Origin of the sequence: Sulfitobacter sp. F26169L (assembly GCF_026410285.1) — a bacterium.
Classification (GTDB): Bacteria; Pseudomonadota; Alphaproteobacteria; order Rhodobacterales; family Rhodobacteraceae; genus Sulfitobacter.
On sequence record NZ_JAPMLP010000005.1, the window covers coordinates 169,692 to 273,624 of the forward strand.

General features: G+C 57.5%; 94 protein-coding genes and 2 tRNA genes (1 of these 96 running past the window's edge). 52 read left to right on the forward strand and 44 right to left on the reverse strand.

The genetic code is table 11. From position 1 onward, the window contains the following. Both hmuQ and OS189_RS13010 read left to right on the forward strand, forming a co-directional pair. A protein-coding gene (gene hmuQ, locus OS189_RS13005; RefSeq protein ID WP_267167848.1) for a heme-degrading protein HmuQ crosses the window boundary here: on the forward strand, positions 1–153 show its 3' portion. The gene continues 159 nt to the left of window position 1, outside the view; only the last 153 of its 312 coding nucleotides appear in the window; the start codon falls outside the window, past its left edge; the stop codon is at positions 151–153. Between the two features lie 278 nt (positions 154–431). Beyond that, on the forward strand, positions 432–788 hold the full coding sequence (locus tag OS189_RS13010) for a phosphorelay protein (protein ID WP_267167755.1): 357 nt from the start codon (positions 432–434) through the stop codon (positions 786–788). A gap of 33 nt (positions 789–821) precedes the next feature. Here the strand turns inward: OS189_RS13010 and OS189_RS13015 are convergent, their stop codons facing one another. The 8 genes from OS189_RS13015 to OS189_RS13050 form a co-directional block, all read right to left on the reverse strand. Then, positions 822–1,808 (reverse strand): GlxA family transcriptional regulator, encoded by a 987-nt coding sequence (locus OS189_RS13015; protein ID WP_267167756.1) that lies wholly within the window; start codon positions 1,806–1,808, stop codon positions 822–824. Positions 1,809–1,952: 144 nt separating this feature from the next. Then, positions 1,953–2,852: a nickel/cobalt transporter gene (locus OS189_RS13020; protein ID WP_267167757.1), complete on the reverse strand. Its 900-nt coding sequence runs from the start codon at positions 2,850–2,852 to the stop codon at positions 1,953–1,955. Further along, positions 2,837–3,484: a DUF1007 family protein gene (locus OS189_RS13025; protein ID WP_267167758.1), complete on the reverse strand. Its 648-nt coding sequence runs from the start codon at positions 3,482–3,484 to the stop codon at positions 2,837–2,839. The genes OS189_RS13020 and OS189_RS13025 overlap by 16 nt, the downstream gene beginning before the upstream one ends. A gap of 48 nt (positions 3,485–3,532) precedes the next feature. Next, entirely contained in the window at positions 3,533–4,738 is a 1,206-nt protein-coding gene (locus OS189_RS13030) for an aminotransferase-like domain-containing protein (protein WP_267167759.1), read from the reverse strand. A gap of 93 nt (positions 4,739–4,831) precedes the next feature. Then, positions 4,832–5,044 carry a hypervirulence associated TUDOR domain-containing protein gene (locus tag OS189_RS13035; protein ID WP_267167760.1) on the reverse strand — a complete coding sequence of 71 codons (213 nt, stop codon included), beginning with the start codon at positions 5,042–5,044 and terminating at the stop codon, positions 4,832–4,834. 54 nt (positions 5,045–5,098) lie between these two features. Further along, entirely contained in the window at positions 5,099–5,884 is a 786-nt protein-coding gene (locus OS189_RS13040) for an ABC transporter permease (RefSeq protein ID WP_267167761.1), read from the reverse strand. Then, positions 5,877–6,638, reverse strand: a complete 762-nt coding sequence (locus OS189_RS13045) for an ABC transporter ATP-binding protein (RefSeq protein WP_267167762.1) — start codon at positions 6,636–6,638, stop codon at positions 5,877–5,879. The genes OS189_RS13040 and OS189_RS13045 overlap by 8 nt, the downstream gene beginning before the upstream one ends. A gap of 59 nt (positions 6,639–6,697) precedes the next feature. Further along, positions 6,698–7,720 (reverse strand): ABC transporter substrate-binding protein, encoded by a 1,023-nt coding sequence (locus OS189_RS13050; protein WP_267167763.1) that lies wholly within the window; start codon positions 7,718–7,720, stop codon positions 6,698–6,700. A 162-nt stretch (positions 7,721–7,882) separates the two neighbouring features. On the opposite strand from OS189_RS13050, the gene rpe reads away from it, so the two are divergent. Continuing rightward, on the forward strand, positions 7,883–8,572 hold the full coding sequence (gene rpe / locus OS189_RS13055; RefSeq protein WP_267167764.1) for a ribulose-phosphate 3-epimerase: 690 nt from the start codon (positions 7,883–7,885) through the stop codon (positions 8,570–8,572). A gap of 17 nt (positions 8,573–8,589) precedes the next feature. Here the strand turns inward: rpe and OS189_RS13060 are convergent, their stop codons facing one another. The 10 genes from OS189_RS13060 to OS189_RS13105 all read right to left on the reverse strand — a co-directional run bounded on the left by OS189_RS13060 (position 8,590) and on the right by OS189_RS13105 (position 19,554). Next, a complete protein-coding gene (locus tag OS189_RS13060) occupies positions 8,590–10,083 on the reverse strand; it encodes a class I adenylate-forming enzyme family protein (protein WP_267167765.1) in 1,494 nt (497 codons plus the stop codon). 14 nt (positions 10,084–10,097) lie between these two features. Then, positions 10,098–10,868 (reverse strand): oxepin-CoA hydrolase, alternative type, encoded by a 771-nt coding sequence (locus OS189_RS13065; RefSeq protein ID WP_267167766.1) that lies wholly within the window; start codon positions 10,866–10,868, stop codon positions 10,098–10,100. A gap of 13 nt (positions 10,869–10,881) precedes the next feature. Continuing rightward, the gene (locus OS189_RS13070; protein ID WP_323380230.1) at positions 10,882–11,343 is read right to left on the reverse strand and encodes a PaaI family thioesterase; all 462 of its coding nucleotides are present in this window, start codon (positions 11,341–11,343) and stop codon (positions 10,882–10,884) included. Continuing rightward, positions 11,294–12,427: an acyl-CoA dehydrogenase family protein gene (locus OS189_RS13075; protein ID WP_267167767.1), complete on the reverse strand. Its 1,134-nt coding sequence runs from the start codon at positions 12,425–12,427 to the stop codon at positions 11,294–11,296. The genes OS189_RS13070 and OS189_RS13075 overlap by 50 nt, the downstream gene beginning before the upstream one ends. Before the next feature lie 5 nt (positions 12,428–12,432). Beyond that, positions 12,433–13,632 carry an acyl-CoA dehydrogenase family protein gene (locus tag OS189_RS13080; RefSeq protein WP_267167768.1) on the reverse strand — a complete coding sequence of 400 codons (1,200 nt, stop codon included), beginning with the start codon at positions 13,630–13,632 and terminating at the stop codon, positions 12,433–12,435. Positions 13,633–13,672: 40 nt separating this feature from the next. After that, positions 13,673–15,769 (reverse strand): 3-hydroxyacyl-CoA dehydrogenase NAD-binding domain-containing protein, encoded by a 2,097-nt coding sequence (locus OS189_RS13085; RefSeq protein WP_267167769.1) that lies wholly within the window; start codon positions 15,767–15,769, stop codon positions 13,673–13,675. 18 nt (positions 15,770–15,787) lie between these two features. Continuing rightward, positions 15,788–16,564, reverse strand: coding sequence for an IclR family transcriptional regulator (locus OS189_RS13090; RefSeq protein ID WP_267167770.1), 777 nt, complete (start codon positions 16,562–16,564; stop codon positions 15,788–15,790). Continuing rightward, positions 16,561–17,901, reverse strand: coding sequence for a TRAP transporter large permease (locus OS189_RS13095; protein ID WP_267167771.1), 1,341 nt, complete (start codon positions 17,899–17,901; stop codon positions 16,561–16,563). The genes OS189_RS13090 and OS189_RS13095 overlap by 4 nt, the downstream gene beginning before the upstream one ends. After that, complete coding sequence (locus OS189_RS13100; RefSeq protein ID WP_267167772.1) at positions 17,901–18,431, reverse strand: TRAP transporter small permease; 531 nt, start codon at positions 18,429–18,431, stop codon at positions 17,901–17,903. Before OS189_RS13100 ends, OS189_RS13095 begins: the two co-directional genes overlap by 1 nt. Before the next feature lie 70 nt (positions 18,432–18,501). Beyond that, entirely contained in the window at positions 18,502–19,554 is a 1,053-nt protein-coding gene (locus OS189_RS13105) for a C4-dicarboxylate TRAP transporter substrate-binding protein (RefSeq protein WP_267167773.1), read from the reverse strand. Between the two features lie 275 nt (positions 19,555–19,829). On the opposite strand from OS189_RS13105, the gene OS189_RS13110 reads away from it, so the two are divergent. Genes OS189_RS13110 through OS189_RS13125 form a run of 4 tightly spaced genes read left to right on the forward strand, consistent with a single transcriptional unit; the run spans position 19,830 to position 25,690 of the window. Further along, the gene (locus tag OS189_RS13110) at positions 19,830–21,596 is read left to right on the forward strand and encodes an ABC transporter ATP-binding protein (protein WP_267167774.1); all 1,767 of its coding nucleotides are present in this window, start codon (positions 19,830–19,832) and stop codon (positions 21,594–21,596) included. Beyond that, positions 21,589–23,511 carry an ABC transporter substrate-binding protein gene (locus OS189_RS13115; RefSeq protein WP_267167775.1) on the forward strand — a complete coding sequence of 641 codons (1,923 nt, stop codon included), beginning with the start codon at positions 21,589–21,591 and terminating at the stop codon, positions 23,509–23,511. The genes OS189_RS13110 and OS189_RS13115 overlap by 8 nt, the downstream gene beginning before the upstream one ends. Continuing rightward, entirely contained in the window at positions 23,511–24,539 is a 1,029-nt protein-coding gene (locus OS189_RS13120; RefSeq protein WP_267167850.1) for an ABC transporter permease, read from the forward strand. The genes OS189_RS13115 and OS189_RS13120 overlap by 1 nt, the downstream gene beginning before the upstream one ends. Then, entirely contained in the window at positions 24,536–25,690 is a 1,155-nt protein-coding gene (locus tag OS189_RS13125; RefSeq protein ID WP_267167776.1) for an ABC transporter permease, read from the forward strand. Before OS189_RS13120 ends, OS189_RS13125 begins: the two co-directional genes overlap by 4 nt. Before the next feature lie 93 nt (positions 25,691–25,783). Here the strand turns inward: OS189_RS13125 and OS189_RS13130 are convergent, their stop codons facing one another. After that, positions 25,784–26,569 (reverse strand): MBL fold metallo-hydrolase, encoded by a 786-nt coding sequence (locus OS189_RS13130; protein WP_267167777.1) that lies wholly within the window; start codon positions 26,567–26,569, stop codon positions 25,784–25,786. A 66-nt stretch (positions 26,570–26,635) separates the two neighbouring features. Beyond that, positions 26,636–29,155: a mechanosensitive ion channel family protein gene (locus OS189_RS13135; RefSeq protein ID WP_267167778.1), complete on the reverse strand. Its 2,520-nt coding sequence runs from the start codon at positions 29,153–29,155 to the stop codon at positions 26,636–26,638. Between the two features lie 112 nt (positions 29,156–29,267). Between OS189_RS13135 and OS189_RS13140 the strand changes: the two genes are divergently transcribed. The 7 genes from OS189_RS13140 to OS189_RS13170 are packed head-to-tail and all read left to right on the forward strand — an operon-like array spanning position 29,268 to position 35,551. Then, on the forward strand, positions 29,268–29,531 hold the full coding sequence (locus tag OS189_RS13140; protein WP_267167779.1) for a hypothetical protein: 264 nt from the start codon (positions 29,268–29,270) through the stop codon (positions 29,529–29,531). A 47-nt stretch (positions 29,532–29,578) separates the two neighbouring features. Beyond that, entirely contained in the window at positions 29,579–30,784 is a 1,206-nt protein-coding gene (locus tag OS189_RS13145) for a glycosyltransferase family protein (protein WP_267167780.1), read from the forward strand. A 4-nt stretch (positions 30,785–30,788) separates the two neighbouring features. After that, entirely contained in the window at positions 30,789–32,027 is a 1,239-nt protein-coding gene (locus OS189_RS13150; protein WP_267167781.1) for a glycosyltransferase family 4 protein, read from the forward strand. Beyond that, positions 32,027–33,073 carry a glycosyltransferase family 4 protein gene (locus OS189_RS13155; protein ID WP_267167782.1) on the forward strand — a complete coding sequence of 349 codons (1,047 nt, stop codon included), beginning with the start codon at positions 32,027–32,029 and terminating at the stop codon, positions 33,071–33,073. The genes OS189_RS13150 and OS189_RS13155 overlap by 1 nt, the downstream gene beginning before the upstream one ends. After that, a complete protein-coding gene (locus tag OS189_RS13160) occupies positions 33,070–33,654 on the forward strand; it encodes a histidine phosphatase family protein (RefSeq protein WP_267167783.1) in 585 nt (194 codons plus the stop codon). The genes OS189_RS13155 and OS189_RS13160 overlap by 4 nt, the downstream gene beginning before the upstream one ends. Further along, on the forward strand, positions 33,651–34,784 hold the full coding sequence (locus OS189_RS13165) for a glycosyltransferase family protein (protein WP_267167784.1): 1,134 nt from the start codon (positions 33,651–33,653) through the stop codon (positions 34,782–34,784). The genes OS189_RS13160 and OS189_RS13165 overlap by 4 nt, the downstream gene beginning before the upstream one ends. Further along, the gene (locus OS189_RS13170) at positions 34,781–35,551 is read left to right on the forward strand and encodes a polysaccharide deacetylase family protein (RefSeq protein WP_267167785.1); all 771 of its coding nucleotides are present in this window, start codon (positions 34,781–34,783) and stop codon (positions 35,549–35,551) included. The genes OS189_RS13165 and OS189_RS13170 overlap by 4 nt, the downstream gene beginning before the upstream one ends. A gap of 42 nt (positions 35,552–35,593) precedes the next feature. On the opposite strand, the gene OS189_RS13175 is transcribed toward OS189_RS13170, so the two are convergent. From OS189_RS13175 to OS189_RS13185, 3 genes are all read right to left on the reverse strand, one after another. Further along, positions 35,594–35,788, reverse strand: a complete 195-nt coding sequence (locus tag OS189_RS13175) for a hypothetical protein (protein WP_267167786.1) — start codon at positions 35,786–35,788, stop codon at positions 35,594–35,596. A gap of 93 nt (positions 35,789–35,881) precedes the next feature. Beyond that, positions 35,882–36,379 (reverse strand): alkylphosphonate utilization protein, encoded by a 498-nt coding sequence (locus tag OS189_RS13180; protein WP_267167787.1) that lies wholly within the window; start codon positions 36,377–36,379, stop codon positions 35,882–35,884. Positions 36,380–36,402: 23 nt separating this feature from the next. Then, positions 36,403–36,633, reverse strand: a complete 231-nt coding sequence (locus tag OS189_RS13185; RefSeq protein ID WP_267167788.1) for a hypothetical protein — start codon at positions 36,631–36,633, stop codon at positions 36,403–36,405. Between the two features lie 319 nt (positions 36,634–36,952). On the opposite strand from OS189_RS13185, the gene OS189_RS13190 reads away from it, so the two are divergent. After that, the gene (locus OS189_RS13190; RefSeq protein WP_267167789.1) at positions 36,953–37,807 is read left to right on the forward strand and encodes a BstA C-terminal domain-containing protein; all 855 of its coding nucleotides are present in this window, start codon (positions 36,953–36,955) and stop codon (positions 37,805–37,807) included. 197 nt (positions 37,808–38,004) lie between these two features. On the opposite strand, the gene lepA is transcribed toward OS189_RS13190, so the two are convergent. Further along, positions 38,005–39,804 (reverse strand): translation elongation factor 4, encoded by a 1,800-nt coding sequence (lepA, locus tag OS189_RS13195; RefSeq protein ID WP_267167790.1) that lies wholly within the window; start codon positions 39,802–39,804, stop codon positions 38,005–38,007. Positions 39,805–39,840: 36 nt separating this feature from the next. On the opposite strand from lepA, the gene OS189_RS13200 reads away from it, so the two are divergent. Together OS189_RS13200 and OS189_RS13205 are read left to right on the forward strand one after the other, a co-directional pair. After that, positions 39,841–41,079, forward strand: a complete 1,239-nt coding sequence (locus OS189_RS13200) for a hypothetical protein (RefSeq protein WP_267167791.1) — start codon at positions 39,841–39,843, stop codon at positions 41,077–41,079. Between the two features lie 254 nt (positions 41,080–41,333). Continuing rightward, positions 41,334–41,693: a hypothetical protein gene (locus tag OS189_RS13205; RefSeq protein WP_267167792.1), complete on the forward strand. Its 360-nt coding sequence runs from the start codon at positions 41,334–41,336 to the stop codon at positions 41,691–41,693. Positions 41,694–41,926: 233 nt separating this feature from the next. Here the strand turns inward: OS189_RS13205 and OS189_RS13210 are convergent, their stop codons facing one another. From OS189_RS13210 to OS189_RS13235, 6 genes are all read right to left on the reverse strand, one after another. Beyond that, complete coding sequence (locus OS189_RS13210) at positions 41,927–42,391, reverse strand: arsenate-mycothiol transferase ArsC (protein ID WP_267167793.1); 465 nt, start codon at positions 42,389–42,391, stop codon at positions 41,927–41,929. A gap of 2 nt (positions 42,392–42,393) precedes the next feature. Beyond that, on the reverse strand, positions 42,394–42,873 hold the full coding sequence (locus OS189_RS13215) for a UPF0262 family protein (RefSeq protein ID WP_267167794.1): 480 nt from the start codon (positions 42,871–42,873) through the stop codon (positions 42,394–42,396). 107 nt (positions 42,874–42,980) lie between these two features. Further along, positions 42,981–44,282, reverse strand: a complete 1,302-nt coding sequence (gene hisD, locus OS189_RS13220) for a histidinol dehydrogenase (protein ID WP_267167795.1) — start codon at positions 44,280–44,282, stop codon at positions 42,981–42,983. Positions 44,283–44,453: 171 nt separating this feature from the next. Next, positions 44,454–44,924 carry a DUF2948 family protein gene (locus OS189_RS13225; protein ID WP_267167796.1) on the reverse strand — a complete coding sequence of 157 codons (471 nt, stop codon included), beginning with the start codon at positions 44,922–44,924 and terminating at the stop codon, positions 44,454–44,456. After that, the gene (murA, locus tag OS189_RS13230; protein ID WP_267167797.1) at positions 44,921–46,192 is read right to left on the reverse strand and encodes a UDP-N-acetylglucosamine 1-carboxyvinyltransferase; all 1,272 of its coding nucleotides are present in this window, start codon (positions 46,190–46,192) and stop codon (positions 44,921–44,923) included. Before murA ends, OS189_RS13225 begins: the two co-directional genes overlap by 4 nt. A gap of 3 nt (positions 46,193–46,195) precedes the next feature. Further along, positions 46,196–46,393, reverse strand: a complete 198-nt coding sequence (locus tag OS189_RS13235; RefSeq protein WP_267167798.1) for a hypothetical protein — start codon at positions 46,391–46,393, stop codon at positions 46,196–46,198. A gap of 158 nt (positions 46,394–46,551) precedes the next feature. Between OS189_RS13235 and OS189_RS13240 the strand changes: the two genes are divergently transcribed. Continuing rightward, positions 46,552–46,626: transfer RNA gene (locus tag OS189_RS13240), tRNA-Thr, on the forward strand. Between the two features lie 203 nt (positions 46,627–46,829). Here OS189_RS13240 and OS189_RS13245 read toward each other — a convergent pair. Beyond that, complete coding sequence (locus tag OS189_RS13245; RefSeq protein WP_267167799.1) at positions 46,830–48,869, reverse strand: TonB-dependent receptor domain-containing protein; 2,040 nt, start codon at positions 48,867–48,869, stop codon at positions 46,830–46,832. Between the two features lie 221 nt (positions 48,870–49,090). Here OS189_RS13245 and OS189_RS13250 point away from each other — a divergent pair, with 221 nt between their 5' ends. From OS189_RS13250 to OS189_RS13265, 4 genes are read left to right on the forward strand one after another with little or no spacing between them, the layout of a single operon-like run. Continuing rightward, the gene (locus OS189_RS13250) at positions 49,091–50,146 is read left to right on the forward strand and encodes a hemin-degrading factor (protein ID WP_267167800.1); all 1,056 of its coding nucleotides are present in this window, start codon (positions 49,091–49,093) and stop codon (positions 50,144–50,146) included. After that, complete coding sequence (locus tag OS189_RS13255) at positions 50,143–51,012, forward strand: heme/hemin ABC transporter substrate-binding protein (protein ID WP_416237482.1); 870 nt, start codon at positions 50,143–50,145, stop codon at positions 51,010–51,012. The genes OS189_RS13250 and OS189_RS13255 overlap by 4 nt, the downstream gene beginning before the upstream one ends. Before the next feature lie 4 nt (positions 51,013–51,016). After that, complete coding sequence (locus OS189_RS13260) at positions 51,017–52,081, forward strand: FecCD family ABC transporter permease (RefSeq protein ID WP_267167801.1); 1,065 nt, start codon at positions 51,017–51,019, stop codon at positions 52,079–52,081. Beyond that, on the forward strand, positions 52,081–52,890 hold the full coding sequence (locus tag OS189_RS13265; protein ID WP_267167852.1) for a heme ABC transporter ATP-binding protein: 810 nt from the start codon (positions 52,081–52,083) through the stop codon (positions 52,888–52,890). The genes OS189_RS13260 and OS189_RS13265 overlap by 1 nt, the downstream gene beginning before the upstream one ends. 101 nt (positions 52,891–52,991) lie before the next feature. Here OS189_RS13265 and OS189_RS13270 read toward each other — a convergent pair whose 3' ends face one another. Continuing rightward, positions 52,992–54,137 carry a lytic murein transglycosylase gene (locus OS189_RS13270; protein ID WP_267167802.1) on the reverse strand — a complete coding sequence of 382 codons (1,146 nt, stop codon included), beginning with the start codon at positions 54,135–54,137 and terminating at the stop codon, positions 52,992–52,994. Positions 54,138–54,310: 173 nt separating this feature from the next. Beyond that, positions 54,311–54,760: a CreA family protein gene (locus OS189_RS13275; protein ID WP_267167803.1), complete on the reverse strand. Its 450-nt coding sequence runs from the start codon at positions 54,758–54,760 to the stop codon at positions 54,311–54,313. Positions 54,761–54,862: 102 nt separating this feature from the next. On the opposite strand from OS189_RS13275, the gene OS189_RS13280 reads away from it, so the two are divergent. From OS189_RS13280 to ccoS, 11 genes are all read left to right on the forward strand, one after another. Next, complete coding sequence (locus OS189_RS13280) at positions 54,863–56,098, forward strand: putative DNA modification/repair radical SAM protein (protein WP_267167804.1); 1,236 nt, start codon at positions 54,863–54,865, stop codon at positions 56,096–56,098. Beyond that, the gene (locus tag OS189_RS13285) at positions 56,095–57,498 is read left to right on the forward strand and encodes a UdgX family uracil-DNA binding protein (protein ID WP_267167805.1); all 1,404 of its coding nucleotides are present in this window, start codon (positions 56,095–56,097) and stop codon (positions 57,496–57,498) included. The genes OS189_RS13280 and OS189_RS13285 overlap by 4 nt, the downstream gene beginning before the upstream one ends. Positions 57,499–57,673: 175 nt before the next feature. After that, entirely contained in the window at positions 57,674–58,411 is a 738-nt protein-coding gene (gene fnrL, locus OS189_RS13290; protein WP_267167853.1) for a transcriptional regulator FnrL, read from the forward strand. A gap of 111 nt (positions 58,412–58,522) precedes the next feature. Next, the gene (gene ccoN / locus OS189_RS13295) at positions 58,523–60,136 is read left to right on the forward strand and encodes a cytochrome-c oxidase, cbb3-type subunit I (RefSeq protein WP_267167806.1); all 1,614 of its coding nucleotides are present in this window, start codon (positions 58,523–58,525) and stop codon (positions 60,134–60,136) included. A gap of 10 nt (positions 60,137–60,146) precedes the next feature. Then, on the forward strand, positions 60,147–60,974 hold the full coding sequence (gene ccoO / locus OS189_RS13300; protein ID WP_267167807.1) for a cytochrome-c oxidase, cbb3-type subunit II: 828 nt from the start codon (positions 60,147–60,149) through the stop codon (positions 60,972–60,974). A gap of 11 nt (positions 60,975–60,985) precedes the next feature. After that, on the forward strand, positions 60,986–61,216 hold the full coding sequence (locus OS189_RS13305; RefSeq protein WP_267167808.1) for a cbb3-type cytochrome c oxidase subunit 3: 231 nt from the start codon (positions 60,986–60,988) through the stop codon (positions 61,214–61,216). Then, a complete protein-coding gene (ccoP, locus tag OS189_RS13310; protein ID WP_267167809.1) occupies positions 61,209–62,072 on the forward strand; it encodes a cytochrome-c oxidase, cbb3-type subunit III in 864 nt (287 codons plus the stop codon). The genes OS189_RS13305 and ccoP overlap by 8 nt, the downstream gene beginning before the upstream one ends. A gap of 111 nt (positions 62,073–62,183) precedes the next feature. Beyond that, positions 62,184–63,737, forward strand: a complete 1,554-nt coding sequence (gene ccoG / locus OS189_RS13315; protein ID WP_267167810.1) for a cytochrome c oxidase accessory protein CcoG — start codon at positions 62,184–62,186, stop codon at positions 63,735–63,737. Next, positions 63,734–64,186 (forward strand): FixH family protein, encoded by a 453-nt coding sequence (locus tag OS189_RS13320; RefSeq protein WP_267167811.1) that lies wholly within the window; start codon positions 63,734–63,736, stop codon positions 64,184–64,186. Before ccoG ends, OS189_RS13320 begins: the two co-directional genes overlap by 4 nt. A 32-nt stretch (positions 64,187–64,218) precedes the next feature. After that, complete coding sequence (locus OS189_RS13325) at positions 64,219–66,300, forward strand: heavy metal translocating P-type ATPase (RefSeq protein ID WP_267167812.1); 2,082 nt, start codon at positions 64,219–64,221, stop codon at positions 66,298–66,300. Continuing rightward, complete coding sequence (ccoS, locus tag OS189_RS13330; protein WP_267167813.1) at positions 66,297–66,440, forward strand: cbb3-type cytochrome oxidase assembly protein CcoS; 144 nt, start codon at positions 66,297–66,299, stop codon at positions 66,438–66,440. Before OS189_RS13325 ends, ccoS begins: the two co-directional genes overlap by 4 nt. Positions 66,441–66,623: 183 nt before the next feature. On the opposite strand, the gene OS189_RS13335 is transcribed toward ccoS, so the two are convergent. Next, entirely contained in the window at positions 66,624–68,909 is a 2,286-nt protein-coding gene (locus OS189_RS13335; RefSeq protein ID WP_267167814.1) for an adenosylcobalamin-dependent ribonucleoside-diphosphate reductase, read from the reverse strand. 177 nt (positions 68,910–69,086) lie between these two features. Between OS189_RS13335 and OS189_RS13340 the strand changes: the two genes are divergently transcribed. Further along, positions 69,087–69,521: a DUF1489 family protein gene (locus OS189_RS13340; protein WP_267167815.1), complete on the forward strand. Its 435-nt coding sequence runs from the start codon at positions 69,087–69,089 to the stop codon at positions 69,519–69,521. Positions 69,522–69,527: 6 nt separating this feature from the next. Here the strand turns inward: OS189_RS13340 and hisG are convergent, their stop codons facing one another. The 3 genes from hisG to hisS are packed head-to-tail and all read right to left on the reverse strand — an operon-like array spanning position 69,528 to position 72,789. Further along, positions 69,528–70,217, reverse strand: coding sequence for an ATP phosphoribosyltransferase (hisG, locus tag OS189_RS13345; protein WP_267167816.1), 690 nt, complete (start codon positions 70,215–70,217; stop codon positions 69,528–69,530). Then, the gene (locus tag OS189_RS13350) at positions 70,214–71,293 is read right to left on the reverse strand and encodes an ATP phosphoribosyltransferase regulatory subunit (protein ID WP_267167817.1); all 1,080 of its coding nucleotides are present in this window, start codon (positions 71,291–71,293) and stop codon (positions 70,214–70,216) included. Before OS189_RS13350 ends, hisG begins: the two co-directional genes overlap by 4 nt. Continuing rightward, complete coding sequence (gene hisS / locus OS189_RS13355; protein WP_267167818.1) at positions 71,293–72,789, reverse strand: histidine--tRNA ligase; 1,497 nt, start codon at positions 72,787–72,789, stop codon at positions 71,293–71,295. The genes OS189_RS13350 and hisS overlap by 1 nt, the downstream gene beginning before the upstream one ends. A 196-nt stretch (positions 72,790–72,985) precedes the next feature. On the opposite strand from hisS, the gene OS189_RS13360 reads away from it, so the two are divergent. After that, on the forward strand, positions 72,986–73,180 hold the full coding sequence (locus OS189_RS13360; RefSeq protein WP_267167819.1) for a SlyX family protein: 195 nt from the start codon (positions 72,986–72,988) through the stop codon (positions 73,178–73,180). Positions 73,181–73,182: 2 nt separating this feature from the next. Here the strand turns inward: OS189_RS13360 and OS189_RS13365 are convergent, their stop codons facing one another. Together OS189_RS13365 and dnaE are read right to left on the reverse strand one after the other, a co-directional pair. Continuing rightward, entirely contained in the window at positions 73,183–74,157 is a 975-nt protein-coding gene (locus tag OS189_RS13365; protein WP_267167820.1) for a hypothetical protein, read from the reverse strand. Between the two features lie 99 nt (positions 74,158–74,256). Next, complete coding sequence (dnaE, locus tag OS189_RS13370) at positions 74,257–77,793, reverse strand: DNA polymerase III subunit alpha (RefSeq protein ID WP_267167821.1); 3,537 nt, start codon at positions 77,791–77,793, stop codon at positions 74,257–74,259. 221 nt (positions 77,794–78,014) lie between these two features. On the opposite strand from dnaE, the gene xdhA reads away from it, so the two are divergent. The 13 genes from xdhA (at position 78,015) to OS189_RS13435 (ending at position 92,531) form a co-directional block, all read left to right on the forward strand. Beyond that, positions 78,015–79,406 (forward strand): xanthine dehydrogenase small subunit, encoded by a 1,392-nt coding sequence (gene xdhA, locus OS189_RS13375; RefSeq protein WP_267167822.1) that lies wholly within the window; start codon positions 78,015–78,017, stop codon positions 79,404–79,406. Continuing rightward, on the forward strand, positions 79,403–81,817 hold the full coding sequence (gene xdhB, locus OS189_RS13380; RefSeq protein WP_267167823.1) for a xanthine dehydrogenase molybdopterin binding subunit: 2,415 nt from the start codon (positions 79,403–79,405) through the stop codon (positions 81,815–81,817). The genes xdhA and xdhB overlap by 4 nt, the downstream gene beginning before the upstream one ends. Then, positions 81,814–82,575: a xanthine dehydrogenase accessory protein XdhC gene (gene xdhC, locus OS189_RS13385; protein WP_267167824.1), complete on the forward strand. Its 762-nt coding sequence runs from the start codon at positions 81,814–81,816 to the stop codon at positions 82,573–82,575. Before xdhB ends, xdhC begins: the two co-directional genes overlap by 4 nt. After that, entirely contained in the window at positions 82,572–84,089 is a 1,518-nt protein-coding gene (locus OS189_RS13390; RefSeq protein ID WP_267167825.1) for an ABC transporter ATP-binding protein, read from the forward strand. Before xdhC ends, OS189_RS13390 begins: the two co-directional genes overlap by 4 nt. A gap of 48 nt (positions 84,090–84,137) precedes the next feature. Then, positions 84,138–85,220: an ABC transporter permease gene (locus tag OS189_RS13395; protein WP_267167826.1), complete on the forward strand. Its 1,083-nt coding sequence runs from the start codon at positions 84,138–84,140 to the stop codon at positions 85,218–85,220. Next, positions 85,220–86,140: an ABC transporter permease gene (locus OS189_RS13400; RefSeq protein WP_267167827.1), complete on the forward strand. Its 921-nt coding sequence runs from the start codon at positions 85,220–85,222 to the stop codon at positions 86,138–86,140. Before OS189_RS13395 ends, OS189_RS13400 begins: the two co-directional genes overlap by 1 nt. A 48-nt stretch (positions 86,141–86,188) precedes the next feature. Then, positions 86,189–87,268, forward strand: coding sequence for a BMP family ABC transporter substrate-binding protein (locus OS189_RS13405; RefSeq protein ID WP_267167828.1), 1,080 nt, complete (start codon positions 86,189–86,191; stop codon positions 87,266–87,268). A 193-nt stretch (positions 87,269–87,461) separates the two neighbouring features. Then, positions 87,462–88,379, forward strand: a complete 918-nt coding sequence (locus tag OS189_RS13410) for a hypothetical protein (RefSeq protein ID WP_267167829.1) — start codon at positions 87,462–87,464, stop codon at positions 88,377–88,379. Between the two features lie 51 nt (positions 88,380–88,430). Next, on the forward strand, positions 88,431–89,039 hold the full coding sequence (locus OS189_RS13415; RefSeq protein WP_267167830.1) for a glutathione S-transferase family protein: 609 nt from the start codon (positions 88,431–88,433) through the stop codon (positions 89,037–89,039). A 48-nt stretch (positions 89,040–89,087) separates the two neighbouring features. Next, complete coding sequence (locus tag OS189_RS13420) at positions 89,088–90,023, forward strand: aldo/keto reductase (RefSeq protein WP_267167831.1); 936 nt, start codon at positions 89,088–89,090, stop codon at positions 90,021–90,023. After that, positions 90,020–91,093, forward strand: a complete 1,074-nt coding sequence (locus OS189_RS13425; protein WP_267167832.1) for an NAD(P)/FAD-dependent oxidoreductase — start codon at positions 90,020–90,022, stop codon at positions 91,091–91,093. The genes OS189_RS13420 and OS189_RS13425 overlap by 4 nt, the downstream gene beginning before the upstream one ends. Then, complete coding sequence (locus OS189_RS13430) at positions 91,090–91,743, forward strand: DUF938 domain-containing protein (protein WP_267167833.1); 654 nt, start codon at positions 91,090–91,092, stop codon at positions 91,741–91,743. Before OS189_RS13425 ends, OS189_RS13430 begins: the two co-directional genes overlap by 4 nt. Further along, positions 91,740–92,531 carry a glycoside hydrolase family 25 protein gene (locus OS189_RS13435; RefSeq protein ID WP_267167834.1) on the forward strand — a complete coding sequence of 264 codons (792 nt, stop codon included), beginning with the start codon at positions 91,740–91,742 and terminating at the stop codon, positions 92,529–92,531. Before OS189_RS13430 ends, OS189_RS13435 begins: the two co-directional genes overlap by 4 nt. A gap of 1 nt (position 92,532) precedes the next feature. Here OS189_RS13435 and OS189_RS13440 read toward each other — a convergent pair whose 3' ends face one another. From OS189_RS13440 to OS189_RS13460, 5 genes are all read right to left on the reverse strand, one after another. After that, complete coding sequence (locus OS189_RS13440; RefSeq protein WP_267167835.1) at positions 92,533–93,003, reverse strand: hypothetical protein; 471 nt, start codon at positions 93,001–93,003, stop codon at positions 92,533–92,535. Beyond that, a complete protein-coding gene (locus tag OS189_RS13445; RefSeq protein WP_267167836.1) occupies positions 92,990–95,482 on the reverse strand; it encodes a GcvT family protein in 2,493 nt (830 codons plus the stop codon). Before OS189_RS13445 ends, OS189_RS13440 begins: the two co-directional genes overlap by 14 nt. Positions 95,483–95,685: 203 nt before the next feature. Next, on the reverse strand, positions 95,686–97,086 hold the full coding sequence (locus OS189_RS13450) for an FAD-binding oxidoreductase (RefSeq protein ID WP_267167837.1): 1,401 nt from the start codon (positions 97,084–97,086) through the stop codon (positions 95,686–95,688). A gap of 2 nt (positions 97,087–97,088) precedes the next feature. Further along, complete coding sequence (gene ggt / locus OS189_RS13455) at positions 97,089–98,867, reverse strand: gamma-glutamyltransferase (RefSeq protein ID WP_267167838.1); 1,779 nt, start codon at positions 98,865–98,867, stop codon at positions 97,089–97,091. 72 nt (positions 98,868–98,939) lie between these two features. Continuing rightward, the gene (locus tag OS189_RS13460) at positions 98,940–99,926 is read right to left on the reverse strand and encodes a 2-hydroxyacid dehydrogenase (RefSeq protein ID WP_267167839.1); all 987 of its coding nucleotides are present in this window, start codon (positions 99,924–99,926) and stop codon (positions 98,940–98,942) included. Between the two features lie 127 nt (positions 99,927–100,053). Here OS189_RS13460 and OS189_RS13465 point away from each other — a divergent pair, with 127 nt between their 5' ends. The 4 genes from OS189_RS13465 (at position 100,054) to OS189_RS13480 (ending at position 103,190) form a co-directional block, all read left to right on the forward strand. Next, complete coding sequence (locus OS189_RS13465; RefSeq protein WP_267167840.1) at positions 100,054–100,587, forward strand: SH3 domain-containing protein; 534 nt, start codon at positions 100,054–100,056, stop codon at positions 100,585–100,587. A gap of 63 nt (positions 100,588–100,650) precedes the next feature. Then, entirely contained in the window at positions 100,651–101,640 is a 990-nt protein-coding gene (locus OS189_RS13470) for an NADPH:quinone reductase (protein WP_267167841.1), read from the forward strand. Between the two features lie 74 nt (positions 101,641–101,714). Continuing rightward, positions 101,715–103,040, forward strand: a complete 1,326-nt coding sequence (locus OS189_RS13475) for a mechanosensitive ion channel family protein (RefSeq protein WP_267167842.1) — start codon at positions 101,715–101,717, stop codon at positions 103,038–103,040. Positions 103,041–103,115: 75 nt separating this feature from the next. After that, positions 103,116–103,190, forward strand: a tRNA-Gln gene (locus tag OS189_RS13480). The last annotated feature ends 743 nt before the right edge of the window (positions 103,191–103,933 follow it).

Sequence of the window (103,933 nt, forward strand, 5' to 3'; positions counted from 1 at the left end):
TCCCACACCGTCTGGAAATCCGAAGACGCATTTCGTGACTGGACTAAAAGCGAAGCTTTCCGCGATGCGCATAAGGGCGCGAAAACCACCGCCAAGCTGCATGAGGGCACACCGGTTTTCGAAGGATTCAACACGATTCAACATATCGCCTGACACGGTTGACGGCGGTGGCAGGTAGCTACGCAGCTTCTGCGCCCGCCGCATCCTCACCCTGCGATCGCCGCATACCGGTTACTAATCCGGCAAAATTTCGACACTTTTTTCAGGCAACTCTAAGACCTGATGAACAAGTTGCCGTTTTTGCCGGAGTACCAGATGAAATTCTTCAAACGTCAAAATGATACTGTCCATTGCGCAAGTCACGCATTCCCCACCGGGGCCGCGTATGTGCACAGCCTGAGACAACCCGCCCGAACCCGACGGATACCCGCATGAGCGCCCCAGCGAGGAAACAACTCCTTGCTGACCAACAGCGGGTCCGGTTTGTCGATACTCTGGCATATCAGAAAGCCGACGTAGCACGTCACGCCCTTGCAGCATGGGACGGCGAATCTGCGGAATACATCAACGCCCGTCTGGAAGACGCACGAAGTATTCTGAACGGAATTTGCGGGAGTGCTGCCGCTCTGGGCTTTTACGACGTGGATGCCACCGCGCAGCATTCTGTCGCACAGATTGACGCGCATCTTCACGGGGCATACGCAGATCTTGCCATTTGTCCGGGTGAAATTATCTGGTGTGTGGATACATTTGTAGAAGCCTGCGATGCAGCGCAAATCCATCTTTAAATACAACCGAAAACGCCACCTGCGGCCCTCTAGTCAGGGTTTGTGATTGATCAGCGTGATAGATTTGCGCGCGCGCATCTTTGACGGGGTGCTGCCATATTCATCACGCACAGCACGGCTGAGAGCATTGTGCGAACAAAACCCCGTCGCAATGGCAACATCAATCAACGGGATCAGCGTTTCCTCGATCATCGCACGGGCACGGCGAACCCGCAGCCTTTTGTAAAACCGTGCCGGCGTTTCGTCAAAAACCTCGCGAAAGACACGTTCGACATGGCGGGTCGAAAGGCCAACCCGCCGCGTGAGTTCTGTCATCGGCAGCGGGTCTTCCATATTTTCTTCCATCAGCTTGATCGCTTCGGTCACGCGGGCGTCAAACAGACCTGCATTGGCAGCAATATCATGGGGCTGCTCTGCATCGCTGCGCCGGATAACGGGCAACAGCAGTTCATTGCCCAGCTCGGCAACCTCGACCGGATCAATATGGGGCGAGATCAGACCAATGACCAGTTCCGCCGTCCCGCCGCCGCCCGCGGCGGTGGTAACACCATCGCTCTGTTCTGCGAAACTGGTGGTTATATGCGGATAATACCCCTGTTCTTTCAGCAGCGCGACATCACGCCAGTGTGTGGTGACACGGCCATCACGGCTGTCGGTTGCACGGATAAACGCGGTGGCAGCATCGCTAAGCAGGACCACGGGGCGCTTTTGGCGCTGCATGGCGCGTACACGGCGTATCCATCCCTCGCGATGAATGTGCGTGCCCCCCAGCACAATCATCACATCACCAAATCCGTACCCCTCGATCGCGGGTTCTGCACGGACAAGCATTTGCGTGCTGCCCGTCACGAGGCCGGGCATGTCGCTGATAATACGGCACGAGAACCGCTTGTCGCCGGTGATGGCGTTCGCGCGTTTGAGCGTGTTCATCACAGCGGCAAGTTCAACTACATCAAAGCCGCGCTGTAAAAATACCTCGAAACGGCAAGTAGGCGCATTTTCAGGGGGCTGGGAAGACACTGCAAACTCCCCGTTCAGGCGGCAGATTTGCGGCACGTGTTTTGACAAGCATGGAAAACTCCGCCCCGTTGCATCGGGTTTCAATCTAGGTCAAAGCGGCGCAAATTGCCAAGGCTCGTATTATCACTGCACGCGATCGCGTTCCTATAACGCGCGCAGAAGAAGGCCGCCCGACAAGGCGACAACGACGACGCCCGCCGCGACCTCAAGTACCGGCATCATCCACGCGAGTGCGCCGGCGTTGGCAATACCGCGCATCAACCCGCCGCGAAAACCGCTGGCGGCGATGCCCACTACCACGGTTACCGATGCGGTGCCCAGCGCCATGGCGAATGTCCCTGCAACACCTGCCATTGCAATGTTCATCTGCCATGTAATGATCAGCACAAACAACGCGCCCGTGCAGGGGCGCACCGCAATCCCCCCGATCAGCAGCAGCGCATCGCGCAGACCGCTGGTCTGCCCCGCTTCCTCCAACGTGGGGCCGTGGCGATGACCACAACTGTTGCAGGTATCGGTCGGCCCGTGGTGTTCGTGGCCGTGGACCGCCTGCGCGCGGCGCAATCGCCGCAGGCCGCGCACCACCAGCCACAGGCCAATCAGCACTATCAATGCGTAGCTGAACGGCGCGAGCCAGTCTTCTGCCGCGTTCACCATCCGCTCGCGCGTAAGACCCAACAACCACAGCCCACCATAGGCCAGCAGGATCGCCGTGACCGCCTGCCCCAGACTGGACAGCAGTGCAATCAGCGACAGCCGCAGCATCGGCACTTCGCGTGCGACGCCATACCCACCCACCAGCAGCTTGCCGTGTCCGGGACCAATTGCGTGGAAGAAACCGTAGGCAAAACAGCTGCCCATCAGCACCGCATATGCCCCCGCTTCGCCGCCGCGCAGGGCGCGCAGGGTTCGCGCGATACCGTTCTGGAATGATCGCTGCTCACCAGCGGCCCAGACCGCCAGCGCAGAGAAACCGCCGCTTAGCCACAGCCACGCCAGCAAAGCCATTGCCAGCAACAGCGCCAGAATTACAGCGCGGCGCATTTCAGCGTAACCTCCGTTGCAAACCGCGCACCGATGTCCCCCAGCCCTGCGGCTTCCATGTCAATGTCTTGCGGCAGTGCCGCCAGTTCCGCTTTGGTCATCGCCAGCGCGCCTTCGATGTCGGGCGTGTCCAGCGTGATACGGCAGTGCGTGCTGCCTTCCACCTCCACGCCCAGACCGACCTCGTAAGCCGTGTAATAGGTGCCGTCATAGGGGCGGAAGCTGAAGGTGCCATTGGCTGTTGGTGCGCCTTCTATTGCGCGTAGATGGGTTGTGGTGATCTTGCCATCGGCAAAAGCCGCCGTCGGGGCAAGGGGCTGTGACAGCACCATGGGCACACCATCGGCAGTACCAACCAGATCACCGTTAAATCCTTCAACCCATTGCATGTCAAAACCGGTCAGCTTGGCGATGTCGTCAGCATCAAGGATGCCGTCATAATCATCATCCACCCCCATATCCTCGGTCACCAACAGCGAATACAACTCGTCATACTCCCACGTGACACGCACATGGCTCAGCCGGTTCTGGTCATCCACCAGAAACGTTAGGCCGGTGTTCACAAAAATATGCGGATGTGCACCAGCGGGCGCGGCAAGAACGATCAGACACAGGGCGGCTATTGCTTTCATGGGGTGCAATCTAGGGGCGGCGATGCAACTGTACAATCGCCCCACTGCCTAAAGTGCGGCGGTAATCAGCCGCCCCAAACGCAAAATGCCTTCATCAATGCTGGCTTCATCGGTGCGGCTGAAACTAAGGCGCAGTGTGTTGGTACCCGACCCGTCCGCAAAAAAAGCATGTCCCGGCACAAACGCCACCCGCTCCGACCCAAGCGATTGCGCAAGCAGTTCGGCGCAATTGATGCGCTGCGGCAGTTCCAGCCAGATAAACATCCCCCCCTCAGGGCGTGTCCATGTGACCCCGTCGGGCATGTGCGCCTCAAGCGCTGACAACATCCGGTCGCGGCGCGCGCGGTAAGCATCTTTGATCTTGGACACATGGCTGTCAAACTGTGCGCTGGCGACAGTGGTAATTGCCATCTGGTTGATGGTCGAACTATGCAAATCAGCCGCCTGTTTCAGCAGCACCAATTGGCTGATCACCTCTTGCGCGCCACACACCCAACCCACCCGCAGACCGGGCGCCAGTGTTTTGGAAAAGCTGCCACAATACAGCGTGCGACAGGCGTTGATATCCCCTTTGCGCACGATCTCGCGCGCCAGCACGGGCGACAGCGCTTCCCCTTCAAACCGCAGCGATTGATAGGCGGCATCCTCGATCACCGCAATATCAAGCTCGTCCGCCAGATCAATCACGCGCTCACGCATGTCGGCGTCCAGTGTGCGCCCTGTCGGGTTGGCAAAATCAACCGACATATAGGCAAATTTTACGCGGCCATCGCCTGCTGCTTCGGCATAATCACTGGCAGAGCGGTTTGTTTCGGGATCAAGACGATCATAGCGCGGCTCGTAGGCATTGAACGCACCAAGCGCGCCCAGATAAGTAGGCCAGCCCACCAGCGCGGTATCGCCGGGGCTGAGCAGCAGCTTACCCAGATAATCAAGCGCCTGCTGCGACCCCGAAGTAATGAGAATGTTATCGCGGTTGCAAGGGATGCCAAGGCGCGCCATCTCGCCCACGATCCAGTCGCGCAGCGGCCCGTATCCTTCGGAAACCGAGTACTGCAATGCTTTCGCTTGCGTTTCAGCGCCCAGAGCCTGACTGAACGCCTCCTGAAACGCTTCGGCAGGAAACAGATCAGGGTCGGGAATACCGCCTGCAAATGAAATGATGTCGGGCTGGTCCAGCAACTTTAGAAGCTCGCGGATTTCGCTGGCCTTCATCCGGTTGTTACGTGTCGCGAATATCTGCTGCCAGTCCATGTGTCCCTCATCCCCGAGCTTGGTGTGTCGGTACAGAACATGGATTCGCAAATTAGGTCAACACATGTGTCCTATATGGCCGATACGGCCCTATCACGCCTTGCGCACTTCCGACGCCAGCTTCAGCACTTCATCCCCGTCAGATTGTTCGATCAACAGCGCTGGATCATCTTCCGAGCCATTGCGCGTTACCTCGGTGCCTTTGATCTTGCGGGTAATATTGCGGCTATAGGTTTCCTGCACTACACCTTGGGCTGTGCCATCCCCCCAGTCCCATTCGATTTTGTCACCTTTGCTATAGGCCATCGGACGCTCCTTTGTTCATCACGAACCAACCCGTTTAAGACGGGATGGTTCCCGCTAGACCCGCCAACGCAAGACGTGGCGTTCCAGCAAACCGATGATCGACGAAACGATCACACCCAGAACAGACAGAATGACAACACCCGCAAACAAACGCTCCAGATCATAGAGGCTTCCCGCCTCCAGAATGTATGCGCCAATCCCGTATTCAGCACCCAGCATTTCTGCAGCAACCAGCAGGATGATCGCAATCGTCAGCGAAATGCGCAGGCCCGACAGGATACCCGGCATAGCCCCCGGCAATACGATCTTGCGCACAATCGACCACCACGACAGGCCAAAGCTCTGCCCCATGCGGATCAGCGTGCGATCAACGTTATCAACGGCGGCATAGGTGGCAACCACGGTTGGCGTGAAGGTGCCAAAGGCGATCAGCGCGTATTTGCTACCCTCGTCAATGCCGAACCAGATCACAAACAGCGGCAAAAGCGCGATTTTGGGGATCGGGAACAGCGCCGCGACCAGCGGGACGAGCCCTGCGCGGGCGTAGGCAAACAATCCGATCAGCACACCGATAGTAATTCCCGCGATTGCGCCCGTCGTGGCACCAACGGCCAAGCGGCTGAGCGAGGGCAGCAGGTGTTTGAACAACAATCCGCTTTGCCACAATTCGGCAAATGTGCCCAACACATCGGACGGTCTGGGCAGTGTCAGCGATGATATCCAACCGCTGCGCGTGCCCCATTCGGCCAGCGCAATCAGCACGACAAACACAACAATCCCGACTCCGCGCACAGGAACGGGCGCGAAACCGCCCCCGCGAAAAGGAACCTGATCAGACATTCATCAACTCCGCATCTGCTGCTGCCGCTTCATCGCGCATCAACCCCCAGAGGTGTTGTTGCTGCGCATCCAATACCGGATCACCATGTGCGCGCGCCTCTAGCGGCGTGTCGATTTCGACAATCTCGCGCACCTCGCCCGGTCGGCGGGACAGAACCACAATCCGGTGACCCAGACGCACAGCCTCGGCCAGATTGTGGGTGACGTACACTGCGGTGAAGGGTGTGCGCGTCCACAGATTGACCAGATCATCCATCAGCAATTCGCGCGTTTGGCTGTCAAGCGCGCTAAGCGGTTCGTCCATCAGCATAACCGCAGGGTTAACAGCCAGCGCACGGGCAATCGCCACGCGCTGCTTCATGCCGCCCGACAGTTGTTTCGGCAATGCACCCGCAAAATCCGTGAGCCGTGTGCGCGCCAGAACATCTGCGATGATCTCGCTTTGATTTTCCACGCGGTGATCTTCCAGCACCAGCGCCACGTTGCCCGCGACCGTACGCCACGGCAACAATGCGAAGTCTTGAAAAATATAGGTCAGGGCGTTCAGGCATCCTTGGGGCGGCGCGCCCAACTGGCGCACGGCCCCTTCGCTGGGCTTTTCCAAACCGCCCAGCAGACGCAACAGCGTGGATTTGCCACACCCCGACGGCCCCACAATGCAGGTGATCCGCCCCGATGGAACATCAAGCGAGATATCACGCAGGACGACCGTGTCGCTATACCGATGCGTGACCGCATCAAGTTTGAGATCCATACGCCCTCCAATGAAAAAGACCGGACCAAAGGCCCGGCCCTGTGGTCACTACGCTGAAATTACGCGCCTGATGTTTCCACATATGAGGTATCGATCAAAGCGTCGAGCGGGATATCCTTGCCCACCAGATCTTCCGACTGAAACCACTCCAGCTGATCGCGCACAGAGGCGACGTTCATCTTTGCGCCCTCGTTCAGGCGCATGGTGCCGTTGATGATCGATGGTGCCGCTTTTTCACGCGGGCGATCTGTGTAGACGTATTTATGGATCAGATCGACCATCGCGTTTACTCCATCATCGCCACCGTCTTTGGCAATCATCGCCGCGTTGTAATCCGCCACACCTTTGGAATAGGCCGCAAGATAATCTTGCGTCATCTGGCGTTCGTCTGCGGCGTTTTTGGCTGAGGTGAATACGGTGGTCACCTGATAATCGGGCAGATAGGTCGCCACGTCACCGATGATATGCACCGCACCCGACCCTGCCAATGGCTTGGCGATATGGGGCACGATGGACCAAGCGTCTATTTGGCCCGATTTCAACGCACCTATGATTGCCCCCACTTTTTGCAGCGGCTTGAACTTCAGTTCAATGCCTTCAGCTGCGGCCATTTTTGCGCCCATATAGTGGAAAGACGAACCAGCGGTGCTGATCCCGTAGGATTTACCATCCAGCATCGCAGGCGACGTGATGCCAGCCTTGAACGCTGCATCAGATGCAAGAAATTTCTGCCCGTCGATGCCCGGCTCTTCCTGAAGGGAGCCGCCGATAACCTTGATCGCGCCCTTGTCAGCCAATGAAACCAACCCGCCTGAAATTGCCGTTATTGCATAATCAACATCACCGCTCGCAATGGCCACGGCCATCGGCTGCGCGGCCTGAAAGAACTTGACCTCGACGTCCAGACCGGCCTGTTTGAAATACTCCCGCTCGTAGGCGACAAAGGTGCCCGAGTGGCTGGTAAAGCGCAGCGCGCCAACCGTAATCTTGCGCCCCTGCGCAATCGCCGGTGCGGCCAGCCCAAGCGCTGCCGCAGAAGCGGCCAAACCGCCAAGTGTCTGACGCCGTGTGAGATTGGTCATGTTGTTTCCCCTGATCTGTATCTGGCGGCAGAGTGCCCCTGCCTCAACCGTCAAGTCAAGCAACCAGCGTGCTATTGCCACAAATACCGTGTGTGTTGATTGCCCTGCTTGCGCGCAGGCGTTATCAGCACACCAACCCCATCAGCCAAAGGCCTCATCCCCATGTCCTTCGACCGCTCGCTCAAAATCGCCCCGTCCATCCTTGCGTCCGACTTTGCCAATTTCGGCGCCGAATGTGCCGCTGTGGAGGCGCAAGGCGCGGATTGGGTACACGTCGATGTGATGGACGGGCATTTTGTGCCCAACATCACCTTCGGCGCGGCCACCTGCGCCGCCATCCGCCCCCACATAAAAGGCGTGATGGATGTGCATTTGATGATCTCGCCCGTCGATGCCTATATTGACGGGTTTGCAGATGCGGGTGCCGATATCATTACCGCGCATGTCGAGGCAGGACCACACATTCACCGCACCCTTCAGGCGATCCGCGCTACAGGAGCAAAAGCAGGCGTTGCACTTAACCCCGGCACACCTGCGGAGGCTGTCGCCCACTTGCTGGACCTCACCGATCTGGTTTGCGTGATGACAGTGAACCCCGGTTTTGGCGGACAGAAATTCATCGACATGAGCGCCAAGATCAAGACGCTGCGCAACATGATCGGCGACCGCCCCGTTCACATCGAAATTGACGGCGGTGTTGATCCGTCTACCGCGCCGCTTGTTGTGGCGGCGGGGGCTGACGTGCTGGTTGCAGGCTCTGCCGTGTTCAAAGGCGGATCAGTGGAAAACCCGGAACCTTATGGCAAAAATATCCGCGCTATCCGCGAAGCTGCCGCTGGCGTCTACGTCTAGCGCGGCAGCCGCGACCCTTAGGGCAGTTGATCCGCAAAAGCGGCGATCATCTTGTGTTTAAGCAGCTTTCCTGTCGGCGCGGCAGGCAATGACGTTGCAAGAATGATGTGTTTGGGGCGTTTGTATCCGGCAAGGCGTTCTTTGACAAAGGCGCGCAGGTCTTCGATATCCGGTCTGTCGGTTTCAGACACCTGTACAAACGCAAGCACTTCTTCGTCACCGTCTTTGGTGCGCCCTACAACGGCTGACTGGATCACTTGCGGGTGATCGTTTAACGCGGCCTCTACCTCCGGCGGGTAGACGTTAAAGCCACCGTGAATGATCAGCTCTTTCGAGCGGCCAAGAATATGCAAATGGCCCTTCTCGTCAATCTTGCCCAGATCACCTGTGCGCAGCCAGCCTGCGCTGTCCAGCGCCTTGGCTGTCTCGGCAGGGTTGCGATAATAACCCTTCATCACGTGGGGGCCGAATACCATTACTTCCCCTTCGTCCACACCATTGCCACCCGGCGCATCGGGATCAATTTTCACCTGTGTGCCCGGCGTGACCGGCCCTACGGAAATATCCGGCGATCCGATCGGATTGTTTGTGGCCGTCGCACCCGACGTTGTTTCGGTCATGCCAAAACCGTTCTGCAAGGGCAGTTCGTAAAACGCTTCGGCCTTGCGCTTCCATGCCGGATCAAGCGGCGCACCGCCGGAGGAAACATAGCGCAGCGCAGGCGCGCCCAAACGCGTCATGCCCTGCTCTTTTGTGTGCTGCATCACCATCGCATGCATCTGCGGCACGGCCGGAATGATCGTGACACCGCCCATCGCCGCATCATACAGCTTTTGCGCCGAAAACCGCGATTCAATCTGCACGTGCGCGCCCGCGCAACATGCCGCTGTCAGGACAGATACCAGACCGAACACGTGGCTCATCGGGAGGACGCCATAGACCACGTCATCCGGCACCATCTGTCGCAGATTGCTGGAGGAGATACCCCCGAAGCGCACATTGGCGTGGGTCATCATCACGCCTTTCGGGTCACCCGTGGTGCCGGTTGTGTACAACAATACCGCGACATCGGACAAATCTGCATCGGGGTCGGTGGCGCCACTGGCCAGTAGAAGGGTGCCGAATGCGCCGGTAATTTCCTTTGCATTCATACGCGCGCCATGTGCTGCGGCATCGGGGGAAACATGCGATGTCATCACAATTGCGGCGGGGGTTGCGTGATCGATCACGCGCGCCACTTCGGCTTCGGTCTGGCGGGCGTTGAACGGAATGATCACCGCGCCCAGCTTCCATGTGGCGTGCAACGCCGCCACTGCTGCAGCGCAGTTTTCGACCAAAAGCAGCACACGGTCATTGGCTTGCACCCCGATCCCGCGCAATTCGGCTGCCAGATCGTCGCTGGCACGATCCAGATCGGCATAGCTCCACCGCACACTGCTTGAATCGCTCAATGCGGTGCTGTCCGGTGCCGCTGCGACGCGATCTTTCAAAAATTCTTCAACCCGTGCCATGTGGCGCTCCTCCGTCAGCCGTATTTCGGACTGCGTTTTTCTAAAAATGCGGCGATACCTTCGGCAGCTTCGGGTGCGCCGATTGCGTGGGCCATTTCATCACGTTCAATCGCGAGTTGTTCTGCCTCGGTTCCCTCGTAGGCTGAGGCGACCAGTCTGCGGATCGCGCCGTGGGCATCACGCGGGCCCGCGGCGAAGCGGTCTGCAAAGGTGCGTGCAACATCCATTGCGCCACCTTGAGGTGTTACAGCGCTCACAACACCCAGTGAATGCATCCGCTCTGCCGGAACCGGCTGGGCCAGCAAACACATTTCCATCGTCAATTGACGCGGCACAGCGCGCGCCAGATGCGCCGTCAGACCGCCATCCGGCACCAGCCCCGCCTTGACGTAAGAGGCGACAAATTTCGCCCCCTCTGCCGCGACGATAACATCACAGGCCATTGCAAGGCTAAGGCCCGCACCGGCAGCACCGCCTTCAACTGCGGCAACAATCGGCACAGGGGCGCCACGCATCGCGCGGATAACGTCATGCAGGGAGTCGATCGCGGCGCGGCGGTCTTCCTCTGGCATCTCGCGGCGCGAAATCAACACGTTGAGGTTGCCACCCGCGCAGAAAAACGGCCCGTCGGAGGTGAGTATGATCGAGCGAACGCGGCGTTCTTTGGCCAGTTCGCAGGCTTGCAGAATGCAGGCATAAAGCTCGGGCGAGAGCGCGCCGCGTTTGTCTGTATTGCCGTTCCAGATAATCAGGCGGTCGCCTGCGTCTTCGAGCCGTGCGCTCATGTCGATCTCCCGTTCAGGTCAGTTTTTCTGTTGGTACGCGTTTGAAAACGCCGGTTGCGGTGGCCACCAATGTCCCGTCTTCGTGGCGCAGTTCGGCAGAGATAAACAGCAAGCGCCGCCCGCCCCCCGTCACCGTGCCTGTGGCGGTCATCCGCCCCGGCAGTCCGGCACCCAGAAACTGGGTATTCATCGAAACTGTCAGGAACGGCGCCTTGCCCGTGGAATCCACGGTCAGCGACCCTGTCGTGCCACAGGCATTGTCCAGCAGCGTTGCCGCGATGCCGCCATGCAAGACGCCATGCCGGTTCAGATGGTGTTCGGTTACATCAAGAATGCAGCGTCCGTGCAGCCTGTCGCGCACGTCCACCACATATCCCAACAATCGTTGGGTGCCGGTCTCACCATAGATAAGACCGGCTTCCTGCTCAGGCTGCTGTGAGGGCAATGAAACGCTCCAGATGATGATCAACGTCACCGAAACGGTGATCCGCCATGACAATACGCTTGGCGATATGGGCCAGTTCGTATTCCTGTGTCATCGCTATCCCGCCGTGCAACTGGATCGACTCCTCCCCTACCAGACGGCCAACGCGGCCGATCAGGTTTTTGGTGGATGAAACATGGCGTTCGCGCGTGTCGCGGTCCGCTTCCAGATGGCCTGCAATCAGGATCACCGCAGAGCGGGCCTGTTCCATCTCGATCAACAGATCGGAGTAGCGGTGCGCCAATGCCTGAAACGTACCGATCGGGCGGCCGAACTGTTTGCGCGTGCCAAGGTATTCCTTGGTCAGTGCGCAGGCAGTTTCCATCGCGCCCAGTGTTTCCGCAGTCAGCGCCACGTTCGCCGCCGCCATGCGCGCCTCAATTGCAGCGGCTGCCTTGCCCGCCTCACCAAGGCGTGCGGAGGCGGGAACCGCCACATCATCCAGTGTAACCTCTGCCGCGCGGCCCCCCGCCAACAGCGCATAGCCCTGAACACTCAGGCCCTTGGCGTCCTTGGGCACAAGGAACAGCGAAATGCCATCGGCATCATCGACCTCACCGCTTTCGCGGGCAGAGACAACCAGCATGTCCGCAGCTTCGGCATTCACCACCACAGCCTTGCGACCATTCAGGATGATATCATCCCCTTTTTCGGATGCTGTTGTACCAACGCGGGTCAAATCATAGCGGCTGGTCGGCTCGCCGTGGGCGAATGCCAGTTGCAGACTTCCGCCGATCAGGTCTTCAAGGTGCGCCTGCTGATCTTCAGTGCCCAGATCGGCAATCAGACCACCGGCCAGAACTGCGGTATCAAGAACAGGCTCGACCACACCGGCGCGGCCCAGTTCTTCGAACACCACGGCAATGTCGAAACCCTTGCCGCCGAAGCCGCCCTGCTCTTCGGTGAACAATGCGCCGATCACGCCCAACTCTGCCAGCTCGTTCCAGATGTCGGACGACATGCCGCTGTCGCTGTCCAGAATTTTATTGCGGGTTTCCGTATCATAACGGTCCCGCAGGAAGCGGCGCAGCGTGTCTTGCAGCATTTGCCGCTCTTCAGTCAGATCGAAATTCATGTGCCTCAGCTCCCCATTGTTACTTTTGCGATGATCCCGCGCTGGATCTCGTTTGATCCGCCGAAGATCGACAATTTGCGATTGTTGAAATACTTCGCCGCAACCGGGCCGGCGTCCAGCGGATCGGGCAGCACTTCGTTTGATCCCTCAACCGCTTCGGAGGCAAAGGGCATTGCATAAACGCCAGCCGCACGGCGCGCGAGATCGTTGATTTCCTGACGGATAATCGTGCCTTTGACCTTCAGCATCGACGATTCAACACCCGGTGCCTGACCCGCCGCCGCCTTGGATACGATGCGCATGTTCGTCGTCGACATGGCCATCAGATCAATTTCCACCTGCGCCACACGCGCTGCAAAATGCGGGTTTTCGATCAGCGGCTTGCCACCTGCCATTTCAGCACGCGCCAGCCGTTTGACCGATGTTAGACCCGCCTGCGAAAATCCGACACCAGCGATGTTTGTACGCTCGTGGGTGAGAAGGAACTTGGCATAGGTCCAGCCTTTGTTCTCTTCGCCGACCAAATTTTCGACCGGTACTTCGACGTCGTTGAAAAAGACTTCGTTCACCTCGGGCGTGCCATCCAGCAGGATAATCGGGCGTACCTCGATGCCTGGTGTTTCCATATCAATCAGCAGGAACGAGATTCCTTCCTGCTGCTTTACGTCCTTGTCGGTGCGCACGAGACAGAAAATCATATTGGCGTGCTGGCCCAGCGTGGTCCATGTTTTCTGACCGTTTACGATGTAATGCGTGCCAGCGTCATTCTTGACCGCTGTAGTTTTCAAAGACGCCAGATCAGACCCTGCGCCCGGCTCGGAGTAGCCCTGACACCACCAGTCATCACCGTTCAGAATGCGGGGCAGCCAGTAATCATTCTGCTCTTTGGAGCCGAAGTTTTGCAATACAGGTGCCAGCATACCAAGGCCAAAAGGCACGATGCGCGGGGCGCTTGCAGCGGCAGCTTCTTCCTCAAAGATGTGTTTTTGTACCGCGTTCCACTCGGCACCGCCGAATTTCTTGGGCCAGTTCGGGGCCAGCCAGCCGCGTTCGTTCAGCGTGGCATGCCACGCTTCCATATCTGCTTTGGTCAACTCGCCCTTGCCGCGCACTTTTTCACGCAACTCGGGGGTGACTTTCTCTTCCATAAACGCACGTACTTCGTCACGGAAGGCAATTTCTTCGTCAGAATAACTCAGGTCCATTCGGATATCCTCTTTTCAGTCGATCGGTTTCGCTAGAGCATTACTTAGCTGCCGCGCGGTTCAGGTCATCAAAGCTGCGGCCTTCCGCCACAAGGGTTTTCAGCAACGGTGCAGGCTGCCAGAACCACGCATCCTCTTTCGCGTACCGTTCAATATCGGCCAGCACATTCGGCAGCCCTTGCAAATCGGCCCATTTCATCGGCCCCCCCAGATGGCGCGGAAAACCGTAGCCAAAGAGCAGCACCATATCCACATCAGCAGGGCGTCGGGCAATGCCTTCATCCACCACTTTTGCAGCTTCGTTCACCATCGCACACATGTAGCGCCTGACAATCTCTTCGTCGCTGAAATCACGTGGCGTAATTTTCAACTCTGCCTGCTCGGCGGCGATAAGTTCGGGGATTTTGGGGTTCGGGGCACTGGCGCGTGCGCCTGCTTCGTACAAGTAATAGCCTTCGCCTGTCTTGCGGCCAAAATGACCATCCTCGCACAAGCGGTCGATATAGGTAGGCACGCGTTCATCGGGGTGGCGATCGGGTGCTTTTCGCTTGCGCGTCATCCAGCCGATATCAAGCCCGGCAAGGTCGGCCACCGCAAAAGGCCCCATCGCAAAACCGAAATCAGTCAACGCCTTGTCAATCTGGTAGGGCGATGCGCCGTCCAGCACCATGTGATCCGCTGCCGCCCGATAAACCGCCAGAATACGGTTACCGATAAACCCGTCACAAACCCCCGCCCGGACCGAGATTTTGCCCAGACGTTTGCCCAGCTCGAACCCTGTTGCAACCACATCAATCGCGGTTTTATCGGCGACGACAACTTCGAGCAGTTTCATCACATGCGCGGGAGAGAAAAAGTGCAGGCCAATCACATCCGCAGGGCGTGAGGTGGCCGCGGCAATTTCATCGACATCCAGATATGATGTGTTGGAGGCCAAAACCGCACCCTGCTTGCACACAGCGTCTAATTTGGCAAAAACCTCTTTCTTGACACTCATATCTTCGAACACCGCTTCGATCACCAGATCGACATCACGCAGGCTGTCATAATTCACCGCAACCGTCAGGGCGGTTGTGGTCAGCGCATCAAATTGCATTTGGCTGATCTTGCCACGTTTCAATGCGCCTTGCAGATTGCCCACGATCCGGCTTTTGGCGGCGGCAGCCTGCTCCTCGCCTGTTTCGATCAGAACAACCTGCATTTGCGCCAGCAGTGCAGCAGTAGCAATGCCAGCCCCCATGGTGCCACCACCGATCACGCCAATGGATTGCAGGGCGCGTGGCGTCACGCCTTTAAGTTCCGGCAGATTGCTGACGGCGCGTTCGTTGAAAAACGCGTGGATCATGCCTTTGCTCTGATCACTGTGCAGCAACTCGGTGAACAGCGCACGTTCATGGCGCATACCTTCTTCGAAGGTCATTTCCGATGCTGCCTGCACAGCGCGCACAATCGCGCCCTGACTGATCTGGCCACGCGCCTTTTTTGTCGCGCCTTCATGGGCGGCATCCCAGTCAACAGGTTCCGCGGGAGGCATTTCAGAAATAGCCCGCCGCGGCGCACCGGTGGCAATCAGATCCATCGCGTATGCAAGGCCGACTTCCTGCGGATCGCCCTCTTCGATCTTGTCCAGAAGGCCCAGATCAAGGGCTTCTTCGGCTTTGATCTGCCGGCCCGATGTTATGATCTCGATCGCCTTGTCGGCCCCTGTCAGACGCGGCATTCGTTGCGTACCTCCCGCCCCCGGAAGCAGGCCCAGGTTGACCTCGGGCAGACCCAGACGCGCGTTCGGTTGTGCGATGCGGTAATGCGCTCCGAGCGCCACCTCCAACCCGCCTCCCAATGTAACGCCGTGCATGGAGGCCACCACCAACAATGGCGAAGCTTCGATGCGTGTACATAGATCGGGCAGGTTCGGTTCCATCGGGGGTTTGCCGAATTCGGTGATGTCGGCACCCGCAATAAACGCGCGCCCCTCGCCCACGATCAGCACTGCCTTCAGATCATCTTCTTGCTCGGCACGGTCCATCCCGTCCGACAAGCCCTGACGCACCGCCTGTGACAATGCGTTAACCGGTGGATTGTTGATACACAGCACGGCAATGGCACCATGAACAGAATAGGATACGGGGTCGGACATTTGATTTCTCTTTCTGGTCTATCCGCGCCGGCTGAGTGTGGGGACACGGCCGGTACGGGATTCAAGCTCTTTGACAAGGGCGTGCAGGGCGGGGCCTACTTCTGTTATCATTCTGTTTCGGGGCAGATCGCGGGGAGTGGCACCACAGGTGAATGCGACCACCTCGCCAAACTCCCCCACATAAAAGGGAACACTCACGGCATTCACAGAGGTTGCATATCGCCCCGCTTCGGGCGCGACGACAAACCCCAGCTCCAGCAACTGGCTGTAGCCGTCCTGCCGGAAGTTGCGTATTTCATCATCGGGATTCAATGCTTCAAAGCGTTCAGCGTCAAGCGAGGCAAGAAACGCCATGCCCGAGGACGATCCGCCCAACGGCACACGATGGCCCGGCTCCAGCCAGATGGTAGAGGCCGTTGCAGGACGCCAGGTGCGCACCAGCATCATCCGCTCGCCGTCGCGCACGGCAATCAGTGCAAGCGTGCCGGTGTTATCCGCCAGCCGCTGCATGTCGTCGCTGACCATGTCAACGAAGCTAACCGCCACCGAGGCGACAGAGCCTAGCACAATTGCGGCTGGCCCAAGGTGAAACCGCTCGTTGCGGCCACCATGGCTTAGGTAACCCAGCTCGCACAGCGTGTAGGTCAGGCGCGAAATAGTAGGTTTGGGCAGACCCGTGCGCTCGGAAATTTGCGCATGGGTCAGTCCGTTATCACTGGCGCGGAAGGCACGCAGCACACCAAGGCCGCGCGCCAGCGTGTTCGCAAACTTCCTGTCCGCGCCTTGATCCGTCATTTTGCCGCCATTGGTATCAGCAGCGAGATCATCGGGAAGGACATGATCAGGATCAACACGATGAAATCAACACTCAGGAAGCGGGTGATGCCTGCAAATATCTTGTCTATCGGCGCATCACGGCCCACGACATTGGCGATTACAAACACGTTGAGGCCGACGGGCGGTGTGATCAATCCGATCTCCAGCAGTTTGATCACGACAACGCCAAACCAGATCAGGTTCAGATCATAGCTTTCGACCAGCGGGATCATCAGTGGCAACGTGAGTACCATGATCCCGATGGGGTCAAGGAACATGCCCAGCAGCAGATAAATCACCGCGATGGCGATCAACAGCATTACCACACTCAGCTGAGCATCCGTTACCGACTGGACAATCACAGGCGCAACGCCTGTCAGGGCGATAAACGCTACAAAAATCTTGGCACAGGCGGCGATAATAAAAATCGCCGAAGTTTGCACGCAAGTTTCTTTCACAGCCTCCCACAGCTCTACCAGTGTCAGTTTTTTCTGCGCAAATCCAATCAGGGTGGCAGCCACCACACAGACGGCAGCGGCCTCGGTTGCGGTAAAGATGCCGCCGTAAATACCCCCGATAATGACGACAAACAGCAACACCGCAGGCCAACTTTCCAAGGCAGCGATCCAGCGTTCGCGCGCAGTGTATCGAATATCATTTGCTGGTGCCACGGCGGGGTTCACATAGACCCAGACTGCAATCACAAGAATGAACCCTGCCAGCGTCAGCAAGCCCGGCAAGATACCTGCGAGGAAAAGCGCCGAAATCGATGTTTCGGTAAAGATGCCATAAATAATGAACAAAACCGACGGCGGGATGAGTGAGCCAAGCGTACCACCAGCGGCCACAGACGCGGTTGCAAGGCGGGGATCATACCCCATCCGCAGCATTTCAGGTGTACAGATTTTCCCCATGGTCGACGCGCAGGCAATGGACGATCCGGTAATCGCGGAAAACCCGCCGCACCCCATCACCGATGCCATCGCCACACCACCGGGAAGCTTGGTCAGCCATACTTTTGCCGCGTGATAGATTTTGGTCGTGATGTCCGCCTTGTAGGCGATATGGCCCAGCGCCACAAACAGCGGGATCATCGACAGTTCGTAGCTGTGAACCAGATCGTACGAATTTGAAAACACCATCGACGATGTCGGCTTGATCGCGCGACTGGGATCAAAGCTGCCACTGCGAAAGGCGTAGATCACAAACGCACCGATTGTCGCAATGGATGCCAGTGTGAAAGCAATCGGGATACGGAAAGCAAGTAATAGGAGAACGGCCGCAAAGGCCACCATGCCAACTGTTGACGGATCCATCAGTTATGTCCCTCTTCCAACAAGTCACCGGCGTGTTGTTGCTCGTCCGAGACCGTCCCGCCCGCGAGGACTGTGCGGAGATCTCGCACAAATAGCTCCAGCAGACGCAGCCAGGCGGCGCCCAGCCCTAATACAAAAAACAAGTACCCCGGCCATTTCGGCAGATCCAGATCACCCGAAAAGAACGAGCCGCGCTCGATCACTTTCATCAGTTCCAGAACACCTTTGTAAATTAGGGGTGCCAGCGCGATCATTCCGACCAGCGATCCTGCGACGATCAACCAGCTACGAAAACGCACCGGAAAACGATCGGACAGAAAGGCCACAGAAACATGCGCGCGTTGCGTTGTTGCAGCCGCCAATGGCAGCAAAATCGCCGCAACCATCAACTCGCGCACCATGATGACACTGTCAGGAATAAAGGAGTTGAACGCCGCACGGGCGATCACGTTGGAGGTTATAAGCACCCCGAGCAGGATCACAGCCAGCGCGCCAAGCGCCAGTAGAATTTTCTCAAGCGGCACCAGCATGGGTTCTGCTCCCTATTTCAATGGAATTTGATTGGCAGGGCCATCACGGCCCTGCCCTGTCAGCCCGAACTTAGTTGGATTTTTTGGCCCAAGGGTAGCCGTTTGCATCACGCTCGGCAGTGTATTTCGCCAATAGTTCTCTGTACTGATCCAGCAGCGCTGCACCATCAAGACCGCCGGAGTTTGCGTTCTCGACCCACTGGTCAAGGAACTTTTTACCGGATTCGACCAGCTTGTCGCGCTCGCCTGCTTCCAGATCGATCACTTCGACGCCCTGCTCTTTCATAGTGACAATGGCAGCTTCGTTGGCTTCAGTGATCATGCGGCCGAACTCGTCCGCCATGTCCATGCCGGTTTTGTTGATCACGTCACGCTGTTCGTCTGTCAGCCCTTCATAGGCATCAAGGTTCATGAAGATGCCAAGTCCACCGACCTGACCCCAGTTTAGCAACGTGTAGCTTGTCATCACTTCTTCCTGCTTCAGAGCGGTAACAGCGTAGGAATAGCCCTGCGAGCAATCCAGCAGGCCGGTATCAAGACCCTGATAGGCATCATAGATGGACATCGACACCAGGTTCGCACCTTCTTCACCCATCACTTTGCCATATGCGCCAACGCCGCGCACTTTTTTGCCGGCAATATCGGCAACAGTGCGGATTGCCGTATCTTTACAGCCGATGTTGACCTGCGAAGTGGTCCACGTGCCGATATAGCGCAAGTCCTTGTCGGCAAAGTTGTTCTGCATCACATCCGAGCGCATCAGCTCGTCCGTGGCGCGCATGCCAACCCATGCGTCAGGGTTGTTCACCGGCAAATCGGCAATCCCGTAAGCAACCAGATCCTGCGGATAATAAACCGCGATCACTGTTCCCATATCAGCGACGCCGTCAGCAATGGATTGCATCGAGGCTTTCGCCTTGAACAACGCACCGCCCCATTGAATGTCGATCTTGACATCCCCGCCCGAACGCTCGCCAACCTGGTCGGCAAACCATTGCAGTGCAGCCGCACGCGCGCCGCGGTTCGGGCCGGCCTCGCCGTGAATCAGTGTTGTTTCGGCGTAGCCCGCTGATGCGGCGATTGTCATTGCAGCGGCCAGCGCTGTCTTTTTCAGAAAATTCATAAGATCCCTATCTAGACTAGTTGTTTCGCAATGCGAAACTTAGTTTCATTTTTGTAAAGCCACCTTACTCAGCATTTTTCGACAAGCAAGCAAAAGTTGCACCGGTAATTTCATGTGCAAAACAATGCCGCCTGCGCACATGTTTGCCATCGCTTGTGGCCGGATACGGCTTCACCCTTGAAAACAACTCCGGAACATAGCGTAACTATGCCCGAACAACGCTGGACGTTTTCACTGTTATCGGTTTCACTCCGCAACAGGGACGGGGAACATCAATGCCACTGCTGGACGTATCATCACTGACAATCGGATTCGGTAAATCGGATCCCGTGGTGCAGAATGTGTCGTTTTCTGTGGAAAGCGGCGAAACACTTGCCCTTGTCGGAGAAAGCGGGTCTGGCAAAACGCTTACCTGCCGTTCTGTCATGCGAATCCTGCCTGCAACGGCACAGCTGCGCGGAGGCCAAATAAATTTTTCGCACGACGGTGTGACGCAGGATTTGCTGAAAGCCCCCGAACGCCAAATTCGCGCGCTGCGCGGCAGCCGGATTTCGATGATTTTCCAAGAGCCGATGCGTTCGCTTTCTCCGCTGCACCGTATCGGAAATCAGGTGGCCGAGGTTTTGCATCTGCATCAAAGCATCAGCGCAGCCGATGCAAGGCAACGTGTGCTTGCGCAGTTCGAGCGCGTGGGTTTTGCCGATCCGGCGCGCGCATGGTCCAGCTATCCCTTCGAGATGTCAGGCGGGATGCGCCAGCGCGCAATGATCGCCATGGCGATGATATCAAAACCTGATCTGCTGATCGCGGACGAACCGACAACAGCACTGGATGTCACCACCCAAGCCCAGGTGCTGGGCCTGATCAAGGATCTTCAGGCCGAAACAGGGATGTCCGTTATTCTGGTCACCCATGATCTGGGCGTTGTTGCAAATATGGCCGATCAGGTTGTGGTGATGAACAAGGGCCGCGTGATGGAGGCCGGCAGCGCAAAGGCCGTGCTGGGCGCCCCCGCCCACGGCTATACCAAAAAGCTGTTTGCCGCCGCACCGATGATCCCCGCTGTGGCTGCCCCCGCCCGCACCATGCCCCACGGCGATCTGATACTGGATATCCGGAACGTCACCAAAACCTTTGCCCTGCGCACAAGTGGCTGGCGGCCGCCTGCCCTGATCACCGCCTGCCGGAATGTTGATCTGAAACTGCCACGCGGCAAAACGCTGGCCGTTGTCGGGGAAAGCGGCTCGGGCAAAACAACCTGTGCGCAAATCGCTTTGGGGGCAATCACGCCGGATGCCGGTGGCGAAGTGCTGTTTACGCCGAACGCGGGTGAAGCGCCGCTGCAGGTCCACGCGATGAGCAAAACCCAGCGCCGCAGTTTCCAACGCGATGCGCAAATGGTGTTTCAAGACCCTTATTCATCCCTGTCACCTCGTATGCGGGTGCAGGACGCCCTGATGGAACCGGCAGAGATTCACCGCATCGGCACACGCACACAGCGCCGTGAAAAAGCTGTCGAAATGATCCGTATGGTCGGGCTCAGCCCGGATATGCTGCCACGCTACCCCCATGCGTTTTCAGGCGGCCAGCGCCAGCGTTTGTCAATAGCGCGTGCGCTGACCCTTGATCCGAAGCTGCTGGTCTGTGACGAGCCGACATCGGCGCTGGATGTGTCGGTTCAGGATCAAATTCTCGGCTTGCTGGAAGATATCCGCGACGAAGCCGGATTAAGCTATCTGTTTATCTCGCACGATCTGGCAGTCGTTGCGCGTATCGCCGACGAGGTGGCAGTGATGCGTGCCGGTGTCATTGTCGAGCAAGCGCCGCCCGATACGTTGTTCTACAACCCGCAACACCCCTACACCCGTGCGCTGATCGCTGCCCAGCCCGAGCCTGACATCAGCCGGCCAATTGACCTTGATCTTGTCGCAAAAGGTGCAGGCAGCCCCGCAGACTGGCCGGAAATGTTCCGTTTTAAGGATGAAACTGCCCCTGCCCTTCGCGAGCTGGAGCCTGGCCATATGGTGCGTTGTCATGCGTAATCTTCTGGTTACCGCCGCCGCGCTGGTTCTGTGGGCCATGCCTGCGCTGGCCCAATCCGTGCAAGTAAAGGAAAGCAGCTTTTGGGCCGCCGAAGTAAACGACGGCAATATGCCGCCCGCCGCGCAGCGCATTCCGCAGCAGCCGCTGGTTGTCGATCTGAAGGCCAAAGACAGGACCCTCGGCACCCAAGGGGGCACGTTGCGCACACTGGTGTCGCGCAGCAAGGACATTCGCCAGATGGTTGTTTACGGCTATGCGCGGCTGATGGGATACACCGAAGATTATTCGCTAAAGCCCGACATCCTGCGCGATATCACCGTCGAGGAGGATCGCAAATTCACGCTGCATCTGCGTCATGGTCATCGCTGGTCTGACGGGGCGCCGTTCACCTCTGCCGATTTTGCCTATTGGTGGCATAATGTGGCAAACAATGCGCTGATCACGCCCTCGGGACCACCCGAGTGGATGACAGTCGATGGCAAGCTGGGCAGCGTCACTTTCCCCGATGCGCAAACTGTGGTGTTTGAATGGCCCACGCCAAACCCCAACTTCCTACCGCTACTGGCACAGGCAAGCCCGCCGTTTATCTACCGCCCTGCCCATTATCTTAAACAGTTTCACGCCGATTTTGCCGATCCTGATTTTCTGCTGCAGGAGATCCTGGCCGCCCGTGTCAAAAGCTGGGCCGCGCTGCACAACAAGCGCGACAACATGTACAAATTCGACAACCCCGACCAGCCTACCCTGCAACCGTGGATGAACGCCTCGGGCAAGCCCACATCGCGCAACCTGTTTGTGCGCAATCCGTATTTCCACCGCATCGACAAGGCCGGCACGCAGTTGCCCTATATCGACGTTGTCGAAATGACGGTCGTAGGTGGCGGGTTGATCGCGGCAAAAGCGAACGCAGGCGAAGTGGATCTGCAGGCGCGGGGCCTCGATTTTCGCGATGTGGCAATACTGAAAAAAGGTGAAACCGATGGTGGCGACTACCGCACCCTGCTGTGGAGCAATGGCGCCGCCAGCCAGATCGCTATCTACCCCAACCTGAACTTCGCCGATCCCGTCTGGCGCGAGGTCATGCGCGATGTGCGGTTCCGCCGCGCGCTTAGCTTAGGCATCGACAGGCGTATGATTAACCGCGCTCTCTATTTCGGGATGGCAAAGGAAGGCGGCATGACTGCGCTCACCCGCAGCCCGCTGTTTAACCCCGCCTATCTAAAGGCGTGGTCGGATATGGACATTGATCACGCAAACCGCTTGCTGGATGAAATGGGTCTGACCGAGCGCACCGGAAACGGCCTGCGCAAGTTGCCAGACGGGCGCCCGATGGAATTTGTCATCGAAACCGCAGGCGAACGGCAAGAGGTGGAAAACGCGCTTACCATAATCACCGATACGTGGCGAGACCTGGGCATCCGCCTGATCATGCGCCCCCTTGATCGTGACATCCTGCGCAACCGGATTTACGCGGGCACAGGCATGGCTGCCGTCTGGTATGGCTGGGACAATGGCTTGCCGCGCGCCGAAACCTCTCCGCAATACCTTGCGCCGACACAACAGGAATTTTTTGCATGGCCCAAATGGGGTCAATACTATCAGACCAAGGGGCAGGCAGGCGAAGCACCGGATATGGAAGCACCAAAACGCTTGCTCCAACTGGAATGGGATTGGGCACACACCGACAACCCCGCCGAGCGCACAGCAATCTGGGATGAGATGCTGGCCATCCACGCAGACCAGCAATTCGCCATCGGAATCCTATCCAGCGCCCCGCAGCCAGTTGTCGTCTCACGCAGGTTGCGCAATGTGCCCGACGAAGCGATCTGGGCCTATGATCCCGGCGCGCATTTTGGCATCCACCGGATCGACGAGTTCTATTTTGACGATGCTTTCATGCAGGTAAGCCAATGATATTGATCCTCCGCTATGCCGTCAGCCGATTTGCAACAATGCTGCTGACACTCTGGGTTGTCTCGATCTTGGTGTTTGTGATAATCAACCTGCCGCCGGGCGATTTCCTCAGCAACCAGATCGCCGAATTGCGCGCCACAGGTCAAGCCGAAGGAGTTGCCAAGGCCGAATTTCTGCGCAGCGAATACGCGCTCGACCGCCCCCTCTGGGAGCAATATATGATCTGGGCCGGTTTCATGCCCGGTCCGCAGGGATTTGCCGGACTGCTGCAAGGCAATTTCGGCTGGTCCTTCGAATTCGACCGCCCTGTGAGCGAGATCGTCGGCGATGCCCTCTGGCTGACCGTGCTGGTCAACCTTGCCGCCGTGCTGTTCGTCTATGTCGTGGCCTTGCCGCTCGGGGTACTGGCGGCCGCAAAATCCGAAACATGGGTCGACTACACAGCCGGATTTGTCGGGTATCTGGGCCTTGCCACACCCAACTTCCTTCTGGCGCTAATCCTGTTCTACTACGGGCACAAATATTTCAACCTGCCCATCGGCGGATTGATGAGCCCCGAATACGAAGGCCAGCCGATGTCATGGGACAAGGTGAAATCGATCCTGGCACACCTGATTGTCCCGACCTTCGTTATCGGCACGTCAGGCGCCGCAGCGATGATGCAGCGCCTGCGCGCAAACATGCTGGATGAACTCAGTAAACCGTACGTAGAAACCGCAATTGCCAAAGGCATGCAGCCCAGCAAAATGTTGCGCAAATACCCCCTGCGGATGGCCTTCAATCCGTTCGTCGCTGACATTGGCAATCTGCTGCCTGCCATGATCTCCGGCTCGGTGCTTGTTTCGGTTGTGTTGGGGTTGCAAACCATCGGCCCCTACCTACTGACTGCGCTCAAATCCCAAGACCAGTTTCTGGCCGCGTTTATCCTGATGTTCGTAGCGCTTTTGACCCTGATCGGAACAATGATATCGGATGTGCTGCTGATGCTGCTTGATCCACGTATCCGCATGGGCGGACGCACCTCATGAGCATCCAACCGGACAATCGCTTCGTCGATGTGGAACCGTGGTCGGACACAGCCGACCTCTCCGCCCCCGAACGCGCCGAATTCGATGCACCTGCCTACGCGCTGGTCTGGCGCAAGTTCCGCCGTCACAAGCTGGGGCTGGTATCGGGATTGTTCTTGCTGTTTTGTTATCTGATCTTGCCGGTTGCGGGTTTCGTCGCCCCCTACACCGCAAACGAGCGGAGCGCGGATCACCTGTATCACCCCCCACAGAACATCAACCTCTGGCACAATGGCACATTCATCGGGCCATATGTCTACGCCACAACAGCGGTTGCAGACCTCGAGAACTATCGCTGGCGATACGAAACCGACACGTCAACGCCGATGCCGCTAAAATTCTTTTGCGAAGGGGCGCGCTATAACATCGCGGGTTTCATCCCCTCCGACACCCATCTGGTCTGCGCCCCCACTGGTGCAACGATATTCCTCTGGGGCTCCGACAGGCTGGGCCGCGATGTGTTCAGCCGCATACTCTACGGCGCACAGTTGTCATTGACGGTTGGCATCATCGGGATCACGGTCAGCTTCATTCTCGGCATCTTTTTCGGCGCTATGGCCGGATATTTCGGCGGCAAAACCGACTGGACAATCAACCGCGCTATCGAAATCCTGCGCTCCCTGCCCGAACTCCCGCTCTGGCTCGCCCTGTCGGCTGCCGTGCCATCCAATTGGGGGCCAGTGGCGGTGTTCTTTATCATTTCGATCATTCTCGGCATCCTCGACTGGCCTGGTCTCGCCCGCGCGGTACGCGCCAAGTTCCTATCCTTACGGGAAGAAGAGTATGTGCGCGCCGCCGAAATGATGGGCGCAAAACCATCACGCGTCATTCGCCGCCATCTGCTGCCGAACTTTATGAGCCATTTGATCGCAAGCGCCACATTGTCGATTCCGGCGATGATCCTCGGTGAAACCGCGCTCAGCTTTCTCGGCCTAGGCTTGCGCGCGCCAGCTGTCTCATGGGGCGTCATGCTTAACGATGCGCAAAACCTTGCAAGTATCGAAATCTACCCTTGGACGGCCATCCCGATGCTCCCCATCATCGTCGTTGTCCTCGCATTCAACTTTCTCGGCGACGGCCTGCGCGCCTCACTCGACCCCTATAACAGCTAACGCCTTATTTCTTTTGGCCATAAATATCCCGGCCAGCACGAGAGGCAGCGCCTCTCGTTTGGCCCCTCGGGCCAATGAAGCCGCCCCGATATTTCAGCCATACCAGTTGGCGAGTTTCACCTCGACATCCATCCCTACCCGTTTGGCAAATGCGTCGGGATCCTGCGTGCCACCATCGCGGCCGCGATAGTGATAGGGATAGACATACTTCGGCTTGAACTCCGCCACAGCGGACGCGGCAGCGTTCGCATCCATTGTGAATGGCAGATTCATACAGACGAAAGCCAAATCAATATTTTCAAGCGCGCGCATTTCCGGCGTGTCTTCCGTATCGCCCGAAATGTACATTCGGAATCCGTCAAAGTTCAGCACATAACCGTTGTCGCGCCCTTTGGGGTGGAATTTCTTGCGCTCCTCGGTGATGTTATAGGCCGCAATTACATCAATGCTCAGGTCTTTGAATATGGCCGAACCGCCGTTCTCGACTGCACCGGCCTGCGCTTTCAAGCCGTCTGGCAACATGTCGAAAACAGCGGGATTGGTGATGATTTGGGTGCCCTCCGAAACAACGCTGTTCAACGTCTCAGGATCGAAGTGATCTCCATGCTCGTGGGTAATCAGTACCAGATCGGGAGCCGCAAACCCCTCGTATTTATCGCCTCCGCCAACAGGGTCGACATAGATCACCCCTTGCGGAGTTTGCGCCACAAATGAGGCATGTGACACCGGCGATATCGTAATCGGGCCTGCGCGGGTTTCGAAAGTGTTGCCGCCCTGGACCTGCGCGAAAGCGCTGTAGGGCAGAACCGTCACCACACCTGCGGCAGCGGCGGCGGTTGCTATAAACTGGCGGCGTGTCGGGCCATTTAATCGGGTCATCTTTATCTCCTGCAAAACGTTGTCGTTGACCACACCAGCTAGATCGTCATCCGCCCCGATCAAGTTCTAGCGATCATCGCCCGTGTCGCCTGCCCCTGAGATGTCCGGTTCTTCCTCAAGGGATGCATGGGCGGCGGCAGCGACTTCGCGCTTCTGCTCTTCGCTCAGTTCATCCACCTTGCCATCCGCCAGCCGCACCGTGACTTCACGATGGGCAAACTTGATCCCCTCACGTTCGAACAGTGCCCGGATTTCTTCATATACCCGTTTGCGGACCAGCCATTGATCCCCCGGTTTGGTCATAAACTTTACGCGGATAATCATAGCGCTGTCCTGCATCTCAATCACACCCTGCGATTTCAGCGGCGCGATAAAGTTCTGCCCGATTACCGGATCATCCAGCAATGAAACCCCCAGCTTCTTGATCAGCTTGCGCACTTTTTCCACATCGGTGTCATAGGTTACACGCAAGGGCAGCTTCATAATGACCCAGTCGCGGCTATAATTGGTCATTACCTGCAATTCACCAAAGGGAATGGTGTGCAACGCACCCAGATGATGACGCAACTGGAACGAGCGGACAGATATTTTCTCGACCGTGCCTTTCACCCCGCCGACATCCAGATACTCGCCCTTGCGAAATGCATCATCAAACAGGAAAAATGCCCCCGCAAAAATATCGCGCACCAGCGCCTGAGAGCCAAAGCCAACCGCGATGCCCACAATGCCAGCGCCGGCAAACAAAGGCCCTACGTTGATCCCGATTTGCATCAGAATGACCAGCAGGATGGTCACAACAACCACGATCAGGGTGAAATTGCGAAACAGCGGCAACAAGGTTGCCAGCCGCGTGGCCGAGGACGCGCCCCCCTCATCACCCGGCTCTGCCTCGACCTCGTCCATGGTCTCTTCCGCAATTTTGGTATCAATCCAGATGCGGAACGCGTGATACACAACATAGCCGATAAAGATGATGATGATGATATCGAGCAGCTGGTCCAGCACGGATTCCACCATGCGCGCGCCGTCATTGTCCCAAATGTAAAAGAAGGCATAAGCCCCTGCGACAAATGCCAGAATACCGGCAACCCGCCGCGCCAGCGCCTCGAAACTGTTTAGCACACGCACAGGCCGGTCGCCGTCTTCGGCAGCGGCTGATAACATGGCGTGTTCGGACTGTGTGATATCCTCGACGGTAGCTGCAGGTACGGCAAGCGCGGGCTCGATCCGGTCGGCCAGCGGCCCTGCATCGCTTTCAGCTTCCAAAGCGGTTTCGGGATCAGGGTCTGGGCCGTCTTCGCGCAGGATCCGTCGCTCTTGTGCCTGTCGCTCAAGGCGGGCCTGATCTGCGGCTTCGCGTTCCGCCTGTTTTTCGCGCAGCAGCCGCAGCAGACGCGCGCGGCTAAAACCGCGTTCGATCAAATAGTTTACAACGCCGTACACAACGATAATCGAAATAACGATACCATAGGCGCCCGCGATCAACGGAATTGAGCTGGGGTTATTCAAAATCAGATCATAGGTCAGTTCAAACCATGCAAACAGCACGTAAAACACGACCACAGGCGCCCACGCGCGGCTGAGGAAGCGCGACAACATGCCAACTTCCGACGGCTCTTTCCCGTGACGCAAGGCGGAAGACACCGCGCGCCTGTTGACGATGACAAGAACGATATTCAGCAGCACCACCGCTGCGGATAGCATCGCGGCGACCAAAGCATAGACATCATAATTCAATCCCAACTCACCGATCCAGATCCCGAAGAGGATTGCGCAGATGTCAAAACAGCCCAGCACCCACATCCAGCGATACAATCGCTTTGCGTCGCGTCCCGCGATAACGGGGACACGGTATTGCGTCAGAGAGGGCGACAGGATCATGCGCCACAGCTCTACGACAACACGGCAGCAGAAATATCCGATGTTGATCAGCGTTACCGTGAATTGGATCGCGGTATCATCCAGCGGCGGAAAGAACACCACGCCGATCACATAGGCCACTGCCATCGAGATCAGAATGCCAACAACCCCTATATAGAACCGGAACACCAGAAACGGCAGTTTCTCCGTGTATCCTGTGGGGTCGTCCATAACGCGGTTTCGGACATACTGGCGCGCGATCCGCTTGGTAAACATCTCGCGTTCGACAACAAAACCAATCACAAACAACAGCAGGCTCAGCACCAGAACCTTTGCAAAGGCCATGATTGTTCCGTCCGGCGATGCAGCGCGCAGGATATACAACACTTCCTGAATCGCGACAGGCAACTGGACCAGACGTTCGACCAGTGCATCGCGCAAACGGTCTGCATTTTCCTGCGCTTTCATCAGGGGCGCATGTTCCGCTGGCCCAGGGGCCAAAGCCTGCTCCCCCGCCGGTTGCGAGACAACGCGCCCTTCGGTGTCGATAACTATAATGCCGACACCGGCATCGGCAGCCTTGCGCAGCGTATCGGCAAGGTTTTCTTCGGCGGGGTCTGGACTGCCTGACAGCAGAGTTGAGAACCCTTGAGCCGCTGTATCCGGCACCGGCAAAAGAGCCAGCAAAAGCCCCAGCAGCACGGTCTGCAAGATGCGGTAAATCATCATTGTTGTCCTATATCGCAATCTGCGGATCGCAGCCGCTCACAAAGTCGTGACGGTAAGGATTTGTGCTTTATATTGCAATCAAAGCGACGGGACCCACTTGACTGACACGATGCGCAGTACGGTTCTGTTCGTTCGTGTTTTACAAATGGCCGTATTTTGTGCGATAGAAATTGAAGGGCTGCAGGAAAACGACCGGTCTCTTTCGCGGCCTGAGGAATTAGATGAAGATTTACACAATCAAATATCGGACGGCTGGTTCACACATCGAACGTGCAGCGTCGCGCGTCATATTATTTCACACCAGACCGGCTTCCGCCGCATCGATCGCTACGGTATCGCCAGCAGTTTGAGGTCGGGTTTTACAATGGCCTAACGAAACGCAAATCAGGTTTTCAGTACCCCAAGACAGAAAGACATTTTATGCCGCAAGAGGCCATCGTCCAAGCCAACGCACGCGCGCCATCGCGGCGCATCATGCTGTACAGCCACGACACATTCGGATTGGGTCATTTGCGCCGCTCCCGCGCGCTTGCAACTGCATTGACCGCCGGGGACGACAAGGCATCGGCGATCATTCTGACCGGCTCTCCCGTGGCGGGGCGGTTTACCTTTCCCGAACGGGTTGATCACATCCGCCTGCCGGGCGTGACCAAACTACCTGACGGATCCTACGTCAGCTCTACTCTGGGATTGGACATTGACGCTACAACCAATCTGCGGGCCGGTTTGATACAGTCAGCGGTAGAGCAGTATCGCCCCGATCTGTTGATTGTTGATAAAGAGCCAACAGGCTTTCGCGGTGAATTGCTACCAACGCTGGAATGGTTGCAGGCGCAAGGGGACTGCCGTGTTGTGCTGGGCCTGCGCGATGTACTGGACGAGCCCGAGCGGCTTGCCGCCGAGTGGGAGCGCAAAGGCGCGGTGAAAGCGGCCGAAGCCTTCTACGATGAATTCTGGGTATATGGTGTCGAAGAGATCTATGACCCGACCAGCGGCCTGCCGTTCAGCGATGAAACCCGCTCGCGGATGCACTACACCGGCTATCTGCGCCGCCAATTAACCGACAATGCCGATGTGCCGGACGAACCCTATATCCTCATCACGCCCGGTGGTGGCGGTGACGGGGCCGCCATGGTTTCATTGGTTCTGGACGCTTATGAAGCAGACCCGACATTGGGGCCGAAGGCGATGCTGGTCTATGGCCCGTTCCTATCCGGCGAGGTCCGCGAAGCCATGGATGCGCGGGTTGAAGCCTTGGGCGGTCGTGTCGTTGCCACTGGATTTGACAGCCGTATCGAAGCGCTGTTCGCCAAAGCACAGGGCGTAGTCTGCATGGGCGGTTACAACACATTCTGTGAAGTCCTGAGCTTTGACCGGCGTGCGGTGATTGTACCGCGCACCGTTCCAAGGCTTGAGCAATGGATACGTGCCAGCCGCGCAGAAGAATTGGGGCTGGTCCGGATGCTGGATGACGGGCGCGACGGAATGACGGTTGATGCGATGATCAAGGCCATCCGCGCCCTGCCCACCCAACAAACGCCCTCGCAGGCGGGTGCCGACGATCTGCTTAACGGGCTGAATGTTGTTGTTGAACGGGGCCGCGCCTTGATGGGGCAGAAAGGCTGATACTGTGAACACGCCCCCCCTTGCCATCGTTGTCAAAGGCTGGCCACGCCTGTCAGAGACATTTATCGCGCAGGAGCTTGTAGCGCTTGAGCAATCGGGCATTGCGTTTGATGTCTGGTCCCTGCGCCACCCGACCGATGTCAAAACCCATCCGCTGCATGATCGTTTACAGGCGCGGGTGCGTTACCTGCCCGAATATTTGCATCAAGAACCCCGCCGCGTGCATGAGGCGATGGGCGCGGTAACCGCGCTGGCCGGTTTTGATGCCGCCGCCGATGCCTATGCCCGCGATCTGGCGCGCGACGATACGGCAAACCGCCGCCGCCGCTGGGGGCAGGCCTGTGTTCTGGCCCATGAGGCTGATGGAAACCTGGAGGCGCTTTATGCACATTTCCTGCACACCCCGTCTTCTGTGGCACGTTACGCCGCGATGCTGCGCGGTGTGCCGTGGTCATTTTCTGCCCATGCCAAAGATATATGGACATCTCCTGAATGGGAATTGCGGGAAAAGCTGAGCGCAGACACTTATGGTGCCGCCTTTGGTGCCACCTGCACACGCTTTGGCGCGGAGCATTTGCAGGCCTTGGCCGACACGCCCGAGCGGGTTGATCTGGTCTATCATGGTCTTGATCTGGCCCGCTTTCCCGATCCGCCCGCGCGCACGCCGCGCAGGGCTGATGATCCGCTGCACATGATGTCGGTGGGCCGGCTGGTTGAGAAAAAGGGCTTTGATACGTTGATCGACGCGCTGGCGCTTCTGCCGACCGATCTGGCGTGGAGCTGGACCCATATCGGCGGCGGCACACTGGATGCGCAACTGCGTGAACGCGCGCAGGAAGCAGGTGTTGCAGATCGCATCACCTGGCGCGGCGCGTGTGATCAACCCGATGTCATTGTGGCCATGCGCCAAGCCGACCTGTTTGTCCTGCCATCGCGCATTGCTGCGGATGGTGACCGCGATGGGCTGCCCAACGTTTTGATGGAAGCGGCAAGCCAGATGCTGCCAATCCTGTCGACACCCGTTTCGGCCATTCCCGAATTTATCACCCACAACACCCACGGCCTGCTGGTGCGCGACACACCGCAAGCGTTTGCGGATGCAATGCAGCAGGTTGCCCGTGATCCGGCACTTGGCCCCCGCCTCGCGCGGGCTGCGCACACCCGCCTGCATGCCGAATTTACCATGGCACCCGGCATTGCCCATCTGGCAAAGCGTCTGCGCGGAATTTTGAAAGGCTCCTGATGCGGCTGGCCTTTTACGCTCCGCTCAAGCCCCCTGCGCACCCTGTCCCGTCGGGCGATCGCGCAATGGCAAGGGCGCTGGTGGCGGCGCTGACCCACATGGGCGCCCAGGTTGACCTTGCCGCGACATTTCGCAGCCGTGACGGCAAGGGTGACCCTTCTGTTCAGGCACGCCTGATTGCCGAGGCGGCGGAACTGGTGCCCGAGATTATTGAAAAAGGGCAAAGTGCAGGTTGGCAGGCTTGGGTCACGTATCACAGCTATTACAAAGCGCCTGATTTATTGGGGCCTGCCGTGAGCCGCGCGCTGGGCATCCCCTACCTCGCCATTGAAGCAACCCGCGCGCGCAAGCGGTTTGGTGGCCCGTGGGATGCTTTTGCGCGTATCTCCGAGGCTGCCTGCGATGCCGCCGACGTGATCTTTTATCTCACTGCGCGCGATTATGAAGCGCTGCAGGCCTACGCACCCGCGCAGCAACAGCATGTCCATCTGCGCCCGTTTCTGCCACGCAATAATCTGCCGCCTGTCGCCGCAGGGGAAAACCTGCTTGCAGTGGGAATGATGCGCGTTGCAGCGAAACTGGAGTCTTACAAGCTGATTGCGCAAACCCTCGCTTTGCTGCCCGACGATGTTACTTTGGAAATTGCTGGGGATGGCCCCGCACGTTCACAGGTCGAAGCAGCAATGGCCCCCCTGAGTGGGCGTGTGACATTTCTGGGCGCGATTGATGAAACCGCGCTGAAAAGCGCTTATGCACATGCCGGTGCGCTGATCTGGCCCGGCGTGGAAGAGGCATTCGGTATGATATATCTGGAAGCGCAGGCACACGGCCTGCCTGTCATAGCGCAAGACCGCCCCGGTGTGCGTGATGTTTTGTTTCCCCGCTCCTACCCATCTGTGGATGAGGGGGCTGCCGGACTTGCGGCGCTTGCCCGCAGGGCGGCTCCGCCCGCCGACGACATCCGCACCTTTATCCGCGATCACCACCTGCTCCCCGCTGCCGCCCACACACTGCGCGCCGGCTTGGCAAAGGCAGGTGTCGCATGATCCGGCTTGCGCTGCTGCGCCATGGACATACCGCATGGAACCGCGAAGGCCGTGTGCAGGGCCGCAGCGATATTCCGCTGGATGCCGCAGCTATTGCCGAACTCTCTGCCAAACGCCTGCCCGCGCCATGGGACACAGCCGATCTGTGGGCAAGCCCGCTGGAACGTGCCGCCCATACGGCACAACTGGTATCACAGCGCACCCCGTGCACAGACCCCGCGCTGATCGAGATGAACTGGGGCGATTGGGAAGGTCGCATCGCGCGCGAACTACGCGCCGATCCGGCCTGTGATCACCGCGACATCGAGGATTGGGGGTGGGATTATGCCCCCCCGAACGGCGAAAGCCCCGATGCACTGCGTCAACGTCTGGTGCCGTGGGCGAAGGGCCTGACAAATGACACCGTCGCCGTCTGTCACATTGGTGTGATGCGGGTCCTTATGGCCCATGCGACAGGCTGGAATTTTGACGGCCCCCCGCCTTTTGCCGTTAAACGCAACCGCCTGTTTATCATCGAGTTGGGCGCAGATCAGTGGCGCTTGCTGGCAGACCCTGTACGACTGGAAAGCAGACCCGAATGAAAGTGACGATCGTCGTTACCCACCTGCTTGGCACCGGCCATCTGGCACGGGCAATGACACTTGCGCGCGCCTATGCGGCAGTGGGTGATGCGGTATCGGTCGTTTCCGGCGGCTTGCCTGCGCCATTGCTGGCAGACCCCGACATTACGCTGGTTCAACTGCCTCCCGTACGCTCGGACGGGGTGGATTTTTCGCGGCTTCTTACGACGCAGAACGCCCCTGCCTCGTCGGAATACCTGGCACATCGCGAAGTCAGTCTGCTCAACGCCTTCAGTAGCTTCGCACCCGATATCCTGATCACCGAACTGTTCCCCTTTGGCCGCCGCATCCTGCGTACGGAATTTCAAGCCCTGCTACGTGCCGCCAAAGCTGCGGCAAATCCACCGCTGATCTGCGCCTCTATCCGTGATATTCTGGCACCCCCGTCGAAACCACAAAAGGCTCTGTTTGCAGATGATATGGTGCGGCAGTATTACGACGCGGTCCTGATACACTCTGATCCCGATTTAATGCCGCTTGAACTCAGCTGGCCTGTGTCTGCGGTCCTGCGCCCGTACTTGCACTACACCGGTTTTGTCGCCCCCCCGCCAGCAGGGCAACACCCAGAATGTGCAGGCGCAGGTGAGATCATCGTGAGCGCGGGCGGTGGTGATGTGGGGGATCACATTTTTGAAACGGCAATTGAAATGGCGCGCGACGTCGCTCTTCCGGTCCGCCTTTTGATCGGAGGGGCCGCGCCGGATGATCGCATCGCCGCATGGCGCAGCCGTGCGCCCGTCACTGTGATGATTGAGCCCGCGCGCAGGGATTTCCGGCAAATGCTGTATCACGCCGCTGCATCTGTTTCGTTATGCGGCTACAATACCGCGCAAGACATCTTGCAAGCTGGAACGCCCGCCGTCTTTATCCCCTTTGATGAAGGTAACGAAGTAGAGCAAGGCATACGCGCTGATGCGCTGGCCCGAAAATCCGGCATCGAAACCATCCACCGCGCGCAATTATCGGCGCAAACCCTCTTGGCAGCCCTGACAAAAGTGATCGCAGCCCCCCGTCGCAATAGCCCCCTAACCGTGGTAGATGGAGCTGCAAATACCGTCACAAAGACCCATAATTTAAGAGGCGGACAATGAGTATCGACTGGTCCCCGCTGCGCGATGAGCTTGCCCGATGGCGCAGCACCAATCTGACCCTGCCGATATGGTGGCGCGACGATGATGCGGTCGCAGATACGCCCGCGCTTGAACGGTTGGTCGCGCTGGCGGACGGGCTGGACCTGTCTGTCCATATCGCCGTGATCCCCAATCTTGTCACGCCAACGCTGGCACCAATGGTCGCTGCGCAATCATGCCTTATTCCGGTTGTGCACGGGTGGCGCCACATCAGCCACGCCCCTGAAGGGGCCAAAAAGGCCGAATTTGGCCACCCCCGTGTGCAAGCAGGCGATGAATTAAAGCGTGGAAGGGAAACGCTCGCCCGATATTTTGGCAAGAGGCTGGTCAATCTGTTCGTTCCACCGTGGAACCGGATTGATCCGCCTTTCCTGCCCGTCCTCGCAAAACACGGCTACGCAGGCGTTTCCACCTACGGGCCGCGCACCGCGGTTTATCCCGCCTCTGGCTTGATGCAGATTAACACCCACATCGATCCGATATTCTGGCGCGGTCATCGCGGATTGGTCGATCCGGAGATCCTGATCGACGGGATCGTCACCACCCTTCAAGACCGCCGCGCGGGTCACATCGACGCGTCAGAGCCGCTGGGCCTGCTGACCCATCATCTGGTGCATACAGAGGAAGTCTGGAATTTCACACGCGATCTATTGGACGTATTGCTTGAAGGTGGTGCGCTGCCTGCCGATATTGCCTGCCTGTTGGCTAACGCACGCGCCACCGCCTGAGCGGGCTTCGTCTTACAGCCGTGTCAGCGCAACGCCCAAAGCTTATCCACCGGACGTGGCGCCCGTGATCTTGCGCGCAATTAGATAGGACACCGGCAGCCCCAGCACTGCGCCAACCCCCGCAGCGACCAAAATCGCGGGAACCGAGACATATCCCATCACCAAAACAGCAATCACACCCGTACCGGCAAGCGATGTGGCGATGATAGAATAAAGAATGGCGGCAAGACGCAACATGGCGGTTTCCTCTGTTATCAACTGTGTTGCCGTATGATATCACAGGAACGGGGTCTGACTACTTTGATTGAGGTCAATCTGACTGCGCCTTTATCAGCGTTTTTTGACGAACTCGGTCAGGATCACAATTCGCTGACCTTCAACCCGCCCCTCGATCTGCCCGGCGTTATCGGGAACCAGTGATATCCGATGGACGGCCGTGCCCCGCTTGGCGGTAAATCCCGCACCTTTTACGTTGAGGTCTTTGATCAATACAACCGTATCGCCTGTGGCAAGGGGAACGCCGTTGCTGTCCTTGTGGTCCGTCTGCTCTGCCACATTATCCGCCCACGACTGTGTGTCCTCATCAAGATACAACTGCTCCAGCAGGTCACGCGACCAGTCTGTATCAAGACGCCTAAGCGTGCGCGCCGCAAACACCTGCACCGCGGGGTCTTCGGACCACATGGTCGAAGCGAGAGGGCGGAAATGATCCGCTGGCGTCTGCGCATCTGCACATGCGGCGCAAACAGAAATAGAGGCATCCGCAGAGCCACCCGAAACGGCGATATCAAAAAGCGGTGCGTCATTGGTGCAAAGGGGGCAGGTCATCGGGGCCTCACGCGGTTAGAGTTTTAGCGGATATACCACCGATCCTCACGCGCTGCATGCCCTTTGTCAGGCTCCGACCAATCCATTCGCTTCAACACGGCGTAAGTAACGGGAAGAGCAACAATGCCCCCGATGATCAGGGCGGTGATTATGCTGGTCCACGAGAAATAGCCCGCGAGGATGATGGCGACCGCGAGGAAGCCGGAAATGGTAGAGAAGACGACGGAGTAGATAGCGAAGGCGAAGTGGTACATGGGGGGCCTCTTTGGTTTGTATCAAAGATAGGCATTTTTTGAGCAGTCTTCAATTAGGAATGCCGCGCACGAACCGAGGGGTGGGTGTGAAGCGCCCGCCCCGTGGGGGCGGTTCGGGCGCTGCCAAATTGGAAATTTGGCTATTAGAAATTACAAATTGCGACACGTGCACTTGAAAGACAAAACGTGAACACATATTTAAAGACCTCACATATCGGGATCAGAAAATTAACCTGATCTGCGACAACCTTTGGAATGGAAGAAATTTGAATAAATCGAATAAAAACAACTGGAACTAAATCTGACAATTGTCACCGAAGTGGAAAACAACGGTGTAGGGATGGGCGTTCTCAGCAATGGTGCTCCCTACCTAACTGGTCGTGGCCTAGCCAGGCTTTGCGGAATCAGCAATGCCAACACAGTAGCTATAGCGGACGACTGGCAAGTTGAACCAATCAAACTTCGTATCGCTAAGATCAAAGAAATAATCCGCGAGGGGCAAGGCGACGATACGCAAGCGTTTATAGGTGTTAATAGAAGCGGAAGCATTCATCATGCTTTTCCTGAGCAAGTGGTGATGGCAGTCCTTGAATACTACGCGCTAGACTCGCCAAAATTAAATGATCATGCTCGGAAAGCTTATAGAACATTAGCACGCAAAGGTTTTACTGACTTCGTTTATGAGAGCGTTGGTATTCCACGAAATGCTACAGCAAAAGACTTAGCAACAGCACAGTATATGGATCGTGTCGGATTATTCACCAATTCTGTTCCTGACGGCTATTTCTCAATTTTCAAAGAGATTTCCGAAATGTTTGCTTCGCTTGTATCCCATGGAATAATAATAGACTCCTCTTTTGTCCCTGATATCAGCGTAGGAATCACTTGGGCGAAATATTGGGAAGATGAAAATTTAGAGTCTGTCTATGGTATGCGCCAAAGTTTTCAGAGCAGCTACCCAAGTTATTACCCACAATCGGCAGCAGGGAAACTCGATGCTAATTGCTACCCTGATGACGCCTTGGCTGAATTCAGAAAGTGGCTCAAACAAGAATACTACACAGATAAGTTGCAGCCCTATTTAAAAGGCAAAATACGGTCTGGAAGCATCGATCAAATGGCGGCACTGCAAATTATCGATGGGCTAAAACCTGCCCAAATTGCAAAGTCATGAGTTTTCGGCCACCAAGAACTTTTGGTGGCCAACACAATGGCGATAGTTGACTCCCCACCTTCACCCAGCGGGAACGCGCATTGCTTTGCAATACGATGCCTCCCAGCGCCGCTCAAAACGGCCACCCCCGGGGCTCCGCCCGTTCGCCCTTCAAACGCTCCACTGGAGCGTTTGCCAAGCTGCGCTTGGATCAAGGCTCACCCATCCATCTTCAACGCTGAAATAAACGCTTCCTGCGGGATATTCACGCTCCCGAACTGGCGCATCTTCTTTTTACCCGCCTTCTGCTTGTCCAGCAGCTTGCGTTTGCGTGACGCATCGCCGCCATAACATTTGGCGGTCACGTCTTTGCGCATGGCTGAGAGGGTCTCGCGGGCGATGACTTTACCGCCAATGGCCGCCTGAATCGGGATTTTGAACATGTGGCGGGGGATCAGGTCTTTGAGCTTTTCCACCATCGCGCGGCCGCGCATCTCGGCGCGGTCACGGTGGACCATTGTTGACAGGGCATCGACAGGCTCGTCGTTGACAAGAATGCTCATCTTCACCAGCGCATCCGTGCGGTAGCCGATCATCTGGTAGTCGAACGATGCATACCCTTTGGTAACACTTTTCAGCCTATCATAAAAATCGAACACAACTTCATTCAGGGGAAGGTCATACACAACCATCGCGCGCGATCCGGCGTAGGTGAGGTCTTGTTGAATGCCGCGGCGGTCCTGGCACAGCTTGAGCACGTCACCAAGGTATTCGTCAGGCACAAGGATCGTCGCCTTGATCCGCGGTTCCTCGATGTGGTCCACAAAAGTCAGATCGGGCATGTCGGCAGGGTTGTGCAACTGTTGCACTTCCCCGTCCCTCATGTGGATATCATAAATCACCGACGGCGCGGTGGTGATCAGGTCGATGTCGTACTCCCGCTCGATCCGGTCGCGGATCACTTCAAGGTGCAAAAGCCCTAGAAACCCGCAGCGGAAACCAAAGCCCAGCGCGGCAGATGTTTCCATTTCATAGCTGAAGGAGGCATCATTCAGCGCCAGCTTCTCAATGCTGTCGCGCAGGTCTTCGAACTGGGCTGCGTCCACAGGGAACAGGCCACAGAACACCACGGGCTGCGATGGCTTGAAGCCAGGCAATGCCTGCGCGCAGGGCTTTTTCTCATGCGTGATCGTGTCACCCACCCGCGTATCGCGCACCTGTTTGATGGATGCGGTGAGAAAACCGATCTCGCCGGGGCCGAGCACGTCGATCTCTGTCATCGCGGGGCGGAACACACCGATCCGGTCTACATGGTGAACCGAACCGTTTTGCATCATGGTGATCTTGTCGCCCTTTTTGAGCTGACCATCCATAATACGGACAAGAACGATTACGCCCAGATAGCTGTCGTACCACGAATCCACCAACATCGCTTTCAGCGGTGCATCAAGCGTACCTTTCGGTGCTGGCAACCGGTGTACAACAGCCTCAAGTGTTTCGATAATGCCTTCGCCAGTTTTGGCAGACACGCGGATCGCGCCCGAAGCATCAATGCCGATCACATCTTCGATCTGTTCGGCCACACGATCACAGTCAGTCGCAGGCAGGTCGATCTTGTTCAGGACCGGAACAATCTCGTGATCCGCATCAAGCGCGTGATAGACGTTGGCAAGCGTCTGCGCCTCGACACCCTGTGTCGAATCAACCACCAGCAACGATCCCTCAACCGCGCGCATGGAGCGGGAAACCTCATATGCGAAATCGACGTGACCGGGAGTGTCTATCAGGTTGAGAACATAGTCTTCGCCGTTCAGCGCGGTGTAGTTGATCCGCACGGTCTGGGCCTTGATCGTGATGCCCCGCTCCCGCTCGATGTCCATATTATCAAGCATCTGCGCCTTCATATCGCGCACAGCAACTGTGTTCGTCTCTTGGATGAGACGATCAGCGAGGGTGGATTTGCCATGGTCGATGTGGGCGACGATGGAGAAATTGCGGATGTGTGAAAGTGGTGTCATGTATTGGATATGATGCGGATTTGAGGGGCGGTCAAGGTGGATGATGTCGCGGGGCCGGAAGGGATGAGCGGAGTTGATTTTCCGCAATACGATTCCCAGTTCATTGAGGATCTACCACTTAATGAGGCGGCAATTGTAGTCTTGAGAAAAGCCCTTCGAGCTTTTGGCTTAATGGGACTCAGAAAGATGCGGGGCAGAGAAAGTACCGAAGCTGGAACGACCGAAGCTTTAGCATACCTTCGACTCTTCCATGCACTTTCGACGGACGTTGAATCGGCTCAACTCGCGGATGCTCTGAACGGTTTTAACGATGTTACAGCTAAGAGCGAGAAATTGAGATTGGCGAGCCTATCGAGCCAAGTGGAAATTCGCTCATGGTTGTGCCTTTCTTTCATTCTGAGGCAGTTGACTGCTTGGGCTGTCAAGGAAGGAAGTAGGAAATCAGTTGACAGTGATGCGCACTTACAGAGTGCCGCAGATAGGATGTATGACCTATCTGGAAACAATTCTTTTGGTTTCTATTTACGTTACGGGCGTGACGAAACTGTCATTTTTGTTCCACCTGTTGATAGGTTTCTAACTACACCTTTGTGGGCAGATGAAGGCTCTGTACCAAATGAGCCAAACAAATGGTTGCTGCATAACCAGCCGAAAAATCTCGCGTTGATAGAGGACCTCTCTGAGAACGGATTGATTTGGGGGTTTTGGAAAAACTGGTACCAGAGCATGATGGACGGAAGGCTATCAGACCAAGAATTTCAAAGCGCCGTCGTGAAAATACCCAATGATGTTTGGCTATCTGGAGCACAAGCGGTTGCAGAAGAGATCGAAAAGATCAAAGCACGGCGCGCGCTTGAAGCGGAGATTGCGGCTCTCAAAGAGCAGCTAAGGCAAACCCAAGTTGTAAAGCGACCATATCACCGCCTGCACAACAATCCGCCCGAAGCGATTGAGAGCCATCAGCAACTAAAAAATGAAATTACGCGCATTTGGGAGCTACTGGAGGATGCTGAAACAGAGGTTGGCAAGGCTTCGCCTTCGCCTTCTGCGTTACGTGTTATTGCCGATACTCTTTGGGAAATATCTGTTCGCATCGGTCAGTACTGCGCAGCATTGGCCGATATCGCGCTTAAAAAATCTGCTGAAGTTATTGGTGAAATTGGGACGAAGGCGGCTATTGGTGTGCTTGTTACCACCACGGCGGCGCAGAACGAGGGTGTTAAGGCGGTGGCGCATGCGATTTGGGATTTTGTGAAAATGCTTCCTGCTGGATGAGGTGGGTTTCACCCACCCTATTTTGTTTCGTTGGTTGAAATGTCTTGCTGGATAAGGACGTCACCGACCGAGGGTGGGATGAAACCCTCCTGTGGGTGCGGTCCGTACGAAACACACGGAGCTTGGTTTTCGAACTGATGCCCTCACTCCCCATTTGCCCAAACGCCCGAATCTGTGCATACTGCGGAGCAGAGCAGATAACGTCGCATCAAATGGGGCAAACCCATACGCGACTTGAGACAAAGGCAAACGGTATGAAAACCACGGTTTTGGCGCTGGCCGCGCTGACGGCACTTTCGGCTTGTGGCGGTGGCGCTACGAATTACACAACGCGCGGCGCGTTTGCGCCGACGCAGTTATACGCGACAGGACCGCTTCAGCGTGCGTGCATGAAGATGGGCCGCAAGGGGGCGACATCCGTGCGCTGCGGCTGTGTTCAGGCGGTAGCCGACCAGCAATTGTCAGCCGCCGAACAGCGACGCGGTGTCAAAGCATTCAAGGACCCGCATAAAGTTCAGGTCTGGCGCCAATCCGACAAAGCGTCTGACAATGCGTTCTGGGCGTCATGGAAAGCCTTTGGGCAAACCGCAACGCGGGTCTGTTCCACGCTGTAATTGTGCCACGCAACAACAATAAGCATGACCGATTTCTGGCGGTGAGAAGGCATTTAACGCGGACAACATTATGTCCGCGGCTTTTGGCCCGATGCGCTGCGCAGACCGTTCCACTTGAAACCAAAGCAAGACGCGAAATTGTCCGGTGAAGACGATTTCGCAGCGGATAAATTTTCATTCATTAGCGGATAACAGTCGCCGAAACATAGCGCGTTTTGCCGCGCCGGACGCTCTCACACCTGGGCTTGCGTTGGCGGGCCGAAACGGTCGTGCAGGCGCGCGACAATCTGGTCACGGGCGGCGCGGAATTGGGTCAGCTTTGCTTCGCGCCCCTCGCCCAGTCCGGTAGGGTCCAGAATGGGCCAGTACTCAACATCCAGATGGAAATAACGCGTCAGTTCCAGCGCGCGGCGTTGGGATGCGGGTGACAGTGCAATGACCAGATCGAACGAGCTGAGATCATCGCCCCAATCCTCCATTTCGTCAAAGCTGCGCGAGCGATGGCGGGACAGTTCCACTCCCATTTCCTGACATACGGCAATGGAAAATCCGTCAATCTCAAGATCGTTTTTTACGCCTACCGACTGGACGTAAACATCCATGCCATAGAACATTTTCATCAATCCCTCGGCCATGGGCGAGCGGACGGCGTTGTGATCGCAACAAAACAGAACTGATTGTGGCAGCTGTTGCGTCACCCTTAACCCCCGAAGTGAAGGACGCAGATCAGGGTAAACAGACGGCGCGCTGTGTCGATGTCGATTTCGGCCTTGCCTTCCAACCGCTCCTGCAAGACGCGGCTGCCCTCCATGTGAATACCGCGACGCGCCATATCGATGGTTTCGATCTGGGCGGGGGGCAGCTTTTTGACCGCGTCAAAATAGCTTTCGCATATCTGGAAATAATCTTTCACCACTTGCCGGAACGGCCCGAGTGACAGATGGAATTCCGCAGCCTTTTCAGCGTTTTCTGTGTTCACGTCAAACACCAGCCGCTTATCACGGATCGACAGGCCCAAGTGATAGGGGCCTGTGGGCGCGGGTCGGTCATCGCGTGTAGGCAGCACAAACGAATTGTCTTCCAGCAGATCAAACATGGCGACGCGACGCTCTTGCTCGATCTCGGGAGTGGGCGGTGGCAGGTTGGCATCATCAAGGATGATATTTGTGATGCGGGTCATGGTCACGTCTCCGGACGGCAAAATGTTGAGGTGTCATAGACCACCCTTCCCGCAGGATCAATCGCGTCTGTGCGTAAGGCAGGCCAGCAGCACCTTGCGGATAGACCCTAGCCGTTCAGTTTGCGCAGCCGCGCCGTGACCGACAGGCCGTGCGCTTCCAGACTTTCGGACGCGGCCAGACGTTCTGCTGCGGGACCGATGGCGCGCAGGGCATCGGGCGTCATGCACGAAAGCGTGGTTCGTTTCATAAAATCCAGCACCGACAGGCCCGAAGAGAACCGTGCAGAACGTGCGGTGGGCAAGACGTGATTGGGTCCGCCGACATAGTCGCCAATCGCTTCCGGCGTCCATTGACCGAGAAAAATCGCGCCCGCATGTGTGATTTTTGCGCTCAGCGCGCGCGGATCAGCAACGCACAGTTCCAAATGTTCTGGCGCGATACGATTGCTGAGCTGCGCGGCGGTGGTCAAATCCGGGACAGTAATTATGGCGCCAAAATCGCGCCACGAAGGACCAGCGATGTGCGCGCGCTGGAGTGTCAAAAGCCGTTTTTCCACGGCCTGCGCAACGGCCTGTCCAAATGCTGCATCGGTGGTGATAAGGATGGATTGCGCGCTTTCGTCGTGTTCGGCCTGTGACAGCAGATCAAGCGCGATCCAGTCGGGATCATTGTCACCATCCGCAATCACCAGAATTTCCGAGGGGCCTGCGATCATATCGATACCGACCTTGCCGAACACCCGCCGTTTCGCCGCGGCGACAAACGCGTTGCCCGGACCGGTGATTTTATCAACCGGCGCAATGGTGTCGGTGCCGTAGGCAAGCGCTGCGATCGCCTGCGCGCCGCCGATGCGATAGATTTCGTCGACACCGGATATTTGCGCAGCCAACAATACAAGCGGATTGAGAACGCCATCTGGGGTAGGCACAACCATGGCCAAGCGCCCTACCCCCGCGACTTTTGCCGGGATTGCATTCATCAAAACCGAGCTGGGATAGCTGGCCAGCCCGCCCGGTACGTACAAACCCGCTGCGGACACTGCCGACCAGCGCCAGCCGAGGGTTGCGCCGGCCTCGTCGGTCCACTCTGCATCCTCGGGCAACTGGCGCGCATGATAGGCGCGGATACGGTCCGCCGCGAGTTCCAGAGCTGCTCTGTCTCCGGCATCAACTTGCTCGCAGGCGATGGCGATCTCATCCGGCGTGATCCGCAAGGTTGCGGGGGATAGTGTGATACGGTCGAACTTGGCTGTCAGATCAAGCACCGCCGCATCGCCGCGCGCCCGCACATCTGCGATGATTCCTGCTACTGTCGCATCCACATCGGGGCTGTCCTCACGCTTTGCGTTTAACAGTGTAGTAAATGCAGCTTCGAAGTCTGGCGTCGTGGCATTAAGGAAAACGGGCATATCGGTGGCTCCTGTCATTGGGACAGGGGTTAGCGGGGAATGGGGCAGGCCTCAAGAGGTAGCAGCGTTTAGCCAAGACCTACGGGAGCGGCTCGAGTTTATCGGAAAAGGAAGAAGAGCAGAATGCTGGTGGAACTTGGATCTATTTCTAATGGATCGCGTTTGTGACGGTCAGTCGGGATGGCTGGGCCGTTTTTTCGAGGGCGCAACGTAGGGGCGCGTGACATCCTTCAGGGTAACGTCAATTGCCTCGATCATAAGCCGGATTGCACCGTCGCCTGCAAGCGTCAGGGTGAGAAATCCAGAAGGCGCATCTGCCTCCTCAAATCCGATATGGAGTAAAGACAGTACCGTGTCGGCGTCCCCTTTCGGCACCCCTTGTGACGAGACTTTCTGTACACCGCTAAACATCAGCAGCGATTGCACGCGTTCTGGCGCGTGACGGTCCTTGCCTTTGTCCTCCCAACGCATCCGGTTGATCAGCAGGGCAAATCGACCTTCTTTCTTTTCCCAACGCATTTCGGAGGCAGGGAAAACCGCGTCCTGCACCAGCGACGAAATTACGGTCAGATCTTCTGCGTCCAATGCGCCAAGATTCAGCGGCGCTTCACCACCATCTTCAAATTTTGCATCCATGCTCATTCGTCTTTTATCCGCTCGATGTTTGCGCCAACGCCTGACAGCTTGCTCACCACATGTTCATACCCGCGATCAAGGTGATAGACACGCGATACTTTCGTTTCGCCTTCTGCGGCCATACCAGCAAGGATCAACGACACGGATGCGCGCAGATCGGTTGCCATAACGGGGGCGCCTTTCAGCTTTTCAACGCCGGTGACAATCGCCTTGCCGCCATGCACATCGACCTTCGCACCCATGCGGATCAGTTCCGGCGCATGCATAAAGCGGTTTTCGAAGATTTTCTCTTCGAGGGTCGAGGTGCCTTCGGCGGTACACAGCAGCGCCATCATCTGGGCCTGAAGGTCGGTCGGAAATCCTGGGAAAGGCTCGGTCGTGACATCAACAGCGCGCACACGTCCGTTGCGCCGCTTTACCTTCAGACCCTTCTCCGTTTCGGTTATATCAATCCCTGCGGCATCCAGTTTTTCACAAAATGCACCGATCAAATCGATGCGCCCGCCCAGCAGCTCTACCTCGCCGCCGCAAATAGCGGGCGCCAGCATGTAAGTGCCCAGTTCGATCCGGTCGGTAACAACGGGGTGCGTCGCAGCACCCAGACGATCAACGCCCTGAATGGTGATCGTCGAAGTGCCGTCACCGTCGATTTGCGCCCCCATGCGACGCAGACAATCGGCAAGATCCACAATCTCGGGCTCGCGTGCCGCGTTGTTGATAACGGTCGTGCCTTTGGCCAATGTGGCGGCCATCATTATGTTTTCCGTGGCACCGACAGAGGCGAAGGGAAAATCAATCACTGCACCTTGCAGGCGTCCGCCCGTCGCTTTGGCGTACAGATACCCGTCACGCAGCTCGATCGACACACCCATTTTCTGCAGACCGTCGGTGTGGATATCCATGGGCCGCGCGCCAATTGCACACCCGCCGGGCAACGACACCTCGGCGTAGCCTTCGCGCGCGAGCAACGGGCCCAGCACCAGATTCGAGGCACGCATTTTGCGCACGATATCGTATTCTGCGCGGGTATTGATTGCACCGTGGCACGACATCGAAATCACCCGCCCCTCTTGTAGGGTCGTGATTTCCGCGCCCAGCGACTGCAACAACTGCGTCATCGTGCGGATGTCCGACAAGCGCGGCGCATTGGTCAGCGTCAGCGGCTCTTCGCTGAGCAACGTTGCAGGCATTAACGTGAGACAGGCGTTTTTCGCACCCGCAATCGGAATTGTGCCGTGAAGCGGCCCGCCACCGCGTACCAGAATTGCGTCCATGCCTTACGTTTCCTTATTTTGCGTGTTCTGCACGCTGCCTGTATCTGCACTCTCTTCATTGCCGGCACTGCGCGCCCGCGCCTGCCCTTTGCGCCTTGCCATGTTGGCTTTCAACGCTTGTGACAGCCGCGCCTGTTTGCGCGCGGCCTGGGCTGCCTTGGCGATTTGCGCCGGTGTTTGAGAGGACTCTTTGTCTGCCATACCGCCTGTCTAGCGCAGGCAATGGGCAGGGTCCAGATTAGGCGCGGAATTTGGGTTGCATGGGTTTGCATTTGCCGCTAATCAGCGCGCTAACGGTGTCACATTGACGCGCGGACCTTCCCTTCTTGCAATGTCGGGATCCGGTGAATGTGACAGATGCTGTGGTAGCTCAGTGGTAGAGCGCGTCATTGGTAATGACGAGGTCGGGAGTTCAATCCTCCCTCACAGCACCATCTTCCTTTCCTGATATGTTGATCTTGGATTTATCGGGCGATGTGCGAGAAGGCGGCAATGATATGCGTCGCTTGGTCTGCCAATCAGCCTTACCTTGTGATCGAGGTTGTTTCTTCGCCTACCAACGACTTTACCCCGGACGCCGAAGCGTCTGGGGCCTGAGTAACACGTTGTTCAGTCAAAGGGCTAATAAGCCGATTGCTTAAAACTCATGCGAGAGGGAGACCTTGAAATTGCGGCCGGGAGCCTGACGGGTCGACAGGTGCGGTGCATAATCACGGTCAAACGCATTTTCGATACCAATGCGGATTTGGGTATCCTTCAACACGCCGCTTTGTGGCACATAGGTCGCGCGCAAATTGTGGATGCCGAAGCCCGCCGCCGAAGTTGTTGCTGTTTCAACCGATCTGTTGGCGACCACTTCCCAGCTAAGGTCCAGTTCCTCGTTGAATTTCTTGCCAAGCGTGAAGCGGACGCTGTCTGCGGGGGAACTGCGCCAGTCGGTTGCAGGCAGGCCCGGTCCGTATTCGGTGCCGTTCACAATGTTGGCGTTCAGGTCCATATAGAAACCGCTGTCCATCGCATAGGACAGCTCCACTTCCAGACCTTCGGTTTCTATGCTGTCCAACGCCGGTGCAGGCGGGCGGACACCCGGCACAAGATAACTGGTCACATCGTAAAGGCGGGTTTTGTACACAACACCCTTGATCGCAAAGTTGTCACCACTTTGGAACAGATCGGCGCGCTCGAACGAGGCCCCCAACTCAAAGGTGCGCGATTTTTCTGTCTGGTTTATGGCGGACGCGGTTGCCAGATCATCAATAATGGGCAGTCCTTCGGTGTAGGCTGCACTGCCGAAAACTGCGGCGCCATTTGCAAACGCATAGCGCAGAGACAGGCCGCCCATCAGGGCATCATTGCTGTAAGTGCCATCATTGGGCGCGGTAGATCCTGTGATTTCGGATGTTTCATAACGCAAGGCGGGTGTGATGGTCCACGCGTCACCGATGCGCATGTCATCCACGGCATAAATGGCGACGCGGTTATCCTCCCCACCCGCTGCGGTGCTGGCGTCCAACCGCTCACGGCGGATAAATTCAAGCCCGGTGCGCAAATCGTGGCTTACCGCGCCTGTGGTAAACAGGCTGGTGCTCTTGAAGGCAAGTTTGGTTGTCTGATAGCGGTGATCGGCACCGACCAGCCCCAGAATTCCGTTTCCGGCAGGCGTCCCTTCAAGTGGTGAGCTGCCCGCAACATAGCGCTGGTCAATCTGCTGGTCCGCGTACGACAGAACGACATCAAGGTCGATCATGTCATTATCCGCTGGATTGAAGTTATAACGCAAAACAGCCGTGGTCGAGTCTGTATCCCGATCCACATTGCCGAAGGTATCCGATGTGGTGGTAAAGCTGTCGAATGGCACATCGCGATCACTGGACGTGGTTTTTGACAGGCTGAACGTCACTGATTGGTCACGATTCTGGCCAAAAGTGTATTTCGCTTTGATCAAACCCGATGGCAGGGTGAAGGCGCTGTTGCCGATGGTAATTCCGCTGCCGTCTTCCTGATTGTCCTGATCACGCCAAGTGTAGTTCATCAGGAATTCCATATCCTGCGTAGGCTGCCATGCCAGCACGCTGGAGGATGTGATGCCGTCACCATTGCTGCTGAACTCAAGCGTCTGGCCAAAGACAAAACCGATTTCGCCGCCTGTCAGATCGGATGCGTCCTTTGTCTCCAGCTTGACCACACCGCCCACGATGCCGGAACCGTATTCGAAACTGCCCACCGTACCGCGGATCACGCTGACGGATTTGTAAAGAAACGGGTCGGTAAACAACTGGGTGCCGATGCGGTACAGCTTTTCGGCGCCGACGCTGGCACCGTCCACCTGCACGGCGACTTTGCTATCGGTTCCAAAGGTGCTGTTTGCGCCATAGCCACGGATGTTGATGCCTGATCCCTGCGGGGTCGATCCGTTTACAAGGCTGACACCGGGCACGGAATCAATCAGTTCTGCGATAGTGCCGGCCTGACGGTCGTCGATCTCCTCCTGATCCACATTTGTAACCGGTGTGGCGGTGTCGGTCTGCACCTCACGCTTGCTCTCACCAAGAAGAAGCGTGCCAAGGAATGCGCCCTCGGCTTCCTGCGCCGCAGCGATGCCTGAATTCAGGGTAAGGATAAGTATGCTGGTGGTTCCCAGCAAAAGGGCGCGTGTTCCAGCGGTATGTGCAGTCATGGTTTCCTCGCAAGCATGTCAGAAGGCCGGTTGCTTGCCATTGGCTGGCGAAGGCTATGGAAAATTTACGTCAACAGAAATGACGTTGTTGCGACTTCTAAAAAGACATACTAAAAGTGTCAACAATAAAGGTTGAGTGTTTTACTAAGCCTTTGCCAGCCAGTGCCACGTGCATCACGCCAGCCCGAATCAGAAATCACAGATCAGGCCAGAGGTGCTGCATGACAAATACCGATTCACTGACTCCAGACGAAATCCGCGCGTTTCGTGCAGGACACCCGAACATGAGAGAGCGTGATCTGGCCGACAAGCTAAACATCAGTGAAGCGCAACTGATCGCCGCCTATTGCGGGGATGGGGCCGTGCGTATTGACGCCCACCCCGACAGGATCATGGGGGCGGCGCAGACACTTGGCGAAGTAATGGCGCTCACGCGCAATCCGTCCTGCGTTCATGAAAAGGTTGGCGTGTATAACAACTACCATTCCGGGGCCCATGCCTCGATGATACTGACAGAAGACATCGATCTGCGTATTTTCCCAAGCCGCTGGCATCACGCCTATATGGTCGAGAAAGAAACCGACACCGGAACACGCCGCAGCGTGCAGGTGTTTGACGCGGCGGGCGATGCTGTTCACAAGATTTTTCTGCGCGAAGGGTCCGACGTTGCGGCGTTCGACCGTGCCAAGATAGAACTAGGCCATGATGATCAGTCGCAAGTCCAGAGCGTGGGCGGGCGCGAGGCAGACGAAGCGCCTAAAGCCGACGCGTCAAAGCTCGACATCCTGCAAAAGGAATGGACGCGTATGACGGACACGCACCAGTTCCTGCGTCTGACGTCAAAACTCAAGATGAACCGTCTGGGTGCCTACCGCATCGCCGGAGAGCCGTTCACCCGAGCGTTGTCCCCAGATGCTGTTGATACGATGCTGCATCAGGTCGCGGCAAGCGAGCTGGAAATCATGGTCTTTACCGGCAACCGCGGCTGTATCCAGATCCACTCCGGCCCGATCCAGACACTGAAATCTATGGGCCCATGGCAGAATGTGCTTGATCCGCACTTCAACCTGCACCTGCGCCTTGACCATATCGCCGAAGTCTGGGCCGTACAAAAGCCGACCCAACGCGGCCCTGCAGTATCAATCGAGGCATTTAATGCCGATGGCGGCCTGATCCTACAGGTGTTCGGCGTTGGAAAAGAGGGGCGTGATTGCCGGCCTGAGTGGGGCAAGCTGGTTGAAGGGCTTGAGGGGCTGAACGCAAAGGTGCCGGCATGATTACCCGTGTTTTCGAACCGCTGTTGCAACTGGGCTCCATTGTTGCGGTGATGGCCACGACCGCGCCCGCCTTTGCGCAAGACAAAACCGACGGTATCGTATCACTTGGCGGATCGGTGACGGAAATCATCTATGCGCTGGGGGCTGGCGATAGGTTGATCGCGCGCGATACTACCTCCAGCTATCCGCCGGAGGTGAACGCCCTGCCGGATGTGGGATATGTGCGCGCCCTGTCACCCGAGGGAGTGCTGGCCACCGATCCCGCGCTGATCATCGCGGAAAGTGGTGCCGGCCCCTTCGAGACGATCAATGTGCTTGAGGGCGCGCAGATCCCCTTTGTGAAGGTGCCGGAGGAATTTTCAGCAACAGGCGTCAGCGACAAGATTATCGTCGTTGGCAAAGCAATCGACGAAGAAGCCCAAGCGCAAAAGCTGGCCGCCGATCTGCGCGCAAAGCTTGAAGCGGTGACGCGCGTCTCGGATGCCAGACCGGACGCCGAGAAAAAGCGTGTGCTGTTTGTGCTCAGCACCCAAGGCGGGCGCATCATGGCCTCGGGCACAAACACCGCTGCACAGGCGATGATCGAGATGGCCGGAGCCGTGAATGCAGTATCAGCATTCGAAGGATACAAACCCATGACGGACGAAGCCGTGATTGCGGCTGCACCGGATGCCATTTTGATGATGGAGCGTGGCGGCGATCATAACACCGCCATAGAAGATCTGCTGGTCATGCCGTCGATCGCATCGACGCCCGCTGCGCAAAACCGCGCGGTGATCCGCATGGACGGGCTGTATCTGTTAGGGTTCGGTCCGCGCACTGCAGATGCCGTAAGCGATCTGAACCGCGCGATTTACGGTAGCTGAGCAGATGGCATCGATTGCGGATATGTCGCTGCCCTTTGACCGTCGCAAGACCGCGCGTCAGGCCCATGTCTGGCTGGCGGTTTTGCTGGTAATGGTCAGCATCGCAAGCCTCGCTACGGGGGCATCCGGCACGTCGCTGTGGGGCGCGCTGCACAAATTGGTGACCGGTGCCCCCCTCACCCGAATGGAGCGGGTGGTGCTTTGGGACATCAGGATGCCGCGGCTGATACTTGGAATCGTGGTGGGCGCTACGCTGGCTGTGTCGGGCGCGGTAATGCAGGGGCTGTTCCGCAATCCGCTTGCCGATCCGGGGATTGTCGGGGTCACTGCGGGGGCCGGGCTGGGCGCTGTCAGCGCAATTGTTCTGGGCGGGCTGCTGCCAATGGTTGTGATGAACACAGTCGGCTTCTGGCTGGTGCCGCTGGCAGCATTTATCGGCTGTTGGGCGACCACGCTGATTCTTTATCGTGTATCGACACGGCGCGGACGCACCTCTGTGGCGACAATGTTGCTGGCGGGCATTGCGATGGGCGCATTGGCAGGGGCCTTGTCCGGTGTGCTGATCTATCTGGCCGATGACGCGCAATTGCGCGATCTGACGTTTTGGGGGCTGGGGTCACTGGCGGGAGCGACATGGGCGAAAACCATTGTCGCAGGTCCAGTGATCATGATCTCGATTCTTGCGGCAACCCGAATTTCGCACGGGCTGAACGGGCTGGCGTTTGGCGAAGCAACTGCATCGCATATGGGCATCCCCGTCCAGCAGGTTAAAAACCTTGCCATTCTGGTTGTTGCCGCTGGCACTGGCGCGGCTGTCGCTGTTTCCGGAGGGATCGGATTTATCGGTATCATCGTGCCCCATCTGCTGCGCCTGTCAACGGGGCCTGACCACGAACCATTGCTGATCAACGCCGCCCTTCTGGGGGCAAGCCTGTTGTTGATCGCCGATATCATCAGCCGGGTCATCGTGGCCCCTGCCGAACTGCCCATCGGAATCGTCACCGCGATTCTGGGTGCGCCGGTGTTTCTTTGGATATTGCTGCGCCGTCGTGGGTTGGTAGATTTATGATGTTGGAAGCCCTGAACATCCGCGCGCGCATTGGCAATAAGGAAATCCTGCATGGAATCGATTTTCAGGCCAAAGCAGGCGAGATCACAGCGATTGTCGGGCCTAACGGCTCTGGCAAATCGACCTTGCTGAAAACCATCACGGACGAGATCGATTATAGCGGCACCATCCGGCTGAACGGGCGCGATACTGCGGCGATGAAACCCTGGGAGCTTGCAGCCCTGCGCGGTGTACTGCCACAGGCGGCTACACTGGCGTTTCCCTTTACGGTGATCGAGGTTGTCCGCATGGGTCTTACAACCGGCACATCGGGGGATCGCGCCGATGTGCCTGCCCGCGCCCTTGCTGCGGTCGGCCTTGATGGATACGCAGGGCGTTTCTATCAGGAACTTTCAGGCGGGGAGCAGCAGCGCGCACAGCTTGCGCGGGTGCTGTGTCAGGTCTGGCAGCCTGTTGTCGATGGCACCCCGCGCTGGCTGCTTCTGGACGAGCCTGTCGCAAGTCTTGATATCGGGCACCAATTGCTGGTCATGGAACTGGTCAAAGACTATGCCGCGCGCGGCGGCGGGGTTGTGGCGGTTATGCACGATCTGAACCTGTCGGCCATGTTCGCAACGCGCATCGCAATGATCATGAAAGGGACACTGCTGGTTTCAGGAACGCCCGAAACCGTGATGCAGGACGAAATCCTTTCCAAAGCATACGACTGCACATTGAGAGTAAATACGCCGGCGATGGCCGGGCAAAGCTATCTCTTGCCGCATCTGGCAACTGCCCCGCATGGGACATCAGGTTTTGGAAGTGCCTGATGATTTCCTTGCGCCGGTTTTCGAATGGCTTTGCGCGCTTTGGTAAACTCTGACACAGCCGGACAATCCTGCGGCTGTGTCAGTATATCAAAAGCGCCGGTTCACCCCAACTGGCGCAGCAATTCGGGTGAGGGTCTGCCCGTGGTGGCAAGCCCCTTACTGGCCTGATAGGCGCGAATGGCCTGTTCGCTGTTGGGTCCGATCACGCCGTCGCTTCCGCCGGTGTCGAACCCTTTGGCTGTCAGACGTTTTTGCAAGGCAATGCGGTCGTCCTTGGTGAGGCCATTGGCATCGGGCGGAAAGCTTCCGCGCAACGGACCTGCGCCGCCAATCCGGTCTGCCAGATGGCCCACACCGATCGCATAGGCATCCGAGTTGTTGTAGCGTTTGATTGCACGAAAATTGCGCGTCACCGCAAAACGGGGGCCGCCTGCCTGGGGTTGAATGATGCTGCCATCGGGCGCGCCATTTCCAACCTCACCACCCCATTTCGTGCCACGTGACCAGCCGTTTCGCTGCAAATACGCAGCCGTGGAGGCCAGCGCATCCGTTGGATCATCAGACCAGATGTCGCGGCGGCCATCACCGGTAAAATCAACCGCAAATGCCTGATAGGACGTCGGGATAAACTGGGTGTGCCCCATTGCTCCAGCCCAAGATCCTGTCATCCGCGCGGGCGTGATATCCCCGTTTTGCAGAATTTTCAGCGCCGCAATCAACTGTTTTTCAAAAAATGCGCCGCGCCGCCCGTCATAGGCCAAGGTCGATGTCGCCGAGATGACAGGAACATTTCCGCGCCGCTCGCCGAAAAAGCTTTCAAGCCCCCAAACGGCGCAAATAATCTCGGCATCTACGCCGTATTTTCCTTCCAGTGTCTGCAATGTGCCGCGATGCCGTGCGAACGCTGCGCGCCCCTTGTTGATCCGCTCGTCAGAGGCCGCAATCGACAGATAATCCTCAAGGCTGCGCTTGAATTCGGTCTGGTTGCGGTCACGCTTCACACAGCCGGGCAGATATCCCGTGCCGCGAAACGCCGAGGCAAGTGTGGACTGCGATATTCCGCGTGATCCTGCTCGGCTGCGAAAGCTGGCAACCCACGTATCATATCCGGCGTTTACGGTGGGGCGCAGGTCGGCAGGCAATCCGCCTGACACACTATCGCTGCGCTGCGAGGTCGCGCCCGCCCCGCATCCCGAAAGTGCAAGGGCGCCGAGGCCCATTCCAAAATGTCGCCGTGAAAGTATCATACTGCCGTCCCGTTTTTGTGTTGGGGTTTTGCCACTATGCTACCCGAAACACGTGCCAAGACAACAGGTGTTGCGCAGCCGTGCGCGCGCTATTGCCTAAGTAGCATCACCGCCTCTTCACTAGACCGCTGGAATCACATTGCGGTGACGTTGAAACCGGACAGCACGACAGATCAGGGCTGGTACAGTGGCACAGTTGACATAGACATTTTCGCAGACCCGTTCTGCACATCGCGCGCGTGACTGATGTAGATCAATGTCTGGTTCGCTTCATCAAAGATACGCTTCACACGCAGGGTCTTGAAAATAATCGAACGACGCTCGCGAAACACATCCTCACCGTCGGAACTGCGATCAATATCGCCGACCGTTATCGGCCCTGTCTGGCGGCAGGAGATTGAGGAGTTTGAAGGATCTTCGAACCAGTTACCCTTCTGTAAGCGATCAATAATACCGCGCTCGAAATACGTGATGTGGCAAGTCACCCCTTCCACCTCAGGGTCAGGCAACGCTTCGATAATCAGATCATTTCCAAGCCAATCCACACCAATTTCACCCACCACTTCTGAAGCGGCAACATTGGGAAGGCAAAGAATGAAAGCGGCAAAGATTTGTTTTATCATGCAAGCAAACGCACCGTGCCTGATCCGGTTCCACGCCGCCGAAAATAAACTTCAGACGAGAACCCGCTTGCCAGCATCACACGGAGAACATAAGTAGAACATATGGCAAAATTGACTCTCAAAGAAAAACTGGCGTTGTTGAGTGACGCGGCGAAATATGATGCCTCCTGTGCATCATCCGGCACAACGCGGCGCAGCAGCGCCGATGGCACCGGACTGGGCAGCACCGAAGGGTCGGGCATTTGCCACGCTTACGCCCCTGACGGGCGGTGCATCAGTCTGTTGAAGATTCTAATGACCAACTTTTGCATTTATGATTGTGCCTATTGCATCAATCGGGTGTCTTCCAACGTGGCACGGGCGCGCTTTACAGTGGAGGAAGTGGTTCACCTGACAACCGAATTTTACCGCCGGAATTATATCGAGGGGCTGTTTTTGTCCTCCGGCATTATCAAAAGCCCCGATGATACGATGGCCGATATGGTTCGCATTGCCCGCAGTCTGCGGCACGATCATCACTTCCGCGGGTATATCCATCTGAAAACAATTCCCGATGCAGACCCCGCATTGATCGAGGAGGCGGGCCTGCTGGCAGACCGGTTGTCGATGAACATCGAACTGCCGACCGATGCAGGCATCAAAACCTACGCCCCCGAGAAAAACCCGCACGAAATCCGCCGTGCGATGGGGCGGGTCGAACTGCGCAAGCAGGCCGCCAAAGAGCGCACCCATACCGGACGGCGCGCGGCAAAATTCGCACCTGCGGGGCAAAGCACCCAACTAATTGTCGGTGCCGACGGCGCTAATGACGCAACAATCCTGCAAAGTTCGACGCGCCTTTATAGCTCTTATAAATTGAAGCGGGTGTATTATTCGGCCTTTTCACCGATTCCCGACAGCACGGCAGCATTGCCGTTGATCAAACCGCCCCTCGCGCGCGAGCATCGCTTGTACCAAGCGGATTGGCTGCTGCGGTTTTACGGTTATCAGGCGGATGAAATCACCTCGGCGGCGGATGGCGGGATGCTGGATCTGGACATCGATCCGAAACTGGCGTGGGCACTGGCGAACAGGCACGCGTTTCCGGTTGATATCAACCGCGCAGGCAAGGACATGCTGCTGCGCGTGCCCGGTTTTGGCGTGAAATCTGTAGGGCGAATTTTATCTGCACGGCGCAACGGGGCGCTGGGGTTTGGCGATCTGAAACGGATCGGCGCGCTGGTGAACAAAGCCAAACCATTTATAACCACGCGCGATTGGTCCCCCGGTGGTTTGACCGATGCGGCCAATCTTCGCGCGCGTTTTGCCCCCCCGCCCGAGCAGCTTAGCCTGCTGTGATCTACGCACCGCGCCTGCCCCGTCTTGGCACGTTCGAGGCATGGCGCGACGCTGCGCGCGCGCTGGCAAGCAACGATGTTTCGGGCGCGCAGATCGACTGGGCGATGGAAGGTAGTGCCGACAGCCTGTTTACACAACATACCCCCCTACCCGACGCCCGCGAAATGAAGGTGCCGAAAGATTTCGTGCCTCTTGCCAAGCTGGTCTGCGCCAGCCGCGCTGCGGGCGCACATGACCTGTTGTACCGCGTGTTATTACGATGCCGTGGCAACCCCTATCTGTTGAAAAATCGGGCTGATCCGCAGGTGCAACAACTGGAAGTATGGGCAAAAAACGTGCGCCGCGATATGCACAAGATGAAAGCATTTGTGCGGTTCCGCGATGTCACACCAGAAGGGGCGAACAGGCGCCGGTTTCTCAGTTGGTTCGAGCCGGAACACAGGATTGAAGAGCTGATCGCAGGGTTCTTTACCCGCCGCTTCGGGGATATGGATTGGGCGATTGTGACACCCGAAGTCACTACGCGGTTTGAGGGCGGCGCATTGCATCAGGATGCCATCGCCAGCGCGCGCCTTGATCTGAGTGACGAGACAGAGGATTTGTGGCGTACGTATTACGCCAACATATTCAATCCCGCGCGCCTTAAAATCAAAGCGATGCAATCGGAGATGCCCAAAAAGTACTGGAAGAACCTGCCCGAAGCAGATTTGATTCCCGATTTGATCAGGCAGGCCGAAACGCGGATGCGGCAGATGCAGGACGAAGCACCCAGCTTGCCGCCCGTCCGTGCCGAAAGGATTCTGGAGCGGCTGCCGAAGCGGAACATCGTTGACGAAATGAATGCCTGCGCCCGCTGTCCGATCGGGGCGCAGGCCACGCAAGCTGTGGCCGGTTCCGGCCCGCCGGACGCGCGCCTGATGATCGTTGGCGAACAACCGGGGGACCGCGAAGATTTGACCGGGCTACCGTTTGTCGGGCCGGCGGGGCAGATGTTTGACCGGATCGCTGCCGAGGCCGGACTTGATCGCGCCAGCGCTTATGTGACAAATGCAGTCAAACATTTTAAATTCTTGCCGCGCGGCAAAAAGCGCATCCATCAGAACCCCGAAAGGAGCGAGATCGAAGCCTGTCGCGTTTGGCTGACGCGTGAGATTTCCGAAATTCAGCCTGTTCTAATTGTCGCGCTTGGGGCCACTGCAGCGCACGCGCTGACCGGAACAGGGGCCAACCTGATGAAGCGGCGCGGAAAGCTGGAAACGGGACGCGACGGCGCGCCGGTTTTGATCACACTTCATCCTGCGGCAATTCTTCGCAGCAATAACAGTGATATGCTACACAATCTGTTGAGACAGGATTTGGCGTTGGCGGTCGAAATGTTGGATAACGCTCAATATATGTAGGCCCGATCAGGAAGCATGTGTTTCTCTTGGTCGGTTGCTGTTTTACCTTAACGATCAGACTGCGCGCACATCTGCTGTGCCGCCCGCCAAGGCGGTGCAGTTCCAAGGCATGGCCTTTTTCAAAAGGCCTAAGTATAGTGTGAGTCTAATAAATTACATTGATGCAGATCAAATTATGACAGCTCCAAGTTTCAGACAAAACAAATGCCAGAACTGTCCGATCCGTCATCGTGCTGTTTGTTCACGCTGTGATGCTGACGAACTTAAAATGCTGGAAAGTATAAAGACGTATCGCAATTTTTCCGCGGGAGAGACAATTTTCTGGCGTGGCGAACCGATGGATTTTCTGGCATCTGTTGTGACCGGCGTCGCAGCGCTGTCAAAAACTCTGGAGGACGGACGTACCCAGATGGTCGGTTTATTGCTACCGTCCGATTTCATGGGGCGCCCCGGACGGGCCCATGTCGAATTTGACGTTACCGCCACCACAGATGTTACTCTTTGCTGCTTCGAGCGTCTCCCCTTCGAGAAACTGACACGCGAGAACCCTCACATCACCCAACGTCTTATGGAGCTTGTGCTGGACGAATTAGATGCCGCTCGCGATTGGATGTTGTTACTGGGACGCAAGACTGCACGCGAAAAAATCGCAACCTTCATCGAGATGCTGAGCCGCCGCGTCCGCATTGAAAAAGGGCAGCAAACCCTGGTTCTGCCGATGTCGATGACCCGCGACCAAATTGCGAATTTTCTCGGCCTGACTCTCGAAACGGTCAGCAGGCAATTTAATGCGCTGAAGAAGGAAGGCATTATTGAATTCAATGATCGCAAACACATTGTGATCAAAGATATTGATGCTTTGCAGGATGCCACAGGTGACGATGTGGAAATAGATACGAGTATCGTGGCGTAAACCTGTCCGGCATTGATCCAGATCAAAGAGCAGACAAACTGCTTAAATTAGAAACCGCACCAAGACCAACACGCGCCTGCCGTGCTGTGTTGCTATTACGAGGGACACTAAATGAACTATGTCAAACTATTGCTCCTTGGGGGTGTGACGCTTTTTGCAGCACTTGCCAGCAGCTGGGCACGCGATCCTGCCTATCAACTTCATGCAGTACTGATCATGCTGATCGGTGCATTCATGTTTATCCGCGTTCTGCGGCAAACAGACGAACCGCCAGCACCGATGCAACCCCAGGACCGCTATGAAGACGGCGTTATCCGCGCGGGGGTTATTGCTACAGCATTCTGGGGCATTGCGGGTTTTCTGGTCGGCACGTTTATCGCGTTCCAGCTGGCCTTCCCCGAGCTGAACTTTGACTGGGGGCAGCCGTTTACCAACTTTGGCAGGCTACGTCCGCTGCACACCAGTGCGGTGATTTTTGCTTTTGGTGGTAACGCGCTGATCGCAACCTCGTTCTACGTCGTCCAGCGCACCAGTGGTGTGCGCCTGTGGGGCGGCAACGCCGGTTGGTTTGTCTTCTGGGGCTATCAGTTGTTCATCGTTCTGGCCGCAACCGGCTATTTGCTGGGCGCGACCCAATCCAAAGAATACGCCGAGCCCGAGTGGTACACCGATCTTTGGCTGACGGTTGTCTGGCTAACTTATCTTGTTGTTTTCATGGGAACAATCATCAAGCGGCAGGAAAAGCACATCTATGTCGCGAACTGGTTCTATCTGGCTTTCATCATCACGGTAGCGATGCTGCACGTGGTTAACAACATGTCCATTCCGGTCAGCATCTGGGGCAGCAAATCTGTTCAGGTTTTCTCGGGCGTGCAGGACGCGATGACACAGTGGTGGTATGGCCACAACGCCGTTGGCTTCTTCCTCACTGCCGGTTTCCTCGGCATGATGTATTACTTTGTACCAAAGCAGGCAGAGCGTCCTGTCTATAGCTACAAACTGTCCATCATCCACTTCTGGGCGCTGATCTTTCTGTATATCTGGGCCGGTCCACACCACCTGCATTATACTGCGCTGCCTGACTGGGCGGCGACCCTTGGCATGGTGTTCTCGATCGTTCTGTGGATGCCCAGCTGGGGTGGAATGATTAACGGCCTTATGACGTTGCAAGGCGCATGGGACAAGTTGCGCACTGATCCGATCCTGCGGATGTTCGTCCTCAGCCTCGGCTTCTACGGTATGTCCACATTCGAGGGTCCGATGATGTCGATCCGCGCTGTGAACTCGCTGTCGCACTACACCGACTGGACCATCGGGCACGTCCACTCCGGCGCGCTCGGCTGGAATGGTATGATCACCTTTGGTGCGCTCTACTTCCTGACGCCACGTCTATGGGGACGCAAGCAGATGCACTCGATGGCAGCGATCAACTGGCATTTCTGGCTCGCGACACTGGGGATCGTTCTGTACGCCGCCTCAATGTGGGTATCGGGCATCATGGAAGGCCTGATGTGGCGCGAAGTCGACGATCAGGGTTTCCTCGTCAACTCGTTCGCGGACACGGTTGTTGCCAAATATCCGATGTATGTCGTGCGTGGTCTGGGTGGAGTTCTGTTCCTCTCTGGTGCGGTGATAATGTGCTGGAACATGTGGATGACCATTCGTGCCGGCAAACCGTCAACCACCGCTTTGCCTGCACGTTTCAACGCAACACCAGCCGAATAAGGAGCGGATCATGACCGAGAATAACGATAAAATACCAGATCCCGCCAAGGACCCTAACGTTAGCCAGTTGTCGGATTTCCCTGATGAAATCCCTAACGAGCTTCCGCACCAGTCCGCATTTCTGGACAAGCATGCGATTTTGGAGAAAAGTCCAACCTTGCTTCTCGCCTTTTCGCTGCTGACAGTAAGCATTGGCGGGATCGTAGAGATCGCGCCGCTGTTCTGGCTGGAAAACACCATCGAGAAAGTAGAGGGCATGCGCCCCTACTCTCCTCTCGAACTGACGGGGCGCGATATCTACGTGCGCGAAGGGTGCTATACCTGCCACAGCCAGATGATCCGGCCCATGCGCGACGAGGTAGAGCGTTATGGCCATTACTCGCTTGCCGCAGAGAGCATGTACGACCACCCGCACCAGTGGGGGTCCAAACGTACTGGGCCTGATCTGGCGCGTGTGGGTGGGCGGTATTCGGACGCTTGGCATCTGGATCACCTAATGGATCCACAGTCCGTTGTGCCCGAAAGTATTATGCCGAAGTACGCGTTTCTGGCGGACACACCGATTGACGGTAAATATGTTGCCGATCTGATGACGACACACCGGTTTGTCGGTGTTCCATATACAGATCAGCAGATCGAAGCAGCATATGACGACTTCCATGCGCAGGCCGACCCCGAAGGGGATGTCGACGGCGTTGAAGAACGCTATCCCGGTGCGGCAATTTCCAACTTTGACGGCCAGAAGGGCGTTACAGAGATGGACGCACTGATCGCCTACCTTCAGGTGCTGGGAACAATGGTCGATTTCTCGACCTTCACCCCCGATGCCAGCAGATAGGAGACATCGATATGGAAACCTATTCTTTATTAAGGGAAATCGCGGATAGCTGGGTTTTGCTGGCGATGTTCATTTTCTTTGCCGGAGCGGCGATCTGGGCATTTTTGCCCAGCCAGAGCAAGGCCCGTAAAGATGCCAGCATGATTCCGTTCAGAAACGACAATGATGGCAACGCGAACAAGCGTACAGATGATGCGCCAAAGCAGAAGTCCCGCAAACAGGAGACAAAAAGCCATGACTGATAGAAAGGTCGACGAAACGACTGGTGTGGAAACCACCGGCCATGAGTGGGATGGCATTCGCGAACTCAACAACCCGCTACCGCGCTGGTGGCTCTATTCGCTCTATGCCACGATCGTCTGGGCCATAGCCTACACCATCGCCTATCCTGCTTGGCCAATGGTCTCCGGTGCAACCAGCGGTTTGCTGGGGTATTCCACACGCGCAAACGTAGCCGAAGAGATTACAGCGCATGAGGCAAAGAACAACGCACTGGTCGCGGATTTGCTTGCAATCGAATTGCCTGCGTTGCAACCGGGTGATGATCTGCACCGCTATGCAGTGGCACGCGGCGGTGCTGTATTTCGTGCGCAGTGCAGCCAGTGTCACGGCTCGGGCGCAGCGGGGGCCAAAGGCTATCCAAATTTGCGCGACGATGACTGGTTGTGGGGCGGCGATATAGAAAATATCACTGCAACCATTGATCACGGCATCCGCAACGAAACAGATGGCGATGCGCGCTGGTCGGAAATGCCGGCCTATGATGAAATCTTCTCCGACGAGGAAATCAACGCGGTTGTTGCGTATGTTGGCAGCCTGTCGGCGCCCGCAACCGATGCCGTACTGGTGGCAGAGGGCGCAACCCTGTTTGCGGACAATTGCGCAGCCTGTCACGGCGAAGAAGGACTGGGCGATCCGGAACTTGGCGCGCCAAATCTTGCTGACGCGATCTGGCTTTATGGCGGTGATCCGGTGACATTGGAAGAAACCGTGCGCTATTCACGCTTTGGTGTGATGCCTGCGTGGGGTCAGCGTTTGTCTGATGAAGACGTGCGCGCGGTTGCGGTTTACGTCCACAATCTCGGCGGCGGAGAGTAACCGGAACCACCTGCGACAAAACGACAATGCCCCTTCGGGGGCATTGTTGATTCAGATCAACGCGGATAATGTTCGCCCGATCTAATCAAAGAGATCAGCAAGAGGTCTCCTATGTCTACACCCTCCCTTTACAGCGCACGTGAACCGATTTTCCCCCGCCGCGTGTCGGGCAAATTCCGCACACTCAAGTGGTGGATTCTCGGCCTGACGCTGGGCATCTACTATCTTACACCGTGGCTGCGCTGGGACCGCGGGCCAAGCCTGCCCGATCAGGCGGTGCTGATCGATCTTGCCAACAGACGTTTCTATTTCTTCTGGATCGAAATCTGGCCCCATGAATTCTATTTTGTGGCGGGCTTGCTGATTATGGCTGGGCTGGGGCTGTTTTTGTTCACCTCGGCTCTGGGGCGTGTCTGGTGCGGCTATACTTGCCCCCAAACCGTGTGGACCGATCTGTTTATTCTGGTCGAGCGTTGGATCGAAGGTGACAGAAACGCGCGTGTCCGCCTGCACAAGGCCAAGTGGGACTTTAAAAAATGGCGGCTTAGGATCTCCAAGTGGGTTGTCTGGCTGGTGATAGCGCTGGCAACAGGCGGGGCATGGGTGTTCTATTTCGCAGATGCCCCGACGCTGCTGGTGGATCTGGTCACAGGACAGGCCGCTGCTGTGGCCTACATCACAATCGCAATCCTGACCGCCACGACCTTTATTTTCGGCGGCTTCATGCGTGAACAGATCTGCATCTACATGTGCCCGTGGCCGCGTATTCAGGCGGCGATGATGGACCCTGACACAATTACAGTTGCCTACCGCGAATGGCGCGGAGAACCGCGCGGCAAGGGTAATGTGCGCAAACGCGACCGCGCTGCTGCAGAAAAGGCAGAGCGTGAAGCGCAAGCCGCAGGCCCCGGCCAGCAGGTACGCTACAAGGCAACCCCCTACCCCAACGCCCCGATCCGTCTGGACACCGGCGAAGCCTCCCTTGCAGCGACAGTCAAGGACCACGGTGATTGCATTGACTGTATGGCCTGCGTCAACGTCTGCCCGATGGGCATCGACATCCGCGATGGCCAGCAGATGGAGTGTATTACCTGCGCCCTGTGCATTGATGCCTGTGACGATGTGATGGACAAAATCGGCAAACCGCGCGGTCTGATCGATTATATGGCGCTGTCTGACGAAGCGGCAGAGCGCGCCGGTGGCCCCCCTCTGTCTGTGTGGCGTCACATTTTCCGCACCCGCACCCTGATCTATACCGCGATGTGGTCGCTGATCGGTGTGGGACTGGTGTATGCGCTGTTTATCCGCAGCGATATCGAACTTACCGTCAGCCCCGTGCGCAATCCGACGTATGTGCTGCAATCAGACGGTTCGATCCGCAATATCTATGATGTCCGGCTGCGCAACAAATCCCACGAACCGCGTGAATTCAAACTGAGCCTCACAAGCGAAGAAATCCTGCAAATTCAACTGTCGGGCCGTCAGGAAGACTTGAGCGTTACCGTCCCCGCAGATACCACCTTGAACCAGCAGGTGTTCATCACCGCGCGGCCCCAGGATCCCGCTGCCTCGAACCACACAACCGACGTACGCATCTGGGTCGAAGACCAGACCACCGGCGCACGTGCGGGACAATCCACCAGCTTTAACGGGAGAGACCAATGACAAAGGAAATCAAAGGCTGGCACGTTGCAGCTGTCTTCGTCCTCGCCTTCAGCGTTATTATTACGGTTAATCTGGTTCTCGCCGTTAACGCCGTGCGCACCTTTCCCGGACTGGAGGTTGCCAATTCTTACGTGGCCAGCCAGTCCTTTGACGAAGACCGCGAAACGCAGCTTGCGCTGGGCTGGGATGTGTCCGCCACGCTGGAGGGAAACGAACTGTCGCTTGTTATTCTTGAAGACGGGCGCGCCATAGCGCCACAGATCGAGGAAGCCACATTCGGGCGCGCCACAAACGTGCAGCAGGATCAGATCCCGCAGTTTGAATTTGACGGTCACGCGTTGCGGGCGACCGTAGAGGCAGGTCGCGGCAACTGGAACCTGCGCCTGCGCGCGCGCAGTGATGACGGCACGTTGTTCCAGCAACGTATTATTGTAAAGGTTGCCAGATGACATCCGCCTGCCCTGCCTGTTCTGCCGCGCCAATGGCATTAGAAACTGCCAGCGGTCCCGCATTGCAATTCTCTGTTCCCGGCGTGCATTGCGCCGCATGTATTGGTCAGATCGAGCGCGGTCTGGCCCATCTGAACGGTTTGCAATCTGTGCGGGTAAACCTGTCAATGAAACGGTTGTCGGTCACGGGGCCTGTCGATTCTGAAACTGTTATGTCCGCAGTTGAAAAGCTGGGTTTTGACATATTCGCGCTCGATTCTGCATCGCTACAAGTATCCCAAGACAGCACTAGCCGCGCCTTGCTGATGCGGATGGCGGTTGCGGGCTTTGCCATGATGAACGTCATGCTGTTTTCTGTCGCAATCTGGTCAGGCGCAACGGATACAACGCGTGATCTGTTTCACATGATTTCCGCTGCCATCACGCTGCCTGTGGTCCTCTACTCAGGCCAGCCCTTCTTCCGCTCTGCATGGTCAGCCCTGCGCGCTGGCAGGTTGAATATGGATGTGCCGATCTCGCTTGCGATCCTGCTGGCCTCCGGCATGTCCCTGTATGAAACCCTGGACGGTGGCACCGAGGCCTATTTTGATGCGGCGCTGTCACTGACATTCTTCCTGCTGATCGGGCGCTACATGGATCACCGCACACGCAGCGCGGCGCGATCTGCTGCGCGCGAACTGACAGCGCTGGAGGTGCACACCGCCGAGCGCTTGATCGGCGACCAGACCCAGACCGTCCCCGTGACCGATCTGGAAGTTGACGATATCATTCTGGTGCCGACCGGCGCGCGGGTTGCAGTCGATGGTGTACTGCTGTCTGGCGAAGCACTGATGGACCGCTCTGTCCTGACAGGAGAAAGCGCGGCCGTCACCCTGAAAGCCGGTGACGTCCTGCAAGCCGGGGAAATCAACCTGACGGCCCCCTTGCGGCTGCGCGCCTTGACTGTTGGCGCGGATACATCCCTGCGCCGTATGGCAGCACTGGTCGAAACCGCCGAAAATGCCCGCAACAGTTACACCGCGCTGGCCGACCGCGCCGCGCAAGTGTACGCGCCGCTGGTTCATACGCTGGCCCTGATCGCGCTTGTTGGATGGTGGATAGCGACCGGCGATTTCCGCTATTCACTCAACATCGCCATTGCCGTTCTGATCATTACCTGCCCGTGTGCTCTGGGCCTCGCCGTGCCGGCTGTATCTACTGCTGCCGTAAGCCGCCTGTTTAACGCCGGATTTCTGGTGCGCCATGCAACCGCGCTGGAACGGCTGGCCGAGACGACACATATCGTCTTTGACAAGACCGGCACGCTCACCCTTCCCACGGTTCAACTGCCCGAAAAGATGAGTGACGAGGACAAGGGGATCGCCAAATCCCTTGCGCAGGCATCGCTTCATCCGCTGTCGCGGGCCTTGGTAACTGCGCTGTCAGATACTGCCGCAGCGCCGGTTGCGGACATAAACGAAGTTGCGGGACAGGGCGTCACAGGCGTTTACCAAGGCAAGAAGGTATCACTTGGCCGTGGGCCATGGTTGGGCGCGTCCCACACCGGCCTTTGCTTGCGGATCGGCGATGCCGACCCCGTGCCGCTAGAGGTGCCGGAAGCACTACGCCCCGGTGTTGCGGATGCGATCAGGAACCTCGATCTGCCCTGCGAGATTGTCACCGGTGATACCGACATTCCTGCGCAAAAACTGGCCGCTCAACTTTCTCTGCCGGTCACATCCAGCGCCAGCCCCGAGGCAAAGCTGAACCGTCTGAAAGCGCTCAGCGATGCGGGAGAGCGCGTGCTGATGATCGGTGACGGTCTAAACGATACTGCCGCACTGGCGCAGGCCCACGCCTCTATTGCGCCCTCTACCGCACTGGAAGCATCACGTAACGCCGCCGACATTGTGATCCTGAAAGACAGCTTTGCAGAGCTGCCGCTGATCATTCGGGTTGCCCGTGCGACCCGATTGCTGTCGGTGCAAAACTTCGGCATTGCCGCGGTTTATAACTGCATTGCGGTTCCCGTTGCCCTCGCAGGATACGCAACGCCCCTCGCCGCAGCCTTGGCAATGTCGATCTCATCCATTACCGTATTGGCCAACGCACAACGTATGAGGTTTATCCGATGAATGTACTTGTGATCCTGATCCCGGTTTCCCTGATCCTTGGAGCAGCTGGCCTCGCGGCGTTTATCTGGACTGTCCGGTCCGATCAATACGACGATGACAGCGGCAACGCCGCCCGCATTCTACTAGACGACGATGAGTAACATTTCACCCGCCAGCACAATCAGGGGGCAGTATCCGAACTACTAAATCGTACGACACTTCCTGAGCGTCTCAGATAGAAAACCCCCGGCGATTTCCATCGCCGGGGGTTTTCTATGATCAATGGCGCTGACTCAATTTATGGTCAACTATTCTGAGCCCACTTAAAGGTGGGATTACTAACATCAGCCACACTTGCTGTGACCGCAGCTGCCGCACGTCATGCAGCCTTCGACCATTCTCAGGTCATACTGGCCACAGCTTGAGCAGGCTTTCCCGCGGGGTTGTTCCAAGCCGACCACTTTTGCTTGCGGGTCGGATTTCAGGCCCATGCCCTCGCCTGCGATGAAGCCGGTGTTGATCAGGTGTTGCTCGATCACGCCACCGATTGCCGCGAGGATAGAGGGGATATATTTACCGCCCATCCACGCGCCGCCACGCGGGTCGAACACGGCTTTCAGTTCTTCAACAACAAACGACACATCGCCACCGCGACGGAACACAGCAGATATCATCCGTGTCAAGGCAACTGTCCAGGCAAAATGCTCCATGTTTTTGGAGTTGATGAACACCTCGAACGGGCGGCGGTGGCCGCTGACAACCAGATCGTTGATGGTGATATACAGCGCGTGTTCGCTGTCGGGCCATTTGATCTTGTAGGTCGCCCCTTCCAACTCCTGCGGACGGTCCAGCGGGTCAGACATGTAAATGACATCACCGTGCGGCTCTTGCGGCTCCTCCCCATCATAGCTCACTACTTCGGGGGCCTTTTTCTCTTCTGAGACAGATAGGACAGAACCAGTGATGTCGTTGGGACGATAGGTTGTGCAGCCTTTGCAACCGGTATCCCATGCCTCCATGTAGACCTCTTTGAAAGTGTCGAAAGAGATGTCCTCGGGGCAGTTGATGGTTTTGGAAATGCTTGAATCAACCCATTTCTGCGCGGCCGCCTGCATTTTTACATGCTCAAGCGGTGCCAACGTCTGGGCGTTGACGAAATAGTCGGGCAGCGGCGCGTCACCTTTTAAATCACGCCACATCTGCACGGCATAATCCACTACCTCTTCCTCGGTGCGGGTGCCGTCTTTTTGCAGAACCTTGCGGGTGTAGGCGTAGGCAAAGACAGGCTCGATACCAGAACTGACATTGCCTGCATATAGGCTGATCGTGCCGGTGGGCGCGATGGAGGTCAGCAGCGCGTTGCGGATGCCATGGGTGCGGATCGCTTCGCGTACATCCTCGTCCATCTGCAACATTGTACCCGACGCCAGATACTCTTCGGCATCAAACAGCGGGAACGCGCCCTTTTCCTTTGCCAAATCCACCGACGCCAAATATGCGGCGCGCGCGATCGCGTGCAACCAATCTTCCGTCTGACGCGCCGCCTCGTCCGAACCATAACGCAGGCCCAACATAAGAAGAGCATCCGCCAGACCTGTCACGCCAAGGCCGATCCGGCGCTTGTTCTTTGCCTCTTGCGCCTGTGCTTCCAGCGGAAATTGCGACACATCCACCACGTTGTCCATCATGCGGACCGAGGTTGCGACCAGTTCGTTCAGTGCCTCGATATCCAGCGCGGCAGTGTCCTCAAACGGAGCGCTTACCAGACGGGCAAGGTTAATCGACCCCAGAAGGCACGCGCCATAAGGCGGCAGCGGCTGCTCGCCACAGGGGTTTGTGGCGGCTATGGTTTCACAATAGCTGAGGTTGTTGGCTTCGTTGATGCGATCAATGAAAATCACACCCGGTTCGGCGAAATCGTAGGTGGCTTTCATGATCGCATTCCACAGATCAAGCGCCTGAACGGTTTTATAAACCTTGCCGTCGAACTTCAGGTCCCAAGACCCGTTTGCTTTCACCGCATCCATAAACGGATCGGTGATCAGCACCGACATATTGAACATGCGCAAACGGGCGGCGTCCGATTTGGCAGTGATAAACGCCTCTACATCGGGGTGATCACAGCGCATCGTTGCCATCATCGCGCCACGGCGTGAACCGGCGGACATAATCGTGCGGCACATTGCATCCCAGACATCCATAAACGACAGTGGGCCAGAGGCATCCGCCGACACGCCCAGAACATCTGCGCCCTTTGGCCGGATCGTCGAGAAATCATAACCGATCCCGCCGCCCTGCTGCATGGTCAACGCCGCTTCTTTCAGCATGTCGAAAATACCGGCCATACTGTCAGGGACTGTCCCCATCACAAAGCAGTTGAACAGTGTCACACGCCGCGCAGTCCCGGCGCCCGCCGTGATGCGTCCTGCGGGCAGGTATTTGAAATCTTCCAGCGCTTCGAAGAACGTTTCTTCCCATCCGTCTTTATCTTCTTCGACCTGCGCCAGATCACGTGCGATGCGGCGCCATGTATCCTCAACGGTGACGTCATGGGGCGTGCCATCTGCTGCTTTAAAACGGTATTTCATATCCCATATCTGTTCGGCGATCGGGGCAGCAAAGCGGGTCATGGCGATTCCTCGGTTGGGCTAGGGAGAGCCTTGTCATACCTTAACACACAAGAAAGACCACTCCCCAATTCAGAATTTCATCGGCGACAAACCACCACAGTTTGCTTCTGTTGCCTATTCGCCTACCTTATGATGTGGCTCCGAAGTGAGTCTGTGGACAAACATGTGGAAGAACCTGTGAGCAAAAATATCGTACACCTGATCAAGCTGTCTGTCGGCACTGAAAATGTCGAACAGTTGGTAGAGTGGCAACGCCATCGCTCGCAGCAGGTCGTCAACGGCCAGTACTACCACCAGACCCGTATGTGGCCCAAGCGTGAGGCCGAAATCCTGAACGGAGGGTCGATTTATTGGGTCATCAAGGGCGAGATATCAGCGCGTCAGCGCATTATCCGGCTGGACGAAAAGATTGGTGCTGACGGGATTCGCCGTTGCGGTATCGTGCTTGATTCCGAAGTCATCCCGACCGTCAGCGCCCTGAAACGTCCTTTTCAGGGCTGGCGCTACCTAAAGCCGGAGGACGCCCCCGCCGACCTTCCCAGAGGGCGCGGCAAGGAAGATGTCCTTCCGGTAGAGCTCAACCGCGCCCTGGCAGAGATTGGCGTATTGTAGCGCAGGCTATCCCAACCGTTCCAGCAGGTCATCAAGGCATTTGCGTTCATCAGCGTCCATCGGTGCCACGCGCGATTTCCACAGCGTCGCCTGACTGCGCAGCATCAATCCGTCGCTGAGTATTTTCAGGTGATTGGCGGTCAATGTCTCGCCGGTCGAGGTGATATCGGCAATCGCTTCGGCGGTTTCGTTTGCGACGGTGCCTTCGGTCGCGCCTTGGCTATCCACCAGCGCATAATCCGCAACACCGGCATCGCGCAGGAATTCACGCACAAGGCGATGGTACTTGGTTGCAATGCGCAAACGGTGGCCATGTTCCAACCGGAACGCGGCGGCAGCGGCATCCAGATCATGCAATGTATCCACATCTGTCCATGCCTGCGGCACCGCAAGGATCAGATCAGCCTGACCGAAGCCGAGTTCCGCAACCACTTCAACCGATTGCTCCCAAAGAGGCAGTTTTTCATGCACCAGATCGGTGCCGGTTACCCCCAGATGAATACGCCCGGCGGCCAGTTCACGCGGGATTTCTCCGGCGGACAGCAACACAAGTGCAACCCCCTCTATCCCCTCAACCACACCGGCATATTCCCGATCAGACCCACTGCGCGCCAACTGGATACCGCGCGCGCCGAACCAGTCGAAGGTCTTCTCCATCAGCCGCCCCTTTGACGGCACACCCAGCTTTAGCGTCATGGCTTGCCCTCCAGTTCCAGCATCACGTCGGGGCGCATGACGCCCCCCACCGCAGGGATTTCCCGCCCGCGCCCAAGCCGCCGCGTCAGCGCATCATAGCGGCCACCGGTTGCAAGCGGTGGCAAATCCGCACGATCTCTGGCGCGGAATCCAAAAACAAAACCGTCATAATATTCCATCGACGTGCGGCCATGGTTCGCCTCGAACAGCAACGTTTCCACCTCAACGCCCCGCGCCGCCAATGCGTCTTTGCGCGCCGCAACACGCGCCACAGCGGGGATAATCTCGGGCAAGTCAACGGACAGGTCGTGCAACCGCGACAGCGCATCAGGTAGAGGCGCGGAAATATCCAGCAGCGCGTCAATCAGATCAACGTCTCTGGCTGGAATCGGCGCGGTTCCGGCATCGGCTTTTAGGGCTTGGATACGGGCATCAATTTCATGCTGGCGGCGCGCACCCACCAGTGGCGCATCGCTGGTCACACTGCCGGCCAGCAACGCCTCGCGTGTGGGCGAGGCAGGCATCTGCCCTGAATAGCGATCCAGCAGCGCGCGAAAACGCCGTGGTCGCCAGATATGGCGCATCAGCGCATTCTTGCGCAAATCACTGGTTTTCAGCCCGTTCACCACGGCCATCAGAACACCGATATCCCCCGTTACGGCCCGCACAGGCAAATCACCCAAGGCGTCTGCTATAAGCGCGAACACTTCTGCATCGCTCGCGGCAGGATCCTCGCGTTCAAACACTTCATAGCCCACCTGCACATATTCGCTGGTGCGGGACGGGTCCCGCTCCTGACGGCGGAACACTTCGCCCGCGTAGGTATAGCGCGCAGGGTCGGCACCGTTTTCCATATGCATCTGCACCACCGGAACGGTAAAGTCGGGCCGCAGCATCTGCTCGCCGCGCGCAGCGTCGGATGTGACGTATGCGCGCGCGCGAATGTCCTCGCCGTAGAGGTCCAGCAGCGTGTCGGCAGGTTGCAGGATCGGCGGTTCTACCGTTTGTGCGCCATGTGCTTCGAAACCCGCGCGCAGAAAGGCGGCTTTTGCATTTGTCTCGGCCCGTGTTGACATCAGCGGTAAAGCTCCAGGATTTCGCGCACCTTGGCGACAAGATCACTGCGCGCCACTTCATACTGGCTGGGACGATCCCGCCATTCTTCCAGCGTTGCATTTTCCGCAATCTTGGCTCCCAGGACCAGATCCTTGATCTGGATCACGCCATTCTCATGCTCCTGCTCGCCCTCGATCACGGCAATCGGGCTGCCGCGCTTGTCTGCATACTTCAGCTGGTTGCCAAAGTTCTTGGGGTTGCCCAGATACACTTCGGCGCGGATACCCGCCTGCCGCAGTTCGGCAACCATCGCCTGATAGTCCGCCATTCGCGCCTTATCCATTACCGTCACCACAACGGGGCCTTGGGTGGCTGTATCAAGCCGCCCTTTTGCCTGTAGCGCCGCAAGCAATCGGTCAACCCCGATAGACACACCCGTCGCAGGCACTTCCTGTCCGGTAAAGCGCTTGACCAGATCGTCATAGCGCCCCCCGCCTGCGACCGAGCCAAAGTTGCGCGCACGTCCCTTCTCGTCCTTGATCTCAAAGGTAAGTTCAGCTTCATAAACGGGGCCGGTGTAGTAGCCGAGGCCGCGTACAACTGAGGGGTCGATCTCGATCCGGTCAGGACCGTAACCACCGGCTGACAACAGTTCAGCGATCGTTTCTAGCTCGGTGACGCCTTCTAGCCCCACCTTGCTGTCGCCGACCAGCTCACGCAAGCGCGCGCAGGTCTGACCACCATCCGAACGTTTGGCCTGCATGAAACCCATCACAACATCTGCCTGCACCTCATCCAGCCCAGCGCCTTTCGTAAAGTCCCCACTCTCGTCCTTGCGGCCCTCACCCAACAGCGCGCGCACACCGTCCACGCCAAGACGGTCAAGCTTGTCAATCGCGCGCAGAACAATCCCGCGCTCGGCCTCTTTATCGTCACCCGACAGGCCCGCAACTTCCAGAACGCCGTTCAGCACCTTACGGTTGTTCACGCGGACAATGTAATCGCCGCGCTCGATCCCGACTTCCTCAAGGCAATCAGCCAGCATTGCACAAATCTCGGCATCCGCTGCAACTGATCCGGTGCCAACCGTATCCGCATCACACTGATAAAACTGGCGAAACCGCCCCGGTCCGGGCTTTTCGTTTCGCCAGACAGGGCCCATGGCATAGCGGCGGTAAGGGGTGGGCAGATCATTGCGGTGCTGGGAATAGACGCGCGCCAACGGGGCGGTTAGATCATAGCGCAGCGCCAGCCAGTCACCTGCCTTTTCGGCCTCGGCATCCTCTTGCCACGCGAACACGCCTTCATTGGGGCGGTCAACATCGGGCAGGAATTTGCCCAGCGCCTCTACCCGCTCCACGGCGGCACTTTCCAGCGCGTCAAAACCATAGCGGTGATACACCGCCGCGATCTTGGCCAGCATATCGGCGCGCTGTGTCACCTCCGCGCCAAAATAATCACGAAATCCCCGTGGCGTTTCCGCCTTCGGGCGCGGGGTCTTTTTCGGCTTGGCCATGACATACCTCTACAGGGATAAAATCTCGCTTCGCCTCTACCGGATGCAGGGGCGCGGGGCAAGCAACAGCCTGCCCACGATAATGTGCGAGAACATTTACTACAGGCACCAAAAATGCTGTCACAGCCCCGCAGGGGATATGTCCGCGTGGTCACGCCCATTGCGTAACATCACAAACAGGCCTAGGGAGCGCGGTATGGAAAAGCTGGAAGAACAAATCGCCCATCTGCTGCGCGCTGTTGATGATCTATCGGATGTCGTGGCCCGTCAACACGACGAGATTGACCGCCTGACGCGGCGCGTCGAACTTCTGATGCGCCGCGAAGGCGAACGCGAGGCCGCAGGCGGTGGCGGCGTTGTCGTGGGCGATGAACGCCCCCCGCACTACTGATCCTAGTTGGCCGATTTCACCGCAGCGGCCAGAACTTCACCATCATAGATCAGGAACTCTTTCCACTGGCCGTTATGTTCGTGGAATTGATACGCCGTGACAAAAGCCGCTCCGGCGTCAAGCTTCCTGATATCTTTGCCGCAAGGTTTGTTTTTACCCGCACGGCACACCGATGACTTTACCTTGTCATAGGCTTTGTCCGTTGCCGCATAGGGCAAATGTTGCCCCGCCGGACTATACCGGATTTGCTCGTAAAATGATGGCGCGCCGAACAGCGCATTTGCCGCCGTAAACTGGCGTGGGCAGTTGTCTTGAAAACCGGTAACATAGAATGTCCGCTTGTCGCGGATTCCCGGATTGCTGTCATGCAGTGTGAATCCGCGCCGCCCCAAGCCGTCGATCTTTTTGCCCATCGGTTTGCCCCGTGCTTCGCAGACACGTGCGATCTCTCCAAAGGCCAGAACAGTTCCGTAGGGTACATCCCGCGCGTCCGGTCCTGTGCGCGCTTTGCTTGCTTTGTTGCTGCTGCCGCCGCCGAACAATCCACGGCGTTTTCGGGGTTCGGCCTGCGGTGTGACCTCTTCTGCGGGCAGTGCCACCAATTCGATTGCAGAAGCTGACTCAACAGGGGTGGTTTCAATGACAACCGCGCCGGATTGCGATTCCGCCACATCTGCGGCAATGGCTTCTGCCGGATCGGTCTTGGCAACCCGCTTGATCAGACCACGCAGAAAACCGCCGCTCGCCGCTGCTACCTCTACATCCCCCTCCGCATCCGGTGTCGCTGCTGGCGCGGCCCCTTCCGCCGCTGACGTGCCGAGGAACCCTTCGCGTGCAATTTCTTCTGCATCGGGCAACGCCGCAGCAACAGTTTTATCTTCGGCGATATCAACGTCAGCCAAACGATCAAGGCCCGCCAATGGATCACCACAGGCAGACAGCGTCAGGAAAACTGCAACGACTGGTAAAAAGCGCACGGTGCGACTCCCACAATGTTTAGGCCTAGTTAACGAAGCTGTTCTGGTCCGTCCAGCGACACAAGCGGCACTTGGCCAATCCGTGCCGGAATCTGCCCATCAGATTTCTTCAACTTCAAGAACACCGCCCAAAGAGCGGATCGCACCTTTGATCTGTGGCGTCACGGGGAATTCCGCGCCCAGATCCACTTCTACCTCTCCTGGCAAGGCGGGGTCCATCAGGCACAAATGTACAGGCCCCTTTCCTGCCGCTCTCGCGGCATGACGGGCACCTGCCAGAACTTCGGACACGGCTGCGATGGCTTCGGGTGTTTCAATAAAGATGCGCAGCCCCAGACCCCCGACATTTGCGACAGCTGTTTCAATAGGGGCAACGCTGCGCCCCAACAGCTTGAGCTGGTCACTCTCCATCGTCGCCTCGACCGTAACAACCACTTTCGATCCGGTTTCAAGATGATCGCGACATGCCTCCAGCGTGTCAGAGAACAGCGTAACCTCATAGGCCCCCGCAGGATCGGACAGCTGCGCAAACGCAAAACGATTGCCGCGCGCTGATTTGCGTTCCTGCCGACCTGCGACAACCCCTGCAAGGCGCGCATTCATCGCACCGCGCTCCGTGACCTTCTCTGTCAACTCGTCCAACGTCAGGAAAGGGACACCGCGGTCGTTGCCCCACTTGCGTTTGAGCGGCCCCATGTAATCATCCAGCGGATGCCCCGACAGATAAAAGCCGACCGCCTTGAATTCTTCAGTCAAGCGCTCGGGCGCTTCCCAATCATCGCTGTTGATCATGCGCGGTTCTGGTAGATCATCCCCCGCCTCGCCGAACAACGACACCTGATTGGACGCCTTTTGTTCATGGATCGCTGCCGAATAAGCGACCAGCGGATCAAGAGCAGCAAACACGCGGCGGCGGTTGCTGTCGAGGACATCAAACGCGCCCGAACGCGCCAGCATCTCCAGCGGACGCTTGCCCACCCGCTTCAGATCAACGCGCCGAGCGAGATCGAACAGAGTGACAAACGGCTTGTCAACGCCTTCGACCACACGGCCCTGCGTGATCAGGCGCATCGCCTCGACACCTACGTTTTTGAGGGCTCCCAATGCGTAAACGAGCGCACCATCAACCACGCGGAACGTCGCATCCGAGCGGTTCACACACGGCGGCACCCACGGCAACTCCAACCGTTTGCGCACTTCTTCGAAATACACAGCCAGTTTGTCTGTCAGGTGGATATCACAGTTCATCACACCTGCCATAAACTCGACCGGATGGTTCGCTTTCAGCCATGCAGTTTGATAGCTGACCACGGCATATGCCGCCGCGTGGGATTTGTTGAAACCGTAGTTGGCGAATTTCTCCAGAAGGTCGAAAACCTCGCTGGCTTTTTTCTTATCAACGCCATTTTCCATGGCGCCTTTTTCAAATTTGGGCCGCTCCTTGGCCATTTCCTCGGCAATCTTCTTACCCATCGCACGACGCAGCAGGTCGGCCCCGCCAAGGCTGTAGCCCGCCATGACCTGCGCAATCTGCATCACCTGTTCCTGATAAACGATAATACCCTGGGTTTCCTCAAGGATATGGTCAATCGACGGATGCACGGACTCGCGCTCTTTCAGCCCGTTTTTTACCTCGCAATAGGTCGGGATGTTCTCCATCGGACCCGGCCGATATAGCGCCACCAAGGCAACAATATCCTCGATACAGGTCGGCTTCATCCGCTTCAGCGCATCCATCATACCGCTGGATTCAACCTGGAAAACCGCCACCGTTTTTGCAGCGGCGTAAAGCTTGTACGATGCCTCGTCATCCAGCGGGATTGTGGCGATGTCGTCAATCAACCCCTCGGGCGGATCAAACAATTCCGTGCCATCCGCCGCGATATGCAAATGCCGCCCCGATGCCTTGATCTGGTCCACCGCGTTCTGGATCACTGTGAGGGTTTTCAAACCCAGAAAGTCGAACTTGACCAGCCCCGCCTGCTCTACCCACTTCATGTTAAACTGGGTGGCGGGCATGTCCGAGCGCGGATCCTGATAAAGCGGCACCAGCGCATCAAGCGGACGATCCCCGATCACCACACCCGCGGCGTGGGTTGATGCGTTGCGCAACAGCCCCTCCACCTGCTGGCCATATTCGAGCAGCCGCGCAACAACCTCTTCGTTACGCGCCTCTTCGCGCAGGCGCGGCTCGTCCGCCAGCGCCTTTTCAATGCTGACAGGCTTTACACCTTCAACGGGTATCATCTTGCTCAGTCGGTCAACCTGCCCGTAAGGCATTTGCAACACACGCCCGATGTCGCGCACCGCGGCCTTACTCAACAGCGCACCAAAGGTGATGATTTGCCCGACCTTGTCGCGCCCGTATTTGTCCTGAACGTAGCGGATCACTTCCTCGCGGCGGTCCATGCAAAAGTCGATGTCAAAATCGGGCATGGAAACCCGTTCAGGGTTCAGGAACCGTTCGAACAGCAGCGAATAACGCAGCGGATCAAGATCGGTTATCAGCAGCGCATAGGCCACCAGTGATCCGGCACCCGAACCACGGCCCGGCCCCACAGGAATGCCCTGATCCTTTGCCCATTTGATAAAGTCGGCAACGATCAGAAAGTAGCCCGGAAAACCCATGCCCTCGATGATGCCCAGCTCGAACTCAAGCCGTTCTTCGTAAACCGAGACTTCCGCCGCATGTGGAATAATCGCCAGCCGTGCTTTCAATCCGTCCTGTGCCTGACGGCGCAATTCTGCTACCTCGTCATCGGCAAACTTCGGCAAGATCGGATCGCGACGATAGGCTTTGAAGGCACAGCGCTTCGCAATCTCGACTGTGTTCTCGATTGCTTCGGGCAGATCGGCAAACAGCGTGACCATCTCGGCCTGGGATTTGAAATAGTGCTGCGGTGTCAGGCGGCGGCGGCCTTCCTGCTGGTCTACATAGGCACCATCCGCGATACAAATCAGCGCATCATGCGCCTCGTACATCTTTGAGGCAGGAAAATAGACATCATTGGTCGCAACCAGCGGGATATTCATGGCATAGGCCATCTCGACAAATCCGCGTTCGCTCGCGCGCTCTGCCTCGGGCGCCCCGTTTTCTGTCGGGTGGCGCTGAATTTCGACGTACAGGCGATCACCAAAGGCCACGTGCAACGCCTGCATCAATGCTTCGGCAGCGGGCCGCTGGCCGCTTTGCAGCAACATCCCCACCGGCCCTTGGGCCCCTCCTGTCAGGCAAATCACATCGTCGCAATAGGTGGTCAGTTCCTCCATCGTTACCTGCGGCACCGCCCCCCCCTTGTCCAGATACAGGCAGGAGTTCAGCTTCATCAAATTCTCGTATCCCCGCTCGCTCTGGGCCAGCAGAACCACAGGTGCAGGCGGGCGTGTGCGCTCTCCGGGGGCTGTGGTGACATACTCCAGATCAACCTGGCATCCGATAATCGGCTGGATACCCGCATCCGACATCGCTACGGAAAATTCCAGCGCGGCGAACATGTTGTTGGTATCGGTCAGCGCCATCGCGGGCATATCCGCATCAGCGCACATTGCTGGCAGCTTTTTCAACCTCAGCGCACCTTCCAACAGCGAATACTCGGAATGGGTGCGCAGGTGAATGAATCGGGGGAAATTACTCATGCAGCCAACCTATGGCGGATCACCGGTAGCCTCTAGCGCAAAAAGACCACATCGCGCAGGTTCATCAACCGCCCGCGTGCTTGCATCCGGAAATCATAGCCAAATCATCAAACCCCTTGCCAAGCCCCGATCCCGCAACGTAGCCTGTCTGACACTTGTATGTTCTACGCCGCATCGAACATGCACAGGTTACATCTTGGTACCGCGGCGGGGTTTTCCCCATGTACGTCACTTTTTCGCTTAACGGCTCACCCGTCACACTCAACGATCCCCCGCCAACAAAAACACTCCTCGACTGGCTGCGCGAAGAACGCGCCCTGACCGGCACCAAAGAAGGCTGCAACGAGGGCGACTGCGGCGCATGTACCGTTATGGTTACCGATACACTGGGCGCCGCACCGCTTAATGCCTGCATCCTGTTCCTGCCACAACTGCACGGCAAACACGTTACAACTGTCGAGGGGCTCACCGCACCGGACGGAACGCTGCACCCTGTGCAGACCGCAATGATCGAACACCACGGTAGCCAATGCGGATTTTGCACCCCTGGCTTTGTGATGAGCATGGCCACCGCACATTTGAACGGTGACACCGATCACGACACAGCGCTTGCCGGAAATCTCTGCCGCTGCACCGGATATGCGCCAATCATCCGCGCCGCTATCGCCGCAGAAGGTGTCGACGCCCCGCCATACCTGCCGCACCCCGATCTTCGTTTCCCACCTAAAACTGCAAACGCTGCGGCGACAGCGCCTGCGGATCACTTCCATCCCGAAAACTCTGATGAGCTTGCAGAAATTTATACAGCCCACCCCGAAGCTACGCTTATAGCGGGGGCAACGGATGTGGGTCTGTGGGTGACAAAGCAATTGCGCGATCTTGGTCAGGTAATATTTCTATCGCAATGCCGTGATCTGGGCGGCGTTTCTAAAACTCCAGAGGGATGGCGCATCGGGGCGATGGCGACCATCGCGCAGGTTGAGCGCAGCCTTGCGCCCCGTTTTCCCAGCCTCGGTGTGATGCTGCGCCGATACGGCTCTGCTCAAGTGCGCGCCGCGGCTACACTGGGCGGAAATATCGCCAATGGCTCGCCCATCGGTGATGGCAGTCCGGCGATGATCGCTCTGGGCGCCACTTTGCATCTGCGCAAAGGAGAGACACGCCGCTCCATGCCGCTTGAGGATTTCTTTGTCGCCTACGGCAAGCAAGACCGTCAGAAGGGCGAATTTGTAGAGGCCATTACCATCCCCGATCAGGAAGACGCGCTTTATTGCTATAAGCTGTCCAAACGGTTCGATCAGGATATTTCCGCCGTGTGCGGGTGTCTGAACCTGCCTGTGGAGAACGACACATTCGGTGCGGTCAGGCTTGCTTTTGGCGGGATGGCCGGTACGCCCGCCCGCGCAACGGCCGCCGAGGCCGCCCTTTCGGGGCAGCCTGTCTCGCAAGACACAATTGAAACCGCGATGAAAGCACTGGCCGTCGATTTCAAACCGCTGACAGACATGCGCGCCTCTTCCGGCTACCGGATGGAGGCTGCGCAAAATATGCTGCTGCGCGCCTATCATACGATCACAGGGTCGCAGACCAACATTCACGAGGTTCGCGCATGAGTGTTACAAAACCCCTGCCCCATGACGCCGCACACCTGCACGTTACAGGCGCTGCACGCTACGTCGATGATATCGCGACTCCCGCGGGGACGCTGCATCTTGCCTTCGGTCTTAGCACACTGGCCCGTGGGAAAATTACGCGGATGGATCTGTCGGCAGTGCGCGCAGCGGCAGATGTCGTTGCGGTTCTGACATCTGCTGATCTGCCCTTTGCCAACGATGTATCCCCCTCCAACCACGACGAACCATTGCTGGCGGATGGCAGCGTACACTACGTGGGCCAGCCATTGTTTGTGGTTATCGCCAACAGCCACCTTGCGGCACGAAAAGCCGCGCGTCTGGCAGAAGTCGAAACCGACGCGGAAACACCTATCCTTACGATCGATCAAGCCATGGCCGCCAACAGCCGCTTTGAGGAAGGTCCGCGCATTTATGCAAAAGGCGATGCCCCCGCCGCACTGAAAAACGCGCCCCACCGCCTAAGTGGCAAGATAGAGATCGGCGGACAGGAGCATTTTTATCTGGAGGGGCAAGCCGCCCTCGCCCTTCCGGGAGAGGACGGGGAAATGCTGATCCAGAGCTCGACCCAGCACCCCACCGAAATACAGCACAAGGTCGCCGAAGCGATTGGCCTTCCGATGCATGCCGTACGTGTCGAAACACGGCGCATGGGGGGCGGATTTGGCGGTAAGGAAAGTCAGGGCAACGCGCTGGCTGTTGCCTGCGCAGTGGCTGCCCGCGCCACGGGGCGGCCCTGCAAGATGCGCTATGACCGTGATGATGATATGGTCATCACCGGCAAACGCCATGATTTCCGCATCGAATATGATGTAGGGTTTGACGCCGATGGCGTTCTGAAGGCGGTTGATTTCACCCATTACGCACGCTGCGGCTGGGCGATGGACCTTAGCCTGCCGGTGGCCGACCGCGCCATGCTGCACGCAGATAACGCCTACAATCTGGATCATGCGCGGATCACCTCGCACCGTCTGAAAACCAATACGCAAAGCGCAACCGCCTTTCGCGGATTTGGCGGACCACAAGGTGTTGTCGGGATCGAACGGGTGATGGATCACATCGCCGCGCATCTCGGGCTTGACCCGCTTGAGGTACGGCGCGTCAATTTCTACCGCGACAGCATCACCCGTACAGCCAGTGTGGACACAGCACCGCCTTCCCTGCCCGACGATGATCACACCGACGCTACAAGTCGGGGCGCGCAGGCACAGGTTTCGCAAGCAAGCGACGTACCGCCAAACCCCGACAGTCTGCAAACCACTCCTTATCACCAACCCGTAAGTGACTGCATCATTAACGCGCTGGTAACACGCCTTGCCGACAGTGCCGCATATGCGCAAAGACGTGAGGAAATCGCGCGTTGGAATGCGCAGCAGCCGATCCTGAAACGCGGCATCGCGTTGACCCCTGTCAAGTTCGGGATTTCGTTTACACTTACCCACCTCAATCAGGCGGGTGCGCTGGTGCATGTGTATCAGGACGGCTCTATCCACCTTAACCACGGCGGCACAGAGATGGGTCAGGGCTTGTTCCAGAAAGTTGCGCAGGTCGCCGCGTCCGAATTTGGCGTACCGCTGGAACAGATCAAAATCACGGCAACCGACACGGCCAAGGTGCCCAACACCTCGGCCACTGCGGCCAGTTCGGGGACCGATCTGAACGGCATGGCCGTGGTGAACGCCTGCGAAACCATACGCAAGCGTATGGCAAGCCATCTTGCGCAGGTTCACCAATGCGCCACAGAAGACATCCGCTTTGCGGAGGGGCATGTTTTTGCAGGCGCTGAAACCCTGACCTTTGCCGAGGCCGCGCAGAGCAGCTATCTTGCGCGGGTCAGCCTGTCGGCGACAGGATTTTACAAAACCCCCGACATCCAGTGGGACCGTATCAAAGGTAAGGGAAGGCCATTCTTCTACTTCGCCTACGGCGCTGCCGTGACAGAAGTGGTGATTGATACTCTCACTGGCGAAAACCGTATCTTGCGCGCAGACATCCTGCATGATGCAGGCCAGTCGCTGAACCCCGCGCTGGATATCGGCCAGATTGAAGGCGGCTATGTGCAGGGTGCAGGCTGGCTCACCACCGAGGAACTGGTGTGGGACGACAAGGGCGTGCTGAAAACCCGCGCGCCTGCAACCTACAAAATCCCCGCAGTGTCTGACCGTCCTGATGTGTTCAATGTTGCCCTTTGGGACCAGCCCAATCCCGCAAAAACGGTGTACCGCTCAAAAGCGGTGGGAGAGCCGCCGTTAATGTTGGGGGTTTCGGCGTGGTCAGCGCTTGCCGATGCTGTAGCCGCCTGCGGGCCTGCATATGGCGATCTGCAAACACCAGCGACGGCAGAGGCCGTGCTGGCCGCGATCACCAGAACCCGCAACGGGGCGGCAGAATGAATGCCATCTACGTCAGGGTCACCCGCACCCGCGGGTCTGCTCCGCGTGATGCGGGGACTGCCATGCGCGTGACTGCGACCGATTGTACAGGCACAATAGGCGGCGGCGCGCTGGAATACCGCGCAATCGCGACCGCACGCAGGCTGCTGGCAGCGGGCCAGACAGATCATACCGAAACCATTCCCCTCGGCCCCGGATTGGGGCAGTGCTGCGGCGGTGCGGTCAGCCTGCACTACGGTGTAGATGTGGCCCAAACGGATGAACCCGCATTCGCGCCCCATGTGTTAGCACCGGATCATACAATCTGCCCGCTTTGGATATGGGGCGCAGGGCATGTGGGGCGCGCAGTGATAAAAAGCTGTCCGGCGCAGGCCTTCGACATCACTTGGATTGACAGCGCGCCAGAGCGATTTCCCGATACGACACCCGATCACGTCACACAGATGCCTACCCTGAATATGCCCCGTCTTGGCGCAAATGCGCCCTCTGATGCGTGGCATCTTGTGTTCACCTATTCTCACGATATTGATCTGGCGCTTTGCGCGGCGCTGCTGCGGCGCGGTGCGGCGGGTATCGGGCTGATCGGATCGGAGACGAAACGGGTAAGGTTTAGCAAAAGATTGCGCGCCATGGGCCTCGACCCGTCTGCCATTACCTGCCCCATCGGCGATAAAACACTTGGCAAAGCCCCCCATCAGATTGCACATGGCACTGTGAATGCTCTGCTCAACGCAACAAGAACCAAGGTTTCCGCATGACTGAACCGCTGCTGTCTCTCACATCGCTTACAAAAGCCTATCCCGGTGTGGTGGCAAACAGTGATGTATCACTGAGCATCGCAGCGGGTGAAGTCCATGCGCTGCTGGGTGAAAACGGCGCGGGCAAATCGACCTTGGTCAAAATGATCTATGGTCTGGTGAAGCCCGACAGCGGACAGATGCGGATGAACGGCCAGAATTACGCACCCGCAGAACCGCGCGCGGCGCGTGCTGCCGGTGTCGGGATGGTGTTCCAGCATTTTTCGCTGTTTGACGCGATGAGCGTGGCGGAGAACATTGCCTTGGGGATGGAGAATGCTCCCAAGCTGAGCGCCCTTTCCGCGCAGATCAGTGCGGTTTCGGAAACCTACGGCCTGCCCCTGTCGCCCGACCGGATTGTCGGGGATTTATCCGCGGGCGAGCGCCAGCGTGTCGAGATCATCCGCTGTCTGTTGCAAGAGCCCAAGCTGTTGATCATGGACGAGCCGACCTCTGTTCTGACCCCCCAAGAGGTGGATATTCTGTTCAAAACCCTGCGCAAGTTGAGCGCCGAGGGAACCGCGATTTTGTATATCTCGCACAAGCTGGAAGAAATCCGCACCCTGTGCGACAGCGCCACCATTTTACGGTTGGGCAAGGTTGTGGGGCATTGCACGCCACGCGAAACCACTGCCAGCGAAATGGCGGAAATGATGGTTGGAAAATTGCTTCAGGCACCCACGCGCGCGGGTCAGACGGCTGGTGATGTTGTGCTGGGCCTGACCGGTCTTAGCGCGCCTGCGCCAAATGCCTTTGGCATGTCACTTAAAGAAATCTCGCTGGAACTGCGGGCGGGTGAAGTGCTGGGCATTGGCGGTGTCGCTGGTAACGGACAGGATGAACTACTGGCCGCGCTGTCGGGCGAGCGTCCTGTCGCACAAGGTATGATCAGCTATAAAGGCGAAGACATCGGCCCACTGGGGCCAACCGCGCGGCGACAGCGCGGATTACTGAGCGCCCCTGAAGAACGCATGGGCCATGCCGCAGCGCCCGATATGACCCTTACGGAAAATGCCATGCTGACAGGTGCGGCGCGCGAAGGTCTGGAGAAACGCGGGTTTCTTGACTGGCCAGCCGCGACACGGTTTGCCGAACGCATTATCGAACGGTTTGATGTGCGCACACCCGGCCCCACCGCCGCTGCGCGATCCCTGTCGGGCGGAAACCTGCAAAAGTTTGTCATCGGTCGCGAAGTTTTGCAAAAGCCGGATGTGTTCGTGGTGAACCAGCCTACCTGGGGTGTGGATGCATCTGCGGCGGCGGCGATCCGTCAGGCGCTGCTGGATCTGGCGCAAAACGGTGCGGCACTTGTGGTGATCAGTCAGGATCTGGACGAGTTGATGGAAATTTCAGACCGTTTCGCCGCCCTGAATGAGGGACGCCTATCGGTGCCACGCCCCGCGCAGGGCATTACGGTTGAAGAAATAGGTCTGATGATGGGTGGCGCACACGGTATGGAGGTTGCGCATGTCTAAGAGCGCGAAATTTAAGTCTACAGGAGAAATGATGAAGGGCGGCGGCGCGTGATTGCATTGGTAAAACGCCCCGAGCCGAGCCGCGTGTTTTCGCTGGCGGCCCCCGTACTGGCTGTCCTTGCGACGATGGTTTTCGGTGGGCTGTTGTTTGCGATATTGGGCAAGGATCCGTTATTAGCAATCAAGACGATCTTCTGGGAGCCGGTGTTTGGCGAGTTTGCCTTTTTCTACCGCCCGCAACTGCTCATCAAGGGCGCGCCACTGGTGTTGATTGCCATTGGCCTGAGCCTTGGGTTCAAGGCAGGGATATGGAACATCGGCGCGGAGGGGCAGTACATTATGGGTGCCCTGTTCGGGGCGGGTGTCGGGCTTGCGTTTTATCCGGCTGAAAGCGCGCTGATCTTTCCGCTGATGGTGCTTGCCGGTGCTTTGGGGGGATGGCTGTGGGCGATGATACCGGCCATTCTCAAGGTGAGGTTCGGCACCAACGAAATACTGGTTTCGCTTATGCTGGTATATGTTGCAGAACAGTTTCTGGCATCTATGTCACTGGGACTGATGCGAAGCCCCGAAGGCATGGGGTTTCCCGGCTCGCGTAATTTGCAACAGTACGCAAGCGCTCACAACGCCGATCTGATTACGGGCTCGGGTATGCACTGGGGTGTTGTTGCGGCATTTATTGCAGTTATTTTCGCATATGTGCTGATGGCGCGGCACAGATTGGGGTTTGCCATTCGGGTAACCGGAGATGCACCGCGCGCGGCGGCATTTTCGGGGGTAAATCCCGCGCGGCTGGTTCTGTTTTGCCTCGGCACTTCCGGTCTGTTGGCTGGCCTTGCGGGTATGTTCGAAGTGTCTGGCCCCGCCGGGCAGGTCACGATTGATTTCAACGTAGGCTACGGATTTACGGCGATCATCGTTGCCTTTCTGGGGCGGTTGCATCCTGTCGGCATCTTGCTGGCCGGCGGGTTGATGGCGTTGACCTACATCGGTGGCGATATTGCGCAATCCAAACTGGGATTGCCTGCGGCGGCTATTCAGGTTTTTCAGGGGATGCTGCTGTTTTTCCTGTTGGCCTTTGATTTGTTCACAAATTACCGGCTGCGCTTTGGCCGTGCAGAGGTGGTGTGATGGATTTATCCGCAATCAATCCAATTCTTTTTGTCGCGGGTTTCTTTGTCGCTGCCACCCCGTTGATCTTTGCCGCAATTGGCGAACTGGTCGTAGAAAGGACCGGTGTGCTGAACCTTGGCGTTGAGGGCATGATGATCATCGGTGCGATCTGCGGTTTCGCGGTGGCAGTTGAAACGGGTTCGCCGCTGTTGGGCTTTGGCGCGGCCGCAATCGGTGGCGCGGTGCTGAGCCTGCTGTTTGCGTTTTTGACGCAGGTGATGCTTGCCAATCAGGTGGCATCAGGGCTGGCGCTGACGCTGTTCGGTCTGGGCTTTTCGGCCCTGCTGGGGCAGAGCTATGTCGGAGTGAAACCGCCCCGCATGGCCGACATGAACTTTGGCCCTTTGGCGGAGATTCCCGTGATTGGGCCTGTATTTCTGAGCCATGATATTATTGTCTACCTTGGTCTGGCATTGGTTGCCTGTGTCTGGGCGGTGTTGAAGTTTACCCGCGCGGGGCTGGTGCTGCGCGCTGTTGGTGAAAACCACGATGCGGCGCACGCGCTGGGGTTCAAGGTCAAGCGTATCCGCACACTCGCGATCATGTTTGGGGGCGCATGTGCCGGGGTGGGCGGGGCCTACATCAGTCTGATCCGTGTCCCGCAATGGACCGAAGGGATGACCGCCGGTGTGGGGTGGATTGCACTCGCACTGGTTGTGTTTGCCTCATGGAAACCGTTCCGCCTGTTGCTGGGGGCATATCTCTTTGGCGGGCTGGTACAATTACAGCTGAATCTGCAAGGTGCAGGCGTTGCCATTCCTGTCGAATATCTGGCAATGTCGCCTTACGTTATCACAATTGTGGTGCTGGTGTTTCTGTCGCGCTCAAAAAGCGCCGCACCGGGATCACTGGGACGCATTTTCCACGCCTCGTCCTGAGGCAACAACCGCAACCAGCGGAAAAGACCAACCGGGGAGAACTCTAAGATGAAATTCACCAAACTGCTGACCGGCGCAGCGCTTGCAGTGGGCCTTGCCACGGGCGCCTATGCCGACGATCAGGAAAAAACCAAAGTCGGATTTGTATTTGTCGGCCCTGTGGGCGATGGCGGCTGGACGTATGAGCACAACCAGGCGCGTCTGGCTGTAGAAGAAAAATTCGGCGACAAAGTCGAAACTGTCTATGTCGAGAGCGTAGCCGAAGGCCCCGACAGTGAGCGTGTGATGACACAGATGGCGCTGGACGGTGCCGATCTGATCTTTACAACCTCGTTCGGCTATATGGACCCGACCATCAACGTGGCCAAGAAATTCCCGAATGTGAAGTTCGAGCACGCGACAGGATACAAGCAGGCCGAGAATGTCAGCACCTATTCTGCGCGCTTTTACGAAGGCCGCGCCATTCAGGGCCACATCGCAGGCAAGATGACAAAATCCAACATCGTGGGCTATATCGGGTCCTATCCGATCCCCGAAGTGATCCGCGGCATCAACTCTGCGTTTATTCATGCGCGCAAGGTGAACCCTGATGTTCAGTTCAAGATTGTCTGGGCCTACACGTGGTTTGATCCCGCAAAAGAAGCAGACGCTGCCAAGGTTCTGATCGAACAGGGCGCGGACGTTGTCTTGCAGCACACCGATTCAACAGCGCCACAGGCTGCCGCACAGGAAGCAGGCAATGTGATTACATTCGGTCAGGCATCCGACATGAGCCAGTACGCGCCGTTGCCGCGCGTATCCTCGATCATCGATGATTGGGCACCCTACTACATCGCCCGCACACAGGCCGTCATGGATGGCACCTGGACATCAGGCAACACCTGGGACGGCATCGGCGCCGGCATGGTTGGCATCGGTGAAATTTCTGATGCGGTGCCTGCGGATGTGAAGGCCGAAGCGCTTGCATTGAAAGACTCACTGGCGGACGGGTCCTATCACGCGTTTACCGGCCCGCTGAACAAGCAAGACGGGTCCGTATTTTTAGCGGAAGGCGAAACCGCCGATGATGGCACACTGGCCGGCATGAATTTTTATGTTGAAGGCATCGAAGGCGACATCCCGCTATAAGCTTGAAATTCCTTGATCCCAGAATTGGCCCTGCCACCCGGCGGGGCCTTTTATTTTGCTCTGCAATCATCTTTTCGGGGCAGTGGACTTTGCCGCGATGGGACGCAATGCCAACCCACGGCCCTCTCGCCTTCAGACTTTTGCCGTATTGTTTGTCGATTATCATCGCCAGCGTAAGATAACAGGCATGATGATGACACGATATTTTGCAGGGCTGGTTTCGGGGTGTTTCGCGGTCCTATCCGCTCTTTTGTTGGCTTCTATCTTCATGCCACATGAACCGGATGTCTCAACACGCCGGATCGTAACGCCGCCGCTGGATCCTGCTGTCGTCGCCGACGCCCGAGCTGCGTTTAACGAAGATCTGTTCAAGGCCGCCGCGCCAGACCTGCCAGTTCCGGAAGTGTCGGACGAAATCGCGGTGGCGTCTGCCAGTTTTGCAGATGCCATGCGTGCAGCCACGGGTGATGTCCCCGACCCCGAACCGGTCAGCGCCCCGATGCAGCGCAGCGATAATCAAACAATCGCACCCACAGCATCTCGGCCAAACTATTTCGAAATGTGGGATGATATGCTGGCGCGGTGTTATGCGACTGTGGCCCTGCATCAGAATATGGATGAAACCGGCCTGACCCCGAAGGGCGATGAAAGGGTTTCCTACAACACCCCGGATACGGAACAGACATGGTTTGCGGGTAACAAGCTGTTCAAGATCAAGGTTTCCATCCGCAAGGGATACAAAGGCCCGGCCCCGTTGAGGACCTGTAATCTGAAGACAAACCGTTTTGCACGGGTATCCGAAGAGAGCCTTTCACAGCTTTTTGAGCGGTTTCGCCTGTGGTGGGCGAAAGAGCGGTATGCGCAGGGAACCGTTATTCGCGAACGGCGCTATCCGCTTCACAAGGATCAGCAGTGGTACGGGGGACAAACGTCTTTTGGCAGTGTTCAGGGATGCCCGATGAATGTGGAAGTCAACGCGATCACGATTGCAAATGAAACAGAGGTGCAATTTTTCCTGACCGAAAATGAAAAGGAAGGCTGCAATCTTGGCGCGGGTTCTGGCGCAGGTGGAAAGGTCCGGATCAACCGTTTGCCGCAGATAAAAGACTAGCTTCTGTCGCTGCGGCTTTCTTGCGGTCCGCAATACGGGTAAGCTGATCCGATGATTACATTGCATCACCTGAACAGGTCCCGCTCGCTGCGCATTCTCTGGCTGCTGGAGGAGATTGGCGCGCCTTATGATTTCATCCGGCATGAAAGGGATGCAAAAACCAATCTCGCGCCGCCCGAGCTGTTAAAGGTGCATCCACTGGGCAAATCGCCGGTCATCGAAATGGACGGCGAGACGATCTGCGAAAGCGGGGCGATTACCGAGGTTCTTTGCGCAAAATTTGCGCCCCGGATGATCCCGTCGGCGGGCACGCCCGCCCATCTGCGCCATTTGGAGTTAATGCATTTTGCGGAAGGATCAGCGATGACTCCGGTCTTGCTGAACCTCTATGTCAGCCGTCTGGGCGAGGCAGGTGCGCCGCTGCATCCGCGCATCCAGTCGGAACTGGACAATCACTTTTCGTATATGGAATCGGCGCTGCGCCCGTCGGGGCATTTTGTGCTGGATGAACTGTCCGCCGCAGATATCATGCTCAGTTTTCCTGCCCAGATTGCCATGCGGCTGGACCGTCGCGCGGCCTATCCAAAACTCGCCGCGTTTGTGGACATGATAGAGGCGCGGCCTGCGTACCAACGTGCTGTAGAGAAAGGTGGGGTGTGAACGATCACAGCCATTGCCAAGGCTGGTTTGCAATGGCACCAAAAGCGGATGACACATATTCTCACTAGCCTTGATGGCACCCCTGCGAGCCGCCTTGCCTTTGGCACCATGCAATTTGGCGGCAGGGCAGACCGCGCCGCGTCCCAAGCGATGTTCGACGCATCTCTTGCGGCGGGTATCACCCATTTCGACACCGCCCATGTCTATACAGATGGCGCGTCGGAAACCTATCTGGGCGAGATGGTCAAACCGCACCGCGAGCGCCTGATCATCGCAACCAAGGCTGCGTATTCCGGCGGTGCCACCCCTGAAAACATCCGCGCGTCTGCCGATACCTCGCGCAAGCGCATGGATCTTGATACCCTTGACGTGCTGTACCTGCACCGGTTTGATCCCGCGACGGACATGCACAGCAGTTTCGAAACCTTTGCCGATCTCAAGTCAAAGGGCATCATTCGCGCCATCGGCATATCGAACTTCGCCGCGTGGCAGGCGGTCAAGGCCGCCCATATTGCTGCAAAGTTCGACCTTTCAATCGCGGTGATCCAGCCGATGTATAACGTGGTCAAGCGGCAGGCGGAGGTCGAAATTCTGCCCATGGCGCAAGACTTGGGTATGCTCTGCGCGCCCTACTCTCCGCTGGGCGGCGGATTGCTGACGGGTAAATATGCCAAAGGCGGCACGGGGCGGCTAAGCGAGGATGACCGCTATGCCGCGCGTTACGGATTTGATCACATGCACAGCGCCGCCGCGAAACTGGCCGACATTGCCGCGCGTGAGGGTGTGCATCCTGCAACCATAGCTGTGGCGTGGGCCGCAGCGCATGAAACCGCACCAACCCCCATTATTTCTGCCAGATCGGCAGAGCAGCTTGCCCCGTCCCTTGCTGCGATGGAATATACAATTTCCCCGGCACTCTACGCAGAACTGGCAGCGCTGGTCCCCGCACCACCCCCCGCAACCGACAGGGCAGAAGAGCAATGAGCGACGATATTATCATCATCGGTGGTGGCATCGCCGGACTGTCCGCCGCCGCGCGCCTTTCAACTGAGGCCAAAGTGACTGTGCTGGAGATGGAAAGTGCCACCGGGTATCACGCCTCAGGCAGATCCGCTGCGCTGATCGAGGAGAATTACGGCGCGCCGTCTGTACAGGCGCTTAACCGTGCAAGCATGGCGTATTTCGAGCAAGGCGGATACCTTACGCAGCGCGGCCTGCTGATTGTGGCGCAAGCCGATGATGCAGAGGCATTCCAGACCGACGTTGTGCAGATGGGTGTACAGCAGATTTCACCCACCGAGGCTATTGAAATGGTGCCTGTGCTGGACCCTGCCCAAGTCGGGCTGGCGGGGTATCACGCCGATGCCTTTGACATCGATACAGACAGGTTGATGCAGGATTTCATCCGCACGCTGCGTGGCAATGGCGGGCAGGTGATCACCGATGCTGTGGTGACAGGTATCCGGCAGGATGCCCATGGTTGGCACGTAAGCGCCGGCGCGGATTACACTGCGCCCACGCTGGTAAACGCCGCCGGTGCCTGGGCCGACCTGATTGCGGGGATCGCCGGTGTCACGCCTATTGGCATTGTTCCGCACCGCCGCTCTATGGCGCGGATTGCGGCACCTGACGCCCATGACACCAGCCGTTGGCCAATGTTTTTTGGCACCGCCGAAAGCTGGTATGCCAAACCCGATGCAGGCGCGCTTCTGATCTCTCCCGCAGAGGAAGTTGCCACCCACCCCCACGACGCCTTTGCCGATGATATGACGCTGGCAGAAGGGCTGGACCGTTACCAGCAGATGGTCACCGCCCCCCTTACCCGCCCGATCGCCACATGGGCGGGCCTGCGCAGTTTTACCCGTGACCGCACGCTTGTGCTGGGCCGTGATCCGGATGTGCCGGAGTTTGTCTGGTGCGCAGGGCAAGGCGGCTACGGTTTTCAAACCTCACCGGCAGCGTCGATGCTGGTCGCGGATCTGGTGACGGGACGGGCGCCCGCACTCGACGCGGATGCTGTGGCCGCGTTGCGCCCCGACAGGTTGCACCTGTGACACGGCTGCCGCCCAGCGCCAGCATTGCGCACAAAGGCGATGGCCCCAAGCTCTGCGCACCGTCGGCAATACGCAATACGCCAGCGATTGTCGCCTGTCTGGACAGCGTCGCACCGCAGTCCGGTCGTGCGCTTGAAATTGCGTCCGGCACGGGCCAGCACATTACCGCCCTTGCTGCGGCGATTCCGGGCCTTCACTGGCACCCGAGCGAAATCGCACAAGACCGCATCGACAGCATAAATGCCTATGCGCAGGACGCGAGCCTTGACAATCTGCACCCTGCCCGACTGCTGGATGCAACAACCCCCGACTGGGCCGCGACGCACACACCATATGATCTGATCTATCTGGGCAACTTGTTGCACCTGATCACAGATGAGGCAGCCAGTGCGGTTTTGATTGAAACTGCAAAAGCGATTACGCCTGCGGGTGTGTTTGTTATCTACGGCCCCTTCAGGCGTGCGGGGCAACTGATCTCTGATGCGGATGCGGTGTTTGACAGCGAACTGCGCGCGGCTGATCCAGATATCGGATACAAAGACGACGGATGGGTGATTCAAATGCTGACACAGGCAGGGCTGGGCGATACCGTGACAAGCGACATGCCTGCAAACAACCTCGCCTTCATTGCCAGACCGGAGATTTCATGATCCTGCGCACGACACTCGCCCTGATGCTCACTGCCCTGATTGCTGCCTGTGGCAGCGGTGGTGGCGGCAAGGCAATTCCACTGGGCGAACCTGTTGCCCCGAATTTCCAGGATGCCGATCCGGTGGAGTTCAAAGGCCAGCGGCCAGCGCGTTTTCCCGTACACGGCATTGATGCTGCCCGCTTTCAGAAAAGCATCAACTGGGCACAGGCACGGCGCAACGGCGTGAACTTTGCGTTCATCAAAGCAACCGAAGGTGGTGATCTGCTGGACCCGGCTTTTAACAATCACTGGCGCGGAGCGGGCAATGCCGGTGTGGCGCGGGGCGCATATCACTTCTATTATTTCTGCACCACGCCGGAAGTTCAGGCGCGCTGGTTTATCCGTAACGTACCGCGTTCCAAAGGCATGTTGCCACCGGTGCTGGATATGGAATGGAACCCGTTTTCCCCCACCTGCGCCCACCGCCGCCCCGAAGCGAGCGTGGTACAAGATGAAATGCGCCGCTGGCTACGCATTGTCGAGGCACATTATGGCCAGCGTCCGATCATCTACACGACACCGCGGTTCTATAAAGAAAACAAGCTTGCCAGCTTCAAGGGCTATGAATACTGGCTGCGCACGACTGCAAAAACTCCTCGCGAAGCGTTCCCGCAGCAAAGCTGGCGCTTTTGGCAATACTCCGCCACAGGGCTAATTGACGGGATCGCGGGAGAAGTCGATTTAAACGCATTTTCCGGTAGCCGCACAGAATGGAGCGCGTGGCTGGCCGCGCGCGCCGCAAAATAGATCAGGAAATACGGCCCAACCCCATGGGTAATATCCAGACAGGCAAGCGCGCCGCACTGATATCGCAAGACGGAAAGTGAGCGCGCAGAGAGACAAGCTCGTCTCCCGCGCGGGCGACCAGACAGTCAAGGTTTCTATTAAAATCCGGCAGATGAAAAATCACCACCTTGCGGGTTGCACCAAACCGCATTTGCGTCAGGGTGATCTGGGCGGCAGCGCGTTCGTAACACGCATCCCAACACAGTTCCGCAATGTCGGGCAGATGGCGCAGACTGTTCCAACTGTTTAGCAAAACAATTGTTACGGTTGCATCCGCTGACTGCGATACACCCAGTGCCGCGCGCACCGCATCCGCGCGGTCCCAGATCACCGCTACAGTCGTTGCACGGGGCGGCGAAAGCGCAACCCCCAAGGCAAAGACTGCCGCGATGAAAACCACCACGGCAGCGGTGATCCGTTTAGCCGTCCACACGGATGGTCGTGTTCTTCGGGTCATACGGGCTGTCTTCGACAATCTCGGCGTCCCACAGCTGGTCAAACATCTTGACCTTCAGCTTGGTGCCCACCACTGCCACTTCCGGCGCGACATAGCCCATGCCGATCGATTTATCGAATGCCACCGAATACCCGCCGGATGTCAGACGCCCGACGCGCGTATCGCCATGATATAGCGCTTCACGCCCCCAAGGGTCCGCATCGTCCGGCCCGTCGATCAGCAGCGTCACGCATTTGGCGTTGATACCGTGATCCGCCATCGCCTGTTTGCCGTGAAAATCCTTGTTCATATCAACAAAGCGCGGCAGGTCCGCCTCAAGTGGTGTCGCATCCCGGCCCAGCTCTGTCCCGAACGCGCGATAGGATTTCTCCTGTCGCAGCCAGTTTTGCGCGCGCGCACCGACCAGTTTCATACCGTGCTTTTCACCCGCTTTTTCAAGCAGATCAAACAGGTGGTTCTGCATTTCAATCGGATGGTGCAACTCCCAGCCAAGCTCGCCGGTATACGCCACGCGGATCGCACGCACCGGCACCATGCCCAGTTCGATGTTGCGCATCGTAAGCCAGGGAAAACGCTTGTTGCTCAATACAGTTTCCGGATTTGCGTCCTTGACGACTTCGTTCAGCACATCGCGCGATTTCGGACCGGCGATCGCAAAAACACCCCATTGTGTGGTCACGTCCTGACATTCGATATAGCCGAATTCGGGCGCTTTATCCTCAATGGCTTTACGCAGATAGTCACTGTCATAGGCGGTCCATGCACCCGCACTCACCAGATAATATTCATCCTGTCCCAGCCGCACGATGGTATATTCCGTGCGCGTGGTTCCCGCACCGGTTAGTGCATAGGTCAGGTTTATACGGCCCACGCTGGGAAGCTTGTTGCAGGTAAACCAATCCAGAAACGCTGTTGCACCGGGGCCTTTGACAACATGTTTGGTGAATGCAGTTGCATCAATCAGGCCGACACCCTCGCGGATGGCCTTTGCCTCGTCAACGGCATACTGCCACCAACCGCCCCGCCGGAAACTACGCGATGCGTGGTCGTCAAACCCCTCTGGCGCGTAATAATTAGGCCGCTCCCAGCCGTTGACCCAGCCAAATTGTGCGCCACGCGCGGCTTGACGGTCATAAGCTGGCGATGTGCGCAGCGGGCGCGCCGCGGGACGCTCCTCATCCGGGTGGTGCAGGATATACACATGCTCGTACGCTTCTTCATTCTTACGCGCAGCAAACTCTGTTGTCATCCAGTCGCCATAGCGTTTGGGATCGAGCGAAGCCATGTCGATCTCGGCCTCACCTTCAACCATCATCTGGGCAAGGTAATATCCCGTCCCGCCCGCTGCCGTGATCCCGAACGAAAATCCCTCGGCCAGCCACATATTGCGCAATCCGGGCGCAGGACCGACCAACGGGTTCCCGTCAGGTGTGTAGCAAATCGGGCCGTTAAAATCATCCTTCAGACCGCAATCCTCACAGGACGGAATGCGGTGGTTCATCGCCATGTACTGATCCTCGATCCGCTCCAGATCAAGCTGGAACAGATCGGCGCGGAAACTGTCAGGCACACCGTACTCAAACCGCGCGGGCGCATCTTTTTCATATACCCCCAAAATCCAGCCGCCCCGTTCCTCACGAACGTAAGATTGTGCATCAGCGTCACGGATTACCGGATGCTCGACGTTGCCTTCTCCGCGGAATTTTACCAGTTCTGGATCCTGATCCATCACAATAAACTGATGCTCGACAGGGATTGCAGGTATCTTGATACCCAACATTTGCGCGGTGCGCTGTGCATGGTTGCCTGATGCGGTCACAACGTGCTCGGCCGTGATCACAACCTGCTCGTCAGAAGGCACCAGATTCCCCCCCTTTTCGACCATCTTGGTGACAGTTACCTCCCACGCGTCTCCGTTCCAATGAAATGCATCCGCCTGCCATTTGCGTTCGATCGTCACACCGCGCTGTCGCGCGCCTTTGGCCATCGCCATGGTCACGTCAGCTGGGTTGATATAACCATCCGTGTGATGGTAAATCGCGCCCTTCAAATCCTCTGTACGGATCAGCGGCCATTTCGCCTTGATCTCCTCCGGCGTCATCCACTGATACGGCACACCACATGTCTCGGCTGTGGACGCATACAGCATATACTCGTCCATCCGCTCCTGCGTCTGCGCCATACGCAGGTTGCCCACCACAGCAAAGCCCGCATTTAGCCCTGTCTCTTCCTCAAGCGTCTTGTAGAACTTGATAGAATAGTCGTGAATATGCGTCGTCGCAAAAGACATGTTGAAATAGGGCAGCAATCCCGCCGCATGCCACGTTGAACCTGATGTCAGTTCGTCGCGCTCCAACAGCACAACATCATCCCAACCCGCGCGGGCCAGATGATAGGCAATCGATGTTCCGACAGCGCCGCCACCTACAACCAATGCTTTGACTTGCGTTTTCATGTCCCGATTCCCTTTTTCACGATGCTGCCCTGTTTTAGCGCCCGACACCAATTTCCAACGCCAACCCGCGACCGGACAGCGCAGAAAACCGACCTTGCGAAAATCACCTGCTACACTCTATTTCTTTTGGCTAGAAATATCCCGGGGAGTCCTGCCCGAAGGGCAGGACGGGGCAGCGCCCCGACCAACACCAGACTGGTCCATCACGGCAAAATTTTTCCGGGATTCATTATATCATCTGGGTCCAGCGCGCGTTTTATAGATGCCATCACATCTACAGCGCCCCCCAACTCCTTCACCAGATAGGGGCGCTTGCCCTGTCCTATCCCATGCTCTCCGGTACATGTTCCGCCCAGCGCAATCGCACGGTCATTCAGCCAGCTGACAAAGCGCTCCGCTCTGCCCACTTCCTCCGGATCATCCATATCCACCAATACAGACGCATGAAAATTTCCATCCCCTGCATGACCAACTACTGGAGCTACCAAGCCCAGTTCGCCAGATTTTTCGTTTGCCGCACCTACTGCTTCGGCCAGCTTCGAGATCGGCACGCAGACATCTGTTGCAACCGCTTTACATCCTTTTCGCAACGCCAGCATCGCCCAATACGCATCATGGCGCGCCTGCCACAGCTTGGTGCGCTCCTCCGCTGATGTTGTCGCGGTATATCCGGTGCCGCCGAACTCCTCGGCCAATACGCCAAAGGTTTCCGCCTGCTCGGCCACACCGGCTTCTGATCCGTGGAACTCGAGCAGCAGCAAGGGCGTTTCGGGCAACTCAAGCTTGGAGTAGCTGTTCACCGCCTTGACGACCAAGGCATCCAGCAATTCGATCCGCGCAACCGGCAGACCGTACTGGATCACCGCCATCACCGTTTCACAGGCTGCCGCGACAGTGGGGAAAGAACAACTCGCCGCAGATATCGCTTCGGGTATTCCCTGCAGCCGCAAGGTAATTTCGGTGATGATCCCCAGCGTCCCTTCCGACCCGACCAAAAGCCGTGTCAGATCATATCCAGCCGAGGATTTCCGAGCGCGGCTGGCGGTGCGAATGATCTTGCCGTCGGGCATCACTGCCTCAACGCTCAGCACATTGTCTTTCATCGTACCGTACCGCACCGCATTGGTGCCGGACGCACGCGTGGCCGCCATACCCCCAATACTCGCGTCCGCGCCCGGATCGATGGGAAAGAACAGCCCCTGATCGCGCAGATGGGTATTCAGCGCCATACGCGTGACGCCGGGCTGAACACGGCAATCCAGATCACCCGCGTTGACTTCCAGCACCTTGTCCATCTCACTCACATCTATGCTGATCCCGCCCGCAGGCGCATTGACATGCCCCTCAAGCGACGTACCGGTCCCAAACGGAATAATCGGCACCTTATGCGCCGCACAGACCTTGACCACATCCGCCACTTCTTGGGTCGATCTGGCAAAGACGACCCCGTCAGGCGGCTGGTTTACGATCCATGTGGTTGTGTGTGCGTGTTGCTCACGGATCGACGCGCCGGTGTGAAACCGCTCGCCGAATTGCTGTTTGAGGATCCCCAGTGCCGCAGATATCCCCTCCTCATTGCGTGCAAGTGCTACTGCCTGAACCATTGTTATTCCCCTAAAACGATACCTTCGCGGCGCGGGTCGGCACCACCCTGCAAGGTTTCACCGATTGCGATCAGATGCAGACCCGAAGTCAGGTCGCGTACATTTGTTTCATAGCCCGATGCCTCCAACCCTTGAGTCATCGCTTCGGCGTCGGTGCCAGCCTCAAGGTCATACGTGCCAAAACGGTTAACAGCATGCGGCAGTGCCGCTGCAGCCTGCGGATCAAGCCCCCAGTCAATCATCGCTATGATCGCCTGGGTTGTGTATCCGATGATCCGGCTGCCCCCCGGCGAGCCAGCGACGATGACTGGCGCGCCATCTTTCATCACAATTGTCGGCGACATCGATGATCGCGGCCTCTTGCCCGGCTCGACGCGGTTCGCCACCGGTACGCCGTCGCGATGGGTGCGGAATGAAAAATCTGTCAACTCGTTGTTCAGAAGAAAGCCACCCACCATCAAACGGCTGCCAAAACCGTTCTCGATGGTTGTGGTCATTGAGGCGACATTGCCCGCCGCATCGACGATCGAGATATGTGAGGTCGAGGGCAGTTCGATTGCCTCTCCGTCCGCCCAATTCAACGCATGGTCAAATTCGGGCTTGCCCGCCGATACCTCCGGCAATGCATCATCACCAGCCAACAGCCTCGCGCGTTCTGCCAGATACGCAGGGTCCAGCAGCCCTTGCACAGGTACCGGCACATAATCACTATCGGCCACATATCGGCCACGGTCCGCAAAGGCCAGACGCGCCGCATCCCCCATCAAACGGCGGACGTTCACATCCTGCGGTCCCGCGCTCAGGTCATATCCTTCCAGCATGCCCAGTGTCTGTCCCACAGCAATCGCCCCCGAAGAAGGCGGGCCCATGCCGCAAATATCATGCGCGCGGTAACTTGCACAAACGGCAGGGCGTTCCTTCACGCGGTAGATTGCCAGATCAACTTCGGACAAAACACCGGGATTGCCCTCGGCTCCCTGAACTGTAGCCACAATGGTTTTTGCCAGATCGCCAGCATAAAATGCACCCACGCCTTCCTCGGCCAAAATCTTTAGAGTCTGCGCATACGGCTTGTTCACCAGTGTTGCTCCCGCCGCAATCGGGCGACCGGCCGGCATGAAATAGGCCGCAGTTATGTCGGAACTTCCCAGTCTTTCAGCATCCGCTGCAACCAGTTGCGCCAATCGCGGGCTGACAGGAAAACCGCGCTCTGCCAGTTCTATCGCTGGAGCCAGCAAACCGGCCCATTCCTGCGTTCCGTACCGCTTGTGCACTTGCGCCAACAACGCAGGCGTGCCCGGTGTCCCTACAGATCGCCCGCCAACCACAGCATCAAAGAACTTTAGCGGTTCACCATTTGCGTCCTGAAACAACTGCGGCGTTACAGCCAAAGGCGCGGTTTCACGCCCGTCAAAAGTAGCCAATTCGCCACGCTGTGCATCATACCAAACTAGAAACGCACCCCCCCCGAGGCCTGAGCTTTGCGGCTCCACCAACCCCAGCATTACCTGCACGGCCACCAGCGCGTCCGCGGCTGTACCACCGGCGGCCAGAACATCCGCGCCAGCCTTCACCGCATAAGGATTAGCCGCAGCAACCATCCATGTGTCAGCGTCTACGGGTTCTCCTGCCTCCTTGGCACGCAGCGCTTCGGTAATATCATCAGAAAGGCTCTGGAATGGACCCACGCTGGCAACTTCGGGCGCGACAGCATCCGCAGCCTGCTCTGCGTTCACACTTCCGGCCACTGCTAAAAGAATTCCTAGTATCGCTGCACGCATCGCCACCTCCCGCCAATTTTCATTTTTTCACTTAACCCCTTCGAAATCCTCGGCACGCACCAAGGACAGATCTCAGAGCATTGACGGCACAACCTGATCCGGCGGACGGTGACCGTCATCAAATGTTTTGATATTGATGATAACCTTCTCCCCCATATCAATTCGTCCTTCCAGTGTGGCGGACCCCATATGCGGCAACAGAACCACGTTATCCAGTTCGCGCAGGCGCGGATTGATCTCGGTGCCATGCTCGTACACATCCAGCCCCGCACCTTTCAGCTCTCCGGCGCGCAACATGCGTGTCAGCGCGTTTTCGTCGATCACCTCACCGCGGGAGGTGTTCACAATCACCGCATCAGGTTTCATCAACTTGAGCCGCCGCGCGTTCATCAGGTGGAATGTCGACGGAGTATGCGGACAATTGACCGATATTACATCCATCCGTGCGACCATCTGGTCCAGACTTTCCCAATAGGTCGCTTGCAGCTTTTCTTCGGTTTCGCTGCGCAGACGACGGCGGTTGTGATAGTGGATCTGCATCCCGAACGCCGAAGCGCGCTGCGCCACAGCCTGCCCGATACGCCCCATTCCCAGAATTCCCAGACGGCGGCCTGAAATGCGCCCGCCCAACAAGGCATTGGGTGCCCAACCGTCCCAGAGCCCTTTTTGCATCTGGGCCATGCCTTCGGGCATCCGCCGGGTCACCGCAAGCAACAGGGCCATTGTCATATCGGCGGTATCCTCGGTCAGCACGCCGGGCGTGTTGGAAACCAGCACACCCTGCTGGCGCGCGGTGGCCACATCAATGTGATCGACCCCTGCACCGTAGTTGGCAATCAGCTTCAGGCGTGGACCCGCTTGGGAAATCAGCGCGTTGTCGATATGGTCTGTGATTGTCGGCACCAACACATCGCAGGATTTGACCGCCTCGGTCAATTCCTGACGCGTCATCGGTGCGTCGGTTTCACGCAGGCGTACATCAAACAATTCGGCCAGTCGCGTTTCCACAACCTCCGGCAACCGTCGCGTGACTACAACACTCAGTTGTTGTTTGGGCATAATTCATTCTCCGGACTTGGCGTTGCGTATCAATTGCATGCATGGTGACCCAAGCAGCGACGAGGCACAAGAACCTCGCGCAGCTTGAGCAAGACGAAAACAATAAAAACAGTGCAGGCAGCACATCATGTATAAGACGAAATTGCGCAAATTCGGTGCAGGGCTTCTTGGCGCCTGCGCCCTGATCCTGACAGCAAGCTTTGTCACCCCTGCCATTGCAGACACGGGTGAGGAAACAGGCAAGGTTACAAACCGGCCGATCCCGCGGTTTGTGTCAATGAAAGCATCCGAAGGCAACGTGCGGCGGGGCCCCTCACTGACGCACCGAATCGACTGGGTGTTCAAACGCCGTGATATGCCCCTGCGCATCACCGCCGAACACGGCCACTGGCGCCGTGTCGAAGACCGTGACGGCATGGGCGGCTGGGTGCATTATTCACTCTTGTCCGGCACCCGCACCGTTCTGGTTGAAAAAGACATGCTGACCCTTCACGCCCGCCCGGACCCCAATGCACCTGTGATGGCCGCGCTGGAAATGGGGGTGGTTGCCCGTGTCAGCGAATGTGGCGGAGAGTGGTGCCTGCTGCGATCCGGCGGTTTCAAGGGCTGGGCTCCGAAGGCACGCCTGTGGGGGGTACGCCCGAGCGAGACGTTTGACTGATTGCACGCGCGTAGCCGTTGGACCATGCTGGGCACATCACGCCTGATCCAGAGGACCAATGCCATGAAATCCGTATTCTACGACCGCTTCGGCAAAGCCGCCGATGTCCTGAACATTGCATCATTCGAAACCCCCGCCCCTGCAAGCGGCGAAGTGACAGTGCGTCTGGCATTTTCCGGTGTGAACCCGTCAGACATCAAGGCCCGCGCCGGATCACGCCCCGGTGTGCTGAAACCCGCATTCCCCAAAGTGATTCCCCACAGTGACGGTGCGGGCGTGATCGAGGCGGTTGGCACAGGCGTAAACCCCGACCGGATCGGCAATCGCGTCTGGATCTGGAACGGCCAGTGGCAGCGCCCGTTTGGCACCGCCTCCACCCATATCACGCTGCCCGCCGAACAGGCGGTCGACTTACCCGACGACATCAGCTTCGAGACAGGTGCGACACTCGGCATTCCGGGCCTGACTGCAGCAGAGGCGATATTCGGCGGCGGTGATGTGAAAGGTCAGACCATTCTGGTTTCAGGTGGTGGTGGGACTGTCGGCTATCTGGCCGTACAACTGGCAGTCTGGGGCGGTGCAAAGGTAATCGCCACCTGTAGCGCGCGCGACATGGCGCGTGTAAAATCTGCGGGCGCGCACACGGTGCTGGATTACAGCGCGCAAACGCTGGCTTCCGATATTCTGGCCGCCAATGAAGGCAACCCTGTGGACCGGATCGCCGAAGTAGAGTTCGGGGCCAATGTCGGGATGAACACGGAAGCGATCAAAAGCAACGGTGTGATCGCTGCCTATGGCTCACAAATCGATATGAACCCCAGTTTGCCTTTCGGCCCCCTGCTGTTCAAAGCGGTCACACTGGATATCATCCTGATCTATCTGCTGCCCTTGGCCGCGCGGCGCGCACGGATCGAAATGCTTCACCGCGCTTTGACGGATGGGGCACTGCAGTGCCCCGTCGCGCAGGTTTTCCCCCTTTCGGAATGTGCGGCGGCACACGATACCGTTCTGGCGGGCGGGCGCGCCGGCGCAGTATTGCTTGATTGCAGCTGATCTCGCCATTTGCATACCGTCATCGGCGCGCCTAAGCTTGGGCGATATTTACCGATATTGTTCCAGAGATTTATATGCGCCTTATTGCTCTAGTACTGTGTCTGCTTTTGCCCGTTGCCGGTGTGCAGGCCCAAACCGCTGACCAGCCTTCGGGCACCATCACCGTTACCGACAGCGCCACACAGGATGGCGCAATCGCGACGCGTATTCGCGCCATTCTTAAGGAACTGGATGGTTTCGACGACATCACCGTAACGGTCAGTTCAGGAATCGTCACGTTGCGCGGCCATACCTTGGACACACCAACAGCCCAGCGCCTGAATGAATTGGTCGGTCGCGTTGAAGGTGTTGTCGCAATAAAGAACGAAGTCACGGAAACCACAGATGTGGTGCAACGGCTTAATCCCGCAGTCGAAAGGTTCTTTACACGTGGCAAGCAGTTGCTCGCGTTCACGCCGCTTGCATTGATTGCAATATCGCTGTTTGCGCTGATTGTCTTGATCGGCTTTGTTCTCGCGCGGCGTGAACAGCCATGGAACCGCCTCGCCCCGAACGCCTTTATAGCCGATATTTATCGCCAAATTTTCCGGCTGGTCTTTGTCGTTGGCGGGTTGATTGTAGCCCTCGACATTATCAATGCCACTGCACTTCTGTCCGGTATTCTGGGCGCTGCGGGTATTGTCGGACTGGCCATCGGTTTCGCCGTGCGCGACACCGTTGAGAACTTTATCGCCTCTATCATGCTCTCGATCCGCCAGCCGTTCCGCCCCAACGACACTGTCGAAATCGAAGGCGATACCGGCAAGGTTATCCGGCTGACGTCGCGGGCAACGATACTGCTCAGCTTTGATGGTAACCAGATTCGCATCCCCAACTCGACCGTTTTCAAAAGCCGTATTGTCAATTTTTCACGCAACGCCGAACGGCGTTTCACCTTTGAACTTGGCGTCGCAACCGAGGCCGATCTGGCAAAGGCCCAATCTCTTGCTTTGTCTACATTGGAGGGGCTGCCATTCGTTCTGAAGACACCAAAGGCATCTGTTTGGATCGAATCGGTTGGTGATAGCTGGGTCAATATGGGCATGGCAGCGTGGATCGACCAGCACGACACCAGTATCGTCCTGGCCCGATCCGAAGCCATCCGTCTGGTACAGGCCACATACGATAGCGCAGGCGTTGGCGCGCAGGCGCCAGCCTATCGGCTGCTACATGAGGGACTTGAGTTAGGACGTGATATCAATCAGTTACCGGAACCCCCCCGGCAACACAGCTTAGAGACGCCACCATCGCCGCCACAAGACGTCGAAGCGCTGGAAGAAAAACAGCTCGAACATATCGTCGAGCTTGAACGGACCGAAGAGAACCCTGATCTGCTGCACAAAAATGCCAATCAGGAATAACTGCAAATTTCAGTCCATTTATAGCAGATAAAGGCTTGCACCCCGTGCCAACCCGTCCTATCTACCAGCGCACGTTGGGATGTAGCCAAGTGGTAAGGCAACTGTTTTTGGTACAGTGTACCGTAGGTTCGAATCCTACCATCCCAGCCACAAAACCCCGCAGTTTGATGTTCGGCCAAAATTGGAACCTAACCGGTCCAACTTGAAACCTTGACCAGGCAAGACTGGGGTCTGGGGCCAGAAAAGCCATTCTTGATTGATTACATGGTTCCTGCCGCGCTGACGTGAAATTCTAATAATCTACACGCTCGGAACCAGAGCACCGCCCGCTCAGCGCAAATTGCGCAGGCTTACGACAATCACATACCTCAATCGCACTGAGCCCTTTAGGCAACCGATTGAGCCTGCGGAGGCGCTCTCACACCGCATGGATCGCTAAGTCTATCTTTGATGCGTCACTCACGGCCCTTAGCTGCCATTGCGCTCAGTTCAATTTCTGCAATGCAGCTTCCCGTCAGCGGACATTGCCGCTAGGTTTCAGAAAAGTGCGAGGAAAAGATGAAATCAAGAGTATTGGGCAGCCTTTTAGGCGCAGCTATCGGTTTCATGGTTGGTGCCGGGACTGGCATTGTCGGCGGGATCTTTGGAGCGATTGCAGGAGCGCTAGTCTTCACGGTTATCGGTGCTGGTTGGGGATGGAGTGCAGGTCCCGATCTCGCGCAAACGATCCAGCGCTGGCGAGGAAAGTGACGGCCTATTCTGTTGAAAAACTCATGGTTTTCTGGGCCCTGTATCACGGGGCGAATGGTTCCCTCCTTGATTTTACTGAGCGGTGTTGGCCCGAATTGGGTTCGGAGCTAACTTTGCTAACTTTTTGAGGTTCTGGGTGGTTG

Coding starts and splice junctions, on each gene's coding strand:
- OS189_RS13010 (WP_267167755.1), top strand. CDS start 432: ATGAGCGCCCCAGCGAGGAAACAACTCCTTGCTGACCAACAGCGGGTC.
- OS189_RS13020 (WP_267167757.1), bottom strand. CDS start 2,852: ATGCGCCGCGCTGTAATTCTGGCGCTGTTGCTGGCAATGGCTTTGCTG.
- OS189_RS13025 (WP_267167758.1), bottom strand. CDS start 3,484: ATGAAAGCAATAGCCGCCCTGTGTCTGATCGTTCTTGCCGCGCCCGCT.
- OS189_RS13030 (WP_267167759.1), bottom strand. CDS start 4,738: ATGGACTGGCAGCAGATATTCGCGACACGTAACAACCGGATGAAGGCC.
- OS189_RS13035 (WP_267167760.1), bottom strand. CDS start 5,044: ATGGCCTATAGCAAAGGTGACAAAATCGAATGGGACTGGGGGGATGGC.
- OS189_RS13040 (WP_267167761.1), bottom strand. CDS start 5,884: ATGTCTGATCAGGTTCCTTTTCGCGGGGGCGGTTTCGCGCCCGTTCCT.
- OS189_RS13045 (WP_267167762.1), bottom strand. CDS start 6,638: ATGGATCTCAAACTTGATGCGGTCACGCATCGGTATAGCGACACGGTC.
- OS189_RS13050 (WP_267167763.1), bottom strand. CDS start 7,720: ATGACCAATCTCACACGGCGTCAGACACTTGGCGGTTTGGCCGCTTCT.
- rpe (WP_267167764.1), top strand. CDS start 7,883: ATGTCCTTCGACCGCTCGCTCAAAATCGCCCCGTCCATCCTTGCGTCC.
- OS189_RS13060 (WP_267167765.1), bottom strand. CDS start 10,083: ATGGCACGGGTTGAAGAATTTTTGAAAGATCGCGTCGCAGCGGCACCG.
- OS189_RS13065 (WP_267167766.1), bottom strand. CDS start 10,868: ATGAGCGCACGGCTCGAAGACGCAGGCGACCGCCTGATTATCTGGAAC.
- OS189_RS13075 (WP_267167767.1), bottom strand. CDS start 12,427: ATGAATTTCGATCTGACTGAAGAGCGGCAAATGCTGCAAGACACGCTG.
- OS189_RS13080 (WP_267167768.1), bottom strand. CDS start 13,632: ATGGACCTGAGTTATTCTGACGAAGAAATTGCCTTCCGTGACGAAGTA.
- OS189_RS13085 (WP_267167769.1), bottom strand. CDS start 15,769: ATGTCCGACCCCGTATCCTATTCTGTTCATGGTGCCATTGCCGTGCTG.
- OS189_RS13090 (WP_267167770.1), bottom strand. CDS start 16,564: ATGACGGATCAAGGCGCGGACAGGAAGTTTGCGAACACGCTGGCGCGC.
- OS189_RS13095 (WP_267167771.1), bottom strand. CDS start 17,901: ATGGATCCGTCAACAGTTGGCATGGTGGCCTTTGCGGCCGTTCTCCTA.
- OS189_RS13100 (WP_267167772.1), bottom strand. CDS start 18,431: ATGCTGGTGCCGCTTGAGAAAATTCTACTGGCGCTTGGCGCGCTGGCT.
- OS189_RS13105 (WP_267167773.1), bottom strand. CDS start 19,554: ATGAATTTTCTGAAAAAGACAGCGCTGGCCGCTGCAATGACAATCGCC.
- OS189_RS13110 (WP_267167774.1), top strand. CDS start 19,830: ATGCCACTGCTGGACGTATCATCACTGACAATCGGATTCGGTAAATCG.
- OS189_RS13115 (WP_267167775.1), top strand. CDS start 21,589: ATGCGTAATCTTCTGGTTACCGCCGCCGCGCTGGTTCTGTGGGCCATG.
- OS189_RS13125 (WP_267167776.1), top strand. CDS start 24,536: ATGAGCATCCAACCGGACAATCGCTTCGTCGATGTGGAACCGTGGTCG.
- OS189_RS13130 (WP_267167777.1), bottom strand. CDS start 26,569: ATGACCCGATTAAATGGCCCGACACGCCGCCAGTTTATAGCAACCGCC.
- OS189_RS13135 (WP_267167778.1), bottom strand. CDS start 29,155: ATGATTTACCGCATCTTGCAGACCGTGCTGCTGGGGCTTTTGCTGGCT.
- OS189_RS13140 (WP_267167779.1), top strand. CDS start 29,268: ATGCGCAGTACGGTTCTGTTCGTTCGTGTTTTACAAATGGCCGTATTT.
- OS189_RS13145 (WP_267167780.1), top strand. CDS start 29,579: ATGCCGCAAGAGGCCATCGTCCAAGCCAACGCACGCGCGCCATCGCGG.
- OS189_RS13155 (WP_267167782.1), top strand. CDS start 32,027: ATGCGGCTGGCCTTTTACGCTCCGCTCAAGCCCCCTGCGCACCCTGTC.
- OS189_RS13160 (WP_267167783.1), top strand. CDS start 33,070: ATGATCCGGCTTGCGCTGCTGCGCCATGGACATACCGCATGGAACCGC.
- OS189_RS13165 (WP_267167784.1), top strand. CDS start 33,651: ATGAAAGTGACGATCGTCGTTACCCACCTGCTTGGCACCGGCCATCTG.
- OS189_RS13170 (WP_267167785.1), top strand. CDS start 34,781: ATGAGTATCGACTGGTCCCCGCTGCGCGATGAGCTTGCCCGATGGCGC.
- OS189_RS13175 (WP_267167786.1), bottom strand. CDS start 35,788: ATGTTGCGTCTTGCCGCCATTCTTTATTCTATCATCGCCACATCGCTT.
- OS189_RS13180 (WP_267167787.1), bottom strand. CDS start 36,379: ATGACCTGCCCCCTTTGCACCAATGACGCACCGCTTTTTGATATCGCC.
- OS189_RS13185 (WP_267167788.1), bottom strand. CDS start 36,633: ATGTACCACTTCGCCTTCGCTATCTACTCCGTCGTCTTCTCTACCATT.
- lepA (WP_267167790.1), bottom strand. CDS start 39,804: ATGACACCACTTTCACACATCCGCAATTTCTCCATCGTCGCCCACATC.
- OS189_RS13205 (WP_267167792.1), top strand. CDS start 41,334: ATGAAAACCACGGTTTTGGCGCTGGCCGCGCTGACGGCACTTTCGGCT.
- OS189_RS13215 (WP_267167794.1), bottom strand. CDS start 42,873: ATGACCCGCATCACAAATATCATCCTTGATGATGCCAACCTGCCACCG.
- hisD (WP_267167795.1), bottom strand. CDS start 44,282: ATGCCCGTTTTCCTTAATGCCACGACGCCAGACTTCGAAGCTGCATTT.
- OS189_RS13225 (WP_267167796.1), bottom strand. CDS start 44,924: ATGAGCATGGATGCAAAATTTGAAGATGGTGGTGAAGCGCCGCTGAAT.
- murA (WP_267167797.1), bottom strand. CDS start 46,192: ATGGACGCAATTCTGGTACGCGGTGGCGGGCCGCTTCACGGCACAATT.
- OS189_RS13235 (WP_267167798.1), bottom strand. CDS start 46,393: ATGGCAGACAAAGAGTCCTCTCAAACACCGGCGCAAATCGCCAAGGCA.
- OS189_RS13245 (WP_267167799.1), bottom strand. CDS start 48,869: ATGACTGCACATACCGCTGGAACACGCGCCCTTTTGCTGGGAACCACC.
- OS189_RS13250 (WP_267167800.1), top strand. CDS start 49,091: ATGACAAATACCGATTCACTGACTCCAGACGAAATCCGCGCGTTTCGT.
- OS189_RS13255 (WP_416237482.1), top strand. CDS start 50,143: ATGATTACCCGTGTTTTCGAACCGCTGTTGCAACTGGGCTCCATTGTT.
- OS189_RS13260 (WP_267167801.1), top strand. CDS start 51,017: ATGGCATCGATTGCGGATATGTCGCTGCCCTTTGACCGTCGCAAGACC.
- OS189_RS13265 (WP_267167852.1), top strand. CDS start 52,081: ATGTTGGAAGCCCTGAACATCCGCGCGCGCATTGGCAATAAGGAAATC.
- OS189_RS13270 (WP_267167802.1), bottom strand. CDS start 54,137: ATGATACTTTCACGGCGACATTTTGGAATGGGCCTCGGCGCCCTTGCA.
- OS189_RS13275 (WP_267167803.1), bottom strand. CDS start 54,760: ATGATAAAACAAATCTTTGCCGCTTTCATTCTTTGCCTTCCCAATGTT.
- OS189_RS13280 (WP_267167804.1), top strand. CDS start 54,863: ATGGCAAAATTGACTCTCAAAGAAAAACTGGCGTTGTTGAGTGACGCG.
- fnrL (WP_267167853.1), top strand. CDS start 57,674: ATGACAGCTCCAAGTTTCAGACAAAACAAATGCCAGAACTGTCCGATC.
- ccoN (WP_267167806.1), top strand. CDS start 58,523: ATGAACTATGTCAAACTATTGCTCCTTGGGGGTGTGACGCTTTTTGCA.
- ccoO (WP_267167807.1), top strand. CDS start 60,147: ATGACCGAGAATAACGATAAAATACCAGATCCCGCCAAGGACCCTAAC.
- OS189_RS13305 (WP_267167808.1), top strand. CDS start 60,986: ATGGAAACCTATTCTTTATTAAGGGAAATCGCGGATAGCTGGGTTTTG.
- ccoP (WP_267167809.1), top strand. CDS start 61,209: ATGACTGATAGAAAGGTCGACGAAACGACTGGTGTGGAAACCACCGGC.
- ccoG (WP_267167810.1), top strand. CDS start 62,184: ATGTCTACACCCTCCCTTTACAGCGCACGTGAACCGATTTTCCCCCGC.
- OS189_RS13320 (WP_267167811.1), top strand. CDS start 63,734: ATGACAAAGGAAATCAAAGGCTGGCACGTTGCAGCTGTCTTCGTCCTC.
- OS189_RS13325 (WP_267167812.1), top strand. CDS start 64,219: ATGGCATTAGAAACTGCCAGCGGTCCCGCATTGCAATTCTCTGTTCCC.
- ccoS (WP_267167813.1), top strand. CDS start 66,297: ATGAATGTACTTGTGATCCTGATCCCGGTTTCCCTGATCCTTGGAGCA.
- OS189_RS13335 (WP_267167814.1), bottom strand. CDS start 68,909: ATGACCCGCTTTGCTGCCCCGATCGCCGAACAGATATGGGATATGAAA.
- hisG (WP_267167816.1), bottom strand. CDS start 70,217: ATGACGCTAAAGCTGGGTGTGCCGTCAAAGGGGCGGCTGATGGAGAAG.
- OS189_RS13350 (WP_267167817.1), bottom strand. CDS start 71,293: ATGTCAACACGGGCCGAGACAAATGCAAAAGCCGCCTTTCTGCGCGCG.
- hisS (WP_267167818.1), bottom strand. CDS start 72,789: ATGGCCAAGCCGAAAAAGACCCCGCGCCCGAAGGCGGAAACGCCACGG.
- OS189_RS13360 (WP_267167819.1), top strand. CDS start 72,986: ATGGAAAAGCTGGAAGAACAAATCGCCCATCTGCTGCGCGCTGTTGAT.
- dnaE (WP_267167821.1), bottom strand. CDS start 77,793: ATGAGTAATTTCCCCCGATTCATTCACCTGCGCACCCATTCCGAGTAT.
- xdhA (WP_267167822.1), top strand. CDS start 78,015: ATGTACGTCACTTTTTCGCTTAACGGCTCACCCGTCACACTCAACGAT.
- xdhB (WP_267167823.1), top strand. CDS start 79,403: ATGAGTGTTACAAAACCCCTGCCCCATGACGCCGCACACCTGCACGTT.
- xdhC (WP_267167824.1), top strand. CDS start 81,814: ATGAATGCCATCTACGTCAGGGTCACCCGCACCCGCGGGTCTGCTCCG.
- OS189_RS13390 (WP_267167825.1), top strand. CDS start 82,572: ATGACTGAACCGCTGCTGTCTCTCACATCGCTTACAAAAGCCTATCCC.
- OS189_RS13400 (WP_267167827.1), top strand. CDS start 85,220: ATGGATTTATCCGCAATCAATCCAATTCTTTTTGTCGCGGGTTTCTTT.
- OS189_RS13405 (WP_267167828.1), top strand. CDS start 86,189: ATGAAATTCACCAAACTGCTGACCGGCGCAGCGCTTGCAGTGGGCCTT.
- OS189_RS13410 (WP_267167829.1), top strand. CDS start 87,462: ATGACACGATATTTTGCAGGGCTGGTTTCGGGGTGTTTCGCGGTCCTA.
- OS189_RS13415 (WP_267167830.1), top strand. CDS start 88,431: ATGATTACATTGCATCACCTGAACAGGTCCCGCTCGCTGCGCATTCTC.
- OS189_RS13420 (WP_267167831.1), top strand. CDS start 89,088: ATGACACATATTCTCACTAGCCTTGATGGCACCCCTGCGAGCCGCCTT.
- OS189_RS13425 (WP_267167832.1), top strand. CDS start 90,020: ATGAGCGACGATATTATCATCATCGGTGGTGGCATCGCCGGACTGTCC.
- OS189_RS13435 (WP_267167834.1), top strand. CDS start 91,740: ATGATCCTGCGCACGACACTCGCCCTGATGCTCACTGCCCTGATTGCT.
- OS189_RS13445 (WP_267167836.1), bottom strand. CDS start 95,482: ATGAAAACGCAAGTCAAAGCATTGGTTGTAGGTGGCGGCGCTGTCGGA.
- OS189_RS13450 (WP_267167837.1), bottom strand. CDS start 97,086: ATGGTTCAGGCAGTAGCACTTGCACGCAATGAGGAGGGGATATCTGCG.
- ggt (WP_267167838.1), bottom strand. CDS start 98,867: ATGCGTGCAGCGATACTAGGAATTCTTTTAGCAGTGGCCGGAAGTGTG.
- OS189_RS13460 (WP_267167839.1), bottom strand. CDS start 99,926: ATGCCCAAACAACAACTGAGTGTTGTAGTCACGCGACGGTTGCCGGAG.
- OS189_RS13465 (WP_267167840.1), top strand. CDS start 100,054: ATGTATAAGACGAAATTGCGCAAATTCGGTGCAGGGCTTCTTGGCGCC.
- OS189_RS13470 (WP_267167841.1), top strand. CDS start 100,651: ATGAAATCCGTATTCTACGACCGCTTCGGCAAAGCCGCCGATGTCCTG.
- OS189_RS13475 (WP_267167842.1), top strand. CDS start 101,715: ATGCGCCTTATTGCTCTAGTACTGTGTCTGCTTTTGCCCGTTGCCGGT.